Annotated in this window: 92 protein-coding genes and 5 pseudogenes (2 of these 97 cut by a window edge); 44 read left to right on the top strand and 53 right to left on the bottom strand. The window is 63.0% G+C overall.

From position 1 onward, the window contains the following. Positions 1-2,653: pseudogene (locus ACKLLE_RS02235) on the top strand (efflux RND transporter permease subunit); it begins 470 nt to the left of the window's first position. Next, entirely contained in the window at positions 2,650-3,876 is a 1,227-nt protein-coding gene (locus ACKLLE_RS02230) for a multidrug effflux MFS transporter (protein WP_420056635.1), read from the top strand. The pseudogene ACKLLE_RS02235 and the gene ACKLLE_RS02230 overlap by 4 nt, the downstream one beginning before the upstream one ends. Before the next feature lie 37 nt (positions 3,877-3,913). On the opposite strand, the gene ACKLLE_RS02225 is transcribed toward ACKLLE_RS02230, so the two are convergent. Further along, positions 3,914-4,543, bottom strand: coding sequence for a TetR/AcrR family transcriptional regulator (locus ACKLLE_RS02225; RefSeq protein WP_420056634.1), 630 nt, complete (start codon positions 4,541-4,543; stop codon positions 3,914-3,916). 191 nt (positions 4,544-4,734) lie between these two features. Here ACKLLE_RS02225 and ACKLLE_RS02220 point away from each other — a divergent pair, with 191 nt between their 5' ends. The 3 genes from ACKLLE_RS02220 (at position 4,735) to ACKLLE_RS02210 (ending at position 7,905) form a co-directional block, all read left to right on the top strand. After that, positions 4,735-6,255, top strand: a complete 1,521-nt coding sequence (locus tag ACKLLE_RS02220; RefSeq protein WP_420056633.1) for a phytoene desaturase family protein — start codon at positions 4,735-4,737, stop codon at positions 6,253-6,255. Then, positions 6,248-7,411: an FAD-binding oxidoreductase gene (locus ACKLLE_RS02215; RefSeq protein ID WP_420056632.1), complete on the top strand. Its 1,164-nt coding sequence runs from the start codon at positions 6,248-6,250 to the stop codon at positions 7,409-7,411. Before ACKLLE_RS02220 ends, ACKLLE_RS02215 begins: the two co-directional genes overlap by 8 nt. Before the next feature lie 68 nt (positions 7,412-7,479). Then, a complete protein-coding gene (locus ACKLLE_RS02210) occupies positions 7,480-7,905 on the top strand; it encodes an anti-virulence regulator CigR family protein (protein ID WP_420056631.1) in 426 nt (141 codons plus the stop codon). A gap of 74 nt (positions 7,906-7,979) precedes the next feature. Here the strand turns inward: ACKLLE_RS02210 and ACKLLE_RS02205 are convergent, their stop codons facing one another. Continuing rightward, on the bottom strand, positions 7,980-9,110 hold the full coding sequence (locus tag ACKLLE_RS02205) for a sensor histidine kinase (RefSeq protein ID WP_420056630.1): 1,131 nt from the start codon (positions 9,108-9,110) through the stop codon (positions 7,980-7,982). Positions 9,111-9,312: 202 nt separating this feature from the next. Here ACKLLE_RS02205 and ACKLLE_RS02200 point away from each other — a divergent pair. Together ACKLLE_RS02200 and ACKLLE_RS02195 are read left to right on the top strand one after the other, a co-directional pair. Continuing rightward, positions 9,313-9,912 (top strand): annotated as a pseudogene (locus tag ACKLLE_RS02200) (GNAT family N-acetyltransferase); the annotation flags it as partial. A 9-nt stretch (positions 9,913-9,921) separates the two neighbouring features. Continuing rightward, complete coding sequence (locus tag ACKLLE_RS02195; RefSeq protein ID WP_420056675.1) at positions 9,922-10,281, top strand: cupin domain-containing protein; 360 nt, start codon at positions 9,922-9,924, stop codon at positions 10,279-10,281. A gap of 68 nt (positions 10,282-10,349) precedes the next feature. Here the strand turns inward: ACKLLE_RS02195 and ACKLLE_RS02190 are convergent, their stop codons facing one another. Continuing rightward, positions 10,350-11,252 (bottom strand): LysR family transcriptional regulator, encoded by a 903-nt coding sequence (locus ACKLLE_RS02190; protein ID WP_420056629.1) that lies wholly within the window; start codon positions 11,250-11,252, stop codon positions 10,350-10,352. Between the two features lie 93 nt (positions 11,253-11,345). Between ACKLLE_RS02190 and ACKLLE_RS02185 the strand changes: the two genes are divergently transcribed. From ACKLLE_RS02185 to aroE, 5 genes are read left to right on the top strand one after another with little or no spacing between them, the layout of a single operon-like run. Beyond that, complete coding sequence (locus ACKLLE_RS02185) at positions 11,346-12,293, top strand: ketopantoate reductase family protein (RefSeq protein WP_420056628.1); 948 nt, start codon at positions 11,346-11,348, stop codon at positions 12,291-12,293. After that, a complete protein-coding gene (locus ACKLLE_RS02180) occupies positions 12,290-12,688 on the top strand; it encodes a VOC family protein (RefSeq protein WP_420056627.1) in 399 nt (132 codons plus the stop codon). The genes ACKLLE_RS02185 and ACKLLE_RS02180 overlap by 4 nt, the downstream gene beginning before the upstream one ends. Beyond that, a complete protein-coding gene (locus ACKLLE_RS02175; RefSeq protein WP_064301441.1) occupies positions 12,685-13,140 on the top strand; it encodes a MaoC family dehydratase in 456 nt (151 codons plus the stop codon). The genes ACKLLE_RS02180 and ACKLLE_RS02175 overlap by 4 nt, the downstream gene beginning before the upstream one ends. Next, the gene (locus ACKLLE_RS02170) at positions 13,137-14,369 is read left to right on the top strand and encodes a CaiB/BaiF CoA transferase family protein (RefSeq protein ID WP_420056626.1); all 1,233 of its coding nucleotides are present in this window, start codon (positions 13,137-13,139) and stop codon (positions 14,367-14,369) included. The genes ACKLLE_RS02175 and ACKLLE_RS02170 overlap by 4 nt, the downstream gene beginning before the upstream one ends. Next, the gene (aroE, locus tag ACKLLE_RS02165) at positions 14,366-15,184 is read left to right on the top strand and encodes a shikimate dehydrogenase (RefSeq protein WP_420056625.1); all 819 of its coding nucleotides are present in this window, start codon (positions 14,366-14,368) and stop codon (positions 15,182-15,184) included. The genes ACKLLE_RS02170 and aroE overlap by 4 nt, the downstream gene beginning before the upstream one ends. A 262-nt stretch (positions 15,185-15,446) precedes the next feature. Here the strand turns inward: aroE and ACKLLE_RS02160 are convergent, their stop codons facing one another. From ACKLLE_RS02160 to proC, 3 genes are all read right to left on the bottom strand, one after another. After that, the gene (locus ACKLLE_RS02160) at positions 15,447-15,977 is read right to left on the bottom strand and encodes an AAA family ATPase (RefSeq protein ID WP_420056624.1); all 531 of its coding nucleotides are present in this window, start codon (positions 15,975-15,977) and stop codon (positions 15,447-15,449) included. Between the two features lie 82 nt (positions 15,978-16,059). Further along, positions 16,060-17,124: a LysR family transcriptional regulator gene (locus ACKLLE_RS02155; protein WP_420056674.1), complete on the bottom strand. Its 1,065-nt coding sequence runs from the start codon at positions 17,122-17,124 to the stop codon at positions 16,060-16,062. Continuing rightward, positions 17,045-17,845 (bottom strand): pyrroline-5-carboxylate reductase, encoded by an 801-nt coding sequence (gene proC / locus ACKLLE_RS02150; RefSeq protein ID WP_420056623.1) that lies wholly within the window; start codon positions 17,843-17,845, stop codon positions 17,045-17,047. The genes ACKLLE_RS02155 and proC overlap by 80 nt, the downstream gene beginning before the upstream one ends. Before the next feature lie 373 nt (positions 17,846-18,218). Between proC and ACKLLE_RS02145 the strand changes: the two genes are divergently transcribed. The 9 genes and pseudogenes from ACKLLE_RS02145 to ACKLLE_RS02105 all read left to right on the top strand — a co-directional run bounded on the left by ACKLLE_RS02145 (position 18,219) and on the right by ACKLLE_RS02105 (position 27,591). Then, positions 18,219-19,538: an MFS transporter gene (locus tag ACKLLE_RS02145; RefSeq protein WP_420056622.1), complete on the top strand. Its 1,320-nt coding sequence runs from the start codon at positions 18,219-18,221 to the stop codon at positions 19,536-19,538. A 136-nt stretch (positions 19,539-19,674) separates the two neighbouring features. Beyond that, positions 19,675-20,964, top strand: a complete 1,290-nt coding sequence (locus ACKLLE_RS02140; RefSeq protein WP_420056621.1) for an OprD family porin — start codon at positions 19,675-19,677, stop codon at positions 20,962-20,964. A gap of 192 nt (positions 20,965-21,156) precedes the next feature. After that, positions 21,157-22,275: an ABC transporter substrate-binding protein gene (locus ACKLLE_RS02135; RefSeq protein ID WP_420056620.1), complete on the top strand. Its 1,119-nt coding sequence runs from the start codon at positions 21,157-21,159 to the stop codon at positions 22,273-22,275. A gap of 62 nt (positions 22,276-22,337) precedes the next feature. Continuing rightward, entirely contained in the window at positions 22,338-23,231 is an 894-nt protein-coding gene (locus tag ACKLLE_RS02130) for a branched-chain amino acid ABC transporter permease (protein ID WP_420056619.1), read from the top strand. Continuing rightward, positions 23,224-24,090 (top strand): branched-chain amino acid ABC transporter permease, encoded by an 867-nt coding sequence (locus ACKLLE_RS02125; protein WP_420056618.1) that lies wholly within the window; start codon positions 23,224-23,226, stop codon positions 24,088-24,090. Before ACKLLE_RS02130 ends, ACKLLE_RS02125 begins: the two co-directional genes overlap by 8 nt. Then, positions 24,087-24,887: an ABC transporter ATP-binding protein gene (locus ACKLLE_RS02120; RefSeq protein WP_420056617.1), complete on the top strand. Its 801-nt coding sequence runs from the start codon at positions 24,087-24,089 to the stop codon at positions 24,885-24,887. The genes ACKLLE_RS02125 and ACKLLE_RS02120 overlap by 4 nt, the downstream gene beginning before the upstream one ends. Further along, positions 24,884-25,603, top strand: a complete 720-nt coding sequence (locus tag ACKLLE_RS02115; protein WP_420056616.1) for an ABC transporter ATP-binding protein — start codon at positions 24,884-24,886, stop codon at positions 25,601-25,603. Before ACKLLE_RS02120 ends, ACKLLE_RS02115 begins: the two co-directional genes overlap by 4 nt. A gap of 101 nt (positions 25,604-25,704) precedes the next feature. Next, positions 25,705-26,727 (top strand): annotated as a pseudogene (locus tag ACKLLE_RS02110) (HAMP domain-containing protein); the annotation flags it as partial. A 312-nt stretch (positions 26,728-27,039) separates the two neighbouring features. Further along, positions 27,040-27,591 (top strand): methyl-accepting chemotaxis protein, encoded by a 552-nt coding sequence (locus tag ACKLLE_RS02105; RefSeq protein ID WP_420056673.1) that lies wholly within the window; start codon positions 27,040-27,042, stop codon positions 27,589-27,591. Positions 27,592-27,655: 64 nt separating this feature from the next. Here the strand turns inward: ACKLLE_RS02105 and ACKLLE_RS02100 are convergent, their stop codons facing one another. Next, complete coding sequence (locus ACKLLE_RS02100; RefSeq protein ID WP_420056615.1) at positions 27,656-28,453, bottom strand: SDR family NAD(P)-dependent oxidoreductase; 798 nt, start codon at positions 28,451-28,453, stop codon at positions 27,656-27,658. Positions 28,454-28,560: 107 nt separating this feature from the next. Here ACKLLE_RS02100 and ACKLLE_RS02095 point away from each other — a divergent pair, with 107 nt between their 5' ends. Next, positions 28,561-29,508, top strand: a complete 948-nt coding sequence (locus ACKLLE_RS02095; protein WP_420056614.1) for a GlxA family transcriptional regulator — start codon at positions 28,561-28,563, stop codon at positions 29,506-29,508. Between the two features lie 205 nt (positions 29,509-29,713). Here the strand turns inward: ACKLLE_RS02095 and ACKLLE_RS02090 are convergent, their stop codons facing one another. From ACKLLE_RS02090 to yhhA, 16 genes and pseudogenes are all read right to left on the bottom strand, one after another. Continuing rightward, positions 29,714-30,175 (bottom strand): type II toxin-antitoxin system YhaV family toxin, encoded by a 462-nt coding sequence (locus ACKLLE_RS02090; protein WP_420056613.1) that lies wholly within the window; start codon positions 30,173-30,175, stop codon positions 29,714-29,716. After that, positions 30,175-30,492 carry a type II toxin-antitoxin system PrlF family antitoxin gene (locus ACKLLE_RS02085; RefSeq protein WP_420056612.1) on the bottom strand — a complete coding sequence of 106 codons (318 nt, stop codon included), beginning with the start codon at positions 30,490-30,492 and terminating at the stop codon, positions 30,175-30,177. The genes ACKLLE_RS02090 and ACKLLE_RS02085 overlap by 1 nt, the downstream gene beginning before the upstream one ends. Before the next feature lie 250 nt (positions 30,493-30,742). Beyond that, on the bottom strand, positions 30,743-31,348 hold the full coding sequence (gene hxsA, locus ACKLLE_RS02080; RefSeq protein ID WP_420056611.1) for a His-Xaa-Ser repeat protein HxsA: 606 nt from the start codon (positions 31,346-31,348) through the stop codon (positions 30,743-30,745). After that, positions 31,345-32,580, bottom strand: a complete 1,236-nt coding sequence (gene hxsC / locus ACKLLE_RS02075; protein ID WP_420056610.1) for a His-Xaa-Ser system radical SAM maturase HxsC — start codon at positions 32,578-32,580, stop codon at positions 31,345-31,347. Before hxsC ends, hxsA begins: the two co-directional genes overlap by 4 nt. Then, on the bottom strand, positions 32,580-34,067 hold the full coding sequence (hxsB, locus tag ACKLLE_RS02070; protein WP_420056609.1) for a His-Xaa-Ser system radical SAM maturase HxsB: 1,488 nt from the start codon (positions 34,065-34,067) through the stop codon (positions 32,580-32,582). Before hxsB ends, hxsC begins: the two co-directional genes overlap by 1 nt. Next, positions 34,064-34,363 (bottom strand): His-Xaa-Ser system protein HxsD, encoded by a 300-nt coding sequence (gene hxsD / locus ACKLLE_RS02065; protein WP_420056608.1) that lies wholly within the window; start codon positions 34,361-34,363, stop codon positions 34,064-34,066. Before hxsD ends, hxsB begins: the two co-directional genes overlap by 4 nt. Positions 34,364-34,768: 405 nt before the next feature. Continuing rightward, a pseudogene (locus tag ACKLLE_RS02060) lies at positions 34,769-35,225 on the bottom strand (type II toxin-antitoxin system YhaV family toxin). Next, positions 35,225-35,422 (bottom strand): annotated as a pseudogene (locus ACKLLE_RS02055) (type II toxin-antitoxin system PrlF family antitoxin); the annotation flags it as partial. The pseudogenes ACKLLE_RS02060 and ACKLLE_RS02055, both read right to left, overlap by 1 nt. A gap of 77 nt (positions 35,423-35,499) precedes the next feature. Beyond that, complete coding sequence (locus ACKLLE_RS02050; RefSeq protein ID WP_420056607.1) at positions 35,500-36,291, bottom strand: PP2C family serine/threonine-protein phosphatase; 792 nt, start codon at positions 36,289-36,291, stop codon at positions 35,500-35,502. A gap of 3 nt (positions 36,292-36,294) precedes the next feature. Continuing rightward, a complete protein-coding gene (locus ACKLLE_RS02045; RefSeq protein ID WP_196136949.1) occupies positions 36,295-36,969 on the bottom strand; it encodes a VWA domain-containing protein in 675 nt (224 codons plus the stop codon). Between the two features lie 21 nt (positions 36,970-36,990). After that, positions 36,991-38,967 carry a protein kinase domain-containing protein gene (locus tag ACKLLE_RS02040; protein ID WP_420056606.1) on the bottom strand — a complete coding sequence of 659 codons (1,977 nt, stop codon included), beginning with the start codon at positions 38,965-38,967 and terminating at the stop codon, positions 36,991-36,993. A 258-nt stretch (positions 38,968-39,225) separates the two neighbouring features. Further along, complete coding sequence (locus ACKLLE_RS02035) at positions 39,226-42,267, bottom strand: SIR2 family protein (RefSeq protein WP_420056605.1); 3,042 nt, start codon at positions 42,265-42,267, stop codon at positions 39,226-39,228. A gap of 114 nt (positions 42,268-42,381) precedes the next feature. Beyond that, a complete protein-coding gene (locus tag ACKLLE_RS02030) occupies positions 42,382-42,870 on the bottom strand; it encodes a GNAT family N-acetyltransferase (protein WP_420056604.1) in 489 nt (162 codons plus the stop codon). Beyond that, positions 42,855-43,868, bottom strand: a complete 1,014-nt coding sequence (locus tag ACKLLE_RS02025; RefSeq protein WP_420056603.1) for a hypothetical protein — start codon at positions 43,866-43,868, stop codon at positions 42,855-42,857. The genes ACKLLE_RS02030 and ACKLLE_RS02025 overlap by 16 nt, the downstream gene beginning before the upstream one ends. Beyond that, on the bottom strand, positions 43,825-45,999 hold the full coding sequence (gene yhhB, locus ACKLLE_RS02020; protein ID WP_420056602.1) for a cyclophane-forming radical SAM/SPASM peptide maturase YhhB: 2,175 nt from the start codon (positions 45,997-45,999) through the stop codon (positions 43,825-43,827). The genes ACKLLE_RS02025 and yhhB overlap by 44 nt, the downstream gene beginning before the upstream one ends. A 9-nt stretch (positions 46,000-46,008) precedes the next feature. Then, positions 46,009-46,191 carry a YhhA family cyclophane-containing RiPP gene (gene yhhA, locus ACKLLE_RS02015; protein ID WP_374046954.1) on the bottom strand — a complete coding sequence of 61 codons (183 nt, stop codon included), beginning with the start codon at positions 46,189-46,191 and terminating at the stop codon, positions 46,009-46,011. A gap of 32 nt (positions 46,192-46,223) precedes the next feature. Here yhhA and ACKLLE_RS02010 point away from each other — a divergent pair, with 32 nt between their 5' ends. Together ACKLLE_RS02010 and ACKLLE_RS02005 are read left to right on the top strand one after the other, a co-directional pair. Beyond that, complete coding sequence (locus tag ACKLLE_RS02010; RefSeq protein ID WP_420056601.1) at positions 46,224-46,412, top strand: hypothetical protein; 189 nt, start codon at positions 46,224-46,226, stop codon at positions 46,410-46,412. Between the two features lie 279 nt (positions 46,413-46,691). After that, entirely contained in the window at positions 46,692-47,396 is a 705-nt protein-coding gene (locus tag ACKLLE_RS02005; protein ID WP_420056600.1) for an IS5 family transposase, read from the top strand. Between the two features lie 18 nt (positions 47,397-47,414). Here ACKLLE_RS02005 and ACKLLE_RS02000 read toward each other — a convergent pair whose 3' ends face one another. Continuing rightward, positions 47,415-48,329 carry a LysR family transcriptional regulator gene (locus tag ACKLLE_RS02000; protein ID WP_009406938.1) on the bottom strand — a complete coding sequence of 305 codons (915 nt, stop codon included), beginning with the start codon at positions 48,327-48,329 and terminating at the stop codon, positions 47,415-47,417. Between the two features lie 218 nt (positions 48,330-48,547). On the opposite strand from ACKLLE_RS02000, the gene ACKLLE_RS01995 reads away from it, so the two are divergent. Beyond that, positions 48,548-49,570 carry a zinc-dependent alcohol dehydrogenase family protein gene (locus ACKLLE_RS01995; protein WP_009406939.1) on the top strand — a complete coding sequence of 341 codons (1,023 nt, stop codon included), beginning with the start codon at positions 48,548-48,550 and terminating at the stop codon, positions 49,568-49,570. A 497-nt stretch (positions 49,571-50,067) separates the two neighbouring features. Then, positions 50,068-51,450, top strand: coding sequence for a hypothetical protein (locus tag ACKLLE_RS01990; RefSeq protein WP_420056599.1), 1,383 nt, complete (start codon positions 50,068-50,070; stop codon positions 51,448-51,450). 15 nt (positions 51,451-51,465) lie between these two features. Here ACKLLE_RS01990 and ACKLLE_RS01985 read toward each other — a convergent pair whose 3' ends face one another. From ACKLLE_RS01985 to ACKLLE_RS01970, 4 genes are read right to left on the bottom strand one after another with little or no spacing between them, the layout of a single operon-like run. Then, a complete protein-coding gene (locus ACKLLE_RS01985) occupies positions 51,466-52,998 on the bottom strand; it encodes an ArnT family glycosyltransferase (RefSeq protein ID WP_420056598.1) in 1,533 nt (510 codons plus the stop codon). Between the two features lie 3 nt (positions 52,999-53,001). Then, the gene (locus ACKLLE_RS01980) at positions 53,002-53,274 is read right to left on the bottom strand and encodes a lipid-A-disaccharide synthase N-terminal domain-containing protein (protein ID WP_279899855.1); all 273 of its coding nucleotides are present in this window, start codon (positions 53,272-53,274) and stop codon (positions 53,002-53,004) included. Next, a complete protein-coding gene (locus tag ACKLLE_RS01975; RefSeq protein WP_420056597.1) occupies positions 53,271-53,993 on the bottom strand; it encodes a glycosyltransferase family 2 protein in 723 nt (240 codons plus the stop codon). The genes ACKLLE_RS01980 and ACKLLE_RS01975 overlap by 4 nt, the downstream gene beginning before the upstream one ends. Positions 53,994-53,998: 5 nt before the next feature. Then, positions 53,999-54,997, bottom strand: coding sequence for an NAD-dependent epimerase/dehydratase family protein (locus tag ACKLLE_RS01970; RefSeq protein ID WP_064301316.1), 999 nt, complete (start codon positions 54,995-54,997; stop codon positions 53,999-54,001). 292 nt (positions 54,998-55,289) lie between these two features. Between ACKLLE_RS01970 and ACKLLE_RS01965 the strand changes: the two genes are divergently transcribed. The 3 genes from ACKLLE_RS01965 (at position 55,290) to pgm (ending at position 60,924) form a co-directional block, all read left to right on the top strand. Beyond that, entirely contained in the window at positions 55,290-56,936 is a 1,647-nt protein-coding gene (locus tag ACKLLE_RS01965; RefSeq protein WP_420056596.1) for a VRR-NUC domain-containing protein, read from the top strand. After that, positions 56,933-59,191, top strand: a complete 2,259-nt coding sequence (locus ACKLLE_RS01960; protein WP_420056595.1) for an ATP-dependent DNA helicase — start codon at positions 56,933-56,935, stop codon at positions 59,189-59,191. Before ACKLLE_RS01965 ends, ACKLLE_RS01960 begins: the two co-directional genes overlap by 4 nt. A gap of 95 nt (positions 59,192-59,286) precedes the next feature. After that, on the top strand, positions 59,287-60,924 hold the full coding sequence (gene pgm, locus ACKLLE_RS01955; protein ID WP_420056594.1) for a phosphoglucomutase (alpha-D-glucose-1,6-bisphosphate-dependent): 1,638 nt from the start codon (positions 59,287-59,289) through the stop codon (positions 60,922-60,924). Between the two features lie 93 nt (positions 60,925-61,017). Here pgm and ACKLLE_RS01950 read toward each other — a convergent pair whose 3' ends face one another. The 7 genes from ACKLLE_RS01950 to ACKLLE_RS01920 form a co-directional block, all read right to left on the bottom strand. After that, entirely contained in the window at positions 61,018-62,166 is a 1,149-nt protein-coding gene (locus tag ACKLLE_RS01950; protein ID WP_420056593.1) for an LLM class flavin-dependent oxidoreductase, read from the bottom strand. Next, on the bottom strand, positions 62,156-63,127 hold the full coding sequence (locus tag ACKLLE_RS01945; RefSeq protein ID WP_420056592.1) for an LLM class flavin-dependent oxidoreductase: 972 nt from the start codon (positions 63,125-63,127) through the stop codon (positions 62,156-62,158). The genes ACKLLE_RS01950 and ACKLLE_RS01945 overlap by 11 nt, the downstream gene beginning before the upstream one ends. 39 nt (positions 63,128-63,166) lie before the next feature. Beyond that, on the bottom strand, positions 63,167-64,198 hold the full coding sequence (locus ACKLLE_RS01940; protein WP_420056591.1) for an LLM class flavin-dependent oxidoreductase: 1,032 nt from the start codon (positions 64,196-64,198) through the stop codon (positions 63,167-63,169). Then, a complete protein-coding gene (locus ACKLLE_RS01935) occupies positions 64,195-65,199 on the bottom strand; it encodes an LLM class flavin-dependent oxidoreductase (protein ID WP_420056590.1) in 1,005 nt (334 codons plus the stop codon). The genes ACKLLE_RS01940 and ACKLLE_RS01935 overlap by 4 nt, the downstream gene beginning before the upstream one ends. Then, positions 65,196-66,137 (bottom strand): 5'/3'-nucleotidase SurE, encoded by a 942-nt coding sequence (locus tag ACKLLE_RS01930; RefSeq protein WP_420056589.1) that lies wholly within the window; start codon positions 66,135-66,137, stop codon positions 65,196-65,198. The genes ACKLLE_RS01935 and ACKLLE_RS01930 overlap by 4 nt, the downstream gene beginning before the upstream one ends. After that, on the bottom strand, positions 66,134-67,477 hold the full coding sequence (locus tag ACKLLE_RS01925; RefSeq protein WP_420056588.1) for an LLM class flavin-dependent oxidoreductase: 1,344 nt from the start codon (positions 67,475-67,477) through the stop codon (positions 66,134-66,136). Before ACKLLE_RS01925 ends, ACKLLE_RS01930 begins: the two co-directional genes overlap by 4 nt. A gap of 62 nt (positions 67,478-67,539) precedes the next feature. Beyond that, positions 67,540-69,951, bottom strand: coding sequence for a TonB-dependent receptor plug domain-containing protein (locus ACKLLE_RS01920; protein WP_420056587.1), 2,412 nt, complete (start codon positions 69,949-69,951; stop codon positions 67,540-67,542). A gap of 348 nt (positions 69,952-70,299) precedes the next feature. Between ACKLLE_RS01920 and ACKLLE_RS01915 the strand changes: the two genes are divergently transcribed. Then, positions 70,300-71,292: a P1 family peptidase gene (locus ACKLLE_RS01915; RefSeq protein ID WP_420056586.1), complete on the top strand. Its 993-nt coding sequence runs from the start codon at positions 70,300-70,302 to the stop codon at positions 71,290-71,292. On the opposite strand, the gene ACKLLE_RS01910 is transcribed toward ACKLLE_RS01915, so the two are convergent. After that, a complete protein-coding gene (locus ACKLLE_RS01910; protein ID WP_420056585.1) occupies positions 71,258-72,649 on the bottom strand; it encodes a tetratricopeptide repeat protein in 1,392 nt (463 codons plus the stop codon). The genes ACKLLE_RS01915 and ACKLLE_RS01910 overlap by 35 nt on opposite strands. A 267-nt stretch (positions 72,650-72,916) precedes the next feature. On the opposite strand from ACKLLE_RS01910, the gene ACKLLE_RS01905 reads away from it, so the two are divergent. The 6 genes from ACKLLE_RS01905 to ACKLLE_RS01880 are packed head-to-tail and all read left to right on the top strand — an operon-like array spanning position 72,917 to position 80,014. Further along, positions 72,917-74,518 (top strand): ABC transporter substrate-binding protein, encoded by a 1,602-nt coding sequence (locus ACKLLE_RS01905; protein ID WP_279899837.1) that lies wholly within the window; start codon positions 72,917-72,919, stop codon positions 74,516-74,518. Continuing rightward, the gene (locus tag ACKLLE_RS01900) at positions 74,515-75,507 is read left to right on the top strand and encodes an ABC transporter permease (RefSeq protein ID WP_420056584.1); all 993 of its coding nucleotides are present in this window, start codon (positions 74,515-74,517) and stop codon (positions 75,505-75,507) included. Before ACKLLE_RS01905 ends, ACKLLE_RS01900 begins: the two co-directional genes overlap by 4 nt. After that, positions 75,504-76,352 (top strand): ABC transporter permease, encoded by an 849-nt coding sequence (locus ACKLLE_RS01895; protein ID WP_420056583.1) that lies wholly within the window; start codon positions 75,504-75,506, stop codon positions 76,350-76,352. Before ACKLLE_RS01900 ends, ACKLLE_RS01895 begins: the two co-directional genes overlap by 4 nt. Then, positions 76,349-77,968 (top strand): dipeptide ABC transporter ATP-binding protein, encoded by a 1,620-nt coding sequence (locus tag ACKLLE_RS01890; RefSeq protein ID WP_420056582.1) that lies wholly within the window; start codon positions 76,349-76,351, stop codon positions 77,966-77,968. The genes ACKLLE_RS01895 and ACKLLE_RS01890 overlap by 4 nt, the downstream gene beginning before the upstream one ends. Beyond that, positions 77,962-79,173, top strand: a complete 1,212-nt coding sequence (locus ACKLLE_RS01885; protein ID WP_420056581.1) for an LLM class flavin-dependent oxidoreductase — start codon at positions 77,962-77,964, stop codon at positions 79,171-79,173. The genes ACKLLE_RS01890 and ACKLLE_RS01885 overlap by 7 nt, the downstream gene beginning before the upstream one ends. After that, positions 79,166-80,014 carry an alpha/beta fold hydrolase gene (locus tag ACKLLE_RS01880; RefSeq protein ID WP_420056580.1) on the top strand — a complete coding sequence of 283 codons (849 nt, stop codon included), beginning with the start codon at positions 79,166-79,168 and terminating at the stop codon, positions 80,012-80,014. Before ACKLLE_RS01885 ends, ACKLLE_RS01880 begins: the two co-directional genes overlap by 8 nt. Positions 80,015-80,403: 389 nt before the next feature. Here ACKLLE_RS01880 and ACKLLE_RS01875 read toward each other — a convergent pair whose 3' ends face one another. Further along, positions 80,404-81,978, bottom strand: coding sequence for an alkaline phosphatase D family protein (locus ACKLLE_RS01875; protein ID WP_420056579.1), 1,575 nt, complete (start codon positions 81,976-81,978; stop codon positions 80,404-80,406). 9 nt (positions 81,979-81,987) lie between these two features. Then, positions 81,988-84,246: a TonB-dependent receptor gene (locus tag ACKLLE_RS01870; RefSeq protein WP_420056578.1), complete on the bottom strand. Its 2,259-nt coding sequence runs from the start codon at positions 84,244-84,246 to the stop codon at positions 81,988-81,990. 296 nt (positions 84,247-84,542) lie between these two features. Here ACKLLE_RS01870 and ACKLLE_RS01865 point away from each other — a divergent pair, with 296 nt between their 5' ends. Further along, positions 84,543-85,613 (top strand): sigma-54 interaction domain-containing protein, encoded by a 1,071-nt coding sequence (locus ACKLLE_RS01865; RefSeq protein WP_420056577.1) that lies wholly within the window; start codon positions 84,543-84,545, stop codon positions 85,611-85,613. Between the two features lie 121 nt (positions 85,614-85,734). Beyond that, positions 85,735-88,200 (top strand): UvrD-helicase domain-containing protein, encoded by a 2,466-nt coding sequence (locus ACKLLE_RS01860; protein WP_420056576.1) that lies wholly within the window; start codon positions 85,735-85,737, stop codon positions 88,198-88,200. Positions 88,201-88,311: 111 nt separating this feature from the next. Here the strand turns inward: ACKLLE_RS01860 and nhaB are convergent, their stop codons facing one another. Further along, a complete protein-coding gene (nhaB, locus tag ACKLLE_RS01855) occupies positions 88,312-89,814 on the bottom strand; it encodes a sodium/proton antiporter NhaB (protein WP_420056575.1) in 1,503 nt (500 codons plus the stop codon). A gap of 151 nt (positions 89,815-89,965) precedes the next feature. Here nhaB and ACKLLE_RS01850 point away from each other — a divergent pair, with 151 nt between their 5' ends. Both ACKLLE_RS01850 and nudC read left to right on the top strand, forming a co-directional pair. Beyond that, positions 89,966-90,778 carry a crotonase/enoyl-CoA hydratase family protein gene (locus tag ACKLLE_RS01850; RefSeq protein WP_009406988.1) on the top strand — a complete coding sequence of 271 codons (813 nt, stop codon included), beginning with the start codon at positions 89,966-89,968 and terminating at the stop codon, positions 90,776-90,778. 27 nt (positions 90,779-90,805) lie between these two features. Beyond that, a complete protein-coding gene (nudC, locus tag ACKLLE_RS01845) occupies positions 90,806-91,636 on the top strand; it encodes an NAD(+) diphosphatase (protein WP_420056574.1) in 831 nt (276 codons plus the stop codon). Here the strand turns inward: nudC and ACKLLE_RS01840 are convergent. The 5 genes from ACKLLE_RS01840 to ACKLLE_RS01820 form a co-directional block, all read right to left on the bottom strand. After that, positions 91,604-92,383 carry a TSUP family transporter gene (locus ACKLLE_RS01840; RefSeq protein WP_009406992.1) on the bottom strand — a complete coding sequence of 260 codons (780 nt, stop codon included), beginning with the start codon at positions 92,381-92,383 and terminating at the stop codon, positions 91,604-91,606. The two genes, nudC and ACKLLE_RS01840, sit on opposite strands and share 33 nt — an antisense overlap. A gap of 204 nt (positions 92,384-92,587) precedes the next feature. Beyond that, positions 92,588-93,355, bottom strand: a complete 768-nt coding sequence (locus tag ACKLLE_RS01835) for an SDR family oxidoreductase (RefSeq protein ID WP_009406994.1) — start codon at positions 93,353-93,355, stop codon at positions 92,588-92,590. Positions 93,356-93,378: 23 nt separating this feature from the next. Then, a complete protein-coding gene (locus ACKLLE_RS01830; protein ID WP_009406997.1) occupies positions 93,379-94,446 on the bottom strand; it encodes a phosphotransferase family protein in 1,068 nt (355 codons plus the stop codon). A gap of 186 nt (positions 94,447-94,632) precedes the next feature. Beyond that, positions 94,633-94,950: an SCP2 sterol-binding domain-containing protein gene (locus tag ACKLLE_RS01825; protein WP_064301310.1), complete on the bottom strand. Its 318-nt coding sequence runs from the start codon at positions 94,948-94,950 to the stop codon at positions 94,633-94,635. A 53-nt stretch (positions 94,951-95,003) separates the two neighbouring features. Then, complete coding sequence (locus ACKLLE_RS01820; protein WP_009407001.1) at positions 95,004-95,714, bottom strand: histidine phosphatase family protein; 711 nt, start codon at positions 95,712-95,714, stop codon at positions 95,004-95,006. A 197-nt stretch (positions 95,715-95,911) separates the two neighbouring features. Here ACKLLE_RS01820 and sohB point away from each other — a divergent pair, with 197 nt between their 5' ends. Beyond that, positions 95,912-96,931 carry a protease SohB gene (gene sohB / locus ACKLLE_RS01815; protein ID WP_064301308.1) on the top strand — a complete coding sequence of 340 codons (1,020 nt, stop codon included), beginning with the start codon at positions 95,912-95,914 and terminating at the stop codon, positions 96,929-96,931. 143 nt (positions 96,932-97,074) lie between these two features. On the opposite strand, the gene ACKLLE_RS01810 is transcribed toward sohB, so the two are convergent. The 4 genes from ACKLLE_RS01810 to metH all read right to left on the bottom strand — a co-directional run bounded on the left by ACKLLE_RS01810 (position 97,075) and on the right by metH (position 103,765). Further along, positions 97,075-97,569, bottom strand: coding sequence for a DUF934 domain-containing protein (locus ACKLLE_RS01810; protein ID WP_009407004.1), 495 nt, complete (start codon positions 97,567-97,569; stop codon positions 97,075-97,077). Beyond that, entirely contained in the window at positions 97,553-99,211 is a 1,659-nt protein-coding gene (locus tag ACKLLE_RS01805; RefSeq protein WP_279899816.1) for a nitrite/sulfite reductase, read from the bottom strand. The genes ACKLLE_RS01810 and ACKLLE_RS01805 overlap by 17 nt, the downstream gene beginning before the upstream one ends. A 469-nt stretch (positions 99,212-99,680) precedes the next feature. Beyond that, positions 99,681-99,896, bottom strand: a complete 216-nt coding sequence (locus ACKLLE_RS01800; RefSeq protein WP_075804117.1) for a DUF2970 domain-containing protein — start codon at positions 99,894-99,896, stop codon at positions 99,681-99,683. Between the two features lie 161 nt (positions 99,897-100,057). Next, complete coding sequence (metH, locus tag ACKLLE_RS01795; protein ID WP_420056573.1) at positions 100,058-103,765, bottom strand: methionine synthase; 3,708 nt, start codon at positions 103,763-103,765, stop codon at positions 100,058-100,060. Between the two features lie 159 nt (positions 103,766-103,924). Here metH and ACKLLE_RS01790 point away from each other — a divergent pair, with 159 nt between their 5' ends. Both ACKLLE_RS01790 and nfuA read left to right on the top strand, forming a co-directional pair. Next, positions 103,925-106,225, top strand: coding sequence for a fatty acid cis/trans isomerase (locus tag ACKLLE_RS01790; protein ID WP_420056572.1), 2,301 nt, complete (start codon positions 103,925-103,927; stop codon positions 106,223-106,225). A 95-nt stretch (positions 106,226-106,320) separates the two neighbouring features. Then, a complete protein-coding gene (gene nfuA, locus ACKLLE_RS01785) occupies positions 106,321-106,905 on the top strand; it encodes a Fe-S biogenesis protein NfuA (protein WP_009407016.1) in 585 nt (194 codons plus the stop codon). Between the two features lie 140 nt (positions 106,906-107,045). On the opposite strand, the gene ACKLLE_RS01780 is transcribed toward nfuA, so the two are convergent. The 4 genes from ACKLLE_RS01780 to ACKLLE_RS01765 form a co-directional block, all read right to left on the bottom strand. Next, on the bottom strand, positions 107,046-107,393 hold the full coding sequence (locus tag ACKLLE_RS01780; RefSeq protein WP_064301303.1) for a type II toxin-antitoxin system RelE/ParE family toxin: 348 nt from the start codon (positions 107,391-107,393) through the stop codon (positions 107,046-107,048). After that, the gene (locus ACKLLE_RS01775) at positions 107,390-107,644 is read right to left on the bottom strand and encodes a type II toxin-antitoxin system ParD family antitoxin (protein WP_064301302.1); all 255 of its coding nucleotides are present in this window, start codon (positions 107,642-107,644) and stop codon (positions 107,390-107,392) included. Before ACKLLE_RS01775 ends, ACKLLE_RS01780 begins: the two co-directional genes overlap by 4 nt. Before the next feature lie 120 nt (positions 107,645-107,764). Continuing rightward, complete coding sequence (locus ACKLLE_RS01770; protein ID WP_420056571.1) at positions 107,765-110,236, bottom strand: TonB-dependent receptor plug domain-containing protein; 2,472 nt, start codon at positions 110,234-110,236, stop codon at positions 107,765-107,767. A gap of 64 nt (positions 110,237-110,300) precedes the next feature. Then, positions 110,301-112,544, bottom strand: coding sequence for a TonB-dependent receptor (locus ACKLLE_RS01765; protein WP_420056570.1), 2,244 nt, complete (start codon positions 112,542-112,544; stop codon positions 110,301-110,303). Positions 112,545-112,866: 322 nt separating this feature from the next. Here ACKLLE_RS01765 and ACKLLE_RS01760 point away from each other — a divergent pair, with 322 nt between their 5' ends. Then, on the top strand, positions 112,867-113,109 hold the full coding sequence (locus tag ACKLLE_RS01760) for a hypothetical protein (RefSeq protein ID WP_158487713.1): 243 nt from the start codon (positions 112,867-112,869) through the stop codon (positions 113,107-113,109). Between the two features lie 78 nt (positions 113,110-113,187). On the opposite strand, the gene paaZ is transcribed toward ACKLLE_RS01760, so the two are convergent. Beyond that, positions 113,188-114,981, bottom strand: the 3' portion of a protein-coding gene (gene paaZ, locus ACKLLE_RS01755; RefSeq protein ID WP_420056569.1) for a phenylacetic acid degradation bifunctional protein PaaZ. Its footprint extends 261 nt past the window's final position; the window shows 1,794 of its 2,055 coding nt (coding positions 262-2,055); its start codon lies off the right edge, out of view — the gene reads right to left on this strand; the stop codon is at positions 113,188-113,190.

Below are 114,981 nucleotides of genomic sequence, written 5' to 3'. Positions count from 1 at the left end.
GCGGCAACTGGTGCGTGACGCCGAGTCGCTGCGCCAGCGCCTGTTGCACGTGCCGGGGGTCAAGAAGGTCAGCATCATCGGCGAGCAGGCCGAGCGGATTTTCGTCTCCTTCTCCCATGATCGCCTGGCAACGCTGGGGGTGACGCCGCAGGACATCTTCGCTGCCCTTAACAGCCAGAACGCGCTGACCCCCGCCGGTGCTGTCGAAACCAGCGGGCCGCAGGTGGTAGTGCGCCTGGATGGCGCCTTCGACGAACTGGCGAAGATCCGGGAAACCCCGGTTGCCGTGCAGGGGCGTACGCTGAAGCTTTCCGACGTGGCAAGCGTGGAGCGCGGTTATGAAGACCCGGCCACCTTCCTGGTTCGCAACGGCGGCGAACCGGCATTGCTGCTGGGCGTGGTGATGCGCGAGGGCTGGAACGGCCTCGATCTCGGCGCAGCGCTGGACGCCGAGACGGCGAGTATCAACGAGGCCATGCCGCTGGGCATGACGCTGGCCAAGGTCACGGATCAGGCCGTCAACATCACCTCGTCCGTCGATGAGTTCATGGTCAAGTTCTTTGTCGCGCTGCTGGTGGTGATGCTGGTGTGCTTCCTCAGCATGGGCTGGCGCGTGGGTGTGGTGGTTGCCGCGGCCGTGCCCTTGACGCTGGCCGTCGTGTTCGTGGTGATGGCGGCCACCGGCAAGAATTTTGACCGCATCACCCTGGGCTCACTGATTCTTGCCCTGGGCCTGTTGGTAGACGATGCCATCATTGCCATCGAAATGATGGTGGTGAAAATGGAGGAGGGCTACGACCGCTTCAAGGCGTCGGCCTACGCCTGGAGCCACACCGCCGCGCCGATGCTTTCCGGGACCCTGGTCACCGCCATCGGCTTCATGCCCAACGGATTCGCGCAGTCCACGGCGGGTGAATACACCAGCAACATGTTCTGGATCGTCGGCATTGCCCTGATTGCCTCCTGGATAGTGGCGGTGGCGTTTACCCCGTACCTGGGCGTGAAGCTGTTGCCGAACATCAAGCGGGTCGAAGGCGGCCATGCGGCTATCTATAACACCCGCCACTACAACCGTTTTCGCACCCTGCTGGCGCAGGTCATCGCCCATAAATGACTGGTGGCGGCTGCGGTCATCGGCCTGTTTGTCATGGCCCTGCTCGGCATGGGGCTGGTGAAGAAACAGTTCTTTCCGACCTCCGACCGCTCCGAGGTGCTGGTCGAGTTGCAGATGCCCTACGGCACCTCCATCGAACAGACCACCGCCACCGCGATCAAGGTCGAATCCTGGCTGCGCGAGCAAGAAGAAGCCAGGATCGTCACCTCGTACATCGGCCAGGGCCCGCCGCGCTTTTTCCTGGCCATGGCGCCTGAACTGCCCGATCCGTCGTTTGCCAAGATCGTGGTGCTGACAGGCAGCCCCGAGGCCCGAGAAGCCCTCAAGTTGCGCCTGCGCGAAGCCGCCGCGCAAGGGCTGGCGCCCGAGGCCAGGGTGCGCGTCACGCAGTTGGTGTTCGGCCCGTATTCGCCTTACCCGGTGGCGTATCGGGTGATGGGGCCCGACCCTGTGCAGTTGCGCCAGATCGCTGCGCGCGTGGAGGAGGTTCTGCAGGCCAGCCCGATGATGCGCACGGTGAACGCCGACTGGGGCCCGTTGGTACCGACGCTGCATTTTTCGCTGGACCAGGATCGCCTGCAGGCGGTGGGCCTGACGTCCAGTGCGGTCGCGCAACAATTGCAATTCCTGCTCAGCGGCGTGCCGATCACCTCGGTGCGCGAGGACATCCGCTCGGTGCAGGTGGTCGGTCGCGCGGCCGGGGCGATTCGCCTTGACCCCGCGAAGATCGAAGGCTTCACCCTGGTAGGCTCGGCTGGCCAGCGCATACCGCTCTCGCAGGTCGGCGAAGTCGATGTGCGCATGGAAGATCCCATCCTGCGCCGCCGTGACCGCACGCCTGCCATCACCGTACGGGGCGATATTGCCGAAGGGTTGCAGCCGCCAGACGTGTCTGCGGCGATCTGGACGACGTTGCAACCGATCATCGCGACCTTGCCGGCCGGCTACCGTATCGAAATGGCCGGCTCCATCGAGGAGTCGGGCAAGGCCAGCCGGGCGATCCTGCCGCTGCTGCCGATCATGATCGCCCTGACGCTGCTGATCATCATCGTGCAGGTACGCTCGATCTCGGCCATGGTCATGGTGTTCCTCACCTCGCCGCTGGGGTTGATCGGGGTGGTGCCCGTTCTGCTGCTGTTCCAGCAACCGTTCGGCATCAATGCCCTGGTGGGCCTGATCGCGTTGTCGGGCATCCTGATGCGCAACACGCTGATCCTGATCGGGCAGATCCACCACAACCAGCGCGACGGGCTCGACCCGTTCAATGCCGTGGTCGAGGCTACGGTACAGCGGGCCAGGCCCGTCCTGCTGACCGCGCTGGCGGCCATCCTCGCCTTCATTCCGCTAACCCATTCGGTGTTCTGGGGCACGCTGGCCTACACCCTGATCGGAGGGACATTCGTCGGCACCATCATGACCCTGGTGTTCCTGCCCGCGATGTACTCCATCTGGTTCAGGATCGGCCGCGACATCACGCCGCCGAAGCGCAAGCCCGAAGCCGAACGACGCACGTACAGTGAAACGAGGAGTGTGCAATGACCGATCTGCAGAACCAGTCCGTAGCGCTGGATGGGCTGGCGCCTCCCAGGGGCAGCCCGATACTGACGGGCAGGCTCGTCGCCTTGCTGGCGTGTCTGTCGGCGATCAGTGTCCTGTCTACCAACATCATCCTTCCTGCGTTCCCGGAAATCGGCCATGAGCTGGGCGTTACTTCCCGCGAATTGGGGCTGACCCTTTCCAGTTTCTTCATCACCTTCGCGTTCGCGCAATTGCTGGTGGGGCCGCTGGCGGATCACTACGGGCGCAAGAGATTCGTGTTGGGAGGGCTGGCCCTGTTCGTGATCGGCACAATGGTCGCAGGCTTTGCCGGTACCCTGGATGTGCTGATTGCCGGGCGTGTCATACAGGCGTTGGGGGTGTGCGCCGCAGCCGTGCTGGCGCGGGCCATTGCCCGCGATCTGTTCGACGGCGAAACCCTGGGGCGTGCGTTGTCGCTGACGATGATCGCGACTGCCGCGGCCCCCGGGTTTTCACCGTTGCTTGGCAGCCTGTTGACCACCGCCATGGGATGGCGGGCGATCTTCGTGATGGTCGGGGCAGCCGCCGTCCTGATCGCCTGGTTCTACGCTCGCAGCCTTGGCGAAACCTTGCCACCTGGGCGCCGCACGGCGCTATCGGCAGCGAGCGTGGTGTCCGCTTATGGCAGGCTGCTCCGTGAGGGCAGGTTCATCCTTCCGGCCGCCTCGGTGAGCCTGTTGATGAGCGGTCTGTTTGCCTCGTTCGCCGCCGCGCCGGCCATCTTGATGAGCGGGATGGGCCTGTCTTCGTTGCAAGCGGGTCTCTATTTCGCCGCCACCGTTTTCGTCGTCTTCGCCGCTGGCCTGGCGGCCCCGCGACTGGCCCATCGTTTTGGCAGCCGAACGATCACCATCCTGGGGCTCGCCACGGCGTTGCTGGCCGGGGCCCTGTTGCTTATCGGGCCGAAGAGCCCCGGCCTGGGCTGGTACTCGCTCTCGATGGTGATTTTTCTCTGGGGCATGGGCCTAGCGAACCCATTGGGCACGGCCATCACCATGAGCCCGTTCGGCAAGGAAGCGGGCCTGGCGTCCGCATTGCTCGGCTTCTTGACCATGGGCGCCGCGGCGATCACCACCTGGCTGGGATCGGTACTCGAATACCCGCCGGTGCTGACCCTGGGGGCTATCCAGGCGACGGTGTGCGCCGTGGCACTGGTGACGTTCTTTTCGAGTAGACGCGGTTAACCTCGCAACGCCGAGGTCAAAGGGGGCAAAGGCCCGGTCAGGCACGGCCTGCATCCCCGGACCTGAACAGGTGTTCGAAGCCCAGCAGGGTGCTGTCGACGAAGCGCGCGTCACTGATGTCGGCGGGGAATTGCAACACGCCGTGGATCACCAGCGAAGCCAGCCCGTGGGTGTACGACCAGCCTGCCAGGGCGGCGCGGCGAACGTCGGCGCTGCCGATGTCCTGGGAGAGGATTTCGGCAATGATGCGCTTGAGTTCGCCGAAGGCTTCGTCCCGGGCTTCACGGTATTGCACCGGCATTGCGTCGCCGCCCAGCTCGGGCCCGAACATCAACTGATAGAGCGCCGGGTTGGCGCGGGCGAAGCTGAAATAGGCCAGGCTGGCCTCACGCAGTTTCTGCAGGCCAGCCTGGCCCTGATCGCCCTTGCGCAGGGCTGTTCCCAGCTCGCGAAAACCCTGGGCTGCCAGATGGCCAATCAGTTCGGCGCGGTTGGCGTAGTGGTAATAGGCGGCCGTCGAGCTTACCCCGACCCGCTCCGATACCGCGCGAAGCGACAATTTGGTCGGTCCCACTTCTTCGAGCATGTGTCGCGCGGCGTCGAGAAGCTGCGGCGCGAGGTTGCCTACGTGGTAGGTGTCGCGGGCTCGCTGGGAAGACTTGGTCATGTGGGGAAGGCCTTGATCCTGTGGGTTTCGAAGCGCCGTGATCTTAGCATTCGAAAGTATCTTGACGATGATAAGATTCGATCTTAGCATCGTTAACATTGCTCCCTGTGGTACGCCATGGCTTCACGTTACGAACGGCCGAAGCCTTTTTTTGCACTTAAATCTTAGCGCTGATAAGTTCGAGGTGAAGCATGAAGCACTACGACGCCGTGGTGATTGGCGCCGGCAACGCCGGGCTGACCGCCGCGACTGCGCTGCAGCGCGGCGGCAGCCGCACGCTGCTGGTGGAACGGCACAATATTCCGGGTGGCTGCGCCACGTCTTTCGTGCGTGGGAACTTCGAGTTCGAGGTGGCGCTGCATCAGTTGAGCGGCCTGGGTACCGAGGACAAGCCGTTCGTGATGCGCAGGTTTTTCGAGCAACTGGGGGTGATGGACAAGGTCGAGTTCATCCAGGAACACGCGTTGTATCGCCTGGTGGTGCCGGGGGAGCTGGACGTCACCCTGCCGGCCAGCTGGTCGGGCATCCGGCGCCTGCTGCAGTCGATGTACCCGGCCGAAAGTGAGGCCATCGAGCGCTTCATGCTGGTGTGCGAAAAGGTCACCCTGGAAAGCTTCATGACCCTGCCGCAGGCTTCGCGCGCCAACAGCGAGGCGATGCTCAGGTCGATGTGCCCCTACTACTTGCGCTATGGCTTCCGTCCGGCCCGCGAGGTGCTGGACGAGTTCTTCGCCGACGCCAGGCTGAAGAATATCCTCGCCACCTACTGGCTCTACCTCGGCGTGGCGCCGAGCATGCTGCCGTTCGCCGACCTGGCCACCATGCTTTACGCCTACGCGGTGTTCAAACCCTGGCATATCAAGGGCGGCTCCCAGGCCATGTCCAGCGCGCTGGTGGAGTCCTTCCTCGAAGCGGGCGGCGAGGTTCGCTTCAACTGCGGCGTGGAGCAGATCCATACCGCGGACGGGCGCATCCGTGGCGTAAGCCTGGAAGGCGGCGAACGGATCGACTGTGATGCGGTGGTCTCCAACGCCAGCCCGTTGATCACCTTCAATGAACTGCTCGACCTGGAGCGCCCGCCGGCGAAGATCCGCCAGGACTTCAAGTCGCGACGCATGGGCACCTCGGCGTTCGTCATTTACCTGGGCCTGGACTGCACGCCCGAGGAACTGGGGGTGACCACCGCCTCCAGCTTTATCTACGAGACCCTCGACGAGGAGCAGATCCACGCGCGCATGGGCAGCCTGGAGCCGCCGCTGGGCGGCATGCTCACCTGCTACAACCTGGAAGACCCGAGCGCCGCGCCTGCGGGCAAAAGCCAGGTGGTACTGGTTTGCCTGCAGTACGGCGAGGTATGGAAGTCGGTATCCCCGGAGCGCTACGCGCAAACCAAGTATGAGTTCGCCGAAAAGCTGATCGCGGTGATCGAGAAGGTCTACCCCAAGGTGCGCCAGTACATCGAGGAGGTAGAAGTGGCTACGCCGCTGACCATGATGCGCTACCTCAACACGCCGGGCGGGGCCATCTACGGTTTCCAGCAGAGTGCCCAGGATTCGGCGCTGCTGCGCGAACGGCTGGATGCGGTGCCGGGCCTGTACATGGCCGGCGCCTGGACCACCATGGGCGGCTTCCAGCCAACCTACATGGCGGGCGAATCCACCGCCCGCGCCGTACTCAAGCAACTGAAGGCCAGGAAGTCCGAACATGTCTGAACAGAATGCGTTGAACCTGATCGCCGGTTACCCGGAGGCGGCCGCGGCCAAGCTGGCGCTGGAGCAGAGCGGCAGCGATTTCCAGGAGGTGCGCGGCGAGGTCGGCAGCACCGTGGTGCAACTGCATCCCAAGCGCCTGGCCCTGCGGGTCGCCGCGATCATCGAGGATACGCCGAGCACCAGGACCCTGCGTTTGGTGGCGGCCGATGGCCAGGCGCTGCCACCCTTCCAGGCCGGCCAGTACATCAACCTGTTCGTCGAGATCGACGGCGTGCACACGGCCCGGCCCTACGCCATATCCTCGTCGCCGGTGCAGCGCATGCACTACGACCTGACCGTCAAGCGCGCCCGGGGCGGCTTCGTTTCCCACTACCTGCTCGACCACGCGCAGGTGGGGCAGGGTTTCAGCAGTTCCGGGCCGATGGGCACTTTCCATCACAACCCGCTGTTTCATGGCGACGACCTGGTGTTCCTGGCCGGTGGCTCCGGCGCGGCGCCGGCGCGCAGCATCCTCCTGAATATCCTCGATCGCGGGCTGCCGCAGCGCCTGCACATGATCTACCTGAACAGCCATGTGGATGACGTGATCTTCGCCGATGAGCTACGCGAACTGGCCCGGCGTCACGAGCATTTCACCCTCAGCGAAGTGATCTCGCGGCCTCCCGCCGGCTACACCGGCCGCAGCGGCCGCCTGAGCCGGAGCATGCTCCAGGAATTGCTGGGCGAGATCGGCAACCGGATGTTCTACATCTGCGGCCCGACCCCGTTCAACGACAGTTGCGTCAGCCTGCTGGGCGAGCTGGGCGTGGCCCGCAGGCGCATTCGCGTGGAGGCCAACGGTGCGCCCAAGGCGCCGGACGAGCAGCATGGCTGGCCGCAGGGCGTCAGCCTGGACGACGAGGTGCAGATAACGGTGCAGGGCAGGGGCAGGTTCCGCAGCAAGGTCGGCGAACCGCTGCTCAACGCCCTGGAACGCAATGGCTACTTCGCCGAGAACGCGTGCCGCTCGGGCGAGTGCAGCCTGTGCCGGGTCAAGCTGGTGGCGGGCACCGTGTTCAACCCCCAGGAGGCGCGCCTGCGCACGTCCGACCGCGATTTCGGCTGGATTTATTCCTGCGTGGCCTTTCCCACGGGTGATATCGAAGTGCTGTTGTGAGTCGCCGCGTTGCGCTTGCGGCGCGATTGGCTAGGCTCTGTCTGGATAGCTGATTGGAGGATGCACGCATGGGAACCAGATTGAATCTCGCCGTAGCGCTCTCGTTGGTAATGGGGATAAGCCCGATGCTGCTGGCAGACCCCGGAAAAGGAAAAGGCCATGACAAGGGTGGTCAACACGGCAACCAGGGGCATCAAGGCAACGGCAGCGACTGGCACGCAGGGCCTGCCGTCGACCTGGGCGGGGTGCGGGTCATACTTAACGACAATCGTGCCTACTGGAACCCGGGCTCCGCGCTACCGCCAGGGATCCAGAAAAACCTGGCACGCGGCAAACCGCTCCCGCCCGGCATCGCCAGGAAGCTGGACGGCAGGCTGGTGGGGCGACTTCCTCACTACGATGGCTATGAGTGGCAGCAGGCTGGCACCGACCTGTTGCTGGTGGCCATTGCCTCGGGTCTCATCTACGAGGTGCTGCATAACGTGCTGGATTGAGGTCGCCAGCCCTGGGCAAGCCGTAAAGTGGCGCACCCGCCGCCCAGGCTGCAGCGGGTGACGACGAGGTGCGATCACTCTGCGAAAGAAGGGAAAATCACCGCGAAAAGGGTGCCGTCCTGTTCGGTCGATTCCACTTTGATCCTGCCGCCGTGCCCTGCGACGATCTCCGCCGCGATGAACAGCCCCAGGCCGAGCCCCGCCGCCGAGCCCCGCTCACCGGATGAATAGCTTGAATACCGACCTTCCGGTTTGAAGATATAGGGCATCACCTCCGGCGCAATAGGCTCTCCCTCGTTATGAATGCTGACCCGCGCAACGCCCTGTGCCTCGGCTATGGTGATGTTGATCGGGGCCGTGGAGTCGCCATGCCGAAGGGCGTTGCCAATCAGGTTGGTGAACACCTGGGCGATGCGCTCCGGATCGAATCGACCGGTTACATGGGCCTGCTCATCGAGAACGATGCTGGCATGCGGAAACCCGGTGCGTAGCTCGGCAATCACAGCGCGGCAGATCGGGTTCAACTCTGCGCTCTGCAGGTCCACTGGAATACCGCTACCCAGGTTGCAGCGAGCCAGATCCAGCAGGTCCCTGATCAGGGCGTCTGCGCGGCGCGCGCTGACACAGACCTGCGCCGCCAGGTCCATGCCTTTCTCATCCAGCCCCTGTTGCCGCTGGATCAGCTCGCCAGCCATGAGGATCGCGCCCAACGGGGAGCGCAGATCATGGCCTAGCACTGCCAGCACCGTTTTCCGGGTTGACTCGACGGCCGATCCATAGGCCGCGATCGACTCTGCAAGCGCCTGGTCGATTGCCTCGTTGAACCTGATCATGTCCTGGACCCGATGCGGGTCTGCGAACGTCTCCTGCTCCAGCCAGAGCGCCAATACGCTTGCGCGCAGTGCCCTGTATTCGGACACCAGTTGATCCATGGAAAACCCGGCTATCAAGCGCGCGACTGCGTGGGTCTGCGCGGCGGTATCGCTTGAACTCGTGGGGCCTCTTCCCTGGGCCTTCTCGGCTTGCTGGTGCCGGGTTTGTGCGGTTCGCATATCGGCGACCACCGTGTGCAGCATCATTTCGGCATGATCGCGCAAGCCGATCGAGTCCAGCTTCGGCAGTTCTGTTTCAACCGAGCGAGCGTAGTTCTCCCACGCCTGGAGAATCATCTCCATGTCGTTTTCGATGAAATCGGACAATCTCATGGAAGGGCGACCCCTGTTCTTGAAAAAAGGCGCCCGAAAAGCCTAGCCCACATGTCATTGGATGACCACGCGCGTTTGAGCATCGGGCAACGTCGCACACGGTGCCGACAGTGTTCGCCCGGAGCATGATGGTCACCCTTCAAACCGCCTACCCTGCCACCCCGGCAAAGGCGTAATCCTTGAAAACCAACCACCCGATCCCATGGGAGCACCGTACATGCGCGTCGACTTCAGACCCGCTCAAGCCTCGGACGCGCACGACATTGCGCGCTTCTTTCAACTGACATCCGAAGGCATGGCCGATTACATATGGAGCAAGCTTGCCGCGCCTGGAGAAACCTTGCTGGATGTCGGTGCGTCTCGCTATGCCAGGGAGCAGGGCGACTTTTCCTACAAGAACTGCCTGATGGCCACTTTCGAAGGGCGGGTCATCGGCATGATGCATAGCTATGCCTTGCGCGAGATCCCAGACAGGCCGGTCGAGACAGATCCGGTCCTCGCCCCTTATTCCGACATGGAAATACCCGGCACCTTGTATATATCCAGCCTGGCCCTGGATGAGGCCTGGCGCAGCCAGGGGCTGGGCGTCCAGTTTCTTCGCCACGCCCAGCAACGCGCCGAGGACGCTGGCCTGGATGGGCTATGCCTGATCGATTATGCAGAAAACCACGGTGCGCGCCGCTTCTACGAGCGTCACGGGTTCCAGATTGTCAAAACCTGCCAGATCGTTCCGCACCCGATGCTGGGCGTAACCGGTGAAGCCTATTTGATGTATCGCCCTAACCACGAAGCCCGAGAAAAAACCATGAACATGAAGAAGACACTAACCGTGTTCCGCGATCTGGAAATCCAACCGGTGCGCGACCTTCCCTTTTTTGAAGAGGTCGTTGAAGGCACCCCTCATACATTGACGTCCAAGTACTATCACGATGAACAGCACGGTCGCATTTCCGGAGAATGGCAAGCCAGTACCGGAGCGTGGCGCATCGACTACAAGGTCTGGGAGTTCTGCCATGTCCTGAGTGGATGCTGTGTCATCGAACTCGAGGGTTGCGCCCCCGTCACACTGGCCGCCGGCGACACCTTCATTATCGAACCGGGCGCCAAGGGCAAATGGACCGTGCTGGAAGACATGAAACAGAATTTCGTGATCCTCTTGCCCGCGAACTAGATCGCGCGCCGTGCAGGAGCGCTTTGCCTGCTTGCCCGATAGCAGCGCTTGATGCTCTTGCGCAGGCTTCATGCCTGGAACAACCCACGAACGACCTCCCTCAGCCAGCGGTTCCCGGTGTCCTGGTGATAGCGGGCATGCCAGTGCTGCTTGACCGTGAACCCCTCCACGTCGAACGGGCAGTCATGCAGCCGCAGCCCATGCATGTCGGCCAGGGTCTGCCCGATATGCCGCGGCAAAGTGGCCAGCAGGTCGGCCGTCCCGATGATCATCCCCAGCCCGAGAAAACCCGGTAGTTCGAGCATGATCCGCCGCTCGATGCCGGCCCGGGCCAGCCCTGCCTCCAGCAGCTTCTGCCCGGTGCCGGAACTGACCTGCACATGGCCCTCGGCGCGGTAGCGCGCCAGGCTCATGCCCTTGCGCAGGCGTGGGTGTTGCGGATTGCTCAGGCACACCCAGTCCTGCTCGAACAGCACCTGCTGGTACATCCCTCCACCCAGCGAAGGCACGAAGCCGATGGCCAGGTCCGCCTCGCCGGATTCCAGCGCGCTTTCGGTGTTGCCGTCGATCCGCGCCGCCTCCAGGCGGATGCCCGGCGCATGGCTGCGCAGGTGGTTGAGGAGACTTGGCAGCAGGGTGATGTGGCTGGCGTCACTGACACACAGGCGAAAGCGCCGCTGCGCGCTGGCAGGAATGAACTGCGGCTCCCAGGTGGTCAGCCGGCGCATGGATTCGAGCACTTCGCGGCACGGCCCGATCAACTGATCGGCCCGCGGGGTAGGGGCCATGCCACCCGGAGTACGCACGAACAACGGGTCGTTCAACTGTTCGCGCAGGCGTGCCAGCCAGATGCTGATGGTCGGCTGGCTCTGCCCGAGCTGCTCGGCCGCGCGGGTCACGCTGCGGCATTGGTACAGCACTTCGAACAACTGCAGCAGCTTGGGGTCCGGCAGGGGCGCCAGTGTCGTCATTATTGAAAATCCCAATAGCGTTATTGGTGCCATTGTATAGCTCAAATAATCGTCGCTGCATAAGGTAGTCGCAAACCACAGGAGGTCTGCGATTTGAAAATCTGCATTCTGGGTGCCGGCGCCCTGGGCTGTGCCATCGGCGCAGCGCTGAGCGAGGCCGGGCACGATACCTGGCTGATCAACCGTAGCCGCGCGCACGTCGACGCCATGAACGCGAACGGGCTGCAGGTGCATGACGAGCGCGGTGAGCGCCAGGTACGGGTCAATGCGACCAGCGACGCCAACGACGTCGGCGTAGCCGACCTGGTCGTGGTACTGGTGAAGTCGTTCCACACCGCCGAGGCGATCGCCGGGGCCACGGCCTTGCTGGGCCCGCAGACGCTGGTGCTGTCGCTGCAGAACGGCCTGGGGCACGAGGACATCCTGGCCGAAGCGGTGGGCCGGGAGCGGGTGCTGGCCGGCAAGACCTATGTCGGCGGTGTCTTGCTGGCGCCGGGTTGCGTGCGTGCCGGGGTGGCGGGCAAGCACACCTATATTGGTGAACTCGACGGGCAATCGACGCCGCGCGTGCGGGCGATCGCCGAGGCCTTCAACGGTGCCGGACTGGCCACCACGGTCAGTGACAACATCCTCGGCACCATGTGGGACAAGCTGCTGGTGAATGTCGCCACCGGCGCACTCAGCGGCATCACCATGCTCAATTACGGCCAGTTGTACGCTGAGCCGTTGCTGGCGCACACCGCCAGGGCGGCGGTGGCCGAAGCCATCGCCGTGGCCGAACGTGCCGGGGTCCGCCTGAGCCTGAACAGCCCCGACGCCGCCTGGCAACTGGCGGCCGAAGGCCTGCCGGCAAGCTTCCGTACCTCGATGCTGCAGAGCCTGGAAAAAGGCTCGGTCACCGAAATCGACTTCATCAATGGCGCCGTCGTGCGCTGGGGCGAGCGCCATGGCATCGCCACGCCGGTCAACGCCACCTTGGTGGCCTGCATCAAGGGCATCGAACGCGCAATGGCCGATCACCAGAAAGAGGGCAATTCATGAGCCAGCCGAAAGCCTACCTCGAACACGTCGCCTTCTGGGTGCGTGACATCCACTGGCACATCCGCTTTTTCAGCGAGGTGTGCGGCATGACCATGCGTGAAGTGCAGGGCTCTCCCGAGCAGCCGGCGCAGTACTGGACCCTTGGTGGCCTGCAGTTCATTCACCAGCCGGACTTTGCCGGGCCGGAAGGGCGCATGGCGCACCTGGGCATCATGTGCGAGGACCTTGAGGCCGCACTGGCGGCGGCTCGACGCTTCGTTGTCAGCGAAATGCCCCAGGGCCGCAACTGGCTGCGCCTGCCTGACGGCCTGGCGGTGGAATTCATCCAGGCGCGGCCGGCCGGGTGCGTGGCCCAGGCACTGGCCATCGACCCACGTGCGGAGGTAGAGGCATGAAGGTGGTGGAAAAATACTGGGACGATGCCCGCGAAGGCGACGAATGCATCAGCCCCACCTACACCGTGACCCGCGAGCGCATCATGGCCTACGCCGACCTGACCGGCGACCACACCCCGGTGCATGTCGATGAGGCCTACGCCAACGCCAGCCACTTTGGCTGCCTGGTCGCCCACGGGCTGTTCGGCCTGTCGATTGCCGATGGCCTGAAGACCCAGTGCGAGTACCGCTTCGTGCCGGGCATGTCGCTGGGCTGGACCTGGGACTTTGTCCTGCCGATCAAGGTCAACGATGTGTTGCACGTGCGCATGCGCGTGGGGGCGATGCGCCCGAGCAACAGTCGGCCGGGGTGGGGCATCGTGGTGTTGCCGTCGGAACTGATCAATCAGCACGGCGAGGTCGTACAGCGCGGCGAGCACCGGCTGATGGTGCCCAGGAGGGCGCAGGCATGAGCCAGGCACTGCCTTTGGCGGGTATCCGCGTTATCGACTACAGCCACTTCCTCGCCGGTCCCTATGTCGGGCGCTGCCTGGCGGCGCTGGGCGCCAAGGTGATCAAGGTCGAACGGCCGGGGAGCGGCGACGCCGGTCGCCAGCACGCCTTCACCCTGGACGACCAGCAGAGTGGCTACTTCCTGCAACTGAACATGGGCAAGCAGGGCGTCAGCGTGAACATGAAGGACCCACGCGGCAAGGCCTTCATGCAGCGCCTGACCGATTCGGCCGACGTGTTCATCGAGAACTATCGCCCCGGTGCCCTGGACAAGCTTGGGCTGGGCTACGCCGAGCTGTCGGCGCGCAACCCGCGCCTGGTGTACTGCTCGATTTCCGCCTACGGCCACACCGGGCCGGATGCCCATCGCGCCGGCTTCGGGCTGATTGCCGAAGCCAAGAGCGGGATCATGCAGATGGTCGGTGTGCCGGGGGAGGCGCCGCCGTTGCTGCGCATTTCGCTGGGCGACATGTACACCGGCATCCACGCGGTCGCGGCAATCAACGCGGCGTTGCTGGGGAGGGTGAGCAGTGGCCGCGGCCAGCACATCGACATGGCCCTGTACGACACGCTGGTGTCGATGCATGAATACGCCGTGCAGTGCTTCACCTTGTCGGACGGCACCGTGCTGCCCGAGCAGACCGGGCATGACATGCCGACTTCCACCTTGTATGGCGTGTTCCGCGCTGCCGACGGCGACCTGGTGATCGCGGCCCAGGTCGATGATGCCTGGCAGCGCTTTGCCGCCATGCTCGAAGCCAACGGCGGCCCGGCAGGCTTCGCCAGTGACCGTCGTTACCACAGCCTGAGCGGCCGCAATGCGCACCGCCAGGCGATTCTGGCGGTGGTGCGGGACTGGGTGGGCGCGCGCTCCGTGGCCGGGATCCTGGCACTGCTCGATGCCATCGACGTGCCCGGCGCCAAGGTCCAGCGCATCGACGAGGTGCTGGCCGACCCGCAGATCCAGGCGCGCAATATGGTCATCGAGCAGCAGCACCCGCGCTTCGGCACGTTGCGCCTGCCTAACCTGCCGTTCCGCTTTTCCGACTGCGACACCACGGTCCGCCAGGTGGCCCCGGACCTTGGCCAGCACAACGCCGAAGTGGCCGCCGCGCTCGGCTTTAGCCCTGAAGAAATCACCGCCATGCAGGCAGACGGTGTTCTGTTCACCCACGGAGATGCACGATGAGCGACCGCTATGCAGTGATCGGCCGACCGATCAGCCACACCAAGTCACCGCTGATTCACGGCCTGTTCGCCCAGGCCAGCGGCCAGGCGCTGGAATACGGGGCGATCGAGGGCTCGCTGGAGGGCTTCGAGGCCCAGGTGCAGCAGTTTCGCAACGAGGGCGGGCGGGGGATGAACATCACCGCGCCGTTCAAGCTGCGGGCCTTCGAACTGGCCGAGCGGTGCAGCGAGCGTGCGCAACTGGCCCGTGCGGCCAATGCGTTGAAGTTCGAGGATGGCCTTGTCGTCGCCGAGAACTTCGATGGCATCGGCCTGCTGCGCGATATCGAGGAAAACCTTGGTGAGCCACTGCGCAACCGACGCGTGCTGGTACTGGGCGCCGGTGGCGCAGTGCGTGGTGCGTTGTTGCCCTTCCTGCAGGCCGGCCCGGGCGAGTTGGTGCTGGCCAACCGCGATATGACCAAGGCCCTGGCGCTGCGCAACGAGCTCGACCACCCACTGCTGCACATCAGTCGCTATGAAGCGTTGCAGGGGCAAACCTTCGATATCGTGGTCAACGCCACGTCCGCAAGCCTGGTCGGTGAATTACCGCCGTTGCCTGGCGGTGTGCTCGGGAAGGCCGGGTTGGCGTACGAGCTGGCGTATGGCAAGGGGCTTACCCCGTTCCTGCGCCAGGCCCGTGAGGAAGGGGTCGCCCGCCTGGCGGACGGCGTGGGCATGCTCGTCGAGCAGGCGGCGGAGGCCTTTGCCTGGTGGCGCGGGGTGCGGCCCGCTACCCGTGCCGTTATCGATCGACTGACCATCCCGCTGACGTAGGCTCAGAGGCTGGTTCTGCGCGGGATCTGTAGGAGCGTGGCTTGCCCGCGAAGGGCCGCGAAGCGGCCCCAAAACCTGCCACGCCGAACATCTGGAACACAGAGGTCAAGCAAGCGCTGAATCCAGAAAGCTTCCCCCACCTAGCTCGTGCTGGATGGTTTTGGGGCCGCTTCGCGGCCCTTCGCGGGCAAGCCACGCTCCTACGGGAACCGCGTTGGTCAGAAATCTGCGTGTCGACGCGAGCTGTGTAGATAACCCTGGCTCAGGGGCGAAGCGGCTGTGCCTGCACACTATCGAGGAATATCCTGGCATCCCGATTGGAGCGCAGGCAGACCACCTGGCACGTCGACGGGGCCGTCGCCGCGAGTTGCTTCATCTTTTGCCGTGCCGAGATCCTCGTCCGCCACATGAACCCGAAGAACTCCGGCAGGTTGGCCAGCCGTTCCGGGCAGTCGTCCGGCAAGTCCGGCCGGGAGCGACCGTGGTTAAGCAGCGTCCTGAGCACTACGCGCCAGAATCGAAGCGGTGCGGACCGGTCGATCCAGATCAGCAGGTCCGCACGGGCCAGCCTGTTGTTCCAGGTTGCAGAATGCCCACCTTCGAAGATCCAGCGCTCACCGGCCTCGACCTCATGGCAAAGACGGGTCTTCTGGTCATGGCTGCGTTCGACCCACCCAGGCTGCCAGTGAATCGTATCGATATGCACGACCGGCAAACCCGTGCGTTCGCCCAGCGCGCGCGCCAGGGTACTTTTCCCGGACCCAGGCTGACCAATGATCATCACCCGTTGCATTGAAGTTCCCTCTCGCCGTGCCTGCTGGTTTTTTGGGGGCGCGATTGTACGGCAATGAACGGGTCGGTCCAATCATGTCATTTCAGTATTTGTCGCTACGCTGCGCTGCACGAGGGTTGGTAAATACATACACAAGTTCATCGGCGAGCAGCCGGGCTTCTCGTGTCAGAAGTTCCTGGTTTCGATAGACCAGGGAGATATTGAGTGCTGGCGGCTGTTCCTCGAGGTTCAGTACCTCCATCGCCTGGCCATCCCGGTTGACGTAGTCGAGCATGCGAAGCGGCCAAAAGCTGATGACGTCCGTGGTCCGTGCCAGTTCGCAAAATATGATTCCAGCCGAGCATTCAAGGACATTTTCCGGGGGCGCCAGTTGGTATTGCTCGAACATCAAGCCGACCTGCGAGCTTTCCAGCGGCTCCTGTAGCAGCCAGCGCTGCTCGCGCAGGTGTTCAAGGGAACGTATATGGCGCAGCGGGTGGTCCTTGCGTACCACCAGGGCAGTCGGCTGCTGGTAAAGCTCGGTCCATTGGAACCCGTCGCCATAACGACTGGCCGGTTGGCACGACAATGCCAGGTCCACTTGCCCTTCACGCAGGCCCTCCATCAGCTTCGAAGGACGCATCTCATGAATGCGCAGCCGCACCTTCGGGTAGCGTTCGCTGTATTGATTTACTGCTGCGATCACCTGTGCACGGGGCGTCGCCGGTGACAGGCCGATCGACACCCGGCCGTTCGTTTCGCCCTTCAACGCTGCGATTTCTTCCTTGGCGCGATTGGCCTCTTCCAGCATCAGGCGGGCCCTGCGCACCAGGCGTTCGCCGTATTCGGTGGTGGTGATGCCGCGGTTGGAGCGGACCAGCAGCGGCACCCCGAGGGAGGTCTCGAGTTCCTTGATGGTCCTGGAGAGTGCCGGCTGGGAAAGGTGCAGCAGGCGCGCGGTTTCCTGAAAGCTGCCGCTCTCGCAGATGGTGACCAATATTTTCAGTTGATGGAGCTTCATAGGTTTTGCACACGGGCCAGGTAATGCAGCGTGGGCGTCCTGCCGGCCGCCCGCCGTCTGGTGTTTTTCAGGATTCGCGCGAGAGTGCTTGCGAGCGTGAATGGGCGGCTTGCACGGCGGCGCCGACCAGCCGACGCAAGCCGTCATCGTGCTCAAACGAGGAGATCGCCGCGGCAGTGGTGCCATTGGGCGAGGTGACGGCGCTGCGTAGCGTTGCAAAGTCGGCGCCTGGCTGGGTTTGCAGGGTTGCGGCACCTAGCGCTGTCTGCGCGGCCAGGGTCTTTGCCAGGTCCGGGCTCAGGCCCAGGGCCACACCCGCGGCGGCCAGTGCTTCGCTGAACAGATGGTAGTAGGCGGGGCCGCTGCCCGACAACGCCGTTACCGCATCCAGCAAGCCCTCGTGCTCCACCCAACTGGCGCTGCCGACGGTTTCGAACAGCCGGGTTACCCGCGAGCGCAGGGCTTCATCCAGGCCAGCAGGGGCGAACAGACCGGTGCAACCGGCGTTGACCAGTACCGGTGTGTTGGGCATCGCGCGTACCACCGGGCAGCTGTGGTCCAGTGCCTGGCTGAGTTTTTCGTGGGGCACGCCTGCGGCGACGGAAATCACCACGGCGTGCTCGCACGCTGCACGGGGGAGCGCGGCCAGCACTTCGCATGCGTAGTTCGGCTTGACCGCCACCACGATGATGTCAAACGCCAGCGCAGGCAGGGCTTCGACCTGGCTGTAGAGCATGACCGGGCTGGCTGTTGGCAAATCCTGCAGATAGGGGTCGACGGCGCTGACCTGGCTGACCAGCCCGGCCTTGAGCCAGGCCTGGCCAATGGCGCTGCCCATGCGACCGTAGCCCAGAAAAAGTGCGTTCATGATTGTTCCTCGTAGTGGTGCGAAGCGTAGTGGTTGCGTGTTGCTATCGCTGGACAAGAAAACTGGCTAACGGAACGGCGGGCAGATTAAACCGCCCATCAACAAAGGTGCAACCGGGCGCAACCCAATAACGCGATATCTTGTACTTGGTCACTTATTCAATAAAAACAATTAGGTACTGATATAAATCAGCAAACGTTTGGCAGATACTTTTCATGCACTCTGATGGTGCGCTCAAGTGTCATCCTGCCATTTTGTTATACCCATAATAAAGTCTGAGGTTGCACCTTTCGCCCGGGAAAACCTAGGATCGGTGCTACCCGGTAAAACTTGGGTCGTCGCTGCCCATCCTTAGAAAAACAAGGCATACAACATGAGCAATTCCCTCGCCGAAACACAGTCGGCAAAGACCCGTCGCCGTGCGCTGGTGGCCAGCCTTACTGGCAGTTCCATTGAATGGTTCGACTATTTTCTTTATGGCACCGCCGCCGCTCTGGTTTTCAACAAGCTGTTCTTCCCCAACTTCGATCCGGTGGTCGGGCTGCTGTTGGCTTACTTGTCGTTTTCTCTAACCTTCTTCATCCGGCCTATTGGAGGCGTGCTCTTCGCCCATATCGGCGACCGTATCGGACGCAAGAAAACCCTGGTCATCACCTTGTCGTTGATGGGGGGCGCAACCGTACTGATCGGATGCCTGCCGACTTATGAACATATCGGTGTCTGGGCACCGATACTGTTGATCCTGCTGCGGGTGATCCAGGGCCTTGGGATTGGTGGCGAGTGGGGCGGGGCGCTGCTGCTGGCCTACGAGTACGCGCCGGCCAAGCGCAAGGGCCTGTTCGGCAGCGTGCCGCAAGTAGGCGTGACACTTGGCATGTTGCTGGCCACCCTGGCCGTGAGCCTGATGGCGATGCTGCCCGAGGAAGACTTCCTGTCCTGGGGCTGGCGGGTACCCTTTGTGTTGAGTGCCGGCCTGGTGTTCCTCGGCCTATGGATCCGCCATGGCCTCGACGAAACCCCGGACTTCAAGCACGCCAAGGCCAGCGGTAACGTGTCGAAAATGCCGGTCGTGGAAACGCTACGCAACCACTGGCGTGAAGTGCTGATCGCTGCAGGCCTGAAAGTGGTCGAGACGGCGCCGTTCTACATCTTCTCGACCTTCGTGGTCAGCTATGCGGTAAACAACCTCGGCTACCAGAAAGTCTCGGCGTTGAACGCCGTCATGATCGGTGCCCTGGTGGCCTCCCTGCTGATCCCGGTGATGGGCTGGCTGTCCGACCGGGTCGGCCGCAAGCGTGTGTACATCGGCGGCATCATTGCCATCGCGCTGTACATCGTGCCGTACTTCATGCTGCTCGATACCCGCAGCCAATGGGGCATCACCCTTGCCACCGTGGTTGGCTTCGGCGTGCTCTGGGCGCCGGTCACCGCCGTGCTCGGCACCTTGTCTTCGGAAATATTCTCCACCCGCGTGCGCTACACCGGCATCACCCTGGGCTATCAACTGGGCGCTGCGCTGGCAGGCGGCACCGCACCACTGATCGCAACCTGGCTGCTGTCCGAATACAAGGGCGACTGGCGGCCGGTGGCCCTGTACATGCTGGCAACCGTAGCCATCTCGCTGGTCGCCATCCTATCCGTTGGTAAACGTCGCAAAGACGACGAAATTCAAGGCGGCGCTCGCGCTACCTGAATGCAATAACCGGAGCCTGCGCGCTCCGGGTTCTATCTGTCGCCACTCCGTATCCGTTCCCCGGTGCTGCCTTGTCATGGCAGCACCGCGGGCAGGTGCGTCCTAAAAAAAGCAATACAAGGGAGAGTTGCTTCACATGAAGAGAAAACTATTGAACCTGGCCATTCTTGCAGCCACGGGGAGTTTCGGCGGGCAGGCGCTTGCCGCAGGTTTCATCGAGGACAGCACGGCCAAGCTCGAGCTGCGCAATTTCTACTTCAACCACGATTTCCGTGACACCGACACCCAGACCCAGGACGAGTGGGGCCAGGCCTTCCTGCTCAACGTGCAGTCCGGTTTCACCCAGGGCGTGGTCGGCGTCGGGGTCGATGCCACCTACACCCTGGGCGTGAAGCTCGATGCACCGGGTGCGCGCTCCATTTTCCCGGCCGACAGCGATGGCGAGGCCGTGGACAACTTCAGCCGCGGTGGCCTGACCGGCAAGGTGCGCCTTTCCAGGACCGAGGCCCGCTATGGCATCCTTACGCCGAAGCTGCCGATCCTCTGGTCGAACGACGGCCGCATGCTGCCGCAACTGTTCGAGGGCGGGCAGATCACCAGCAACGAGGTCGACAACCTGACCCTCACGGGTGGTCAGATCGAGCATGTGGTCGGCCGTATGTCGAGTAACTTCACTGGCATGGCCATCGCCGGTGGCAGCCAGCAAAGCAACCACCTGCGTTTTGCCGGCGGCGACTACAAGGGCATCAAGGACCTGACCCTGCAGTATTACTTCGCCAACCTCGAAGATTATTACGACCAGCATTTCCTCGGTGCGCTGCACAGCCTGCCGCTGGGCCCGGGCGTGCTCAAGACCGACCTGCGCTACTTCCGCACCACCTCCGATGGCAAGAATGCCGAGCGTGCCGCAGGCTACCTGGCGTCGACCAATGGCAGCGGCAATGACGGCGAACTGGACAACTCGACCTGGAGCGCCAGGTTTACCTATGCCCTGGGCGGCCATGCCCTGACCCTGGGTTACCAGCAGGTGTCGGACGACAGCATCTTCACCCAGTTGAACCAGGGCGGCCTGGTGAACGAGGGCGCAGGTGGTACCAGCACTTATGTGATCACCGACAGCCTGGTGCAGAACTTCACCTATGCCGGTGAGCGCACCCTCCTTGGCGGCTACGCCTACGACTTCACCGCGCTCGGCGTACCAGGCCTGAACGCCAGCGTCACCTGGCTCAAGGGCGACCAGATCAAGACTGCCGTCGGCTCCGACCGTGAAGAGTGGGAGCGCGACATCGTCCTGAGCTACGTGGTGCAGGGCGGAACATTCAAAGGCCTGGGCGTTGCCTGGCGCAACGGTGTACTGCGCAGCGACGTGCTGGGCGATATCGACCACAACCGCCTGACCGTCAGCTACACCTTGCCGATCTGGTAAGGGCTTCGAAGCGATGCGATGAATTCTTCCTCCTCCCGCAACCCTCGGGAGGGCCGGAGCGGTGCGTCCGTGATTTGCCACGAGCGACTCAGGGAGCATCGGTGCTTGAGCTGTTTTGCCCCGCTGGTGCAGGGGGCTGCATGACGCAGTGAGCGACGGCGACGCCGTCACGATCATTCCAAGGAGACAGTTATGCCTTTCAAGTTCCGCTCCATGCTTATCCCGACTTCGATGTTGTTCACCCTGGCCATGGCGGCACCCTTTGCGTCTGCCGCCGAGACCGTGCAGATGGGGGCCGTGCTGTCCCTGACGGGTGCCAACGCCACCGTCGGCGAAGACGTGCGCCGCGCCGTGAAGCTGGCTGAAGACAAGGTCAACGCCGACGGAGGTGTGCTCGGCAAGCCATTCCAGGTCATCGTCGAGGATTCCGGCGGCAACCCCACCACCGCCATCAACGCCGCCCGCAAGCTGGTCAGCGTTGACAAGGTGCCTGTGGTGATCGGCGAATACTCGTCGGGTATCAGCATCCCGATGGGCCAGTACCTGGTGAAAGAAGGTGTGGTGCATATCAATATCGCCAGCACCAGCGTGAAGATCCGCGACCTGGGCAGCAGTTCGTTCAACCTGATCGGTCTGGAGGACAAGGGCAACAGGTTTTCTTCCCAGGATGCCTGGGACCTGGGCTTTCGCAATGTCGCCGTCCTGGCCCCGAACAATGCCTACGGCCAGGGCGTAGCCCACGGTTTTCGCGCCGAGTTCGAAAAGCTGGGCGGCAAGATCGTCAACGAGACGCTCTACACCGCCGGCCAGTCAACCTACCGCCGCGAGCTGCAGCAGATCGCCCGCAGCAAACCGGACGCATACATCTACACCGCCTACGGGCAGGAGTCTGCCGTCATCAATCGCGAGGCCCTGGAGCTCGGGCTGCGGGAACAGCCGTGGTACGCGATCCTGTTGTCCATGAGCCTGTCGGACACTCCGGCCAACATCGCCCAGGGCCAGTTGGGCATGGAAGTCGGTTCGGTCGTCGGGCCTGCCGGCAAGGCCTACGCCGATGCCTTTGCAGCCAAGTACAAGGAAGGCATGAAGACCTCCTACACCGGCTATGCCTACGACGCCGTGCTGATGGCGGCCAAGGCGATCGAAAAGGCCGGCAGCCGCGAGCCGGCCGCAGTACAGGCCGCGCTCAAGGAGGTGGGCAAGGGCTATGACGGCGTGACCGGAACGGTAGTCTTCGACGACGGCCGCCAGCGGCTCGACCCGCCCTACGCCAAGCTCAAGTATGACGGCGGCAAAGTCGTGCCTCGATAAGTACGCGATACCCCGCCCGGTTGGCCGGGCGGGCTTGTGCCTGCTCTTGCGGAGTGTTTTCCATGTTGCAGTTCCTGATCGATACCTTGCTGCGGGCAACCGACCTGGCGCTGATCGCCTTCGGCCTCAGCCTGGTTTATGGCCTGGTCAAGTTTCCCAATATCGCCCACGTACAATACGCCATGCTGGGTGCATACCTGACCTATGGCCTGGGCGCCATGGGCGCGCCCTTGCCGCTGGCCTTGCTGCTTGCCGCACTGCTGGTCGGTGCCCTGACCCTGGTGCTGCAGCGCCTGGTGTTCCAGCGTCTGCTCAAGAGCGGTCCGGCCATCGCCATGATCGGTTCGCTGGCCATCGCCATGCTGCTGGTCGCCGCGCTCCAGGGCAGCGCGGGTACTTTCCCGCGGATGTTCGAGCTACCCCTGAAAGCACCGATTCTCCTGGGCGACGCACGCATCACCCATACCCAGCTGTACTTCTTCGCCACCACCCTGGTACTCCTGGCAGCGTTCACCGTGGCCCTGTTCCATACCCGCCTGGGGCGTGCGATGCGCTCGCTGGCCGGCAACCCGGCACTGGCCAACGCCAGCGGCCTGCACGCTGCCCGGATCACCCTGATGGTGACCTTCGCCAGTGGTGCGGTCGCCGGTCTGGGCGGCGGCCTGCTGGCCTTGTCCACAGGCGCCCATATCAACCTGGGGCATGACCTGCTTCTGCCGGTGTTCGCCGCGGCCATCCTCGGTGGCCTTGGCAACCCCATGGGGGCGGTTGCCGGTGCCTTGTTGATCGCCTTTACCGAAACCCTGGTCACCAACCTCAACTTCGGTTGGCTGCTGGGTCGGGAAATTGCCTTCCTGCCCGTGTCCTACATCAGCGGCGCGGCGTTCCTGATCCTGCTGCTGGCCTTGCTGTTCAAGCCTTACGGCCTGTTCGACCGGGAGGTGCGCCGTGTTTGATTTCCTGGTTTCCGCGCTTACGTTCGCTAGCCTCTATGGCCTGATGGCGCTGGGGCTCAACCTGCAGGCGGGTTATGGCGGCCTGCTCAATTTCGGCCACATCGCCTTCGCCGGTCTCGGCGCCTACGCCACCGGTATCGCGGTCCAGGCGGGTTATTCGCCATGGCTGGGCATGGCTGTTGGTGTGCTTCTGGCCATGGGCCTGGCTGGGTGCGTGGCCCGCCTGGGGCGCAAGCTGGCTTCGGACTACTGGGGGATCGCCACCCTGGCAATTGCCGAAATCCTGCGTGTGGTGGCGACCAACGAGGGCTGGCTTACCGGTGGTGCGCAAGGCATTGGCGCCATTCCCACGCTGTTCGACGGTGCCGGTTTCCTGGTGATGATGCTGGTGCTGCTGGGCATCGCCACGCTGCTTTGCCAGCGCCTTGGCGATGGCCGCTTCGGGCGCGCCCTGCGGCTGATGCGCGAGGAGCCGCAACTGGCCGCGTGCATGGGCTACGACCTGACCTCGCTGAAGTCGCGGGCGATCATGTCCGGCGCCGCGCTGACCGCCATCGCCGGTTCGTTGTACGCCCACTTCATGAGCTATGTCGGCCCCGACTACCTGCTCGCCTCCGAGACGTTCCTGCTCTGGACCATGTTGATGATCGGTGGCCTGGGCAACCTGCGCGGCGTGCTGCTGGGGGTGTTGCTGGTGCAGGCCGCCTACAGCCTGGTGCCGTTCGCCAAGGATTACCTGGGCCTTGGCTCCGACCTGGCCGGCGCCCTGCGCCTGGGCCTGATCGGCGCGATCCTGCTGGCCTGCCTGATGTGGCGCAGCGAGGGTCTGATCCCTGAAAAAACAAGGAAGATCCCATGAGTGCTTCTCGTGAATACCTGCTCAGTGTGCAATCGGTAGCCAAGGCCTTCGGCGGCAACCAGGTACTGCGCGACGTGAGCTTCAACGTGCAGCGCGGCGAGATCGTCGGCCTGCTTGGTCCCAACGGTTCCGGCAAAAGCACCTTGCTCAACTGCATCACCGGTTTCGAAGCGGTGGATGGTGGCGCCATTGCGCTCGGGGCGCGGCGTATCGAGCGGTTGCAGGCACATCGTATCGTCCGTCACGGCATTGCCCGGACGTTCCAGCTGCCTTCCATGCCCAGCAAGATGTCGGTCATGGAAGTGGCGATGGCAGCCTGCACTCGCCAGCATGGTGTGTTCGCCACGCTTCTCGGCCTTCCGGCGCTGCGCCGGGCCGAAGAACAGGCTCGGGCCAAGGCCGGGCGGCTGATCGATGAGTTGCTGCTCGGCCCGGTACGCGACCTGCCGGCTTCGGCGCTGTCGGGTGGGCAAAAGAAACTGCTGGGGATTGTCTGCGCCTTGATGGGCGAGCCCGAGCTGGTGCTGCTCGACGAGCCTACCGCCGGGGTCCACCCGAACCTGCGGCGTGACCTTGTCGAGGCGCTCAAGCGCCTCAATGCCCAGGGCATGACGCTGGTGATCGTCGAGCATGACATGCACTTCATCCGCGATGTGTGCAGCCGCTGCGTGGTCCTGGACCGCGGCGAGATCGTCGCCAGTTGCCGGCCGGACAAACTTGCCTCCAACCCGCGGGTGATCCAGGCCTACCTGGGTGGCCGCCACACTCCGCAAGCCCTTGAGGAAAATGCGCCATGATCGAAGTGAAGGACGTCGTCGCCGGCTACAGCGCCGAGGTGGACATCCTGCGCGGCATGACCCTGCATGCCGCGCAGAAGGAGATCGTGACCTTGCTGGGCCCCAACGGTTGCGGCAAGAGCACCTTGCTCAAGACCATCGCCGGCTACCTGCTGCCGCGCAAGGGGCAGGTCCTGCTGCGGGGGCAGGATATGTCGCGGGTGCCGGTGCACGAGAAGATCCGCCGCTGCGGGATTGGCTTCGTGCCGCAGACCGACAACGTATTCGCCAGCCTGAGCGTCCGCGAAAATCTCCACGTGGGCGGCCATTACCAGCACGCACGGGACAACCAGCGACGTATCGATGAACTGTGCACCGCCTACCCGATCCTCGCCAGCAAGTTCAACGCGCCGGCGGCGTCCATGTCCGGTGGTGAGCGGCAGATCCTCGCTCTGGCCCGGGCGCTCATGCCCAGGCCAAGCCTGCTGTTGCTCGACGAACCCTCGGCGGGGCTGTCGCCCAAGGTGCTGCTGGAAGTGTTCGAAGCCATCCAGCGGGTCCGCGACCAGGAAGGCGTGACCATCCTGATGGTGGAGCAGAACGCGATGGAGGCGCTGCGCATCTCCGACCGCGCCTATGTGCTGTCCATGGGCAATGTCGCGTTGACCGGCAATGCCCGGGAGCTGATGCATGACCCGCAAGTCAGCGAACTGTACCTGGGCGGGCGGGTCGCCTGAGACTCTGTCGGCATTCGCGATCTTGTGCTCCTGGGGCCGCGAATGGCGTAGAGCGTGCTTGGCCGCGCGGGTTTTCCTGCGCGGCCCTTTTTAAGGCCTTGATGATGAAATTCAGCCACAAGATTCTGTTGGCCGCTGCGCTGGTGGTGGTCAGTGCCTTCGCTTCGTTCACCCTGTACAACTACATCTGGCAACAGCGGTTGCTGGCTCGAGAGCTGCAAAGCCAGTTGCGCGAGGTGGGTGCCCTGGCCGCCGACAGCGTCCACAACTGGCTTGGCGGGCGGGTGCTGCTGGTGGAAAGCCTGGCGCAACGATTGGCCGCCGACACCAGCGAGGCGGCGGTCGAGCAGGCCTTCGGCCAGGATGTGTTGAAGAACACCTTCAACATGGTGTACCTGGCGCGCGCCGATGGCAGCTTCAGCATTCGCCCGCAGCAGGAAATGCCCGCCGGCTATGATGCCCGCCAGCGCGACTGGTACCAGCGTGTGCAGGCGCGCAACGACAGCGTCCTCACCGAGCCCTATATCAATGCCGCTACCCAGGAAATGATCATGGCCGCCGCCGCCCCGGTGGTACGTGCCGGCGAGTTGCTTGGCGCGGTGGGGGCGGGAATGCCGATCGACACCCTGGTGCAGATCATCGGTAGCGTCGACCTGCAGGGCAAAGGCTATGCGTACCTGGTCAATGGCGCCGGGAAGATCCTGGTACACCCGCAGACCGACCTGATCAACCGTCGTCTCGACGAGCTTGACCTGGCGCAGCCCCTGAAGGTCAGCCGTGATCTGCAAGAGCACGAGGCCGATGGCCGGGTTCGCATCGACACGTTCGTGCCGATACCCGGGCTGCCGGGTGCCGACTGGTATGTCGGGCTTTCGGTCGATCGTGACCTGGCCTACCGGCAACTGCGCGATTTCAGTGAGTCGGCATTGATCGCCATGCTGGTGTCGGTGCTGCTGGTGATGCTCGCCCTCGGCGTGCTGCTGCGTTTGCTGATGAAGCCGCTGCTGCGCATGATCGCCGCCATGCAGGACATCGCCGCCGGTGAGGGCGATCTGACCCAGCGCCTGCCGGCCTCTGGTCGTGACGAACTGGCCCGGTTGGCCCAGGCCTTCAACCTTTTCGTCGAGCGCATGCAGCGCACCATCCGCCTGGTCGCCAATGGCAGCGTAGGCGTCGAGGAAGGCTCGCGCAGCGTCGTCCAGGCCAGCCAGGCCACCCTGCGCCAGTCAAGCGACCTGGTGCAGCGCAGCGATACGGTGGCCGCTGCCATCGAACAATTGGGGGCCGCCGCCCAGGAGATTGCCAGCAACGCCGCCAATGTTTCGCTGCAAAGTGCCGCGGCGCGCAACCAGGCCGAACAGGGCCAGCGTATTCTCGGCGATGGCGCCGCGGCACTCGATGCGCTGGCGGCCAGGGTTGAAACCACCCGCGCGAGCATGGAGCAACTGGGGGACCAGACCGAAGCCATCGGTAGCATCCTCGAAGTGATTCAAAGCATCGCCCAGCAAACCAATTTGCTGGCGCTCAACGCAGCCATTGAAGCTGCGCGGGCAGGGGAGTCCGGCCGAGGCTTTGCGGTAGTGGCGGACGAGGTGCGCCAACTGGCACATCGCAGCCAGGGAGCGACACAGGAGATCCATGCCATGATCGAGTCTCTGCGGGGCGGCGCCCAAGCGTCGATTGCCTCGATGGTTACCAGTCATCAGCACGCCGAACTCAGCGTCAGCGTCATGGCCCAGGCTTGCAAGGATATCGACGCCGTGATCGAGCGCCTGGCCGATATCGATGACATGAACCAGTCCGTCGCTGCGGCCACCGATCAGCAACGCGCGGTGGTCGAATCGATCGGTCGCGAAGTCGGCGAAATCGCTACGCTCAACCAGCACGTTCAAGTGGGTCAACAGCACACTATGGACGTTTGCAGGACCATGGACGCCAGGTCGGGTGAGTTGCGCCAGCTGGTGGCAAGTTTCCGCATCGAGCATTGACAGGTGATCCTGTCATGTCGCTGCGGATCCTTGCCATCCGGGCCGGCTGCCTGCTTGGTGACGATCACCTGGCGGTATAGCGTGGAGCAAGCCGGTTGCTGGACAACTGATCGAACAGCGCCTGCCGGCTGGCCTCATAGCGTTCGAACGGCTGCAGGTCGTGCATCGAGGGGATGGAGATCAATACCTCGTCGTCGAAGTCCTGCAGCGCGCCGTCTACCAGGTCCTCAGCCGACATCACGATGCCCGGATCGAGGTTCTCGACGGGCAGGCCGCCGATCTGCCAGAAGTCGGTCGCGGTGGCTCCCGGCAATACGGCCTGGATCCTGATGCCCTGGTCCGCCAGTTCCTTGTGCAAGGATCGGGTAAAGGCGGTGACATAGGCCTTGCTGCCGCCGTACACGCCGTTGAGCAGCTCCGGTGCCAGGCTGACAATGGAGGAGATGTTGATGACGGCGCCTTGCTTGCGCGCCACGAACCCCGGAATGGCCGCATAGGTGAGGCGGGTCAGGGCGGTGATGTTGAGGGTGATCATTTCGGCCATGCGCTCGACGTTGCTCTCCAGCAGGCTGGTGTGGGTGCCGATGCCGGCGTTGTTCACCAGCAGGGTGATGCTGGCGTCCTCGCGCAGCTTGCCTTCTACCCTGGCCAGGTCATCCGGGTTGGCCAGGTCGGCCGGAAACACCTCGACGTTGCGTTGGGTTTGCGTGGTGATGCGATTGGCAAGGGTGTTCAGGCGCTCGTGATTACGGGCCACCAGCACCAGGTCGTAACCCCGGTGTGCAAGGCGTTGCGCGTAGATGGAACCGATGCCGGTGGATGCACCGGTAATGAGGGCGGTGCCTTTGGATTGCGGGGTCATGGTCGTGCTCCGTTGGCTGGGTGTGAAGCCATGATGCAGAAGATCGCCTTTGTCTTAAACGACGCATATGCTACGTTTTCAGGACATCAACACCGTGGAGTTCCGCCATGCACCGTGTCGGCTATCTGCTCACCGATGGTTTCCAGGTCATGTCACTGGCGACCCAGGCCGTATTCGAGTTCGCCAATATGGTTGCCGGCGAAGCGATCTACAGGATCCAGAATTTCTCCGTCGATGGCGGTACGGTGCGCTCCTCCCTCGGGATGTATATGGACACGCTGCCGTTGGCTGCTCCCGGTTTGGCCGACACCTGGATGATCACCGGAACACTGACTCCGCTGACGCCGCCGAGCGAGAAAGTGCTGGAAAGCGTGCGAGGTTTCGTCGAGGGCGCTCGCCGCACCGCCGGCCTGTGTACCGGTGGTTTCATCCTGGCCCAGGCAGGTGTCCTGGATCACCGCAGGGCCACCACACACTGGGCCTATGCGAAACAGCTGCGTGAGCTGCATCCGAAAATCGAAGTCGAGGAAGACCGGATCTTCATCGTGGATGGCCAGGTCTGGACATCCGCCGGCATGACCGCCGCCCTGGACATGGCACTTGGCATGGTGGAGAAGGATCTGGGAAACGAGGTGGCCAGGTCGGTGGCACGCCAGCTGGTCATGTATCAGCGCCGCTCCGGGGGGCAATCCCAGCATTCCGAGCTGCTGACGCTGTCGCCGAAGTCGGACCGGATCCAGGCCGCACTGGATTACGCGCGCCGGAATCTGGGGCGGCCCTTGAGTGTCGAGGAACTCGCCGAAGCCGTGCACCTGAGCCCCCGGCAATTTACCCGGGTATTCACCGCCGAGACCGGCCAATCACCCGCCAAGGCCGTGGAAAGGCTGCGTCTTGAAGCGGCCCGGGTGATGATCGAGCAGAGCCGGCACAGCCTGGACGTGGTGGCGAAGGAAGCCGGCTTCAGGGACCGGCGGCATCTGCGCGAGGTCTTCATTCGTGGTTACGGCGTGCCCCCGCAGGCTGTGCGCAGGGATGCCCGGCGGGTATGGGCGTGAGGGCAAGGGGCCATTCATGGAGGGCTGCTAGAGATTGTCAGGGTCGCCAAAGAACAGTGGGCATCCATGCTAGTCAACAAGTGATGAGCGGGAAATTGAATTTGTACCCCCAGAAGTACCCCTTTCTGCAGTGGTTACGAGTGGACGATAGTGGACGCACTGAAGGGCGGTGTTGAACGTGCTATCACTCGCCAAAGCGTGCCGCTTACGTTTTGGGCTCGTCCCAGTCGCTACGCGTCGCAGCAGTCAGCGCATTCCAGTCATCAGGAGGGTTGCCGCGGCCCAGCATCTTCTCGAAGACAGCGTAGCGATCGGATTTGCTGCCTGCGGACCGTAGGGTGTTTTCGTCGTTGACCCATGCATAGACGATGACTTTGGATCTTGAGTCATAGCGAAAGAACAGCCGAAAGCGCCTGCCGATTTTTGCCCGCCGCCAATGTCGGTAGGCGGTGCCCAGCGTGTTGCCTTGGCGGAAATCATCACGGCCTGGGTTGGCAGGCACAGCCTCCATGATCAGATGGCTCAATGCCCGAAACAGCTTGACGTTGGCGTTGCTCTCAAAACCTTGCGGATCGTTCTGCTCGGCTCGGGCGGCGGCTTCTTGCAATTTGCGTAGCTGTAAAGTCACACCTTCATGGAACAACAGTGTCCAGCCATGTCGCTGCATCAGATCGCGACCTCACCATCGATATCTTCGTCCAGGTTTACGGAGTGGTTTGCATTGGCGAGCATGGTTTGCGCCAAGTCTTCCGGCAGAGTGGTGAGGTTGCGGCCGCTTCGGATATCAGCCTCCAGCAAACCCAGGAATGCACCGATGGCAGGGTCTTCGTGGGTGGTTTCCACGCGGCTGACCACGACTTCCCCGTCGCGTACGTCGAATGCGATCTTGCTACCAGTGTCGAGGCCCAATAGTTGGCGAACGGATTTGGGCAGTGTGATCTGTCCCTTCGAGGTCAATGTGGCGATTTCGTGGATGGCAGGCATGGGTGGTCTCCCGGGTCGATTGATCGAATGGTAAGGAATAGTCCTTACGTGGTCAACTTGGTCTTCTGCTCGTCAAGCGTAAGCGGGCCAGGTGCTCAACAACCACCTCAGGATTACTTACGCTAGCTCCCGGGGCATCATCTTGCAGGTGGTCGAGCAACCTCTAAGCGAGTGTTGCCGACTTGATTGTTGTGCAGCACGGGATAATTCGTGCGTTGTTGAACGTACGCTTGCTTCAACCCCAAGCGACTCAAGGAATTTTGATCCCCAACGCATTCAGCGATGGTGTATCCATCCTGCCATTGACTGTCAGCCCACTGTCCATCTGGAAGGCCATCAACGCACCACGCGTCGCTTTGCCCATCACCCCATCAATGGCGCCTTGGTAATACTGACGCACCATCAGCGCAGTCTGCACACGGGTGACCAGGTTACTTTTCTGCTCATTGGTCGCGCGGCTCTTTGACGTGTTCGAGCTTGCCCCAGGGGTAGTGCCAGACGACTGATAAAGGCTGTTGCTGCTTGGTGTGCTGGGTGCACTCGATGGGCTGTAGCTTCGGGTGCTGGCCGCAGGGGGATTGTAGTAGCGAGGTGCGCTATAGCCACCCGAGCCGCTGTAGTGAGAACTGTGCGAACTGTGGGACCGGTGTGAACTGTGCGAGCGATGCGCAGCATAGATGTTGACGGTGTCTGGTGCATTCAGCGTATCGGCAAATACCGGGGGCTGTAGATTGTCGTTGGGTTGCCAGTTTGCATCGGCGAGCGGCATAGGACCCACTTGTGCCAGGGTGGTACTTGCCATTGGCAGCAAGCTGATCCCACTGATCAGGACTTTCCAGCGGTCGAGCAATTTCACTGTGCACTCCTTGCATAGGCACTAAATGCCTCGGTCGATAGTGGTTTTACGCCGCGGCTCTGCCAGCGGTCGGTGTGGGATTTGAAAAAGCCAGAGCACTGTTTGATGGCAGCGCATTGCTGGCAAGTATCGATGAACAGGTTCTTCCAGTCCGAGATGCTCTGGCGGGCGAAACGCGAGAGGTGTGTCGGGATCAGGCACAGGGGCAAGTTGTAGATCGAAACCGGCACCCCGCGGTTGAACAGGAAATACACGGCCTGGCTCAACGACTCTTGATAGTCCAGCGGGTCAATCCACAGTTCTTCGTAGTGCTTCCTGGCCAGGCCGGTACTTTCAATACCCATCAGCGCAACATGTCGCACGAAGGGCAAGTTCCTGAATACGTAGTGGGCGAGCTCGGGCAAGCGTGGCGTGGTCAGGCGATTGAGCACCACGCGTATCTCGATGATCTGGTTGGCGCGGGTCAGGTTGTAAAGACCTTGCAGGGTTTCGCTGAACGCGCCTGGAGCCTGTACCACATGGTCATGGTCTTCGGCATTGTCGGCATACAACGGGATGCCCCAGCTCAATTGAGGGTGACCGATGGCAGAGAGCGCTGCGATCCAGCTCGGGTCTTGGAACAGCCGCCCGTTGCTGAGCACATGAATGGATTTCTGCGGCAAAACGGCTTTGCACTTGGCCAGGATCTCCAGCAGGCCGTCGCGATATAGCGTTGGTTCTCCGCCGCTGATTCCCAGGTTTTCCTCGCCCGTGTCCATCAGGTCGATCAGCCGTAGGTTCTCCTCGATGTGCCAACGGTCATCGATATCTTTGGGTGGCTGCGAGCACATCAGACAGAGGCTGTTGCAACGATCGGTCATGAACAGCAGGTTGCTGTCTGAGCCTCGTCGATAGAGTACTCGCACCAACGTGTTGCCTGGCGTGATGGCAATGACGTCTCCGGGCTGCACGACATCCGCATCTTTGGGCGTGTGCAGATAGGGCCGTGCGCTGTCGAAGTCGCCGATCAATGGTTCCGGGATCAGGAATCCACCCACTGGTAATGAGAGCAGATGTGGGCTCCGTAGCCGTTCTTCGTTTGACAGCCAAAGCAGCAGATCACCGAACCCAGCGCTTCCGGCACAAACAGCTAGGCCTTGTTCGATGAACTCATCTAGCGTGATGACCTTGAGCAGTTTCGGCTCATTCAGGTGATGGATTTCGAAGTGGGTATCTTTGCGCAGCATCGCCATCAACCCCTGTAACCCGGGAACCGGACATCGCTGTAAGAGCGCCTGTTCAACCAAGACAGCAGCACCCTCTGCACGTTATCGTTGCCATCGTAAAGCAGACTGAATAGATGCTTCAGAAGCCCCATGTTCTTCTTGCAGAAGCTGCTGAACACTCGGTGTCCGATCGGATCAGCTTGGCGCGCATAGTGCTCGATGGGGTCAGCACCACAGTACGGGACAAGTGCGCAGTCGGAGCAGCCCGGCAGCGTCTCTGCTACACCACTGGCGAGCAACGCACTCATAACTGGCGATGCGAGTAACTCCGACAAGGGCTGGTGCACGGTGCCAAGTCTCAAGCCGTCTTCACCCATTTCCAGCAGCATTCGGGCTTCGTCCGAGGGATAAACGTAACCGTCATAGTTGTAAACCAACGCTGCAGTGCCAGCCCCAGCAGGGGATCGCAGGTCTACGTAGCCGGAGGAGAAAGGTGTAAGGATGTTTTTCAGCAGCAGGCTTGTATAACTCTCCGAGAGGTATACGCCCTGTTGGTTGATACGCAGCAAATAGGCCAGTGCCTTCTTGTAGAAGGCCAGGTATCGCTCAATAGGGTAATCAAGTCGATGGGCACTCTTGGTGGCAAACCCATAAGGGCTCAGAGGTCGAAGCGAGATGCTGGAGAAGCGCTGGCTTACATACTCGTCGATGATCGCTTCAGGTTGTTCGAGGCTTCTTGAGGTCAGCGTGGTCAGCGCGGAAACTGCATCATGGCCAAGGCGCTCACGGACCCACTGGATCCCCTTTACAGTGCGTTCGTAGGAGTCTCGTGACGGGGTAGGGCGGTTGGCGTTGTGCAAGGCCGCCGGCCCATCGAGCGAGGTCGAGAACTGGATGCGATGTTGTTCTGCGAAGTCGAGTATTTCCTCCGTCAGGTGGTGCAGCGTGGTGGTGATGACGAACTGTATATCCCGTTGTTCGACCACGTTTCGTTCAACGACCCATTCGACAATCTGGCGGACGCGCTCGAAGGCCAAAAGCGGCTCGCCACCCTGAAACTCCACAGTCAGGGCGGGAGCGTTCGATTCGAACAGGCGATCAACCGCAGCTTGTGCATCCGCTTCCGATAAGTCGTGGCCGGATCCTCCCAGAGGGGCCCGCGACACTTGGCAGTACTGGCAAGTATGGTTGCAGCGCAATGTAACCACGAATAAGTGCAGTGCAGGCCCCTGGAAAAGGAAGTCCTTGCGGCTACGATACTGCGCAGCCATTTCCGGGAAGGGATCGTGGCGGCCTGGTTCGTAGATGAAGTGGCGGGCCAGTAGGTCCTTGTAAAAAGGCGTATTTGCTTGAACGTCGAAGTAACTGAGAGCTCGTAACTGTAATTCGCTCACGTGCATGTACTCACCGGTATCGGACGTGAGCAGGATGTCACGGTCATTTCCCGTATTCATGCGCATGAATCGAAAAGGCAGCAAGCGGTAGTGGTTAGCGTCTGTCGCAATCAGTGTCACTGGGAAATTCCACATCCAGCGAGCGCAGCTTGGGCCAGTACTTCGCGCAACCCTGCTGTTTCGCGGTTGATATGGTCGCGTAGGGCGAAGTCGTTCAGATGCTGGATGATTAGCGAGTGAGCCTGCTCCGGGGAAAGCGTCAGCCTTACTTCAGCGGGGAGGGCCGTGAGGCTTATCTGATTGGCTTCAATGCCGACTTGGATCGTGACAATGTCGGCCAGGGAATAAGCGGCGCGTTGCACCACGCTGAGCGGGTAGGCTGCGCTGTCGAGTTTCAGTGTGACTGGCCATGTCATCGGAACCGGTCCTTCAAATCCTTTGGGAACGTGTGGATTTTGCCGATTAACGAGGCATTATGCCATCATAATTTTTTACATTTGCACACATTTGCTCAGCGTGGGAGATGGCGTGCTCATGCCCTCAGATATACCCCCAAGGTAGCAATCGTCTGGAAGTGAATGGATTTCCATAGCCCATGAAAAGCCCAGAAATGATGAGATGAAAAGTCTGCCCGAGGAGATCTAAAGACTCTCAGGGTCGCCGAAGAACATTTGGACATTCATATAAATCAGAAGGTTATGAATGGGGAATTGGTTTTGTACCCCCAGATGTACCCCTTTTTACAGCAGCTACGAGTGGACTTCGGTGGACGCAACGAGAGGGCGGTTTCAAACGTGCAATCCCTCACCCAGTCGCGCAACTTATGCTTTGGGCTCGTCCCAGTCGCTACGCGTCGCAGCCGTCAGCGCATCCCAGTCATCAGGAGGGTTTCTGCGGCTCTGCATCTTCTCGAATACGGCGTAGGGATCGGATTTGATGCCTGCGGATCGTAGGGTATTTTCGTCGTTGATCCATGTATAGACGATGACCTTGGATTTTGAGTCGTAGCGAAAGAACAGCCGAAAGCTCCTGCCGATTTTTGCCCGCCATTGTCGGTAGGTGGTGCCCAGGGTGTTGCCTTGGCGGAACTCATCACGGCCCGGGTCGGCAGGCATAGCCTCTATGATCAGATGGCTCAATGCCCGAAACAGCTTGACATTGGCGTTGCTCTCAAAGCCTTGCGAGTCGTTCTGCTAGGCTCGGGCTGCGGCTTCTTGCAATTTGCGTAGCTGTAAAGTCACACCTTCATGGAACAACAGTCCAGCCATGTCGCACCATCAGATCGCGACCTCACCGTCGATCTCTTCGTCCAGGTTTACGGAGTGGTTTGCGTTGGCGAGCATGGTTTGCGCCAAATCCTCCAGCAGGGTGGTGAGGTTGCGTCCGCTTCGGATGTCAGCCTCCAGCAAACCCAGGAATGCATCGATGGCAGGGTCTTCGTGGATGGCGTCTACGCGGCTGACGAGGAATAATCCTTCATGGTCAATCTCGGTTTTATGCTGATCAAGCATAGGCGGGGCGGAGACACTGGGCAAGATGGAGCCAAGCGCCGTTAGGCGCTCGCAGATCTCGTTAAGGTCGTCAAGGAAAGGACAGCGATGGAACAGTCATCGGTGGTTTTGGAGGCAAAAGAATTTTCCAGATTAGCCGTCAGCGCGTCTCTCATTTTCTTCGCTGATGCCGTGCAGCACCACGCGATGATCTTGCCTACCGCTGCAGTGGCAGGTGATCTGTCGGCTCTTCGATACAGGCTTTCGGCTGTACCGTCGCTCATGATTACAAACCCTGAACCTAGGCCACATTCTCCGCGGTAGAGCCGGAAGTGCTGCTCCACGGTTTTGTCAGTCATGAAAAAGGTTGTGTTGGTGTATTCGCCGTTTTCAGGGTGTGACAGAACGGCTATCTGCCCATCCTCTTGCTGATGTACAACGCAACCATCCCCCACATGACCGGCAAGGTATCGACCCTTGGAATGGGCGACGAATAACAAGGTGCTGGCTAGCTCCGAATACTCGCAGCACAACCTGATAGCTTGCCGTTCCAAAGCGCTCCGACAACCCGTTAGTAGTTCCGCGCACGCCTCGGCTGGATCGTCTTGAGACAGCGTCCACAGCTCCTCGAAGCGATCAGCCAATGCACGCATCACAGCTTTCACCACCGCACGTGCACCATCTGCTGAGTGGGTTTTCGAGCCAGCACCGTCGGCCAGAGCAATGCACGCGAAATCCTGCTGAGTGCGAGCCGCAGCGTAATCCTGACATGGCAATCCACTCAGGATGTGCGACCGTCCTGTGTGCTGCCCACATGATGTCCGATAGATGTAGCTGCGGCTCGTTTCAGACATATTTTACAGCTGCCCCCAAGCGGCGATGCCTGCCGTATCCAAAATCACTTTTTCACCAGGCGTTGATTGCGACGCACGTGAAACACTGCGGCTCAACCAGAGGAAGAACTCTTTGAAGTTAAGCGCTTTGAGTCGCAACGGAGGGCGTCCGGGAGACAGCATTCCCAGCGTTTCCAGATTCGCAGCCGCACCTATCGCAATCGGGAACACCGTCAGCTTCTTGCTCTCGCACAGGGCGCGCACACGCTGGCTTGTACGACTGATATCGTCCGTAGGTTCACCGTCAGTCATGATGACCATCCAGGGTTGGAAATAGTCGACGCCGGCGCGCTTGTAATCTTCCTTGCGCACTTCGAGCAGATCCAGAGCGAGGTTCACGCCTTGGCCCATGGCCGTCGTGCCTTCGGCAACTAGGGCAGGCACATCCTGACGGCCTATCGCCATGAATTCGACCGTTCGTTTCGCTTCACTGCCGAAAGTAACGATGCTGATCTCTGCGGCGTGCCGGGCAACCTCATCCTCCCGGATTGCCTCGTAAAACATCTGCACACCAGCTTGGAGCTCGCGAATAGGCTCCCCGGCCATAGAACCGCTCACATCCAATACCAGGCAGATGGGTACCCTCGCTGTCGGATTATCTACCAAGTCTTCTTGGCTGAGGATGAAGTCGTCGTCCACGATTGATCTCCTATCGGTGCTTCAGTTGGAAAAGAGGGCGCGCCATAGCTTGCCCAGAAAGACCGCTACTTTGGATTTGCGCCTACCTGTCTGGGACTGCGAGCGGACACTCTGGGGCGCCGGGCGTTGCGGCTGAGCAGGTGAATGGGGGCGATTGTTCTGCGTTGGGCTAGTTTGCTGGAGCTGATGGCGAGGTGGTTGTGCCTGCACCGGACGGCTCTGCGCCGCTTGAGCTTGCGCCGTCGGCTGAGGTCGAGGTTGTGGCTGAGCGGGAACTGGACGAGGCGACACGACAGGCCGAGTGATCGGCGGCGGAGGTGTTGGGCGGCCTTGATTATTGCGCTCAGCTTGCTGACCCTTCTCGTAGCTTTCCCGAGCCATGCGCGTGAGTCTGTGTTTTTTGTGGCAGTCCTGGCACCAGACCTTGTGACCTTTTAGCGCCTTCTTGTCGACGAGGTTTTTTGAGGCTGTGATCGTCTTGTTGCACCTGCCACAGGCGACCTGGATCGGATCCCGGATAAAATAAAAGGAAGTCGGGAAGACTTCGTTCCCGAAGTACTTGCTCGCCACGTTGTAGCGATATCGGCTAAGTAGCTTGATCCATTCCTCTAGCGAGACGTGTTTCCTCTCGCGGAACGTATGCTGAAAAGCAACACGAACATCACGTTTCAAATGGTTCCAGATGGACTGCCAGATGCCTTCTGGAGCATTCTCCCCTGAGAAATTTTCCTTGTCGTCGAAATCGCGATACGGAAAATTCTTAGCCTTGATGTTTTCCGCCAGTGTCCCACCATTTTGCTGGGCATAGGGTGGCTTACCTGGAAACAGAATCATGAACAGCATCGTGGCCACGGCGAAAAGCTCATGCTCCTTGGTGCGCATGAACGTTTTGTAGTCGACGTTCTGAATTTCTGGGGCTGTAAACGTGACGGTACCGACAGGACACGGAAATCCTTCGATCTGAAAACTGTCCGTATCGACCATCCATAGCTTCTTGCTGTCCTGGGTGACCAACAAGTTGTGGGGGTTAATATCCCCCACGAGGATATTCATGCTGTGTAGGTAGCGAATGTGTTCGAGGAAGGCCAAGCACAGATTGAGCAGGTCAATCCGACCCCAACTTGGGAAATTGATCAAGAACTCAGGCTTGACGAAAACGCCTGAGAACAATGTTTTGCCCTGCGCCATGGGCATCAGATACCCCACGAACTCCGAGTGTTGATTGAACACCGCATCTGTCGGCCAGCAGATGCCTGGGCGCTCGATCCTCCTGGTAACCATCAGCTCGATCTTTTTACGCCTGAACACGGTGAGCTCTTCCGCGTGGTAAATCTTGCAGACCAGGCCAGGGTTTGAAGTTGCGTAAATAACGCCTTCGCCACCTTGGCTGATCTGCTTAGTCAGCTTCAGAGCCTTCCCGGCAGGTGTCGTTACCACTTCCCCAACGCCTGGCAGTGCTTTGCAGGGCAAGCGTTGCATTGCCACGCTCTTGGGAGTTCGGTGTAGGGTGAATGGCGTCAGCTCAACTGAGGGGGAAGCAGCAACAGGTTTCATCGTGGTCTGTCGAGCGGGCGTTGTGGATGGCCACTTGTGACAGGGCACACCGTTGGCTTTCGCTTGGGCCAACAAATGGTCGTCACATGTGACTAGCGTCATGCCGTATTGATTGGCCACCTCCAAGAGTCGACCCGCAGCGCTTTGGGCTGCGAATGTCTGGCGCTTGAGGATGTAGGCCGGGTCACCGTCAAAGATGAACTCAGCGAGCAAGTCGCCTTCGAAGATCGGTTCTTTGGTTGGGAACGCCTTCGCTTGCGAAGCATGGGTACCTTGGATCTGGCTCAGTACGCGCTCGGCATTGCGGCCCTGAGCGGAAGGCTGCGTCCGATAGTCAATCAGGATCGGTATCGCTTCCGCTAACAGAATCGGCACATTGTGTTTGTTACGGATGCTGGAGATGATGTCCGGGTGGTCAAGTAACACCCCTGCATCAATCAGCACTTTCTGGATTCTTGGTTCCGTCATAAAGCTTAGGCTTTGGCGTGATCTCGCTGGCGCACGCGGGGGTTGAGCATACCTCGATACCCTCGAGATAGAGCGTGTGATCTGGGCACTTTGATGTCAGAGGTGCTCAGCCCTCGCTGTTTTGTGACCCTTGTCACATTTTGAGCTTTGCGGGCCAGCTTCGCTTCGGCGCTCACGCCTTCTGCTCCATTTTTTCTTCACCATGAGTGGTAGGGCTGCGTCGCCCCTTCGACGTTAATTGTCTATTGTTGCGAGACGACCATAGTAATAGGACGTGGCCGGGTCTCGCTCTGGAAGGGACGACGGCAGGCTCAAAGCCCTGAACTTTTCGATTGCGTCCAATTCGGGTTTCTGATTGTCCCTGAGGCGCCAATAAAGTGAACTATATTTAAATAGTTGTAGCAGGTTGATGAAGTCATTGTTGCGCTCGAATGCTCCCCAAAGCACTCGGTGGCACTTTTCGTGTAGGTTGCTCAGGTTGTCATGGTGCAAGTGGTGGTAAATACTGATGAGGGCCGAGATTTCCTTAGATTCCAAAGAGCCTTTCACCTGGAGTAGCGTATCCGCATGGGCAAGAGTGGCGCGAATGTGGTTGTAAAGATCTTTGTGCTCATGGCAGTAATCAACGATAGCTTTTAAGGCATCGACCTTGGCCTGGTCTTCGGCCAATTCTTCCGCACGATCCAATGCGATATTCGAATAGAGCGTGCTAGCTTTAGTTTTTGCTTTTGCCTGAATTTTCGAAATCTCGGCTTCTTTGGTGGCTAGATTGCTGTTCTTGAGCGCAATATGCGCCGCTTGCATGGCAATGCTGCCCTTCGTCAGTTTCTCCGCTTGAGTGGCGTATTCCAAAGCATTCTTATGGTCTTTGCGAGCGGAGTAAATCATCGAAATATGCAGTTTTATCGAGCCTTCTAATTTAGGCTCTTTCAAATGTTCGAGGCAATCCAGCAGCATTTGCAATGCCTCGTCCTTGGCTGCCTTGGAGTCAAACATTCTTAATGACTGAGCGCATTGATAAATGAAATACCAATACAGATGCTTCTTTTCATTATCATCGAGCATGGGTTTCAATGAGATGTAGAGATCTTGTACGACCTTGTAATACGATTTCTTGCTCACGGTTGCGCAAAATTGAGAGGCTAGGTCAATGCCCACGGTACGCCACCGCGGATTTTTCGCGCCCTCAGCAACAATTTCAACAATGAAGTATTTTGCATTATTGATTTCCGATGATTTTTCGGTGATGTCACTGGCTTTGAAGATCAGGTGGAAGCTTGGCTTTTGCACCTCCCAGTCGTCGCCGAAATAGAGCTTGTACGCTTGGTTATTAATCTTGGCGACTTCTTTAGGCTTCGTTTCCTGAATGAGCCACTGCCGTACCGCGCGAGTGACGATCAGCCTTTTTTTGGATCCGCGGGTACCTGTGTGGCCAAGTTTGTCCTGATCCTCGACGTAGATGAAACCTTCGCGCTGGAGGATGACCACGTGGGCGATCGTATATTTCTTGGTTCTGTCAACGCGCTTGATGTTCTCCAGATACTCGCCGTATGGGAAAACCGATAAGCTTTTCAGTAGGGAGAAGGCGTAGCGTTTTTCGATTTCCTGGGAAGTTGCCAGCGCTTTGATGGAATCGCTAAACCGGCCTGCTAAATTGACCCGCGATCCGCTGCGTTCACTGATAACGTCTTCCAGCGATGCTACCACCAGCTTACCTAGGGCTTCCTTGATCAGCTGGGGAACACCAGTGGTGTGCTCATGGAGCTGGGTAAAGTCATCGTTGCCCAGGCCGCCTTGATAGAGCGGGTGCAATTCAATGTACGCTCTGGTATCTGCGCCATCTAGTGAAGTCAATTCAACGGCTTCATGTCGCCAATCGGGCAACGTGCGACTGATTACAATGATCTTTAGGCTTGGGCAGTACGATGTCAGAATATCAGTGATACCCCGCAGTTCAGAATGCAGCTTGCCCTTGTCTGTGCTGGAGTCAAAAGGAGCATCTTTGAGAATAAGATAGGGATGCTCTACCAGCGCTAACGAACTGCAGAAGGAGGCAAAGGAGTCCCCGATCAGTTCCTCGATCTGACTGGTGAACGAGGATTTGTCGATGAAATTACCGATGTTTACTGCGTAGACTTTAGGTGGTTTAGTTGACGCACGCTGAATCAGTGCAGCTACGAACTCCTCTTCACCCATGCCCCAATCTGCGGCCAACCATAGGCGCCGATGGTTTTTTAGGAGTTGCTCTGCTTGATAGTTTTCCCCGTGCCTCACTCCTTCGGCTTGTGGCGACGGCGTCAGAGTGAAATGGATGGCATCCAAGCTTGCAGCTTTCTCTCCTTGCTCCATCCGCTGGATCGGATTGCTGCCGGTGAGGTCGGGGTACGTCGGAGGGCTTTGATCGAGCAGGTGCGCGAACAGACCGTGTAGAAAAGGGTGCAAGCTTGAATGCTCGGAACCAAAGCCGACGGGTTCCACTATATTTTTCCAGGCCGGATCTGCTTTACGCTTGTTTACCTCTGAGTTTTTTACGAGAGCAAACGTCGCCGGTTTGGTAGATTGGAGCTCCTCCCTGAGCCAGCCTAGTGTTTTGTCGAAGTTTGGATCCTCGAAAGTACCGCCGCAGCCAACAAAGACCAGGTTTTGGAAGACGGTAAGATGCTGCTGGAAGAAATTGCGAGTGCTGCTTTTTATCGTATCCTGATAGTTCTGTTTGCTAAGGATACACGAAGTAGGTTTCTTCCAGTGCCCATGCAGGTGCAGGATCCCCTTTCGGTCACCTTTGAACCACTCAATGACCTCATCCGAGTCGGACATGTAAACGGGCATGAGTGTGGTGACGTCCTCTAGAAGCGAGTCGTAATTGAGGGTGCAAATCTTAACGCCAGCTTCGGACAAGGCTTTGATGGTTGCGGCTAACTCATTGTTGCGCACCTCGATTTCACCGAACTCTTTCTTGAGCCAGGCGGTGTAGTCAAAGGCGTCTCCTTCCGACAGGATATCCGACAGAAGTCCCGCCACGTGAAGTATCTCAGTTGTGCTGGGAGCACCTTCCAGAAGAGCGAGCCAGGTATCAGCTTTGGTTTGCGTGATCTTGTCGAGATCTACTGCATAGCTGAAGCCACTGCGAATCAATCCAATCCAGGACAATTGTTTGTAGTCACCGTTGGTCAGCGCCATGCTCAATCCTGTTCCGATCACAAGGATGGTGTCCTTAGTGGGTTTGATTCGCTTTATTGCCGCTTCCAACTCAACCGCAGGGTGATTCATGTCCATGTGAGAGATCCGAGAGAAAATTGAAGGAAATGAGTGAGCGTTCATGCAGGTCGCCGTTGCCCTAACATTTCAAGGTGGCCGACTAACGACTGGCCATAGGCGTGCTGTCCTTCTTCATAATGGGGCGGTCTCAGCGGCGGGCTTGGGTTTACGCCACACCATGACCAACTGAGCGTCATCTGGAGCGGATGCATTCACAAAGCCCGCATGCTCTGCGGCTTTACGTGACGCGATGTTTGATTTGCGCATGTGGGCGAAGATGATGTCGTGCTGACTTTCCTGGCAGCACAGCTCATAGGCTGTACGACCGATTTGCCGACCTTGACTGGGGCGGTTCAAAAAGACATGAAAAGAGGCGTGAAGGCCTCTTTGAGGGTCTTCGACCATATTGATGTAGGCTGTGCCTGCCCGTTTCCCTTCAGCGAGGATAATCCATGCCTCTCCGCCAGGCCCGCCACCATGATCGCGGGTTCCTGGGGTGCGAACGAAGTGGACATGTTCACGGGCAATCGGGCCGAGCTTGGATTTCGCGGGCACGGCGGGTGGCTTCGGCGTTTTGCGAGGCGTCGCCCGTGCTTTCGATTCTTTTACCGGTCTTGCCACGGTGCCTCTCCTAAACCCGACAGAAGACGGTCACAGCTTGGCTCCCAGAACTCGGCAGGGAAGAAGCCAGGCGAGAACGCGATCACGATATCTGCAAGTCGATCCAGAAGGTTGTGCCGGCGTAATGCATCGATCAGGTTGTCGATCATCAGTAATACGCAGGGTAGCGATACGTCCAGTGGGCCCGGCTGTTCAATGTGATCGCTGTCTCCATCGTAGCGATTGCAGAAGTAGTCCATATCTATGTGCAGCAGAATGGCGGCATCGCTTGCACTCAAGCCTTCAAGCCAAGCATCTAGGTCGGACGTAAAACGATAGCGCCCCTTGCCTGCACCGGGCGCGTCCTCCTCCAACGAAACAACGAGCCTCCTCGCAGAAGGATCTAGCAGGGAATCGGCATCGGTTTTGAGCTTGATCACCGAATCAATCGTTCCGATGCACTTCGGTGCTTGGCAGAGGTGACGCACGTCAGTCAGGGGGTAGCGGTGGAGGAATGGTGTGAGGAAGCTTCCCATGCCTAATGCACCGCTATGGATGGCGCGAGTGATCGACTCGGGCTTCAGAAGGTCGATTTGCCGGTTATCAATGGGATCCAACCATGCGGCAGACTCCATGAATATCCGAGGCGCACCTAGATCCATATGGTCATCAACATGGAGCACGACGACTTCGCAAGATTTCGGCTGCTTTGCAAGCCATTCGCTCCAGCTCTCCAGTGTCCAGGTGTCATTGAGCGACAGCAGCACTTTGCCCCTGCGCTTACGTGCTGCCGACATGTCCTGGTACCGAAGTTGTCCACCCCACCAAGCAAGCCCCTCTTCAAGTCGAGGATCCACGTAGCGGTAGGGGTCGTCAGACCAATACAAACTCAATGACCATTGATTACCAACCTGCGTGGCCACTGCGTCCTTGTCGCAAAAGTAGTCGCGTAGTTGCCCGTGTCGGATCTGAGGGTCAGTTGACAGTCTGGAGAGCGGAATGGTCAGGGTTCGACTCATACTGCTGATCACCTTCAAGAGCTGCTCGTTGGAGAACATCGACTAGGTTCTGCCCCATAACAGTCAAAGGGCAACTTTGCAGTGTGACAAACGCTTGGCTGAGATGCAGATCAGTATCTGCGAGCTGGTTGACCGCCCGCGAATTGAGCTGAGCGGGCCCGTGATCTCTTACATGCAACCAGAACCGCCGAAGCTCAACGAATACGAACACAGCATGCAGTAAGCCAGAAGGTGGGCGCAGATCTTCTCGCCATGGCGAGACGACCTGGGCAGAGGTGCGTTCTACCGTCGGTGCAAAGCGCTCGAGCAGATACAGTTTTTGGTGGCGATGTTCGTGGATCAACGAATCAGCCAGATCGTAGGGATCAATCAGTCGATCTCCCTGCGAGATGGACACATACAACGCGCCAGGGACTGAGTTATCGCTGAAAGAAACGATCTTGCGAGGATCCGCTGAAGGATCTCGTACGAACTGAACAGCGCTGCAGGCTTTTAGAATCTCCGCAGCCAACGCCGGTCGCCAGGCCCGGACAATCTCTAGCGCCTGGTTGACCAGCTCGACACCAGCCGGGGTCAACTCCTCACTTTCGAAATAGATGGATGTGCCAAAAGGGGCTCTGAGCCAGAGATCGTTTTTGGCTATGGCCAGTTCAGAACAAGGGGGAAGCTGCCCAGCATGTCGAACGAGATTGCTCAGATAAGCAGTGTTGATATCGATCGGCTGGCCGTCGACTGCAAACAAGGCGTGCCCTCGATGCCGCGCGAGGACGGCGCTGGCCCAAGCGATCGACCCGGGTAATGCGGCGATATGTTCAAAGCGAGTGCCGTCTAGAGACAGCAGTTGAACCGCGCAGTCGTCATCAGCGTAAAGTTGCAATGCGTCCCGCATGCGCTGCACGGCATCGACCAAAGCACTGTAGTAGAGGTGCGACAGATGAGTGGCAGCGTTCTCAGCCAGTTCAAACTCATCCAGAACGAATGCATCCGGCAGAGGCTGCGTAGTTTCATCTTCTGAACAAAGCGCTAGGTGTTCGCTCAGACGTTGGCTGATATGCCTCACCAGGCGCTTCATTTCGTTGCAGTACACGGTTGGATTGACAAATCCGTTCTCAGCGAAGCGGTGGGGGAGGGATCCACCACCGCAAATGTCGACTATCTCGCAGGACTTGCAGGTGTCACACAATCCTTCTTTGCGCAAAAACCGACGATGCTGAGCTATTGCCGTAGAGTGTGCGACTTCGGAAATGGGCGTGTCCACAACGGTACCTACTAGGCGTGTTGCTCCGTCTTGGGTCACCTTTAGGACATCGAGATCGTGGTAACTGCCGTCCGTTTCGATCGACAACAGGCTAACATCACCGAAGCCAAATGCGTCTGTCCCGGAGGGTAAGCCTGAGCAGACATCTAGCAAGGCCTCGAACGTCCTCAACGGAATATGGGCATAGTGGTCAAACCACACATCAAAGGCGTTCACCAGCCACTGCTCATACAGCCCGGGATTCTGATTTCGACCGGGAGGTGGACGCAGCCAATGGGCATCAGGCAGCAGGAAGTCCAGGCGTGGGATGGTGAACTGGTTGAAATACTCGAACATTTCCGTCGCGCTTGTGGACGCATCCACGACGGCAATCACGCCTGCGAAAATGGATGGATACTGTTCAAGCCGCTTCAGGGCCTCCTCGGTAGCTTCGAAGCTGGAACGCCCTTTTCTCGTCAAACGATGTTTGTCGTTTGCGGCGCGCGGGCCATCCAGGCTCAGAGATACACCAATGTCTGCTGCTGCAAGGATGTCGAGCGCCTCTTGAGTCAGCAGCAATCCATTAGTTTGCATGCTGACATCAACCTGGATGGTGCATTGCTTGCGGAGCAGGGCTGCGAAGTCGGCCAGTATCTGCGCTCCGGCCAATAGCGGCTCCCCCCCATGGAGAATGACTGCGCAATGCTTGAGATCAGCGGCCTGGATGTATTCTGCGAGCCGGCGGGCAAATGCCTCGCGATGCTCGAGGCAGAGGAACTTGGGCATGGAGCGCCAACTCTGATCCGCGTGGTGGTAGACGTAGCAATAATCGCAATCGAGGTTGCATCGCGATGCCACCTTAACCAAAAACGACGAGAACTTAGCGGCGTCCATGCAGGTGACTCACGAACGGTTGTGACGGTGGTGCATGCGGTCGTAGCTGGTAATGACTTGGCCGACATCCGACTCGGTCAGTACGCGAGAGCGCAGGCGCTGGATTGCAGGGTTGGTGCTTTGGCCTTTGGACAAGCTTTGGCGGATAGTCGACGAGGTCGACTCGTCAATTTTCAGTGCTGCTGACGACATCATTGAGCTCCATTGCATATTGATGTGCCAGCATGATCACCGACCCCCTCATGACAATTCAAGATGTGGATCCAATCAACGATAGGGGGGCGGGATCGCGTTTTTTACCGGGTTTTTCTAAGAAAATAATGCGCATTGAGCCGAATAAGACCGCAATCCAAGCTCAAAATGAGATTCTTTTAAAATTTGTAAGTGAATATTTCTTTAGTGAGTGGGCCTGATTTTGCCAATAGCTGGCTCGTTGGTCTTATCGGGCCAAGGAGGGCGGGCCTTGGCATTGCATTGGTGCCTCACTCAGCTAACGTAGGCTCTGTACGAAATCCCGAGAATCCTAATCGTCGCTCCTCCAGCGCTGAGGTTTTGTAGAGTCACGCGCCATTAACGGAAAGGAATTCTGTGATGGCAAGGCGCTACGAACTCACGGACGAGGCCTGGGATGTGTCTCCGATCTCTTCATCGAAACCCATGGCCGAGGCCGGCCCCGACTAAGCAACCGCCTGATGCTCGATAGCGTGCTGTGGGTGCTTTACTCGGGTGCTGCATGGCGAGATATGCCTGAGCGCTTCGGCCCATGGTCAACGGCGTATCAACGGTTTCGGGGCTGGCGAAACCAAGGGACTTTCGAGCAGATGCTCAAACGTCTGCATCCGAGATTGAATGAGCAAGGCTTGATCGATCTGCAAACCTGGATGATCGACTCAACCGCAGTACAGGCAACCCCAAGCCTCATCTGGCGCCGGGAAAAAAGGGGGGCTGACGAGCCTGCCGATCATGCTCTAGGTCGCAGTCACGGCTGCCTGACTACCAAAGTCCACATGCTTTGCGACGCCAACGGAACACCGCTGCGCTTTCTCCTCTCCGGCGGTCAAGCCAGTGACATCAGCTACGCACAACCACTGTTGGACGAGGTCAGCACTCCATCGAGCCAACGTGGCCGCCCGCGCAAGCGCTGCAAATGGCTGCTCGCCACTGCGACCGTCATCCCGTTGCGCTCGATGAAGCGCAAGCTCAAGCCTGGCTTACCAAGACTGTTTGACCGGCCCAAATACCGACAGCGCAACATCATCGAGCGCATGTTTGGCTGGCTGAAAGAGAACCGCCGAATAGTGACCCGCTTCAACAAGCTCGCGAAAAGTTATGCCGCGATGGTCTCACTGGCTTGCTCCATGCGGTATTTGCGACATCTCTTTTCGTACAGGGCCTAACAAGCATGCACGAAGCCCCTAAAGACTGTCAGGGTCGCCGAAGAACATCTGAATCCTCGACCTCAACCATTTCTCCCCCGGATCGTTATCCTGCGCGCCCCGCCAGGCCATGTGCAGCTCGAAGGTGCGCGTTTCCAGCGGCAGTTCCTCGGCGCGCAGGCCGCCGGCGGCGGTGAGGATGTCGGCGGTGTAGTCCGGTACCGTGGCGACGATGTCCGTCCCGGTCAGCAGACTGCCGAGGCCGTTGAACTGCGGTACCGCCAGCACCACATGGCGCTGGCGCCCCAGCTTGGCCAGTTCCTCGTCGATGAAGCCGCTCAGGTCTCCGGCGAACGACACCAGGGCGTGCGGCCGTTTGCAGAAGTCATCCAGGCTCAACGAGCCCGGTACGCTATCGGCCCGCAGCAGCTTGGGCTTGCTGCGGCGCAGTACCTTGCGCTTGGCATTGGCCGGCAGGTCGTCGGTGTAGCTGACCCCCACCGAGATTTCCCCGGATGCGAGCAGCCCTGGCATCAGCAGGTAGTTGACCCTTCGGACCACCAGCACCACCCCCGGCGCTTCGGCGCGTATGCGCTTGAGCAGCGACGGCAGCAGGGCGAATTCGGCGTCGTCGGACAGGCCGATGCGGAACACCGAGGTACTGGTGGCCGGGTCGAAATCGGCGGCGCGGCTGACGGCGGTGGAAATGGAGTCCAGCGCCGGGGAGAGCAGGGCGAAGATTTCCTGTGCCCGCGCCGAAGGCTCCATGCTGCGCCCGGTCCTGACGAACAGCGGGTCGTCGAACAGGGTGCGCAAGCGCGACAGCGCTGCACTGATCGCCGGCTGTCCGAGAAACAGTTTCTCCGCGGCGCGGGTGACGCTGCGTTCATGCATCAGGGTCTCGAAGACGATCAATAGATTGAGATCGACGCGGCGCAGGTCGTTTCGGTTCATCGGCTTCGCTTCAGTGGCGGGTAGGGCGGGGGTGCTTCCTGCGGGTAAAGGCTGTTACCCTGCGGCACAGATTATGGCTGCGTGCCAGTCTACGGCAAGCACCGTAGCATGAGCCCAATCGATGACAAGCATGTCGACTATTAATGACCACTGATGGTCTAACCGTGAAAGCCCCGATAGAGTTCAGGGCATTAGAGGTTCACTAGGCGAGGTTTGCGATGTCCCGCATGATCCGTTTCCACAAGTTCGGTCAGGCCGAGGTGCTCAAGATCGAGGAGCTGCCCGTGCCTGCGCCGGCTGCCGGGGAGGTGCAGATTCGCGTCCAGGCGATTGGCGTCAGTTGGTACGACGTGCTCTGGCGGCAGAACCTGGCACCGTCCCAGGCGCGCCTGCCGGTCGGTATCGGCCATGAAATGGCCGGTGTGGTGACCGCGGTGGGCGAGGGCGTCGACGACCTGGCCGTGGGCGACAAGGTCGCCAGTTTTCCGGCCACCAGCCCCAACGAGCATCCGGTCTACGGCGAGATCATCGTGCTGCCGCGCACGGCACTGACCCGCTACCCGGACATCCTCAGCCCGATCGAGGCCAGCGTGCACTACACGCCGTTGCTCATGGCTTACTTCGCCTATGTCGACCTGGCTCGCGCCAGGGCCGGGCAGACCGCGCTGATCACCGACGCCAGCCACTGCGCCGGGCCTTCGTTCGTGCAGTTGGGCAAGGCCCTGGGCCTGAAGGTGATCGCCGCCACCCGCGAGGCCGACGAGCGCGAGCCCCTGCTCAAGCTGGGTGCCGACAAGGTGATCGTCACCGAGGAGCAGGACCTGCTCATGCAGATCAACAAGTACACCGACAACCGCGGTGTCGATATGGTCCTCGACGGTCTCGGCGGGCCGCAGATGTCGCTGCTCGGCGATGTTCTGGCGCCGCGCGGCAGCCTGGTGCTGTACGGCCTGCAGGGTGGCAACCAGACGCCATTCCCGGCCTGCGCCGCGTTCCAGAAGAACATCCAGTTCTTCGTCCACTGCATCAGCAACTTCACCGGCAAGCCGGAGCTGGGCATTACTCAGGACCAGGTCGCCCTGCACCGCGCGCTGCGGGATATCAACCAGTTCACCGCAGACCGTCAGTTGCTGCCGCAGATCATCCAAGTCTATCCGTTCGAGCAGGTCGTGGAAGCCCACCGGCACATGGACGAATGCCCTTGCGGCGGACGTGTCGTGTTGCAATTGCCGGACGCCTGATACCTGCTGTTGTCACCCTCCCTGTCGTGCCCGAGCATCTGCTCGGGCTTTTTGTGAATATCGCTTTCTTAAATTTCAGAAATTTCCTATCAGTCTTATAGGGACTAAGGACATGGCTTGGGCTATGTTGTTCCTGTCGGAATGCAAGTACGGCAGTGTCCGTAGAATTACCTTTGGTTGTGCGCAAATCACCGTACACAACGTGACACGTACTTCTTCGCTACCAGAAATTGTTCTGCCCTTTGTCTCAAGGAGCGAGATATGCCCGTTGAATTTGCCGGCCGGGCCGCAGCCCTGGCAGCGTTGCCCGCTATCGGCCGCAGGAAGGTTGCATCGCGACGCCCTACAACTTGCACATTGATTTTGTAGGGGCGTAGGAAGTTTCCTTCAATCGAGTTGCTGTGCCTTCCGGTAATACTTACGTTGAACTTCGCGTATGTACTTTTCGGTTGGCCATCAAGTTTTTAATGGTTGCGAAAATTATCAGGGAAATGAATATGGGCGCGATTCACGACCAGGCCATGCAGTATGTCTATCAGCAAGTGTTGCAACGGGTGCTGGAACGCATGACCCAGGGGCAGCGTGCCTCCTTGCAGCTGCTGATCCAGCGCTTGCTGGTAATTGCCGGCGGCCTGGAGTGCATCGGCGGGCTCAAGGTGATGCTGGTGCACACCGGCAGCCAGGACAGCACCCAGAGCCTGGCCTTTCTACGCGCAGCGCAACTGACCCTGGCGGCGCGCTCGCCAGGTACCTTCACCCTGCGTATCGCCACCGCGCGGCACAGTGATATGCCAACGGTGGTGCTGAGTAATATCGAACGCGCCTTCGCCGCGCTGGTGGTGCATGACGATCCACGGATCGAACTGCTGATGCTGGAGGACGGCCAGGTTCGTGCCTTCGATGCGCGCCAGCCGATCTGTCGCAGCCAACAGCAGGCCGACCGGCACGCGGTGCTGATGGCCGGGCACCTCACCGGTGGTGATGGGCGCATGGCCTTGGGCCACCGCCATTACCTGGACCTGGCCGACCTGCATCGTCTCGGCGCCGCCTGGAACGGTGGGGTGGATGTGCTGATCAGCGGCACGCCGGGCCGCGAGCGCAAGCGCTTCATGGCCACTGCCCTGCGCATGATGCGTGCGGTCGGGGTGCCGCGGGTGCGGCCGGTCGAAGCCTTTCCCCGGGCGTTGTTCGAGGTGGTCGCGGGGATCCGCGACGAGTACCGCATGCCCCGGCCCCAGGACAGTACGGCCGAGGCCAAGGGGTTCGACACGCGTCAGCGCATGCCGCGCTTCATCGCCATCGACGACCTGACCTACGACCCGGCCTGCGGCCATGGCCGCCTGCTCGCCGAACTGTTGCGCTTCGAGCATGACCCATGGGCTTTCGGCTTCCCCCGTTGCGAAGTCGGCAATCCCTTGCTGCGCATGCACCTTGCCGGGCTGCGCAGGGAGTTCATCGAGGACGGCAGTTACCAGGACAGCCTGGACCTGTACCTGCAGCGCAGCGAGGCGGGAATGCAGGACCAGGGGTTGCCGGCGGTCCTGCGCGAGGATCTGCTCGGACCCTGGCGAGAGACTGAAGACCTGCAGCAGGTGCGCCGTCTGGCCGGGGACTTCGCCTCACAGGCCTGGGGTGTCAGCGAGGCGCAATGGGTATGCCTTCTGTTTGCGCCGATCGTCGAGCAAGGCCGGCGCCTGGAGGATTTCCTGCGTCGCTGCCACCCCGGCATGCTGGTTGCGCTGCCGTACCTGCACAAGGCCCTGCAAGGGCAGCCGGCCACCGATCCGGTGATGCAGTGGCTGACGGGAACCACCGGGTTGCCGATGGAGACATTGCGGGCGCTGTATCGCAGGTCGCCCCTGGTGGGTCCGGCAAGATAGAACACGCGACGCGGGTTAGCGTGACGTTCGGCCCAAGCCATGGCTCCAGGCGAACCGGTACACCTGATCCGGCGCCGCCGCCTCGCACTTGCGGTTATCCGCATCGCCGCCCACCACATACCAGCGTGCCCGCGAGGTATCGCCCAGCTTGCGTGCCTTGCCGACATCGAAGCAGCGCTGCAGCCCGGTCTCCGGCAGCAGGGCGAAGGTACCCGGATGCTGGCGCATCCAGAACAGCGCGTTCTCGGTGGTGGAGCGGGCAAAACCGAAATGCACGATCGGCTGCCGGGCGAACAGCCAGTGCCCCTCGCGCCACTGCACCAGCGCCAGCTCGGCGCCGCCGGTAACCTCGGCTGCTTCGGCCATAAGGGTCTCATGGGGATTGCGCCCTTCCTTGAAGGGTTCCACCACGCCGCGCATGAACCACAGGGCGAACCACACCACCGCCAGCATGATGAACACCTTGCGCCACGCCGCGCGGCCCTGGAACCAGCGCCCCAGCACCCACGGCAGCACCGGCGCAATCGCCAGCACCAGGCCGGGCAGGGCGGGGAAGATGTACAACTTGCGCTTGCCACTGCTCAGGCTGAAGAACAGCAGCACCAGCACGACCCAGCCAAGCAGTACCAGAAAGCGCCCGTCGTGCTTGCGCAGTTGTCGGCGCCACGCCGGTATCGTCCACGGCAGGACCAGGAGCAGCGGTAGCCAGTACTTGGGAATCACGCTGCTGAAGAAGTACCAGAACGGCTCGCGATGGTCCCAGGCATTGGTGTAGCGGGCAGCGGTCTGGCGCAGGAGGATCTCCTTAAGGTAGGCCAGTTCCGCCGCACCCCCGCCATGGGCGATCGATGCCAGCAAGGGCAGCAGCCAGAACGCACAGCCACCCAGCACGCAGACCAGCCCCAGTGCCCAGCGCCAGCCCTGGCCGGGCATGATCGTCACACCGGACCAGCGCCGATGCACAGCCCAGGCGTAGGGCAGCAGCATCAACGCCGGAAGGAAGCCAACGCCCTTGCTGATGATGCCCAGGCCCATCGCCACGCAGCCCGCATGGAACCAGCCCCAGGCCGGCCCCAGCAACAGATGCCTGATCAGCCCGTAAAAGCCCAGGGCCACCCACAGGCAGAGAAAACTGTCGATCTGCCCGGTGCGCAGGATGCTGTAGCTCTGGTAGGTGGCGAGGAACAGCAGCGCGGCGATGCGTCCGACGCGGCGGTTCCACAGGCGCCGGCCAAGGTCGTAGAGCACTGCGGTGATGGTCGCCGCCGACAACAGCCCCGGCAGGTACAGAGCGACCTTGGGCAGCCCGGTCAGCACGGTGAAGAGCGCCACCGTCCACATGAACAGGGGCGGCTTGTCGCCATAGATCTCCCCCGCACGATGAGGGATGAACCAGTCGCCGTTCTGCAGCATTTCCAGGGCGACGCCCAGGAAGCGTTCTTCATCCACGTTCATCGGCTGGCGCCAGCCGATCCCGGCGCCAATCAGCAGCACGGCAAGGATGACCAGGGCCAAGCCTTCGCCCCTGGCGGTTGCGAACCTGGACATCGGCTAGGGCTCCTGCGGCTTGTCGCGCGCGATCAGTTGCAGGTTGCGCAGGTAGACCAGGAAACCGAAGGACTGGCCGATGATGAACACCGGGTCTTCGCGGTAAATGGCGTAGCTCAGCAGCAGGGCGCTGCCAAGCATGCTCAGGTACCAGAAACCCACCGGAATCACGCTGCGCCGCTTGAACTCGCTGTACAGCCATTGCAGGACGAAGCGGCCGGTGAACACGGTCTGGCCGGCGAAGCCGACGATCAGCCAAAGGGTTTCCCGGGTCATTCTGCGAGCTCCTGCGCCTGGGCATCGAGGCGCGTGCGGCGGATCAGCCACCAGACCCCGACCAGGTCGAGGATGCCGACCAGGGCGCGGTCGATATTGCCGTATTTGGAGGTGCCGGCCCGACGGTGCCGGTGGTTGACCGGATGCACCTGCATGCGTCCGTTATGGCGCAGGACCAGCGCCGGGATGTAGCGGTGCATATGGTCGAAGTAGGGCAGGCGCAGGAAGGCGGCGCGCTCGATCAGCTTCAGGCCGCAACCGGTGTCCGGGGTGGCGTCCTTGAGCAGGCGCCGGCGCAGGCCGTTGGCCAGGCGCGAGGCCCAGCGCTTGCTCGCGGTGTCTCGACGGTTGACCCGATGCCCAGCCACCAGTTGCAGGCCAGGCGTTTTACGGGCCAGTTCGAGCATGCCGGGAATATCCGCCGGGTCGTTCTGGCCGTCGCCGTCCAGGGTCGCCAGCCATGCGCCTCGTGCGGCCTGGGCGGCATGCCATAGCGAGGTGCTCTGACCGAGCGAACGATCGTGGTGGAGAATGCGCAGTTGCTCGAAACCCTGGGCCTTGAGACGTTGCAGCACCGCCAGGGTCTGATCCTCGCTGCCGTCATCGACCACCAATACCTCATAGCGCTCGTGACCCAGGGCGCTGCGGATCTCGGCGAGCAAGGGCGGCAGGTTTTCGGCTTCGTTTTTCGCCGGAATCAATACCGAAACGTCGATCATCGGGGTTACCTGAAGGCTTGAAGGGAAGGCTGGACGCGATAGAAATCGCGGTACCAACCCACGAACCGGCCGACACCGTGTTCGAGGGATATGCCGGGTGAGAAATCGATCCAGCGCGCCAGGGACGATACGTCGGCCCAGGTTTCCAGTACGTCGCCGGGCTGCAGCGGCAGGTAATTGCGCCGCGCCCGGAGGCCCAGGGCTTTCTCCAGGCAGTCGACGAACGCCAGCAGGCGCACCGGCTCGCCACGGCCGATATTGAACAACTGGCAGGGCGGGCTGCCGCTGGTGGCCAATGGCGGCTTGAGGCGCAGGCGCAGCAGGCTTTCGACGATATCGTCGATATAGGTGAAGTCGCGGCCCATCAGGCCGTGGTTATAGAGATCGATGGGGCGGCCGGCGAGCATCGCCTCGGTGAACTTGAACAGCGCCATGTCCGGGCGTCCCCAGGGGCCGTAGACGGTGAAGAAGCGCAGGCCGGTCATGGGCAGGCCGTACAGATGCGCATAGCTGTGGGCCATCAGCTCGTTGGCGCGTTTGCTCGCGGCATACAGGGACACCGGTTGCTCCACCGGGTCCTCGACTGCGAACGGTAGCTTGGCGTTGGCACCGTACACCGAGCTGCTGCTGGCGTAGACCAGATGACGCGGCGGGTGCTGGCGGCAGGCTTCGAGGATGTTGAGAAAGCCCACCAGGTTGGCCTGGGCGTAGATCCCAGGATTGTCCAGCGAGTAGCGCACGCCGGCCTGGGCTGCCAGATGAAAGACCTCGCTGAAGTCGAAGCCCGCGAATAACGCCAGCAGCTCGGCCTGGTTGGCGATCTCCACCTGCCGGAAACGGAAGTTCGGCCACTGCGCCAGCTGTTGCAGGCGGGCGTGCTTGAGCTCGACGCTGTAGTACGCATTGAGGTTGTCGATGCCGACCACCTCCAGGCCCGCCTCGCACAAGCGCCGGGCCAGATGGAAACCGATGAAGCCGGCGGCGCCGGTGACGAGGACGGGCATGGTGTGGGGCGGATCCTTGGAGGGCTGGCTGAAGGAAAATGGCAGCTATTTGTTTAAGCTTTGTTAACGAAGCTGTAATGGATGTGGCGTTTTTTCATTGCGCCTGCTGGCCTCATCGCTGGCAATCCAGCTCCCACAGGTCCGGTGTGCGCCGCTAACCCTGTGGTAGCTGATAGGGCCAGTAAGGGCACCGAGTGGGTGCGGGTTGGGCCTCGATCCGATCCACGGTGATTGTCAGCAGCTACTATCTGTATGTATAACCAGTGCCTGATTTCCCAGGTACTGCTCGCCCGTGATCGCCGATTCCCGCAACGACCCCTTCTACTACCTGCACAACTTCCGCCAGGTGCTGGACTGGCTGCACCTGCGCTATGCCGATGTGCTGGATGCCGAGGAGCGTGGCTTCATCGACGGGTTTCGCCTGTTGCCCAAGGCCAGCCAGGCGCTGCTGGTACGCATGGTGATGCGCAAGGGCCTGCTGTTTCGCGAACGGCGCCTGAGTTATGGGGAGATCGGCTCCACGGCGCAGGCCATGGCGCCGTTGCTGGAGCTGGGCTGGGTCGATAGCGAGGCCCCGCTGGCCCTGGAGGAGCTGTTCCAGCTCCTGCTCAAGGACGAGATCGCCCGTTGTTTCGCTGCCCATCTGAGCCGCCCGAACGCTGCCAAGCACGAGCTGTTCGAGCAACTGCGCGAAGGCTTCGCCGAGCCCCGGCCCCTGCGTGAGTGGTGGCCCGATGCTCCCGATCCGGTCTATGCCCTGCGCCAGCAGGCGGTATGCGACCGCCTGCGCTTGCTGTTCTTCGGCAACCTGTACCAGGACTGGTCGGAGTTCGTTCTCGCCGACCTCGGCGTGCTGCGCTACGAGCAGGTTCCCTTCAGTTCCGACTGCCGGGCCTTGCGCGGCCGTGACGATATCGAGCTGTGCCTGGCCCTGCATGCCTGCGCCGAGCAACTGGAAGGCGAGGTGGACGTCGATGCGCTGCTCGCACGCCTCGACGGCATGAACACCGAAAACCCCTGGCTGCAACGGCGTCGGGCCAAGCTGCATTACCAGCTCGCCTACCTGTGCGAGCGCGCCGGCCATCTGGAGCGGGCGCTTTCGATCTATTCCGGGTGCGCCCATCCCCAGGCCCGCGAGCGGCATATCCGCGTGCTGGAAAACCGCGGCGAGTACCAATCGGCCTTCGACCTGGCGACCCAGGCTGCCGAGCGTCCCGGCAACGCCGCCGAAGCCCAGGCCCTGGGGCGCATCCTGCCGCGCCTGAAACGCAAGCTCGGTGGCCCGCCGCAGTCCCGGCGCAGGGCCCAGGCCATCAGCCGCCTCGACCTGATCCTGCCGGCCGAGTGGTCCGCCCTCGGCGTCGAACAGGCGGTGCTGGTGCATTTCGAAACAGCCGACGCCCCGGTGCATTACGTCGAAAACACCCTGTTCAACAGCCTGTTCGGCCTGTTGTGCTGGCCGGCCATCTTCGCGCCGCTGCCGGGCGCCTTCTTCCACCCGTTCCAGAGCGGCCCGCAGGACCTGCACGACGCCGGCTTCCACCAGCGCCGCGCCGGGTTGTTCGCCGACTGCCTGGCGCAACTGGACGACGGCCGCTACCGCCAGGCCCTGCGTGAAACCTACGCCGCCAAGCACGGCCTGCAATCGCCCTTCGTCCATTGGGAACTGCTAAGCCCGCAATTGCTCGACCTGGCAATCGACTGCCTGCCGCCGGAGCACCTGAAGCAATGCTTCCTGCGTCTGCTGGAAGACATCCAGGCCAACCGCGCCGGCATGCCCGACCTGATCCAGTTCTGGCCTGCGCAAAAACGCTACCGGATGATCGAAGTCAAGGGCCCCGGCGACCGCCTGCAGGACAACCAGCTGCGCTGGATCGAGTTCTGCATCCTTCACGGCCTGCCCGTGGATGTCTGTCATGTGCAATGGGCCGCGGCATGACCTACAAGGTCGCGGTGCGCACGCTTTGCGAATTCACGGCCAAGGTCGGTGATCTCGACCTGCGTTTCACCCCGTCGCCCACTGCCCAGGAGGGCATTGCCGGGCATCGGCGGGTGGTATCGAGGCGGGGCGAGGGCTACGAGGCGGAAGTGGCGCTGGAGGGCGTTTTCGGCGAACTGGAGGTACGCGGACGTGCCGACGGCTACATCCCGGTGCGCAACTGCCTGGAAGAGATCAAAACCCATCGCGGCGACCTCGCCAGCCAGCCAGACAACCACCGGCAACTGCACTGGGCACAGGCGAAGATCTACGGCTGGCTGATGTGCCAGCAGCGTGGGCTGGAATCGATAAACCTGGCGCTGGTCTACCTGGACGTGGACAGCGACCAGGAAACCCGTTTCGAGACCAGTGCCAACGCCTCCGAACTGCGCGCGTTCTTCGACGAGCAGTGCGGCCGCTTCATGCAATGGGCCGAGGCGCAATCGCAGCGCCTGCTGCTGCGCGATGCCGGCCTGGGCGCCCTGGGTTTTCCCTGGCCGTCCTTTCGCAAGGGCCAGCGCGAACTGGCGGAAACCGTGTACAAGGCGGTCAGCACCGGCCGCTGCCTGATGGCCCAGGCCACCACCGGCATCGGCAAGACCCTCGGCACCCTGTTTCCGCTGCTCAAGGCCATGGCCAGGCAGCCGCTGGACAAGATCTTCTTCCTCACCGCGAAGACCCCGGGGCGCGGCCTGGCGCTCGATGCCCTGCGCCAGGTCATGGCGGCCAGCCCGGAACTGGCCCTGCGCAGCCTGGAACTGGTGGCACGGGACAAGGCCTGCGAATATCCCGGCACCGCCTGCCATGGCGAGGCCTGCCCACTGGCCAGGGGTTTCTATGATCGCTTGCCGGCGGCCCGGGCCGCAGCGATGCAGGTGCCGCTGCTGGACAAGGCGCAGGTTCGCGAACTGGCCCTGGCCCATCAGGTCTGCCCCTATTACCTGGCCCAGGAGCTGGCGCGCTGGGTCGATGTGCTGGTGGCCGACTACAACTACTACTTCGACCAGAATGCCTTGCTCTACGGCCTGGCGCAGACCGATCAATGGCGTGTGGCGGTCGCTGTGGACGAGGCGCACAACCTGGTGGAGCGGGCCCGGCAGATGTATAGCGCCAGTCTCGACCAGTTTCACTTGCAGGCCCTGCGCCGCGATCCACCGGCGGGCCTGGGCAGTGCTTTGCAGGGGCTGAACCGCGAGTGGAACCGCCTGTACAAGGACCAAATCGCCCCCTACCAGGCCGGCGAGCAATTGCCGGCTGCCTTTATCAAGGCGCTGTTGCGCGTGGTCGGGCTGGTCCAGGAACTGATGAACCGCACCCCACAGGCGGTGGACCCGGCGCTGTTGCAGTTCTTTTTCCAGGCTTTGCAGTTCGTGCGCCTGAGCGAGGTGTTCGACCAGCATTTCCTGTTCGATATCAGCGTGCGCGGGGCAGGGCGCAAGCGCCTGGCGACCCTGTGCCTGCGCAACGTGGTCCCGGCCCCGCTGGTCGGCCCGCGGATGGAGGCGGCCCGCAGCGTCACGCTGTTCTCCGCGACCCTCAACCCCCGGCATTTCTACGCCGACCTGCTGGGCATGCCCGCCGACACCGCCTGGCTGGAGGTGCAGTCACCGTTCGCGGCCGAGCAGTTGCAGGTGCGCATCGTCAGCCAGGTGTCGACCCGCTACCAGCACCGCCAGGCCTCGCTGGCGCCCATCGTCGAGCTGATCGCCGGGCAATACCGCGAACAGCCGGGCAATTACCTGGCGTTCTTCAGCAGCTTCGATTATCTGCAGCAGGTGTCCGGGCTGCTGGCCGAGCGTCACCCGGGCATCGTGCAATGGGCGCAGTCTTCGGGGATGGACGAGGCGCAACGCCAGGGCTTTCTCGAGCGCTTCGTCGAAAACGGGCAGGGTGTCGGTTTCGCCGTGCTGGGCGGTGCCTTCGCCGAAGGCGTGGACCTGCCCGGTACGCGCCTGATCGGCGCCTTCATCGCTACCTTGGGCCTGCCCCAGGTCAACCCGGTCAACGAGCAGCTCAAGCAGCGCATGGGCGCACTGTTCAGTTCCGGGTTCGACTACACCTACCTCTACCCGGGGGTACGCAAGGTGATCCAGGCAGCGGGCCGGGTGATCCGCGGCACCGAGGACCGCGGCATGGTCATGCTGATCGACGACCGCTTCGCCGAAGCGCGTATACGCCGCATGTTCCCGACCTGGTGGGCACCGCAGGACAATTAGCCGGGACGTGGGAATCTTCGCCATCGCCAGACAGTCGAAGTGCCAGTAAACTCCCGTTTTTTCACCACCCTGATTTTCCATTCTTGAGGTTTTGCATGAAGCTCAGTCCTCTGGCGGGCAAACCGGCCCCGGCCTCCATCCTGGTCGATATCCCGCGCCTGCTGACCGCCTACTACACCGGCCAGCCCGACGCCGCCGTGGCCACCCAGCGTGTCGCCTTCGGCACCTCCGGCCATCGCGGCAGTTCCCTGGACCTGAGTTTCAACGAGCATCACGTCCTTGCCATCAGCCAGGCCATCTGCCTGTACCGCCAGGCCCAGGGCATCGACGGGCCGCTGTTCATCGGCGCCGACACCCACGCCTTGTCGACCCCGGCGCTGGCCAGCGCCCTGGAAGTGCTGGCGGCCAACGGTGTCGAGGTGATGCTGTCGAAGGACGACGAATACACCCCGACCCCGGCGGTGTCCCACGCCATTCTCTGCTACAACCGTGGCCGCACCTCGGGCCTGGCCGACGGCATCGTCATCACGCCTTCGCACAACCCGCCGCAAAGCGGTGGCTTCAAGTACAACCCGCCCAATGGCGGCCCGGCCGACAGCCACGTGACCAAGTGGATCGAGGCCAAGGCCAACGAACTGCTGGCCGAGGGCCTCAAGGGCGTCAAGCGCATGCCGTACGAGCAGGCGCTGAAGGCTTCCACCACCCATCGGCACGACTACGTCGGCACCTATGTTGCCGACCTGGTCAACGTCATCGACTTCGACGCCATCCGTGGCGCCAACCTGCGCCTTGGTGTGGACCCGCTGGGCGGCGCCGGGGTGCGTTACTGGTCGGCGATTGCCGAGCACTACAAGCTGAACCTGGAAGTGGTCAACCGCGAGGTCGATCCGACCTTCCGCTTCATGTCCGTGGACTGGGACGGGCAGATCCGCATGGACCCGTCGTCGCCCTATGCCATGCAAGGCCTGATCGGCCTGCGCGAGCGCTTCGACGTGGCCTTCGCCTGTGACCCGGACCACGACCGCCATGGCATCGTCACCCCGTCCGGACTGCTGGCACCGAACAACTACCTAGCGGTGGCCATCGACTATCTGTTCCAGAACCGTCCGCAGTGGCGTGCCGACGCGGCAGTGGGCAAGACCGTGGTCAGCAGCGGCCTGATCGACCGCGTCACCGCACGCCTGGGCCGTCGCCTGTATGAAGTACCGGTGGGCTTCAAGTTCTTCGCCGACGGCCTGTTCGACGGCTCCCTGGGCTTTGGTGGCGAGGAGAGCGCCGGCGCGTCCTTCCTGCGCCTGGATGGCAGCGTCTGGGCCACCGACAAGGACGGCCTGATCCCGGCCCTGCTGGCGGCCGAAATGACCGCCCGCACCGGTCGCAACCCGGCCCAGGCCTATGCCGCGCTGACCGCCGAACTGGGCGAGCCGTTCGCCACCCGCGTCGAGGCCAAGGCCAATCCGCAGCAGAAGGCGCTGCTGAGCAAGCTGGCGCCGGAGCAGGTGAAATCCACCGAACTGGCCGGCGAGCCGATCCAGCAGATCCTCAGCCATGCCCCGGGTAACGACCAGGCCATCGGTGGCCTGAAGGTCATGACCGCCAACGGCTGGTTCGCCGCACGGCCGTCGGGCACCGAGGACATCTACAAGATCTACGCCGAAAGCTTTATCGACGATGCGCATCTGCAGCGTCTGGTGGGCGAGGCGCAGGAACTGGTGGACAAGGCCATCGCCTGATGGCTTGAGTCCCCTATCGCTGGCAAGCCAGCTCCCACAGGGTCCGCGGTGCATGCGGTCCTTGTGGGAGCTGGCTCGCCAGCGATGAGGCCCTCAGGACCGATATGTATCACGGGACTGCCCCGGGTCGATGCTTGCCAGCCGGCGCAACTGCGGCAACAACTCCGCACCCAGATGAATCGCTTCCTCCAGATGGGGAAACCCTGAAAGAATGAAGCAGTCGACCCCCAGCTGGTAATACTCCTCGATCCGCTCCACTACCTGCTGATAGCTCCCCACCAGTGCCGTCCCGGCACCACCACGCACCAGGCCGACCCCGGCCCAGAGATTGGCCGATACCTCCAGTTCCCGCGCCTGGCGCCCACGTCCCTTGACCAGCCCGCTCTGCCGCGATTGTCCCACCGACTCATAACTGGCCAGTTGCGATTGCGCACGTTCGATGGCGTCCTTGGGAATTTCGTCCAGCAACCGCTGTACATGGCTCCAGGCCGCATCATCGGTGGCGGCGGCGAACACATGCACGCGCAAACCGAAGCGCAAGGTCCGCCCGTGAACCGCCGCCAGTTCGCGCATGCGCTGGATCCGCTCGGCGATCATCACCGGTGGTTCGCACCACATCAGGCAGGTCTGGGCATGGGCCGCACCGACCTGCTCGGCGGCGCTGGAGGCCCCGCCGAAGTAGATCGCCGGCATCTGCGCCCGCGGGTCGATCGGCGTTTCCCCTGCGCAGCGGTAGTAGCGCCCATGATGAGGCTGGCGCCGACCCGACCAGACCGCCTGGAAGGCCTGGAGAAATTCCCCGGTGCGCGCGTAGCGTTCGTCATGCTCCAGGTAGTCTCCTAGCGAGCGCTGTTCGAAACGGCTGGAACCGCTGACCACGTGAAGGTCCAGGCGGTTATCGCTGAGCAGTTGCAAGGTCGCCGCGCGATGGGCGCTCCAGGCCGGCAGTTCGAGGCCGGGACGCAAGGTGAGGAGAAAACGCAGGCGCCGGACTTCCTGGGCCAGCACCGCGGTGATCAGCCAAGGGTCCTCAAAGCCGCTGGCGGTGGGCACCATGATGCCGTCGAAACCCGACAGTTCGGCGGCCCGCACGATCTGCCGCAGGTAGTCGAGGTTCGGCTCGCGCTCGCCTTGCTGGAACAGGCCGACCTTGGGCAGGCCGCTGCTGGTCAGGTGATGGCCGTCGCCATTGGTGGGCAGGAACCAGTTCAGTTCCAGGGACTTGCGACGTTCACCGCTCATGACGCTGGCGCTCCTTGCGCAGGCCCTGCTCCCGGAGCAGGGGCAATATCCGTTCGCCGAAACGCAGGACTTCGGCCACCGCCGGCTGGTCCTGGATGACGATATGTTCGATGCCCAGGCCGTGCAGCTCGCCGAGGCGCGTGGCGATCTGCCGGGCGTTGCCCACAAGGTACAGTGGCTGGCCGGGGCCGGGTTGCAACAGGTTGGGATGCACCTCCAACTGGCGGTCACGGGCCAGGCGCCGCACCGCTGCGCTGCCCGCGGGCTCGGCAGGGCCCGGGAAGCGCTGTGCGGCAACTTCCCAGGCCAGTTCCTCGGTGTCGCCGAGAATCAGGCCGAAACTGCAAACGAAGCCCGTTCGCCCCTGCAGGCGCTGGATTTCCTGCTCCAGCCAGGCCGGTGGCGCCGACCGTAGCAGGCACAGGTCGGCGTGGCTGGCGATCAGGCGGGCATCATGGCTGTCGTCGAGGATCAGGGGCGGGGCGGGCAGGGGGCGGCGGGCGAAGCCGGCGTTTTCCAGTTGGAAGTAGCGGCCGCTGAAGTTGAAGCCACTGTCCCCGCCCCGAAGCAGGCGCTGGAGGATCTCCAGGTACTCGCCGATACGCTCGTTGCGCTGGTCGCGGTTGAGCCATTCGCCGAACGCCTGGCGCAGGCTGTCACGGTCGCCATCGGGCAGGTGCAGGCGGACGCGGTTGGCACTGATCGATTGCAAGCTTTGCAGGGTGCTGGCCAGTGCGGCGGGCAGCACCACCTCTGGCGGTACGCTGACATTCAGGTGCAGGTGGCGGGTGTGGGCACACAGTGCGGCAGCCACTCCGAGGCTGTCGGCACAAGGTGCGCCGCCGGGGATCCACAGGCCATCGAGTCCGGCGTATTCCACTGCCTGGGCCAACTGGATCCACTGGCCCGGCGTGGGTGTCGGGGTGCAGAGCGGCAGTTGCCAGCTGAATTCAAGGGCCATGCACAGGCTCCGCAGCAAGAGAGAACAGGGGAAGTGCCATCATCTCACCGCCGCCCCCGGCTGGACAGGCCGCGGCTGCCAGCCGAGGGCCGGGGCGATGGTCTCGGCGACGATGCGCAGGCGGCGCAGGACCTGCTCCTGGCTGGAGCTCTCGGCCTGGACCACCACGATCAGATAGTCTGCGTAGGGTAGCACCGAGGGATCCTCGCGCAGGCCACGGATCACCTCGTCGGGATGGCCGTGATGAACATTGAGCAGGCGCAGGTGTTCTTCCAGGTCGATAGCCTGTTCGATCAGGCCCTCCCGCTGCAGCCGCGGTACATGGCGCTCGATATCCACCGCCAGCTCGGCCTGGGCGCTGGCGCGGTCGGCGGCGGGGAAGACCGCGCGAACCACGCCGATCCGCGGGAGCTCCGTCGGGTGGTCCCAGGCCTCGAGATAGGCCTCGGCCAGGGGCTTCTGCACCGTCAGTGGATCATGGGTCGCGGTGCCGAGGAGAAATCCGTTGCCCTGGCTGGCGGTATAGCGCGCGCCGTCCAGGCTGCCGTGGGAATGCCAGAGCCGACGGGCCAGGCCGGGGGCGGGCGGTTGCAGGGTCAGAGCGCTGCCGGGGAACAGCGCGTCACCGTTGAGCAGCCCCTGCAGGCGTTGCTGGTCCTCGATGAAGCGTTGCTGGCGTTGCCCGGCGTCCCGTGCGAACGCTGAAAAACCGTCAAGGTTGGCGCCGCCGCTGCCCAGGCCCAGTTGCACCCGGCCGCCGCTGAGCTGGTCGAGCACGCTGGCATCCTCGGCCAGGCGTACCGGGTCCTCGAAGGGCAGCACGGTCACCGCCGTACCCAGCTCGATATGCCGGGTGCGCTCGGCCACGGCGGCCAGGGCCAGCAGCGGCGAGGGCAGGCGGCCGAAGCCGCTGCTCAGGTGGTGCTGGGCAATCCAGCCACCATCGAAGCCCAGGGTTTCGGCGACTTCGAACTGCTCCAGCAGGTCACGGTAGGTCTGTTGCGCATCTTCGCCGAAGGCATGGGTGAGAAAGCCCAGCTTGAACGGCGGGCGGAAAGGGGCAGTGCTCATGACAGGGAAAACTCCTTGGCGGTTCTGGTCACGGCGGGGCGCCAGCCCAGGGCCGGAGCCACCTCTTCGGCGATGATCTGCAGTGCGCGGATGGCGTCGCCCAGCGGCGTGCTGGCGCTCTGCACCTGGACGATCAGGTGATCGTGGCGGCCCAGCTGCGGTCCGCTGCCCAGGCCCTCGACGATCGCTGCGGGCGCGCCGTGAAGCACGCCGAGGCGTTGCAGGATGTCCTCGAAGTCGCCGTCCACCGGCCCCTGGTAGACACCGATGCTTTTCTGCCGTGCGAGGTAGCGCTGGATGTCTTCGTGCAAGCCCGGGGTGTGGGCCAGCGGAAACACGCCCTGGACCCGGGCGATACGCGCCGGGGTGCCGTTGTCGCCGGTCCAGGCGTCGCGGTAGCGCTGGACCAGTTCGACGCCGGCCTGGGCTGGCAGGTGCGGGTTGGGCGCCATGATCAGGCCGTTGCCGCGGGCCGCCACCAGTTCCACCCGCGAGGTGGCTTCCCAGAGGCGCCCGCCCAGGCCCGGAGCCTGTGGTTGCAGACGCAGCCCGTCATGATTCAGGGGGCCGTTGCCAAGGGCGGTCTGCAGGCGTTGCAGGTTGTTCTCGTAGTCCCGATGGCGCTGTTCGTGGGCAAGGCCGAAGGCGCTGAAGGTGTCCGGGTCGAAACCCGCTCCCAGCCCCAGTTCCAGGCGCCCGTTGCTCAGCAGGTCGAGCACCGCGGCGTCTTCCGCCAGACGCAGGGCCGGCTCCTGGGGCAGGACGATGATCCCGGTGCCCAGGCCGATGCGCCGGGTACGCTGGGCAATCGCCGAGAGCAATACCAGCGGCGAAGGCAGGCGGCCCTGCTCGCTGGCGAAGTGGTGCTGGGCCACCCAGCCGCTGTCGAAGCCCAGTGCCTCGGCTGCTTCGAACAGTTCCAGGGTTTCCCGGTAGACCCGGGGGTTGTACTCGGTCCGGTACACCCGGCTTAGAAAACCGAGGGAGAATCCGCCACTCATGGTCGTGTGTCCTCGCTGATCAGGGGCAGGGCGGCCAGGGCACGGGCGGCGCCGGCCTGGTCGCTGGATTGCAACTGGCCGTTGAACGGGCTGATGGTCAGGTAACCCCTGGCCAGCCACACTGCTTCGTCGTCCTGCTGCGCCGGGGTCGCCGGGGCGCTGCGCTGGAAGCTGATGCCCGGCTTGCCCGCCTGGGCCGGGAACAGCGGACCGAGGTCGTCGGTGTACAGGGTGTCGAAGCCGACGTAGCTGCCGATGCGGGTCAGGCGCACGCCCTTGAGCGCAGTGTTGTCGGCGGGGAAGTTGATGTTCAGGCCGAGGCCGGCCGGCAACAGCCTGCCATCGGGCTGGCGATGCCGGTCGAGGGCTTCCACCAGCGTCAGCACCTGGCGGGCGATGCGTTGCGGGTCCTTGTCCTTGAGGTCGGTACTCACCGCCAGGGTCGGATAGCCGGCGCGCACGGCGAAGCTGGCGGCATTGAAGGTGCCCGACGCGCTGTTGATGGCGCCGACGTTGTTGCCGGGGTTGGGCCCGACGATCACCAGGTCCGGGTTCGGCTGGATCTTCTTCAGGCCCATCAATAGCGCCATGACTGGCGTACCGCTGATCTCGATCTGCACCGCCTGGCCGGCGCAGGCCGGGCTGCTGCACACGCCGCTTTCATGGGTGCTGATGTAGTAGCTGTCGGGGTAGGCCGGGTCGCTGTCGCGTCCCACCCGGACTTCGCGGCCGTAGAGGAAGGCGCCGCCCCGCGCACTCTGTTCGCTTTGTGGCGCGGCGATCCTTACCTCGTGCCCGGCTGCCTTGAGGGTGGTGTAGAGCGCGCGGATGTTCGGGTGCTGGTAGCCGTCGTCATTGCTCAGCAGGATATTCAGGGCGAACGCCGGGCTTGCGGCCAGGCAGCCCAGGGTCAGGAGCAGGCCGGGCAATGTCTTCATGCGCGGGCCTCCTGCCTGGCGCTGAAGCGGTTGGCCGGACGCGGCAGGCCGAGGTTCTCGCGCAGGGTGCGGCCCTCGTACTCGTGGCGGAACAGCCCACGCGCCTGCAGCAGGGGGATCACCCGGTCGACGAAGGTGTCGATGGAACCGGGGAAATACGGGAAGAACACATTGAACCCGTCGCAGGCACGTCCCTGGAACCAGGCCTCGAAGGTGTCGGCGATATCCTCCGGCGTGCCGATCACCGGATTGCCCCCGGCCAGGCGCAGGTACAGTTGGCGGATGCTCAGGTTGTCGCGTCGGGCCACTTCCAGCACCTGGTCGCGACGGCTGCCACGCTGTCCCACCGGGGTGTCCGGCAATGGGCCGTCGAGGTCGTGGCCGGACAGGTCGATATCTTCGCCCAGGGTGTCGGCCAGCAGACGCCGGCCCAATACCGGGTCGATCAGCGCCTGGAATTCGTCGAACAGGGCCTGGGCCTGCTCGCGGGTCTCGCCGATGAAGGGGGTAACGCCGGGGAGGATCTTGATATGGTCCGGGTCGCGACCGAGGGCGGCGGCGCGCTGCTTGATGTCCTGGTAGAAGGCCTGTGCCGCCGGCAGTTCGTGGTGCGAGGCGAAGATCACTTCGGCGACCCGTGCCGCCAGGGCCTTGCCCGGCTCCGAGGCACCGGCCTGGACCAGCACCGGATGGCCTTGGGGCGGTCGGGCCACGTTCAGCGGGCCGCGCACGGCGAAGTGCTTGCCGCGGTGGTTCAGGGTATGCAGCTTGTCCGGGTCGAAGTACTGGCCGCTGGCCTTGTCCCGCGGGAAGGCATCGTCGTCCCAGCTGTCCCACAGGCCCTTGACCACATCGTGGAACTCCTCGGCGCGCTGGTAGCGGTCGGCGTGCTCGATATGGCTTTCGCGACCGAAGTTCCAGGCTTCGTCGGAAACCACCGAGGTCACCAGGTTCCATGCCGCACGGCCCTTGGACAGGTGATCGAGGGAAGCGAACTTGCGGGCGATATGGTACGGCTCGTTATAGCTGGTGGTGGCGGTGGCGATCAGGCCGATGTGCTCGGTGACTGCCGCCAGCGCAGCCATCAGGGTCAGCGGCTCGAAATGCTCGCCGCGGGCGGTACGGCTCAGGGCGTCGAGGTGATGGCCCCAGAGGGCGACCACATCGGCGACGAACAGCGCGTCGAAGCGACCGCGCTCGGCACTGCGGGCTATGGCCTTGAAGTGCTCGAAGTCCAGGCTGGCATCGGCCTGGGCCAGGGGGTGGCGCCAGGCGGCGACATGGTGACCGCTGTTGGCGAGAAACGCCCCCAGCTTGAGTTGATCGGTGCGACGGGTCATGGATAGGGCTCCCGTAGGTCAGGCGAAAGTCCTGCCAGCCACGCGGCTGGCAGGGCCGCGGGTCAGAAGTTGTAGCTCAGGCCGGTGTACCAGTAGCCGCCGGTGGTGCCGTAGGGCGAGAAGTTGCCATAAGGAAAGCCGCCCGAGCTGCTCGCCAGGTGGGTGCGCTCCGGGTACTTGTTGAACAGGTTGTTGGCCCCGGCGGTGAGGGTCAGGTCCTTGGTCAGGTGGTAGTCCAGGTTGAGGTCGGTGATCCAGGCCGGGGAGAAGGTGCGGTCGTAGGTCTCCAGGGTGCCGTACTGGGTGTACTCGCCGTAGCGGGTCAGGTTCAGGCTCAGCTCAAGTTGCTGGAAGGACCAGGTAGCGCCGAGCAGCAGCTTGGATTCCGGCAGGCCGTGCTTGAGGTTGCCCTGGCGCTGGCGGTCGTAGCCGCCGGTCGGGCCGAGGGCTTGCCGGGCCACGGAGGAGGCGTGGATATCGTCGATCTCGGTGGTGTTCCAGTTGAAGCCCAGGTTGTAGCGCACGCCGCCCCAGGCGCCGAGGTCCTGGCGATAGTCGCCGACCAGGTCGATGCCACGGGTGGTGGTGTCCAGGGCGTTGGTGAAGTAGGTCACCGACTGGTTGGTGGCCAGGCCAGCGGCAGCGAGGATCGCATCGATCTGCGGGGTGCCGCCGAGGTAGCCGGTCTGGGCGATGCGGTCCTTGATCTTGATCTGGTACGCGTCGAGGGTGATCGAGGTGTTGTCGCTCGGTTGCAGGGTCAGGCCGAGGCTGACGTTAGTGGATTTCTCCGGCTTCAGCGTGGTGGCGCCAAGGGCCTTGGCCACGGCTGAATCCACCGCGACGTTGCGGTAGTCGATCAGGTTGCCGTTGACGTTGCTCTGGGACGTCGAGCTATAGATCTGCTGGGCCAGTGACGGCGCGCGGAATCCGGTGCTGAAGGTCCCGCGCGCGGCGAGGATCGGGGTCAGCTGGTAGCGGGTCGAGAACTTGCCGTTGCTGGTGGTACCGGAGCCATCGTTGTAGTCCTCGTAGCGCCCGGCCAGGTCCACATGCCACTTCTCGGTGAGGTCCTGGCCGATTTCCGCGTAGGCGCCGAGGCTGGTGCGGCCTTTTTCCGCGGCATCGGCCGGGGTGGTGCCGGCGCCGGAAATGGTCCCCGGGGCGATCGGGTTGCCACTGGCCCCGGTAGTGAAGGGGCCGCTGGCATAGGAGGCATAATCGCCCTTGCCGATCTTGTAGTTCTCGTAGCGCTGCTCCAGGCCCCAGGAAACCTGGGTAGGCCTGGCCAGGCCAAGGTCGAAGGCGCGGGTCAGGTCGAGGTTGTTGGTCCACTGGCTGAAGGTTTTCACCCCGGTGTCCACCGAGGTCGGCGAGCTGGCGCCATAGCTGAGGTTGTAGGTGTGGCGCAGGGTCGCCTCGGCGTGATCCTGGCCGTAGGTGGTAGACAGGTCGTAGTCCCAGCCCAGCGCCGTACCCTTGCCGCCGAAGGCCACCTGGAAGTCGTTTTCGATAAAGCGCAGGGTGTCTTCCACGCCTTCCGGGAAGGGCGTGGCGATGCCGTCGAAGCTGGCCGGCTGGTGGAAGGCCAGGGGTTTTTCGGAGTTGCGCCGGGTGTAGGTGGAGAAGGAATACAGGCTCAGGCTGTCGTTGACCGGCAGTTCGGCGTTGTAGCCGAGGCTGAAGTTGCGTGCTTCCGGAAGGCCGGTACCGTAGTAGGTGTGCTGCAGGCTGGTGTTGCCGGCGCTGTCGGTGTACGGCGCCTTGTCGGAGCGGTCGGACACCTTCTGCTGCTTGACGTCCAGGGCCAGGTTGATGAACCCGTCGTTGGGCAGGGCCAGGCCGACGTTGCCGGTTTGGCGGTTGGTCTCGCCGTCACCGTTTTCGTAGTTCTGCCCGTAGGTGGTGGAGACACTGCCGCCGTGGTCGGTCTGCTTGAGCACGATGTTCACCACGCCACCGATGGCGTCGGAGCCGTACTGGGCCGAGGCGCCGTCGCGCAGGACTTCGACATGGTCCACCAGGGCGGTGGGGATCATGTCGAGGTCTACCGGCTGCGAGCCGGAGTTGAGGTAGGTGCCGTTGTTGAGCAGGGCGCTGTTGTGCCGACGCTTGCCATTGACCAGCACCAGCACCTGGTCGCCGTTGAGGCCGCGCAGGCTGATGGGGCGAACCACCGAGGTCGAGCCGAAGCCGGACGAGGCCGGCTGGTTGAGGGAGGGCAGCACGCGACTCAGGGCCCGGGTCAGGTCGCCCTGGCCGGTGGCGAGCAGTTGTTTCGACGAGATCACATCCACTGGCGCCGGGCTTTCCGCCAGGGTCCTGGCCTGGCCGCGGTTGCCGATGACCACCACGGTGTCCAGCGGGTTGTCGGCGGCCAGCACCGGTAGCGCTTCGGCCAGGGCGAGGAACAGCAGGCTGTAGGCGAAGGCTTTGCGAGGGGGCCGCAAGGCCGTGCGGATCGAGGAACGCATAAGGGGCTTACTCCGGAAAGGTCGGTAGAAGGTCGGCTTGTTGGGGCAAGCTCTGGTGGAGGGGGCAGAGCAAGGCCTGTGCCAGGCGTGAAAAGTCTTTTAAAACAGCGGGTTGGAGCTTGGTGGTGCCGTTGGCTGGTGTTTTTTCAGCGATGCCGAGGGCAGGCTGCTGGTTTTTCTACAGTCGGGACGGCGGTGGCCCTGCCGCTCCAATCGCTGGCAAGTCACCGCTGCGGACCCTGTGGGAGCTGGCTTGCCAGCGATAAAGTCCTGAAAACCAACATCAATCATCGGCCTGGCACATCACTTGCTGACCACCCCGTACCACGACCTATCAGGATTACCCGTATGCCGCTTCCCGGTCCCCGCAACGCCCTTACCGATATTCCCGGCCTGACTGTCGGCCATGCCACCGATCCTCGGGTCGATACTGGCGTCACGGTGATCCGCGCCGCCCGCGTTTGCACCGCCAGCATCGATATCCGCGGCGGCGGGCCCGGTGGGCGCGAGTCGGCGGCGCTGGAGCCGGAGAACATGGTCGGCCAGTTGCATGCACTGGTCTTTGCCGGTGGTTCGGTATTCGGCCTGGGCGCTGCCGATGCGGTGGCGGCGGCCTTGTCCGCCGAGGGCGTCGGCTTGCATCTGAAGGCCGGCGCCCCGGCGATCCCCATCGTGCCCTCGGCCGTACTGCATGACCTGGCCAACGGTGGCGACAAGCAATGGGGCCTGGAGCCGCCGTACCGGCGCTTGGGCTTCGAGGCCCTGGCCAATGCCGGCACGGAAATCGCCCAGGGCGCGGTCGGTGCCGGGCGCGGGGCCATGGCCGGGGTGCTCAAGGGTGGGCTGGGCACGGCCTCGCTGGACCTTGGCGACGGCCTGCTGGTCGCCGCGCTGGTGGTGGCCAACCCCATCGGCTCGGTGTACATGCCCGATGGCCGCACGTTCTGGGCCTGGCCTTGGGAGATTGCCGGGGAATTCGGTGGGGTGCGGCCGGCCGGCGACCAGGATTGCAGCGACCCGATCCCCGAGCTGTCGCGCCTGGATTCGATGGGGCGCTTGCAGGCCGGGGCCAATACCACCTTGGTAGTGGTTGCGAGCACCGCACAATTGAGCACCGCCGAGTGCAAGCGCGTGGCGATCATGGCCCAGGACGGCATTGCCCGGGCGGTGCGGCCGGCGCATCTGCCCTTCGATGGCGATACGGTGTTCGCCCTGGCCACCGGGGCCGTGGAACTGGGTGGTGGCGCCCGGCGCCAGGTCAGCATCGGCAGCATCGGTTCCGCTGCCGCCGATTGCGTGGCCCGGGCTATCGCCCGGGGTGTGCACGCTGCGCGCGGTTGAGCAGCACCTGTTCGACCCGCTGGCGGGCCTGCTGTGCCAGCACCGGCAGGCCCAGCTCGGCATACACCCGTTGCAGATGGCGGTTGCTCGGCACGTCCAGGCCATCATAGCGACGGCGCAGTTCCAGCAACTGCTGGGCGACCGCCCAATCCCCGCTGCGTAGCCGCGCATCCAGTTCTATCTGGGCGAACAGGTCGCGCTGGGCGTGGCTGCCGCCGATCTCGTTCAGTCGCGGCAGGCTGCCGGCAAGCAGGCGTGCAGCGCGCGCGTGATCGCCACGGGCATGGGCCAGCAGGCCTTCGGCCAGGGGCAGGGTGACCTCGGCCCAGACGGCGCGACTGAAGTCCGGGGCCTGGCGGCTGCGTTCGACCAGGGCGGCGAACAGCAGGTCCGCTTCGAGCTTGTCGGCACGCGCCAGGCCGTACAGGTATTGCAGGCTGAGGAACGGCTGCACGGTGTCGCCCCGGCGCAGTTGCAGATAGGGCGCCAGCGCCTGCCAGCGCGCTCCGACGTCGATTCCGGCGATCTCCAGGCGGGCCAGCAGCGAGACCGCGCCGACCTGGTCCTGGGAATACTCCGGCAGGATTCCCCACACGTGCCGGTCGTAGATCTCCAGCACCCGCGCCTCGTCGCCGCGGGCCAGGTGGAACAGCGCCAGGTGCCACCAGTTGTGGGTGTACATGAAGGAGTTCAGGCCTTCCCAGTGCCCGCTGACCTCCTGCAGGAAGGCGATGCCTTCCTCGATCCGGCCTGCGGTGAGCATCACGTGGGCCAGGGCGTGCTGGGCCCAGGGCTCGTCGGCCTGGATCGCCAGGGCCTGGCGCGCGCTGGCTTCGGCCTCTTCCAGCAGGTGGCATTGTTCGTAGGCGAAGGCCAGCATGGCGTGGCTCTGGGCGATCTCCGGGGCCGCGGCAACGGCCTTGAGGGCGATGCGCAGCAAGGCCGGCCAGTTGCCGCGGTTGAATTCGATGTACTGGGTCAGCTTGGCGGCGAACAGGTCGCGGGGATAGGTGTCGAGAAGCTGCTCGCCCAGGCCCAGGACCCGGTCCAGGTCATCGTCGATCCAGGCGTCCAGCAAAGCCAGGTAGAGCGCGGCCCGGGGGTGGGGCGTGGCGACCGCAGCGGCGCGCTGCCGGTATTTCCCGGCCAGCAGCGGGCCTTCGGGAGATTCGCTGAACATCAGCAGGATCCCGGCCAGGGCGTTGCTCAGTGCCGATTGCGGATGGCGATCGGCAGTGGGCAGGATGGCTTCGGCGCGAGGGTGGTAGCCGATGAAACCGCCGATGAAGTCGTCCAGTCCCTGGCGAGCATGCTGGTCGTCGGTGTCGAGGGGGTTGCCTAGGTAGTCGTGGGGCATGGGAGCAGTCCGCTAGAAGGTCGAATGAGCACAGGGGCGTGGCGTTGACCAATGCAGGGCAAACCCTGTGCCAGCGTCGTGCGGCCCCTGAAACCGGGCCATGGCCTCGATCGCGCTGCTGCTTTTTCCACATTCCCGTCAGCGCTCTGCGGCTTTTTCACCAGCCAGGGCCTTTGTTCCTGTGCTTGGCCCCCGTATCCACGGTGCGCCAGGGCCATGGCATAGCGCTTGCAAAATCCCCGGCAGACCATTTGCCAAGGAGTTACCATGCCTGCGCCCCAACACCCCCCGCGTCACGCTCTGAAAAGGCTGGGACTCGCCGTGCTCACCTGCGTCGCAATGTTCGGCAGCACTGTCCAGGCCGCGCCGCAGGACGGCGGCATCCTCAACCTGATCGCCCAGCCCGAGCCGCCCTCCCTGATGCACGGGGTGGTCACCCATGTATCCACCCAGTACGTCAGCGGCAAGGTCCTGCAAGGGCTGCTGACCTTCGATACCGACCTCAAGCCGCAACCGGTCCTGGCGAAAAGCTGGAGCGTGTCTCCTGACGGCCTGACCTACACGTTCGACCTGCAACCAGGCGTGACCTGGCACGACGGCAAGCCATTCACCGAGCAGGACGTGCTGTTCAGCTTCAACACCTTCTATCCGGAGGTGGACAAGCGCTTCGGCTCGATCTTCGAACAGTTCGTCGCCGCCATCGATTCGAGCAAGCCGCTGCAGGTCAGCTTCCACCTGAAGAAACCCTTCGCGCCGCTGCTCTCGTCCCTGGGCAGCGGGCTGCGGCCGATCGTGCCGAAGCACCTGTACGAGGGCAGTGATCTGCGCGCCAACCCCTACAACCTCAAGCCGGTCGGCACCGGGCCCTTCGTCTTCCAGGAGTGGAAACGCGGCGCCTACATCAAGCTGGCGAAGAACCCGCACTACTGGAAACAGGGCCTGCCGCACCTGGACGGGGTGGTCTTCCATGTGATTCCCGACGGTTCGTCCCGCTCCGCCGCCTTCGAGCGCAACGACGTGCAGGTGCTGCGCGCCGGCGATGCCGACTACTCCGATCTCAAGCGCCTCGGCGCGTTGCCTGACGTGGTGGCCTCGGAGCAGGGCTACGAACTGTATGCCGGGCTGGCCTTCCTGCAGATCAATACGCGCAAGCCACCCCTGGATAACCCGAAGGTGCGCCAGGCCATCCTCACGGCGCTGAACCGCCAGTTCATCGTCGACAACATTTTCTTCGGTGCCGGACGGGTGTCCCAGGGGCCATTCGTGTCCAGCACGCCGTATCACGACCCGCAACTGCCGCAGTACGCCTACGACCTGAAGAAGGCCAAGGCGCTGATCGCCGAGTCCGGGGTGGACGTCGGCGCAGTGCGCATCCGCCTGCTCAACGGCGAGAAGGGCGGCGCCTGGGAGCGCCTGGCCGAATACACCAAGCAGGCCTTGCAGCCACTGGGCTTCAAGGTCCAGGTGGTTACCTCGGACGCCGCTACCTGGTTCCAGCGGGTCAGCGACTGGGACTTCGACCTGACCTACAACTTCATCTTCCAGATCGGCGATCCGTACCTGACCAACGCCTACCTCTACCGCTCCGACTACATCCTCAAGACGTCGCCCTTCGCCAATGTCAGCGGCTACAACAATCCCGAGGCCGATCGCCTGTGGAACCAGGTCGTCGACACCGCCGAAGGTCCGCAGCGGCAGAAACTCTACAGCGAACTGGAAAACCTGCTGAACCAGGACCTGCCGATCGCACCGATCTTCGAGATGCGCTATCCGACCCTGTACCACAAGCAGGTGCACAACCTGTTGCGCACCGCCACCAGCCTTAACGAAGACTACGAGAGCGTCTACCTCGACGCACCGACGCCATGAATGGCCTGGTGTCCCTCGTTACGCGCCTGGGGCGTGCCGGCCTGATGGTGTTCGGCGTGCTGGTCCTGAGCTTCCTGTTGATCCGCCTGGCACCGGGTGATCCGGCGCTGCTGATGGCCGGTGAGGCCGGGGTCGACGATCCGGCCTTTATCGCCAACCTGCGCCAGCAGATGGGCCTTGACCAGCCGCTGCTCCAGCAGTTGCTGCTCTACCTCGGCCAGGTGGCGCACCTGGACCTGGGCTACTCCTACCGCAACCAGACCAGCGTGTGGTCGCTGCTGGCCGAGCGCCTGCCGGCGACCCTGAGCCTGATGGGCTCGGCCTTCGTGCTCTCGTCACTGCTGGGCGTCACGCTCGGGGTGATCGCCGCCCGTGCGCGGCAGCGCCGGCACTGGCTGGACGGGGTGATTTCCCAGGGTGCGCTGCTGCTCTACGCCGTGCCGACCTTCTGGCTGGCGATGCTGCTGATCCTGCTGTTCTCGGTGCACCTTGACTGGCTGCCGGCCTTTGGCATGGAAAGCGTCGCCCGCGACCTGCACGGCGCGGCCTGGCTGGGCGACCGCCTGAAGCACCTGCTGCTGCCGTGCCTGTCCCTGAGCTTCCTGTTCCTGGCCTTGTATATCCACCTGACCCGCGCCGCGACCCTCGAAGCCCTGCAGCAGGAGTATGTCCATACCGCCCGGGCCAAGGGCCTGCGTGCGCGGCGCATCCTGTTCGGCCATGTGCTGCGCAATGCCTTGCTGCCGGTGGTGACCTTCGCCGGGCTGCAACTGGGCCAGTTGGCCAGCGGTGCCTTGCTGGTGGAGGTGGTGTATTCCTGGCCGGGTATCGGCCGGCTGATGTACGACGCCCTGGCGCAACGTGACTACGGGGTGCTGATGGGCGGCTTCCTGCTGATCTCGCTGCTGGTGGTGGGCTTCAACCTGCTCACCGATCTGCTGTGCCGCTGGCTGGACCCGCGAATCGGTGCTGGAGGGCAGGGCACATGAATGTTGCGTCTCCATGGCGACGTTTTCTCGCCCAGCGCTCGGCGTTGCTCGGGCTGACCTGGTTGTTGCTCCTGGGGCTGCTGGCCCTGGCGGCGCCGTGGCTCAGCCAGGGCGACCCCTGGGAAATGGCCGCGCAACCGCTGCTTGGGCCCTTGCAGGATGGCAACCACTGGCTGGGCACCGACCTGCTCGGCCGCGACCTCGGCGCCGGCCTGTTGTATGGCGCCCGGGTATCCCTGGCGGTGGCGCTGCTCGCCAGCCTGGCGACCCTGCTTGCCGGCCTGCTGATCGGTGCCGTCGCCGGTTATTTCGGCGGTTGGCTGGACGGGCTGCTGATGCGCATTGCCGAGTTCTTCCAGATCATTCCGCAACTGGTGCTGGCGGTGATCCTGGTGGCGATCCTCGAGCCGTCGCTGTACTCCATTGTCCTCGCCATTGCCCTGGTGGCCTGGCCGGCGGTGGCGCGCCTGGTGCGCGCCGAGTTCCTCAGCCTGCGCCAGCGCGAGTTCGTCCAGGCCGCCCGGGTGCTTGGGCAATCGCCGCTGGCCATCGTCTTCCGGCAGATCCTGCCCAATGCCCTGGCTCCGTTGCTGGTGACCCTGACCTTTGTCATGGCCACGGCGATCCTCACCGAGGCGGCGCTTGCCTTCCTCGGCCTCGGCGATCCGGAGGCGATGAGCTGGGGCTACATGATCAATGCGTCCCGCGGCCTGCTGCGCGAGGCGTGGTGGATGAGCCTGCTGCCGGGCCTGGCGATCCTGTTTTGCGTGCTAGCGGTTAACCGCGTCGGCGAAGGCCTGCGGGTCGCCTTCGATGCGGCTCGCCGGCCAGGAGATTCCCTATGAGCGCGTTATTGAACATCGAACACCTGCGCATCGCCTTGCCGGCCGGTGCCGACCGCAGCCATGCGCTGCATGACCTGTCCCTGACCCTCGAGGCCGGGCAATGCCTGTGCGTTGTGGGCGAGTCCGGTTCGGGCAAGTCCATGCTGGCCAAGGCCCTGCTGCGCCTGCTGCCGGCTGGCCCGCAGGTCGAGGCCGGGCATATCCGCTTTCGTGGAGAAGACCTGGCCGGGCTGGGTGAAGAGGCCATGCGCCAGTTGCGCGGCCAAACGGTCAGCATGGTTTTCCAGGAACCGATGAGTGCGCTCAATCCGCTGCTCAGCGTCGGCCGGCAGATCGAAGAAACCCTGCAGGCCCATGGTGTCAGGGACAGGGGTCAACGGCGCCAGCGGATTCTCGATCTGCTCGGCTATGTCGGCCTGCCCGATCCGGGGCGCCTGCAGCATGCACTGCCGTTCGAACTGTCCGGCGGCCAGCGCCAGCGGGTGGTGATCGCCATGGCCCTGGCCTTCGATCCGCTGCTGTTGATCGCCGACGAGCCGACCTCGGCGCTGGATGTCACCACCCAGGCGCAAATCCTCGCGCTGCTGCGGCGGATCCAGCGGGAAAAGGGCATGGCCATGCTGTTCATCACCCATGATTTCGCGGTGGTCGAGGCCATTGCCGACCGTGTGCTGGTCCTGGAAAAGGGGCATCTGGTGGAGCAGGGCACGGCGCAGCAGGTATTGCAGCAGCCACAGCAGGATTACACCCGGCAATTGCTTGCGGCGGCCAGCGCCAGCGCCCTGCATCCGCGCCCGACGCTGGACGGGCGCGAGGCGGTACTGGAGGCGCGCCAGTTGGCCAAAAGCTATAGCCGCCGCAGCGGCTGGTGGGGACGGCGCAGTACGCGGGCGCTGGACCAGGTCGACCTGCGCCTGGCCGAAGGCGAGACCCTGGGGATCGTCGGTGAGTCGGGGTCGGGCAAGTCCACCCTGGGCCAGGCCCTGGTGCGCTTGCTTGCGGTGGATAGCGGCAGCATCCGCTGGCAGGGGCGCGAGGTGGCCGGTTTGTCCGAGTCTCGCCTGCGCGGTTTGCGCGGCGCGGTGCAGATGATCTTCCAGGATCCGTTCGCCTCGTTGAATCCACGCCAGCGCATCGAGACCCAGCTTATGACCGGGCCGCTGGCCCAGGGCGTCGAGCGCGAGGAGGCAGCACGGCGGGCGCGGGAGGTGCTGGAACTGGTGGGCTTGCCGGCCACGGCCCTGCAGCGTTTCCCCCATGAATTTTCCGGAGGCCAGCGCCAGCGCATCGGTATTGCCCGGGCCCTGGCGGTGCAGCCAAGGATCCTGATCGCCGATGAATGCGTTTCGGCCCTGGACGCGTTGATCCAGGTGCAGATCCTGGAATTGCTGGAGTCGCTGCAGCGGCGTCTGAAGCTGAGCATCGTGTTCATCACCCACGACCTGCGGGTGGCCGCGCGGTTGTGTGACCGCATCGCCGTGATGAAAGGCGGCCAGGTGGTGGAGGCCGGCGAGACGGCGCAGGTGCTGGAGCAGCCGCAGCATCCCTACACCCGCAGCCTGCTTGGCGGCTTCAAGCGCAGCCCGGCGTCGCTGGCGGAGGTGGCAGCATGCTGAGCCTCAATGCCTTCCTCATGGCCACCGGTCATCATGTGGCCGGCTGGCGTCATCCCGATGCCCAGGCCGATGGCGGCCTGGATTTCCAGCATTACCGGCAACTGGCGCAGACCGCCGAGCGCGGTTGTTTCGATGCGATCTTCCTGTCCGACACCCTGGCCATGCTGCCCGGCAGGCTCGAGGCCTTGGGCCGGATGTCGCGCACCGAGCATTTCGAACCGCTGACCTTGCTGGCCGGGCTGGCAGCGGTCACCGAGCGGATCGGCCTGGTGGCCACCGCGACCACGTCCTACAACAGTGTCGACAGCGTGGCCCGCGCCTTCACCTCGCTGGAGCGCCTGAGTGGCGGACGCACGGGCTGGAACCTGGTGACCTCGAGCAATGCCGGGGAGGCCTTCAATTTCGGCCGGGAAACCCATTTCGAACATGCCCGGCGCTATGTACTGGCGCGGGATTTCCTGGAGCGGGTCAGGGCGCGCTGGGCGGCCAGCGGCGTGGCGCCGGTGCAGGTCTTGGCTGGCGCCTCGAAGGCCGGCTGCGAGCTGGCGGCGGCCCATGCGGAAATGGTCTTTACCGCCCAGCCCGAGCTGGCCGGGGCCAAGGCGTTCTATCGCGAGCTGAAAAGCCTGTTGCCGCGCTACGGGCGTCACCCGGATCAACTGAAGATCATGCCGGGTGTGTTGCCCATCGTGGCCGACAGCAACGTCGAGGCCGAGGCCCAGTTCGAGCAACTGCAGGCGCTGGTGCAGCCCGAGGTGGGGTTGTCGTTGCTGGCGGATATCGCGGGCGGTACCGATCTGTCCGGGTATGCGCTCGACGGTCCGCTGCCGGAACTGCCGGGGACCAATTCCGGGGTCAGCCGGCGCGACCTGCTGATCGCCGTGGCCCGCCGCGAAGGCCTGAGCATTCGCCAGTTGTACCTGCGCATGGCAGCCGCGCGCGGGCATCTGGTGGTGATTGGCGATGCGCAGCGAATCGCCGACTGCCTTGAGCAGTGGTACGTCGAGGGGGCAGCGGATGGCTTCAATGTCATGCCGCCGTACCTGCCTGGCGGGCTGGACGCCTTCGTCGAGCGAGTGGTTCCCGAGTTGCAGCGCCGTGGAGTGTTCCGCCGCAGTTACCAGGGGCGGACCCTGCGTGATCACCTGGGGCTTTCCCGCCCCGTTCCCTTCCAATCAAACGAGGTATTGACGGCCCATGGCTGACTTTTCCCAATTGCCGCGCGTGCGCGGCGAACGCCTGGAGATCCGGCCGGGCCGCTATCTGAGTGTGGCCCGCCAGGCCGGCGGCGATACCGTGGTGTTCTTCGGGCATGGCGGCGGTGGCAACAAGGATCAATGGCGCGAACTGTGGCAGGCCCTGGGGGCGCAGGGCTACAGCCTGGTGGCCTGGGACCTGCTGGGGCATGGCGCCAGTGACCGGCCCGGCGCTGCCCGGGCCTACGCCTGGGACGAGCTGGTGGCGGATGAACTGGAAGTCCTGCGGCGATTTGGCGGGGCGCGCAATGTCATCGTTGCCCACTCATTCGGCACCGGGCTGGCCTTGAGCGCACTGTTGGCGGCGCCTGCGGTCAGCATCGATGCCGCCCTCCTGCTGGGCAGCCAGTTGCACCGGCCGTTGAAGCGCAAGGGCCTGCTGAACCTGCCGGTATGGATCCTGGAGTGGTTGAGGCCGCGCCTGGCCCGGGGTTTCCGCGAGGCGGCCTGGCATCCCGAGGCAGACCCGGCGCTGGTGGACTATGAAGACAGGCTGGCCCAGGGGAACTCGTTGCACGTGTTCAAGGCCCTGGTTGCCCATGCGCAATGGCCGGACGCCGGGGCGCTGGCGCGATTGGAGGTACCGATCTCGGTGCTGGCCGGCGACCGCGACGGCCTTACTCCGGCAAGCGGCGGCGAGGAACTGGCCCGGCAGTTGCCCCGGGCGCAGTTCCGGGTGCTGGAGCGGTGCGGGCATCAGTTGATGCTGGAGAAACCGGAGGAGGTGCTGGCGGCGTTCGAGGCGCTGGTGGCGGGGTTGGGGACGGTTGAGCCGGCGTCGGTGATCTAGGTGACTGCCGGTCATAGAACCGCGTTATGGCGCACCAGGCGCAAGCCGATAGATCTTCAGCGTCCTTGAGATCGAGCGCCGCCCGCGCGGCGCATCGCCGGCAACGCCGGCTCCCACATTTTGTTGCAACGTACCTATGCCTGACAGGCCATAGTGATCGCCTTGCTTGTACGACGCGATACCGTGTCGAACCCAACAGTCTCCCCGCGGTAGATCGCCGAACATCCAAAGGCTATGTGGGAGCCGGCGTTGCCGGCGATGCGCCGCGCGGGCGGCGCTCGATCTCAAGGCGCTGGACAAGTCATGACAAGCACCTGCCAGCCCTGATGCGATTTACCGACGGACCTTCTTACCTCAAAAGATGTGTAGATACCCATGCCGCGAGGACCTCAGGCTTCCTGGATCCGCGAGCTCCCACTCTCCACCACCAAGCGCTTCAAGGTCGAAACGCTGGCCGCCGGGTCCATCCGGTCGGAGATCGCCTGCATCCGCACTTCCAGCCGGTCCCTGTGCAGGTCCAGTGCCAGGTACCCGCGCGGGCGACTGTCATAGAAGCGTATCTGCGGGTTGTCCAGCAGGATCGACTGCACCGCTTCATAGCTCGGGCCGTTGGAGGTGATGGACGTCCCGACGAACTCCGCCGCCACCACCCGAGAGTCCGGGTCCTCCGGTCGCTCGTGCAGGTGATTGGCCCAGAAGGAATGGTAGTCGCCACTGAGCACCACCGGATTGGCCACCCGGCTGTCGCGCAGGTTCTCCAGCAGGCGCCCGCGGGCCGCCTGGTAGCCGTCCCAGGTGTCGGTCCAGTAGCGGGCCTCGTCGTCGCCGGGCCGTTGCGCCCGCAACGGTGCGACCAGCAGGTCCTGGGCTATCAGGTTCCAGCGGCTGTCACCACGGCGCAGCCCGTCGTAGAGCCAGCGCTCCTGTTCGAAACCGAGCAGGGTGCGCTGTGGATCACGCAGGTCGACGCAGCTTTCTCCTTCCATATGCCCCTTGCCGAACGCCGGCGCCTGGTAGCAGGGCTGTCTGGAGCGGTATTGACGACCGTCCAGCACCGGTAGCGCGGCGAGGTCGCCGTAGCGGAATCGCCGGTAGATTCGTGGCCCGCCATTGCTGCCCAGGGACGGGCGGCGCAGCGGCATGTTTTCCAGGAACGCCTGGTAGGCCGCCGCCCGGCGCAGGCGGAAGCGCTCGACGCTGATCTTCGGGTCCTTGGAGTAGACCTGGGAATAGTCGTCCTGCACCTCATGGTCGTCCCAGGTGGCGATCCACGGGGCGGCGGCATGCAGGCGGCGCAGGTCCGGGTCGGTGCGGTGCAGCGCATAGCGATAGCGGTAACCGGCCAGGTCGGTGGCCTCCGGGGCGTTGTAGGCGCGGGCCAGCCCGGGGGTATCCGGGGCGTTGCTGTATTCGTAGATATAGTCGCCAAGAAACAGCACCAGGTCCGGATGCTCGTCCGCCATATGCCGGTAGGCACTGAACAGCCCGCGTTCGTAGTTGGCGCAGGACGCCACGCCAAGGCGCAGGCGTTCCGGGCGGGCGTCAAGCGCCGGGAGGGTCAGGCTGCGTCCGGCTTCGCTGCGTTCGCCCAAGGCGATAAAGCGGTACCAGTAATCGCGGCCAGGCGCCAGGCCCCGCAACGCCACGTGCACGGCATGGCCATTGACGGCCAGGGCCTGGGTGCGGCCGCGCTGGGCGATACGCCGAAAGTCCGGGTCGAGCCCGACTTCCCAATCCACCGGCACGCTGGCTGGCAGTTCCAGTTCATTGCCCGGGTAAGGCAGGCCGGCACTGAGCCGGGTCCAGATGACAAAGCCGTCGGGCCAGGGATCGCCGCTGGCGACCCCGAGCAGGAAAGGCGAGGCGATCCCGCCCAGGGCGCGGCCATAACGCAGCAGCAGGGGCGCCGCGGCTGCCCCCGCCAGCAGGCGCAGGGCCTGGCGGCGGCTGAAGTCGGAGGTCATGGGCGCTCCTCAGAATTTATAGCTGGCCTGGACGCCCACGGTACGCGGGTCGCCGGGCGTGGCCATCTGGGCGTTGGAGAGGAACGAGCCGTGGTACAGGTCGTATTTCTTGTCGAACAGGTTGCGTGCCCACAGCGCCACCGACCAGTTGCCATTCACCGGGGTCAGGCCGAGGCGGGCGTTGGCCAGCCAGTAGGCTTCGGTGGTGGTGCCGTTACTGCCGGCGATGCTGTCGTGGTAGGAGTAGTCGCTCTGCGCACTGAGGACGAAGCCGGGAATCTCCCAGGCATATTCGACCTGGCCGCCGTAGCTGGTCTCGGGGAAGTTGGTCAGGCTGGAGCCGGAAAAGTCGGTGTACACCGGATAGGCGAAGCCCACCGCGCGGGTGGCCGTGCTGTTCAAGCCCTGGTAGTCGATGTACTTGCCTTTCTTGGTACCGAAGTACTGGCCGATGGTCAGGCCGGCAAGCGGCTGCCATTGCAGTTCCAGCTCATAACCGTAGATCTTCGATTTGGGAATGTTGACCAGGCGTCCGACGTTGCCAACCTGCTGGCTGATCCATACCTGGGACTGGTATTGCTGGTCGCGGTAGTCGTAGTAGAAGGCCGCCGCATTGAGGCGCAGGGTGTCGCTCAGGTCGCTCTTGAAGCCCACTTCGTAGGCCAGCAGTTTCTCCGGCTTGACCGGGGCGATCTGCTCGACGTAGCTGGAGTTGTAGGCGGTGAAGCCACCTGACTTGATACCGCGGCTGACCGTCGAGTAAAGCAGGGTCGATGGGGTCAGCTGGTACTCGAGGCCCAGTTTCCAGGAGGTGGAATTGCTGTCCAGGTCGCTGTCGGCAGCGGGGAAGGTGCTGGCGCCAAGGTTGTAGGCGCCGTTGTTGACCAGGATGCGGCGGGTGCTGAAGTCATCCAGCTCGCGCTTTTCCTTTTCCTGGCGCAGGCCGACGATCAGCTTGAGGTCGTCGGTCAGGCGGTAGTCGCCCTGGGCGAACAGGCCCCAGGTCTGCGAGCGCTGCTGGTAGGAGGTGTAGGTGCCGTAGCCGAGGTTGGCGCTGAAGTCGGAGTAGAACTCCTCGTCGAGGCGGTCCTTGGCGAAATACAGGCCGGTCTGCCAGTTGAAACGCTCGTTGTCGTGGGAGGCCAGGCGCAGCTCCTGGGAGAACACCTCGACCTGGGAGTCGAAGTACTCGTCGGACTGCGGGATCACCGAGGCGTCCCAGTCGATGTACTCGCGACGGCGGAAGTGGTCCGAGGAGGTGATGCTGGTGATGCTCAGGTGGTCGTCCAGGTCGAAGGTGCCGGTGAGGGCGAAGCCGGTGTTGTCGTTGTCGCGGTGCGGCTTGTCCTTGACCGACAGGCCGGTGAGGTTGGCGAAGCCCTGGGTCAGGCCCCAGCCGGTCTTCTTGCCATTGCTCTCCGGGGCGATGGTGCTGTAGCGCGAGCCATAGGTGGCGTTGGGCTTGAGGCCCTGGTAGAGGTACGAGCCGCGGCTGTCGGACTGGTCCTTGCCACCATGCACGCTGAGGTTGAAGTTGATCGCGTCGCTGGCGTCCCAGTCCAGCTGGCCGCGCAGCGAGGTGGTGTCCTTGTCGCCGAGGCTCTGCCCGGTATCGCGGTTGTCCTGCCAGGCGCCGCCTTGCTCGGTGATGAAGGCCAGGCGTGCGCGCAGGGTGTCGCTGACGGGGCCGGAAATGAAGCCCTCGACGCTGCTGGCGTTATAGGAACCGTAGTTGCTGGTGAGGCCGCCGTGCAGCTCGCGGGTCGGCTTGTTGGTGATGAAGTTGATCGCCCCGGCGGTGCTGTTGCGCCCGTACAGGGTACCTTGCGGGCCGCGCAGCACCTCGACCCGCTCCAGGTCGAAGAGTTGGCCCTGGGTCTGGATCGGGTAGGGCAGCGCCACCTGGTCGAGGTACACACCGACGGTGGAGGTGTTGTTGCTGCCGTAGTCCTTGAGGCCCACGCCGCGGATGCGGAACAGCGGGTTGCCGCTGCCGTACTGCGGGGCGATATCCAGGTTGGGCACGTAGTTCTGCAGCTGGTTGACGTTGGTCACGCCTTTTTCCTGCAGGGCCTCGCCGCTAAGGGCGGTGACCGCAAGACCGATGTCCTGGGCCGATTCCTCGTGGCGCTGGGCGGTGACGGTGACCGAGGCCAGGGCCGTGGTCGGTTGCTCGGCGGCCTGGGCGACGGTGCCGGCCAGCAGCGAGGCGCTGGCGAACAAGGCGTGACGACCGAATGGAAGGCTGTTGCGAAGTGTTGTGCGCATGGCGGGTGTCCCTTGAGAAATGCAAATAAGGGCCGCTCTGTGAAGAGTAAGCAGGCAGGGCGATAGCAAGCGTTGTGCCATCAGTCGAATCGCCCGGTTTCATTACGTTTTCATGACAGTCAACACAAGCTGGAGGTGCGTCGCGGTGGATATCCAGCAATCGCCGGAGCAGTTTGTTGCAGAACCAGCAACCTGGGTAAAAGGTTATTTTCTAATGCCTTTTTAATATTTCTGGCTATAAGCGAGCGGGCGGTAGAGTGACCGCTTTCCTATTTCGACACCGGGACGTATTTGCCATGAGCGGTTTTCAGGGACAGCCGAACCCGATTCTGACCTTGCCCAGTGGCGCCAAGGACCCGCTGTCGATCCGCGCCAAGGCGCTGGTCTTCGCCGACCCGCGCTCGCGGCAGTTGCTGGAGTACCTGCAGCGGGTCGGGCCAAGCGAGGCGCCGGTGCTGATCAATGGCGAGACGGGCACCGGCAAGGAACTGGTCGCACGCTATATCCATGCCGCCAGCGGGCGCAGCGGTGCGTTCGTCGCGGTGAACTGCGGCGCCATCAGCGAAACCCTCGCCGAAAGCGAATTCTTCGGTCACGAGGCCGGGGCCTTCTCCGGTGCAACGGGTCGCCGCGCTGGCTGGTTCGAGGAGGCGGACGGCGGCACCCTGTTCCTCGACGAGATCGGCGACCTGCCCTTGCCCCTGCAGGTCAAGCTGCTGCGGGTGTTGCAGGAGCAGGAGGTGGTGCGGGTCGGCTCACGCAAACCGGTGAAGATCGATATCCGCCTGGTGACCGCGACCAACGTCAACCTGGAACAGGCGGTGGAGGCAGGGAATTTCCGCCTTGACCTGTTCTACCGCATCAATGTCGCCCAGGTCGCGGTGCTTCCCCTGCGTGAGCGGCCGTTGGACATCCTGCCGTTGGTGGAGCACTTCCGCGCGCTGTACAGCGCCCGCCTGAAGATCGCCGAACCGATACTTTCCGAGTCTGCCGCCCAGGCACTGCTGGACTATCCATGGCCAGGGAACATCCGCGAGCTGGAGAACGTCGTGCACCTGGCCCTGCTGGTGGCCGGGGACAAGCCGATACGGCCGGAGCACTTGAAGTTCTCTGCCGGGCTCAGTGCCTTGTCCGCTGCCTCGGGCGCAGTGAGCAAACTGCCGCAGGAGGTGATCCGCGAACAACTGCTTAGGCTGTTCGAGACCCCCGGCGATTCGCTGCTCAACGATATCGAGGACCTGATCGTGCGCGAGGCCTTCGCCCACTGTGGCTTCAACCAGTTGCGCACCGCCGAACTGCTCGGTATCACGCGCAATGCCGTGCGTACCCTGCTGGTCAACCACGGCCTGCTCAAGGGGCGCGCCTGATCTGCCAGGGTTTCTCCGCTCTGTGCGCTAATCCCCTGATTCAACAGACAATCAGCCCTGTCCCATCAGGCTCGAATGGGGTACAACGTCCGGCTTGTGTGTTCGTTCAGCCGGAGTCGGTGTGTCAGAAAAGCTTCCCCCGGAACCCCAGGATCTCACCCCGCCAGCCCAGCTGCCGTGGCTCAGGCGCCTGACCGCGCGCCTGCTCGGTCGCGGCCTGAACCGCCTGCGGGCGCAGCATCGCGATTCCTGGTTCCTCGGCCACGCCACCGGCCAGCGCACCGGTCACGCCGAAGGCCTGCGCGAAGGCTTCGATGAGGGTCACGCGGTCGGTTACGAGGCTGGCCGCCAGGTCCTGGTGATCCGTGATACCCGTGCCGAGGAGCATGGCGTACCGGGCCTCGACGAGGCTCTGTTCGACGACTGGCGGCTGCCGCTGACAGCGGAGCTGAAGAAGCGTTTCAAGGCGGATGTTGCTGCGCGTCTGCCGGCCCATGCGCAGCCGAGTGCGGCGCAGTGGAAGATGATCTTCAGCGACACCCCGTCCACCTGCGTGATCGCCGGTGCAGGGGCGGGCAAGTCGACCTCGCTGGTATTGCGCATCCTGCTGCTGCGCCAGTACCTGGGCTACGAGCTGGACGCCATGACCGTGGTGACCTTCACCCGCGAGTCGCGCAAGGACTTCATCAGTCGCTTGTTGCAGGTCTTCAGCCAGTGGCAGGTGCCGTTGAGCCCGGTACAGGCGCGGGAGCTGGTACGCACCTTCCATTCGCGGATCCTGCCGCTGGTGCGCAGCCTGCCGGGCTTCAGCCAGGTACGGGCCTTCGAGACCCTCGGCAGCGAACTGCCCACGGGCGCCGAAGCCGATGCCGAGAGCAACCCCTTCGACCTGCGCATCAACGATGCCCAGCGCCAGCAGCTCAACCTCTGCTACCGCGACCTGCTGCGCGCCAGCCCGCGCTTCGCCGAGCTGATCGCCGGGCTGCGCCGCGAAGCGGTGCAGCTCAAGGCGCTGGAGAAGGATCACCCGGACGTGCAGAAGCGTGTCGCCGTGACCCAGCTCTCTGCCAGCCGCGACGAGGAATTGTGCGACACCATCGAGGATCTCTGGTTCAGGGCTGGCGCCTGGCCGATCAAGGGCATCGAGCCGAGCCGCGAGACCGTCGAGATCAATGGCAGCCGTTTCCATTTCCATGGCCATATCGCCGAGCTGGATGCCTGGGTGGTGCTCGGCTTCGACCCGGGCGAGAACCAGAACTACAAGCGCCCAGGCGCCAAGCTGCCGGTGTGGGCGGAGTGGGTGATCAAGCGCACCCTTTTTCAAGCTTTCTGCGATAAGCCTGTGATCTGGTTGGGAAATTATGCCGAGGCCAGGCGTCTCACCGCTTCCTTGGCTGGCGACGCGGTGGCCGGCCCGGGCTTCGACTACAAGGTCAAGGGTGAGCTGGCCGCCATGCCCTTGCTGGATGCCTTTGTCGGGGCGGCGGGGTTTATCGAGAACCTCGGGCTGGACGTCAGCGTCGCGGTGAAAGGCATGAGCTTCCCGCAGGGCGATACCGACGCACTGTTCTTCGAAGCCCTGAGCCTGTACTGGAAGGCCCTGGAGGAGCATCTGCTGGACCAGTCGCCGCCGGTGATGACCTACAACCGCATGTTCGCCCTGTTCGGCGAGAACAACCCGGAGAACCTGCGCCTGCTCCCGGACCCGCTGCTGCGGCCGATGGCGCACCTGATGATCGACGAGTTCCAGGATGTCTCGCCGCAGATCGTCTCGTGGATCCGCGCCAGCCTGCGGGAGATCCGCCGTCGCGGCCCGGACCTGCATGCCGGCCGTGCGGCGCAGAATTCCTCGCTGCTCTGCGTGGGGGATGACTGGCAGTCGATCTATGGCTGGCGGGGCAGCTCGCCGAAATACTTCATGGAGTTCGCCAAGGCCTTCGTCGCGCCATCGACCACCCGGGTGATGCTCACCGACAACTACCGCAGCCATCAGTACATCATCGATGCGGCGGAGCATGTCGTCCGCTCGGCGCCGTCCATTGCCGGGAAGAAGGCCAGGGCCATGGGGCCGGCGGCTGGAGAGTGTTGGCCGGTGCAGGTGCAGGAGCGCGATGAGGCGGCCTTGGCGCAGCAGGTGATCGAGCATTACAACCGGGGTGACTCGGTCATGATCCTGTTTCGAAGAAGTGTGGATAAGTCACTGATTTCAAATCATATTCAGTCTGTAGTTAATGTGGATTCTAGCTTGCCTCATGGGCAGCGCCGACTGAAGCAACTGACCTACCACAGTGCCAAGGGCCTGCAGGCGGATGCGGTGTTCATGCTTGGTGATTGCCAGTATGTGACCCGTTCGCCGTACAAGAACCAGGTGTATCGCCTGGCCGGGCTGGGCAAGAGCGGCGACCCGGAAGCGTTCGATACGGCGCAGAAGGAGGAGATCCTGCGCCTGGCCTATGTGGCGATTACCCGGGCGGTGCGCTACTGCTACTGGCACGTGGAGAAGCCCGGCGCTGATCAGGCCGGGCAGCCCCGGGCTTCGCTGCAGGTGGATGGGAAGAAGGTGTTCTTCGAGGATTTGCGCGGGTAACGCGTACTCTGTGGGAGCGGGTTCACCCGCGATTGCATCGGTGACTTCACCATCGTAATCGCGGGTGAACCCGCTCCCACAGGGTCCGCGTCGTTCTTCAAGGCTTGGTTCTTAGAGCCAGTAGGTCACTGCCCACCACCCCAATCCACCCATGACCACGGTGTAAGGCAACGCCATCCACACCATCCGCCCATAGGACAGTCGCACCAGCGGCGCAATCGCCGAGGTCAGCAGGAACAGGAACGCTGCCTGCCCATTGGGTGTCGCCACGCTTGGCAGGTTGGTCCCGGTGTTGATCGCCACCGCCAGGGTCTCGAAATGCTCGCGGCTCATGCTGCCATCGAGGAACGCCTGCTTCACCTCGGTGATGTAGATGGTGGCGACGAACACGTTATCGCTGATCGCCGACAGCAGGCCGTTGGCGATGAACAGCATCCCCGGTTGCTGTTCCGCCGGCAGTGCCAGCACCCACTGGATCAGCGGGGTGAACAATTGCTGCTGGTGGATCACCGCGACCACCGCGAAGAACACCACCAGCAGCGAGGTGAACGGCATGGCGTCCTGGAACGCCCGGCCCAGGCGATGCTCGTCGGTGATCCCGGTAAAGGCGGTGATCAGCACGATCACCAGCAATCCGATCAGCCCGACCTCGGCCACATGCAGCCCCAGGCAGACGATCAATATCAGCGCGGCGATGCCTTGTACCAGCAGGGCCGCGCGCTGCTGCGGCGTGCGCTGGGCATCGTCTTCGGCGCTGTAGGCAGCCAGCACCTGGCGCACGTTGTCCGGCAACCGGGTGCCGTAGCCGAACCAGCGCAGCTTCTCCAGCAGTACGCAGGTGACCAGGCCCGCTACCAGTACCGGCAGCGAAACCGGGGCGACCTTGAAGAAGAAATCCTGGAAGTGCCAGCCCATCTCATGGCCGATCAGCAGGTTCTGCGGCTCACCGACCAGGGTGCAGACGCCACCCAGCGCGGTGCCCACGGCGCCATGCATGAGCAGGCTGCGCAGGAAGGCGCGGAACTGGTTCAGGTCTTCCCGTGCCAGTTCGGGAAGCTGGTGGTCGATGTCGATCTGGGTCTCGCTGCGCGGGTCGTTGCCGGAGGCGACCCGGTGGTAGACCCCGTAGAAACCTACCGCCGCACTGATGATCACCGCGGTGACGGTGAGGGCATCGAGAAACGCGGAAAGGAATGCAGAAAGGAAACAAAAAGCCAGTGATAACAGTGCCTTGGATCGTATACCTAGCAAAATACGTGAGAATGAAAACAGCAGCAGGTCCTTCATGAAATAGATACCTGCCACCATGAACATCAGCAGCAGGATCACCGGAAAGTTGTGCTGCAACTCTTCGTACAGCGCCTCGGGCGTTGCCAGCCCCAGCAGCAGCGCCTCGACCAGCAACAGACCGCCCGGCATCAGCGGGTAGCACTTGAGGGCCATGGCGAGGAAGAAAATGAACTGCACCACCAGCACCCAGCCGGTAGCCACCGGGCCAAGGGTCGCCAGCAACAGCGGATTGAGCACGAGGAACAGGCCGACCGTGGCCTTGTACCAGCGCGGCGACTGGCCAAGGAAGTTGTGGGCCAGGGCGCTGGTCAGGGAGCGTGGCATGAAATGTTTCCTGATGATTCAAAGACCTGCGCACGGTGCCGCAAGTACCGGGCAATATCAACAGCTCCAGTCCCGCTTTTGGCACAAGCGCGGTGTGTCGGGTGGGATATAGTCCGAAGCTTCCTACATCCGCCGCTCAAGGAGTGCCGCCATGACCGACTACACCGCGTTCAAGGTCGAGCTGTCGAACCATATCGTCCACGTCCAGATCAACCGTCCGGAAAAGATCAACGCCATGAACGCCGCCTTCTGGCGCGAGATCGTCGAGATCTTCCAGTGGATCGACGAGACCGACGAGGCGCGGGTGGTGGTAATCAGTGGTGCCGGCAAGCATTTCTCCTCGGGAATCGACCTGATGATGCTGGCCTCGCTGGCCAACGAGCTGGGCAAGGATGTCGGTCGCAACGCGCGCCTGCTGCGGCGCAAGATCCTCGAGATGCAGGCCTCGTTCAACGCCGTGGACAACTGCCGCAAGCCGGTGCTGGCGGCGATCCAGGGCTACTGCATCGGTGGCGCCATCGACCTGGTCTCGGCCTGCGACATGCGCTATGCGGCCAGCGATGCGCAGTTCTCCATCAAGGAAATCGACATGGGCATGGCCGCCGATGTCGGCACACTGCAACGTCTGCCGCGTATCATCGGCGACGGCGTGCTGCGCGAGCTGGCCTACACCGGACGCACCATCGGTGCCGAAGAGGCGCAGCGCATCGGCCTGGTCAACCGTACCTATGATGATCATGGTGCGCTGCTCGACGGAGTCTTTGCCATCGCAGCCGAAATTGCGGGAAAATCCCCGATCGCCGTGGCCGGCACCAAGGAGATGCTCAGCTATATGCGCGATCACCGGATCGACGACGGGCTCGAGTACATCGCCACCTGGAACGCCGCCATGCTGCAATCCACCGATCTGCGGGTGGCCGTGGCCGCCCATATGAGCAAACAGAAGCCGGAGTTCGCCGATTGACCGGCGGGCTTCGCTAAGGAATCGATGATGTCAGCGCGTTGGACCACTGCGGTACTGGATACGAATGTCAGCGGCGGCCTGGTGGTCGTGCGCAGCGCCGAAGGATTCATGGTGGACGCCAATGGCGCGCTGTTCCCGCGCGACTGGTTCAAGCGCCAGGAGCCGGACATCCGCTTCGAGCACGGCATCGGCCACTACGACGGGCAGCCGGTCTACCTGGTCGAGCTGCACGGCGCCCAGGCGCTGCCCGGCTGCAGTTGGCGCGGGCTGCGCCAGTTCATGCTGGAAGGGGATTTCGACACCTACAAGATCCTCGGCTATGCCGCGCAGATCGCCACCTGGGCCCGAGAGCACCGTTTCTGCGGCAGTTGCGGCCAGGCGATGACCCAGGTCCCGCGGGAGCGCGCCATGCACTGCGAGCCCTGCGACCTGCGCAGCTACCCGCGCATCTCGCCGAGCATGATCGTGCTGGTGACCCGTGGCGACGAGATCCTCCTTGCTCGCTCACCTCGCTTCGTCACCGGCGTCTACAGCACCCTGGCGGGCTTTGCCGAGCCGGGGGAGTCGGCGGAGGATTGCCTGGTGCGGGAAGTGCGCGAGGAAGTGGCGCTGGAAGTGCAGAACATCCAGTACGTGGGCAGCCAGTGCTGGCCATTCCCGCATTCGATGATGCTCGGCTTCCATGCCGAGTATGCGGGCGGAGAGATCGTCATGCAGCCGGACGAGATCGAGGATGCCCGGTGGTTCCGTGTCGACGCCTTGCCGCCGCTGCCCGCCGGGCGCTCCATTGCCCGCTACCTGATCGACCTCTACGTGGCGCGTCGCCTAGGCCTGGCCGAACCAGTGCTGCCACGCTAGGCGCACGGTCAGCGCCAGGACCACGGTGATGAACACCGGGCGAATGAACTTCGAACCGCCGCTGATGGCGGTTCGGGCGCCGAAGAAGGCGCCGACCATCAGCGCCGAGCCCATCGACAGCCCCACCAGCCAATCCACCTGACCCGAGAAGATGAACACCGACAGCGCCGCCGCGTTGCTGACGAAGTTCATGCTGCGCGCCACACCGCTGGCCTTGACCAGGTCGATGGGGTAGATCAGCAGGGTGCTGACGGTCCAGAAAGCGCCAGTACCAGGGCCGGCCACGCCGTCATAGAAGCCCAGGGTGAAGCCCTGGGGGAATTGCCATTTCTTCTTGATCGGTACGTCGGCGTCCAGCGGCGCCTTGGGCGTGCCGCCGAACAGCAGGTACACGCCGCAGGCGAAGACGATCACCGGGAGCATCTTGTTCAGCCATTCTGCCGGCAGGTAATGGGCGACCACTGCACCGATCAGGGCGCCGACCAGGGTGCCCAGCAGCGCATGTTTCCACTGTGCCGGGTGGAACAGCTTGCGTCGGTAGTAGGTGAAGCCGGCGGTGGCCGAGCCGAAGGTGGAGCTGAGCTTGTTGGTGCCCAGTACCAGGTGCGGTGGCATCCCGGCGGTCAGCAGGGCGGGCGTGGTGAGCAGGCCGCCACCGCCGGCGATGGCATCGATGAAACCGGCAACGAAGGCGACTGCGGCGAGGATGGCGAGGGTGGTGAGATCAACGCTGAGTTCGAAGGGCATGGGGGGATTTCTTGTGCGACAGGGGCTGGCGAGAAGGGCTCGCCGGAAGCGGGTATGGTACGCCTGTCGTCGGCTTTTGTGTGGCCTTTCGGGGTTATCGCGGACCTGTGGGAGCGGGTTCACCCGCGATGACGTCGGTGAATTCACTAGCGTAATCGCGGGTGAACCCGCTCCCACAGGGTCCGCGTTGCTTTCACCGGGGAATCAGGACAGGAAGCCCCCGTCCACATTCAGCGCCACCCCGGTGGTATAGCTGGACGCGTCACTGGCCAGGTACAGCACGGCGCCCGCCATTTCCTTCGGATCCGCCACCCGCTTGAGCGGAATCTGCTGCAGCGCGGTATTGAGGATCGCATCGTTCTTCACCAGCGCCGAGGCGAACTTGGTATCGGTCAGCCCGGGCAGCAACGCGTTGCAACGAATCCCGAACGCCGCGCACTCCTTGGCGAAGACCTTGGTCATGTTGATCACCGCCGCCTTGGTTACCGAGTAGATGCCCTGGAACACGCCCGGCGATACGCCGTTGATCGAAGCGACGTTGATGATGCTGCCGCCACCGTGTTCGCGCATCAGCTTGCCGGCTTCCACCGACATGAAGAAATAGCCGCGGATATTCACGTCCACGGTCTTCTGGAAGGCGCCCAGGTCGGTGTCCAGCACATTGCAGAATTGCGGGTTGGTCGCGGCGTTGTTGACCAGGATGTCCAGGCGCCCGAACGTTTCGCGGATTTGCGCGAACACTGCGCTGATCTGCTCCATTTCACCAATGTGGCAGGCAATCGCGGTGGCCTTGCCGCCGGCGGCGACGATGCTGTCGGCCACTTGCTGGCAGCCATCGAGCTTGCGGCTGGAGACGATCACATGGGCACCCTGCTGGGCCAGCAGGTGGGCGATGGCTTCGCCGATACCGCGGCTGGCCCCGGAAACGAAGGCGATCTTGCCGTCGAGGTCGAACAGGTGGGTCTTGGACATGGCAGGTTCCTTGTTGTAGTCGTTCAGAGGCTGGAGGCGTCGATGACCTTGAGGCTCATCTGCTCCAGCAGCTTGTTCATATGGATGAACTGGGCGAAACGCTTATCCTGGGTCTGGCCGTGGAAGAAACGGTAGTAGATCTGCTGGACGATCCCCGCCAGGCGGAACAGGCCGTAGGTGTAATAGAAGTCGAAGTTGGCGATTTCGATTCCGGCACGCTCGGCGTAGTAATCGACGAACTGGCGACGGGTCAGCATGCCCGGGGCATTGGAAGGCTGGCGGCGCATCAGTTGCACCGGCGCCGGGTCGGCGGCTTCGATCCAGTAGGCCAGGGTGTTGCCCAGGTCCATCAGCGGGTCGCCGAGGGTGGTCATTTCCCAGTCCAGCACGCCGATGATGCGCATCGGGTTGTCGGCGTCGAGGATCACATTGTCGAAGCGGTAGTCGTTATGGATGATGCCCGGGCGCGGGTGGTCCGCCGGCATTTTCTCGCGCAGCCAGGCGATCACTGCTTCCCAGCGCGGGGCGTCCGGGGTCAGGGCTTTCTCGTAGCGCCCGGCCCAGCCTTCGATCTGCCGTTGTACGTAGCCGTCCGGCTTGCCCAGGTCGGCCAGGCCCACGGCGTGGTAATCGACCTGGTGCAGTTCCACCAGGCGGTCGATGAAGCTCTTGCACAGCGCCTCGGTGCGCGCGGCGTCGAAACCCAGCTCCGGCGGCAGGTCGGAGCGCAGGATGATGCCCTTGACCCGCTCCATCACGTAGAACTCGCCACCGATCAACGATTCGTCGGTGCAGTGTACGTAGGCCTTGGGGCAGTAGGGAAAGCCGGCGTTGAGCTGGTTGAGGATACGGAACTCGCGGCCCATGTCATGGGCGGACTTGGCCTTGCTGCCGAAAGGTGGGCGGCGCAGGACGAACTCGCGCTGCGGGTAGCTGACCAGGTAGGTCAGGTTCGAGGCGCCGCCAGGGAACTGGCTGATCAGCGGCGTGCCTTCGAGGCCGGCGATATGCGCCTTGAGGTACGGGTCGATCAGGGCGGAATCGAGTTCCTCGCCGGGGCGGACCTGGGTGGACTGATCGGTGAGCGACATGCCTTTTCCTTATTTTGGTAGCCATGGAACATTGGCTAATCTAATGATCGCGTGCAGACCTGCCAAGCGCTGCCATGCCTTATTGGCGCGGGTGTTGCCGGTCGATCAACGCTCCTGATGCCTGCTGCGGGCGAAAAAAAACCGAAGCGCTGGAGGGCTTCGGTTTCTTCGTCACGGGCGTGGTCGTTACGCCGGGAACAGCTCGCTGAGCTTCATCGACAGCATCATGTCGCCTTCGACGCGCAGCTTGCCGCCCATGAAGGCCTGCATGCCGTCGGTCTCGCCGCTGACGATGCCCTTCAGGGTTTCGCTGTCCATCACCAAGGTGCAGTTGGCGTCGGCGTTTTCACCTTCCTGCAGGTCGCAGGTGCCGTCCTTGACGATCAGCGCGTAGTGCTTGTTTTCGTCGGTGATGTTGAAACCGAAGATCAGGTCCAGGCCGGCTGCAGCACTCGGGTTGAATTTGGATTTCATTTTTTCAACGGCTTGGGCGACGTCGCTCATGGTGTTTTCCTTATTGAGTGGTTTCGGTTACGCAGGGTCGTTATGCGCCGGATTCATCGCCAGGTGACGAGTTCCGGCACCCTCAGCAGCCGCACATGGGCTTGGCTGTTGAAGGAGGCCAGGGTCACCTCGCTGCCGCGGAATTTCAGCTGGCTGAGCGAAGTGTTGATGATCTGCCAGTTCAGTTCGAAGGCCTGGCTGGCACTGATGCCGGTGATGCGGTGGAGCAGGGCGGCGATGGTTCCGCCCGAGGTGAAGATGGCGATGTTGTCGCCGCCGGCGGCCTGTTCCAGGACGCGCTGCAGGCCTTCGCCCGTTCGTTGCACGAAGGCCGCCCAGCTCTCGATCCCGTCGCGGTCGTGCTGGCCGCCATGCCAGCGCTGCACGATCAGGGCGAACAGGCGCTGGAATTCGGCGCGGTGCTCGCGTGCATTGCGCAACACGTTCAGGGCTTCGGGTTCTTCGGGAAGCAACGCGGGAAGCAGGGCGCGGATAACCGCGTCGGCATCGAATTCGTTAAAAGCGGCGTCGGTTTCCACGTCGGGAACCTTCACCCCGCTCGCCTGCATTGCACCGAGCGCAAGCAGCGCAGTGTCTTGCTGGCGGCGCAGGTCGCCGGCGATGCAGCGGTCGAGCTTGAGCCCGAGCTGGACCAGGTGGGCGCCGAGGGCTTCGCTCTGGCGCATGCCGACCGACGAAAGAACGTCGTAGTCGTCGCAACCGAAGGAGGCCTGGCCATGTCGTATCAGGTAGATGCTGCCCACGTCGTCTGCCCGGGAAGTTGGATCTGGCGAGGTTAGGTTGCCATTCCTGCGGTGTCAACGAAAAAACATACAAGCGTTTGAAAAGGGCGTTTGAACTGTGGTGCCAGACATTTCCTACGCTAGCGACGGCAGATTGACGCCGGTATGCTTCACTATCGTTTTTCGCGCCCCGGTGCGCAGTTCAACAAGGAGAAATCGTGGAGTTTCTTGCAGAGTACGCAAGCTTTCTCGCCAAGACCGCAACCCTGGTCATCGCCCTGCTGGTCGTGCTGTCGGCCATCGCCGGCATGCGCGGCAAGGGCCGACGCAAGGCCGGCGGGCAATTGCAGGTCACCCGGCTCAATGAGTTCTACAAGGACCTGCGCGAGCGCCTGGAGTCCGGGCTGCTGGAAAAGCACCAGCTCAAGGCCCTGCGCAAGCAGCAGGCCAAGGAGCAGAAGAAACTGAAGAAGGCGCCGGCGGAGGAAAAACCCCGGGTCTTCGTGCTGGACTTCGACGGCGATATCAAGGCATCGGCCACCGAGAGCCTGCGGAATGAAATCACCGCCTTGCTGAGCCTGGCCACGCCGCGGGACGAGGTGGTCCTGCGTCTGGAAAGCGGCGGCGGCATGGTCCACAGCTATGGCCTGGCCGCTTCGCAACTGGCGCGTATCCGCCAGGCCGGCATACCGCTGACCGTGTGCATCGACAAGGTCGCGGCGAGCGGTGGTTACATGATGGCCTGCATCGGCGAGCGCATCGTCAGCGCGCCCTTTGCCATTCTTGGTTCGATCGGCGTGGTGGCGCAGTTGCCCAACGTCAACCGGCTGCTGAAAAAGCACGATATCGACTTCGAGGTGCTGACCGCAGGCGAGTACAAGCGCACCCTGACCGTGTTTGGCGAAAACACCGAGAAGGGCCGGGAAAAATTCCAGGAAGACCTGGACGTGACTCACCAACTGTTCAAGGACTTCGTTTCGCGCTACCGGCCGCAGTTGCATATCGATGAAGTGGCCACCGGTGAGGTCTGGCTGGGTGTGGCGGCGCTGAACAAGCAGCTGGTGGATGAACTGAAGACCAGCGATGAATACCTGAGCGAACGGGCCCGGGAGTCGAACCTGTACCACCTGCATTTTGCCGAGCGCAAGAGCCTGCAGGAGCGGGTAGGGCTGGCGGCCAGCGGGGCGGTGGAGAGTACCGTGCTGGGGATCTGGAGCCGGATCAGTCGCTGGAAGTGATGCCGCTCGACAGAGCACCACCGACCCTGTGGGGTGAATTCACTGACGCAATCGCGGGTGAACCCGCTCCCACAGGGTCCGCGTCCGCCATGAAAAAGCCCCGCCATCACTGGCGGGGCTTTTTCATTTCAGCGGTCGATCGATCAACGCCGACGGAACAACGGCAGCGGCTCATCGGTAGCCGCCTGGTAGGTCACCGAGAAGTCCTTCAGGCTTTGCAGCGCGTCTTCCGGGTTCTTGTCGGGGCGGATGGCGAAGGCATCGAAACCGCAACGGGCCATGTAGAACAGCTGGTCACGCAGGACGTCGCCAATGGCGCGCAGCTCACCGGTGAACTTGTAGCGATCACGCAGCAAGCGCGCATTGGAGTAGCTGCGCCCGTCGGTGAAGGCCGGGAAGTTCAGGGCGATGACCTGGAAGTGACCGACGTCTTCGCCGATTTCCTCGGCTTCCTCGTCGCTGTCCAGCCACACGCCCAGGCCGCCGTCACGGGCTTTCAGGGCATGGGCGTGTTCGCGCCAGAGTTGCAGTGGCACGATGTAGTCGTCGCAGTTGGTCAGTTCGTCCAGGGTGACGTCCTTGGGCAGCAGGTGCCAGGTTTCGTCGACGATCTGGTTGTTCTTAATGATTCGCTGCATAGACGCGCTCCTTGAAGGGGTCGATGCCGATACGCTGGTAGGTGTCGATGAAACGCTCGTCTTCGGTACGTTTTTCCACGTACACCGAGATCAGCTTCTCGATCACGTCCGGCATGTCGTCCTGGGCGAAGGACGGGCCGAGGATCTTGCCGAGGCTGGCGTCGCGGCTGGCGCTGCCACCCAGGGACACCTGGTAGAACTCTTCACCTTTCTTGTCCACGCCGAGAATGCCGATATGGCCGACGTGGTGGTGGCCGCAGGCGTTCATGCAGCCCGAGATGTTCAGGTCCAGTTCGCCGATGTCGAACAGGTAGTCCAGGTCGTCGAAGCGGCGCTGGATGGATTCGGCGATCGGGATCGACTTGGCGTTGGCCAGGGAGCAGAAATCACCGCCAGGGCAGCAGATGATGTCGGTCAGCAGGCCGATGTTCGGGGTGGCGAAGCCATGCTCGCGCAGTTCCAGCCAGAGCGCGTGCAACTGGCTCTGCTCGACATCGGCGAGGATGATGTTCTGCTCGTGGGAGGTACGCAGTTGGCCGAAGCTGTAGCGCTCGGCGAGGTCGGCGACCTTGTCCAGTTGCTTGTCGGTCAGGTCGCCGGGGGCGACGCCGGTCGGCTTGAGCGACAGGGTCACGGCAACGTAGCCCGGCTTCTTGTGCGCCAGGGTGTTGCGGGCGCGCCAGCGGGCGAAGCCCGGATGCTGCTGGTCGAGTTCGGCCAGTTGCGCATCGAGGTTGTCCAGGGCCTTGTAGTCCGGGTCGACGAAGTGCTTGGCGACGCGCTGCACTTCGGCCTCGGTCAGGGTGGTCTGGCCGCCGCGCAGGTGGACCATCTCGGCCTCGACCTTCTCGGCGAAGACTTCCGGGGTCAGGGCCTTGACCAGGATCTTGATCCGCGCCTTGTACTTGTTGTCACGGCGGCCGTAACGGTTGTACACGCGCAGGATGGCGTCCAGGTAGCTGAGCAGGTCCTGCCATGGCAGGAACTCGTTGATGAAGGCACCAACCACCGGGGTACGGCCCAGGCCGCCACCGACCAGCACGCGGAAGCCCAGCTCGCCGGCAGCGTTGTGCACCGGCTCCAGGCCGATATCGTGCACTTCGATGGCCGCACGGTCGCTCTTCGAGCCGTTGATGGCGATCTTGAACTTGCGCGGCAGGTAGGCGAACTCGGGGTGGAAGGTGGTCCACTGGCGGACGATCTCGCACCATGGGCGCGGATCGATCAGCTCATCGGCGGCAACGCCGGCGAACTGGTCGGTGGTGACGTTGCGCAGGCAGTTGCCGCTGGTCTGGATCGCGTGCATCTGCACGGTGGCCAGTTCAGCGAGGATGTCCGGGACATCTTCCAGGGCTGGCCAGTTGTATTGCACGTTCTGCCGGGTGCTGATGTGCGCGTAGCCCTTGTCGTAGTCGCGCGCGATCTTCGCCAGCATGCGGGTCTGGCGCGAGGTCAGCTGGCCATACGGCACGGCGACACGCAGCATCGGGGCAAAACGTTGGATGTAGAGGCCGTTCTGCAGGCGCAGAGGGCGGAATTCTTCTTCGCTCAGCTCGCCGGCCAGGTAGCGGCGCGTCTGATCCCGGAACTGCTTGACGCGGTCCTCGATGATCCGCTGATCGTACTCGTCGTATACGTACATAGGGGTCCTGTTCTCAAGCTGCTTGCAGCTAATCGCGCGCACGGCCGCGCACTCCGGATGCGGAGCCGGGGAACGATAGCAGGTTGTATTTATGTGAAAAAGTGATGTTTTTGCATATGAAAAGAACGATTTGGACTAAGTGAGACTGGCTAGCGTTTGTAGCGCCATTCCACTCTCCGCCGAATGGTAAAAGTCCCTGCTTGAGCAATGGGGATTGCTGAACTTAACTGCTGGGGGTGTGCATTCCCATAACCACTACAAAAAGAGGCGATGCAATGGGAAACCCGACCAAAACCGGCAAGACCGACAGCAGTGTCGATGCGTGGGCAATCCTGTGCCTGATCGTGCTCGTGGTCGTGACAGCCGTGTACTGGGTCAGCCATCAGTGACGGAGCGCATTGGCTGAAAATACCGTGATCAGCAATCAACGAAACCGCCCGCGGCATGGACCCCGCAGGCGGTTTTGTTTTCAGCGCGCGGTGAGGTGCATGGCCAGTTGCACCAGGCCGTAGAGGATCAGGATGAACACCAGGGTGAAGGCGGTGCCCATGGCGATGAAGTGCGAGGGCTTGCCGTGGGTGAAATCGCGGGCGCGGTTCTTGCCGGACTGCACGCCGAAGGCGGCGGCGAGGACGCTGTGCAGGAGCTGCCAGAAGGTTGGGGGCTTGCCTTGAGGATCTTCCATGGGCTGGGCTCTCTGGGGAGGGTTGTGTTCCAGAGTCTAGCCTGTGGATTTGATGTTGTTCTTCAGGGCTCTATCGCCGGCAACGCCTGCTCCCACAAGGTCCGTGTGCGCCGCGGAACCTGTGGGAGCCGGCGTTGCCGGCGATAGGGCCCAAGCCGATCTCAGCTCTCGTACCCAAGGTTAGGCGCCAGCCAGCGCTCGCTAACCGCCACATCCTGCTGCTTGCGTGCGCTGTAGCGCTCGATCTGGTCCTTTTCCACCTTGCCCACGGCAAAGTACTGCGCCTGCGGGTGGGCGAAGTACCAGCCGCTGACCGCTGCCGCCGGGAACATGGCGAAGTGTTCGGTGAGGAACACGCCGCTCGGGCCGGTCTGGCCGATCTCGGTGCCATCGAGCAGGCGGAACAGGGTGGCCTTCTCGGTGTGGTCCGGGCACGCCGGATAACCCGGGGCAGGGCGGATGCCAGCGTACTGCTCCTTGATCAGCGCCTCGTTGTCGAGCTGCTCATCCCTGGCGTAGCCCCAATAGTCCTTGCGCACCCGCTCGTGCAGCCATTCGGCGCAGGCTTCGGCCAGGCGGTCGGCAAGCGCCTTGACCATGATCGAGCTGTAGTCGTCGCCCTTGTCCTGGTAAGCCTTGGCCACTTCCTCGGCGCCGATGCCGGCGGTGGTGATGAAGCCGCCGACATAGTCGGTGACGCCGCTGTCCTTCGGTGCGACGAAGTCGGCCAGGGAGAGGTTTGGCTTGTCGTCCGGCTTGATGGTCTGCTGGCGCAGGTGATGCAGGCGCGCCAGGGGCTGGCCGTCCTCGCCGTAGACCTCGATATCGTCGTCGTCCACCTGGTTGGCAGGCCAGAAGCCGAACACCGCACGGGCGCTGATCAGATTCTCGTCGATCAGCCTGGCGAGCATTTCCAGTGCGTCCTTGTACAGCGCGGTCGCCGCTTCACCCACGACTTCGTCGGTGAGGATGCGCGGGAACTTGCCGGCCAGGTCCCAGGAAATGAAGAACGGCGTCCAGTCGATGTACTCGGCCAGCACCTTCAGGTCGATGTTTTCCAGCACCTTGACGCCGGTGAAGCTTGGCACCGCAGCCTGGTAGTTGGCCCAGTCGTATTTCGGCTTGGCGGCGATGGCCTGGGCGTAGCTCAGGCGCTCGGTGCGGGCGCTGCGGTTGGCGGTGCGCTCGCGCACCTCGACGTAGTCGGCACGGGTCTTCTCGACGAAGCCCGGTTTCAGCTCCTTGGACAGCAACTGCGTGGCCACGCCCACCGCCCGCGAGGCGTCGGTCACGTAGACCACCGCGTCGTTGCTGTAGCGCGGCTCGATCTTCACCGCCGTGTGCGCCTTGGAGGTCGTGGCGCCACCGATCATCAGCGGCAGGTGGAAGTCCTGGCGCTGCATTTCGCGGGCGACGTGGACCATCTCGTCCAGCGACGGGGTGATCAGCCCGGACAGGCCGATGATGTCGCATTTTTCTTCGCGGGCGACCTGGAGGATCTTCTCCGCCGGCACCATCACGCCGAGGTCGACGATGTCATAGCCGTTGCAGCCCAGGACCACGCCTACAATGTTCTTGCCGATGTCGTGCACGTCGCCCTTGACCGTGGCCATGAGGATCTTGCCCTTGGCTTCCGGCTTGTCGCCTTTTTCTTCCTCGATGAACGGAATCAGGTGGGCCACCGCCTGCTTCATCACGCGAGCCGACTTGACCACTTGCGGGAGGAACATCTTGCCCGCGCCGAACAGGTCGCCGACCACGTTCATACCGCTCATCAGCGGGCCTTCGATGACCTCGATCGGCCGCGCGCACTGCTGGCGGCACAGCTCGGTGTCTTCGACGATGTAGGCAGTGATGCCCTTGACCAGCGCGTGCTCCAGGCGTTTTTCCACCGGCAGCGAGCGCCACTCTTCGTTCTCCACTTCCTTGGCAGCACCGCCACCCTTGTAGTCGTCGGCGATGGCGAGGAGGGCGTCGGTACCTTCCGGGGTGCGGTTGAGCACCACGTCCTCGACCTTCTCGCGCAGCGCCGCCGGGATCTCGTCATAGATCTCCAGCTGGCCGGCGTTGACGATACCCATGGTCAGGCCGTTCTGGATGGCGTGATACAGGAACACCGAGTGGATCGCCTCGCGCACCGGGTTGTTGCCGCGGAACGAGAACGACACGTTGGACACCCCGCCCGAGGACAGCGCGTACGGCAGGTGGTCGCGGATATAGGCGCAGGCTTCGATGAAGTCCACGGCATAGTTGTTGTGTTCTTCGATGCCGGTGGCGACGGCGAAGATGTTCGGGTCGAAAATGATGTCTTCCGGCGGGAAGCCCACTTCATTGACCAGGATGTCGTAGCTGCGCTGGCAGATTTCCTTCTTGCGCGCGGCGGTGTCGGCCTGGCCGACCTCGTCGAAGGCCATCACCACCACGGCGGCGCCGTAGCGCTTGCACAGCCGGGCGTGATGCTTGAAGGCTTCGACGCCTTCCTTCATCGAGATCGAGTTGACGATGCCCTTGCCCTGGATGCACTTCAGGCCGGCCTCGATCACTTCCCACTTGGAGGAGTCGATCATGATCGGCACCCGGGAAATGTCGGGCTCGCCGGCGATCAGATTGAGGAAACGGACCATGGCCGCCTGGGAATCGAGCATCCCTTCGTCCATGTTGATGTCGATCACCTGGGCACCGGCTTCGACCTGCTGCAGGGCGACTTCCAGGGCCTCGGTGTAGTTTTCCTCGCGGATCAGCCGGGCGAACCTGGCCGAGCCGGTGATGTTGGTACGCTCGCCGACGTTGACGAACAACGATTGGCGGTCGATGGTGAACGGCTCGAGGCCGGACAGGCGGCAGGCTTTCGGGATATCCGGAATGGCCCGCGGCTTGTACTTGGCCACTGCCTCGGCGATTGCCTGGATATGCCCCGGGGTGGTGCCGCAGCAGCCGCCGATGATGTTGAGGAAGCCGCTGGCGGCGAACTCCTCGACCACCACGGCCATTTCCGCCGGGGTTTCGTCATATTCACCGAAGGCGTTGGGCAGGCCGGCGTTGGGGTGGGCGGACACATGGGTGCCGGCCTTGTTCGACAGTTCTTCCAGGTACGGACGCAGGTCCTTGGCGCCCAGGGCGCAATTCAGGCCGACGGAGATCGGGTTGGCATGGCGCACCGAGTTCCAGAAGGCCTCGGTGGTCTGTCCCGACAGGGTGCGGCCGGAGGCGTCGGTGATGGTCCCGGAGATCATGATCGGCAATTCGACGCCGTCGTCCTCGAACACCTGCTGCACCGCGAAGATCGCCGCCTTGGCGTTGAGGGTGTCGAAGATGGTTTCGATCAGGATCAGGTCGGCGCCGCCTTCGATCAGGCCGCGGGTCGCCTCGATGTAGTTTTCCACCAGTTCGTCGAAGGTGACGTTGCGGTAGCCAGGGTCGTTGACGTCCGGGGAGATCGAGCAGGTGCGGCTGGTCGGGCCGAGCACGCCGGCCACGAAGCGCGGCTTGTCCGGGGTTTCCAGGGTCTTGGCATCGGCCACCTGGCGGGCAATGCGTGCGCCTTCGACGTTGAGCTCGTACACCAGCTCCTGCATGTCGTAGTCGGCCTGGGAGATGCGGGTGGCGTTGAAGGTGTTGGTTTCGAGGATGTCGGCGCCGGCGTCCAGGTAGGCCTTCTCGATGGCGGCGATCACATCCGGGCGGCTGAGCAGCAGCAGGTCGTTGTTGCCCTTGACGTCGCTCGGCCAGTCGGCGAAGCGCGTGCCACGATAGTCGCCTTCCTCAAGACGGTAGCTTTGGATCATAGTACCCATGCCGCCATCTAGAATGAGGATGCGCTCCTTGAGTGCTTGCTGAAGTGCTTGGAAACGAGCGCTGCGGTCGGACATTGGAACTACCTGGGTCGGACAAGGACGAAAGTTGCGGGATGATAACAAAGCTGCGCGCTTTTTTGACGCATGGCACATTTGCATGAATTTCATTCATGTTGGCACCGCGGCCCACCGGTAGAATCGTAAAAAGCCTTTTCAATCCAGGACATACCGCACATGGTGCATCGCTTGATTGCCGCCGCCTTCGCACTGCTCATCAGTGGCGCGGCGTTGGGGCAGGGACCCCAGAACACTGCAGCGATCTCCTATACCCGGGATATCCAGCCGATCTTCACCGAGAAATGCGTCGCCTGCCACGCCTGTAACGACGCCGCCTGCCAGCTCAACCTCGGCAGCGCCGAGGGGGCCAGCCGCGGCGCTTCGAAAATCCCCGTCTACCAGGGCGACCGCAGCCAGGCGGTCACCCCGACCCGGCTGTTCTTCGATGCCCAGACCGACCAGGGCTGGCGGCACCTGGGCTTCAACTCGGTGATCGATCGCCAGCAGGACCAGGCGGCGCTGATGGCGCGCATGCTGGAGCTGGGGCATGCCAAGCCGCTGGTGCCCAACGAGAAGATCCCCGACGACATCGTCCTGGGCCTGAACCGGGAGAACGTTTGCCCGCTGCCCGGTGAGTTCGATGCCTATGCCAAGGCCCATCCCCGGGAAGGCATGCCGCTGGCGGTGACCGGCCTCAGCGATGCCCAGTACAACACCCTGCAACGCTGGCTGGCCCAGGGCGCGCCGGTGGAAAGCGCAGCGATCCGCCCCAGCGCAAGCGAAGCGGCGCAGATCCAGGAATGGGAAGAGTTGCTCAACCGCCCTGGCGCCAGCGAAGCGCTGGTGGGACGCTGGCTCTACGAGCACCTGTTCCTCGCTCATGTGCACTTCGTCGGCGGCGAGCCGGGGCACTTCTTCCAATGGGTGCGTTCGCGCACGCCGAGCGGGCAGCCCATCGACCTGATCGTCACCCGGCGCCCCAACGACCCGCCGGGCACCGACTTCTATTACCGCCTGCTGCCGGTGCAGGGCGTGATCGTGCACAAGACCCACATCACGTACCCGATGGGCCCCAACAAGCTCAAGCGGGTCAAGCAGCTGTTCTACAACGGCAACTGGCACACCGACTCGCTGCCCGGCTACGGCCCGCGGCATCGTTCCAACCCGTTCGAGACCTTCGAGGCGATCCCGGCGGTGGCGCGTTACCAGTTCATGCTGGATAACGCCGAGTATTTCGTCCGCACCTTCATCCGCGGCCCGGTGTGCCGGGGCCAGATTGCTACCGACGTGATCCGTGACAACTTCTGGGCGCTGTTCCAGGAACCGGCCCACGACCGCTATATCACCGACGCCAAGTACCGCGCCGAAGCGACGCCGCTGCTGGCCATGCCCGGGCAGATCGATGACGTCGGCAGCATCCTGAGCCTGTGGCATGCCTATCGCGACAAGCGCAACGACTACGAAAGCCTGCGCCGCGATACTTATGCCGAGATGCCGCCACCGAGCTGGTCGACCCTGTGGGCCGGCAACGACAACGCGCTGCTGAGCATCTTCCGCCACTTCGACAGCGCTTCGGTAACCAAGGGCCTGATCGGCGACGTGCCGCTGACCATGTGGCTGTTCGACTATCCGTTGCTGGAGCGCACCTATTACCAGCTGGCGGTCAACTTCGACGTGTATGGCAACGTCTCGCACCAGGCCCAGACCCGCCTGTACTTCGACCTGATCCGCAATGGTGCCGAGGTCAACTTCCTGCGCCTGATGCCGGCCGGCAAGCGTGGCGACATCCTCGGCAGCTGGTACCAGAACAGCGGCAAGGTGAAGATGTGGATGGACTACGAGGACATCGACACCGATACCCCAAGCGCCTTGAAACTCGATCCGCACCACCCGGTGCGGGATTTCGGCCTCAAGCTGATCGAGCGCAGCGGCAGCCTGAATGCCGCGCCCGACCCGATCAACCGCTGCACTGGCGCCTATTGTTCGCGCCCGCAGATGAGCGAGGAGTTCCGTGATGTCGAGCAATCGCTGAGCCGCCTGGCTTCACGGCCTGCGGCCGGACTCAAGGTCATCGAGCAATTGCCCGAGGCGACCATGCTCAGGATCGAAGGCCAGGGCGGCAAGCGTCAGGTCTACAGCATGCTGCGCAACCGGGCGCACAGTAACGTCGCCTTCATGCTGGGCGAGGCGTACCGCTACCAGCCGGGGCTGGACACCCTGACCCTGTACCCGGGAGTGATGAGCAGCTACCCCAACTTCATGTTCAACATCCCGGCCAGCGACGTGCCCGAGTTCGTCGAGGACATGGAGGCTGCACGCGATGACCACGACCGCTTCGAGCGTATCGTCATGCGCTGGGGCGTGCGCCGCAGCCACCCGCAGTTCTGGCAGTACTTCCATGACCTGAACAGCTATATCAAGGAAACCGAGCCGGTGGAGGCGGGGGTGCTGGACATGAACCGCTACGAGAACCTCTAGACGCTTAACGGCTTCTTTTATCCCGACTTAATTGCTAGGACTTTGTTCGTCGCCGCGCATGGCGTAAACTGCCGACAAGTCTGTGAGGAAATTCCATGAGCGCCATAACCATTACCGACGCCGCGCACGATTACCTGGCCGATCTGCTGTCCAAGCAGAACACCCCGGGGATCGGTATCCGCATCTTCATTACCCAACCCGGCACCCAATATGCCGAAACCTGCATTGCCTATTGCAAGCCAGGTGAAGAAAAGCCGGAAGATACCGCGCTGGGCCTGAAGAGTTTTACCGCCTACATCGACGCGGTCAGCGAGCCTTTTCTCGATGATGCCGTCGTCGACTACGCCACCGACCGCATGGGCGGGCAACTGACCATCAAGGCCCCGAATGCCAAGGTGCCGATGGTCAACGACGACAGTCCGATCAACGAGCGCATCAACTACTACCTGCAAACCGAGATCAACCCGGGGCTGGCCAGCCACGGCGGCCAGGTCAGCCTGATCGAGGTGGTCGAGGATGGGATCGCCGTGCTGCAGTTCGGCGGCGGCTGCCAGGGCTGCGGCCAGGCCGACGTGACCCTCAAGGACGGTATCGAGCGCACCTTGCTTGAACGCATTCCGGAGCTGAAGGGCGTACGCGACGTGACCGACCATTCGCAGAAAGAAAACGCCTACTACTAAGCAGGCAGGCGAGAAAACGACAAGGACCCTGTGGGAGCTGGCAAGCCAGCTCCCACAGGGTCCTTGTCGTTTTACTGTCGGGGCGCTCGAGGCGGGTGCCAGGGCATCGATCGAACTCTTGAATGCCTTGCAGCCCAAAGTCAGTGCAAGTCGTCGTGGCGCATATGGCTGGCTAATTCCATGGCCTCGTGCAGTACGCGAGCCACCTCGATTATCTGATCATGTGTTGTCCGATAGAAAAGGATATGGCGAGGCTTGAGTACCCGCGCTTGCCGGCGACAGTAGATCAGATGAAGGCTGCGCAGGCCCGCTGCGATCTCTTCCCGGGCGATGCTTCCCGCCCTTTCGGGATCCTCACTGATGGCCGATAGCCCTGCCTGAAGCAATTGCTGGTAACGCTGCCTTGCCCCATCTCCGAATCTGTCCTGCGTGAAGCGCAATATCTCGGCAATATCGCTGCGAGCCTGCCTTGAAATTCGTAATTTCACAGACGCTCCAGATAATGCTCCAAGTCCTTGGAGTCGACTTCATCGAAGTCGCCGGCGTCGAGCTGCATGAGGCCGACGGAGGTGGCATTGCGCAGAGCTTCCAGTCGGGCCGCCTCTTGTGCTTCATGCTCCAGCAGCAGGCGCAGGCCTGCGCGTACCGCCTCGCTGAAGTTCTGGTAACGACCGCTCTCGACCAGTTCCGAGATGGATTTCTCCATCGGATCGGGAAAAATGACATTGTGGGTGGCCATTGGGGGCTCCGCTTATGACTCGGCTGATATGGCGTTTTATGCCATAGCCTCGGATCCCGAGCAAATACAGCAGACGACAGGCTGGAAGAGCCGCCTGGGGCGGCTCTCGATCATCCCCGTTTAAAAGTCATAACTCACACTGGTGTAATAGAACGCACCCTGCGCCCCCTCAGGCGAAGTAATCGAATACTTCGGCACCCCGTACAACTGCGCACCTTTCAATTTCTCCGGATGGCTGTCGAACAGGTTGATCGCGCCTACCGAGACTTTCAGGCCCAGGTCGAAGCGATAGCTCAGGTCCAGATCCGTCACCCATTGCGGGCTGAAGGTCTGGTCCAGCGCGGGGTTGCTGGCGTTCAGGCTTTTCCATTCGCCATAACGCCGCTGGGTCACGGTCAGCCCCCAGTTTTCGTACAGCCAGTTGGCGCTGAAGGTCAGCTTGTTGTCCGGCGTGCCATGCTCGATCAGGCCTTGGGTGGCCCGTCCGACGATCTGCTCTCCGCTGATGCCGCCGACATCGCGCAGGTCGGTGATCCGCGTGCGGGTCTTGGCGAAGCCGGCGTTCAGGTCGAGCCGGCCATAGGCTGCCAGGTCCAGTTGGTATTGGCCGCTCAGCTCGACGCCGTCGGTGCGGGTGTCGGCGATGTTGGTGTAGAACGCCGCGCTTTGGATGTTGGCGTAGGGCGTACCGGCGAAGATCGGCCCGACCACGCTGGCCGGCAACTGGTCGGAGAGGGTGATGCGGTTGTCGATATCGATGCGGTAGGCGTCGATGCTCAGCGAAGCATTGCTCAATGGTCGCCAGACCAGGCCCAGGGAGTAGTTGGTCGACTCCTCAGGCTTCAGCGCCCGGCCACCGAGCAACGCCGCTTCCGGGCTGTCGGCGCGCAGGGTGCGCTGTTGCACCTCGACCCAGTTGCCGCTGCCCGGCGGCTGCTCCACCACCTGCACGCTGAACGACGATAAACCGCTCTGCACCAGCGACGGTGCGCGATAACCGCTGCTGATGCTGCCGCGTGCGGCGATCTGCGGGGTGAAGTCGTAGCGCAGGGAAAGCTTGCCGTTGGTGGTGTCGCCAAAGTCCGAATAATGCTCCGAGCGCACCGCCAGGCCGGCCTGGAATTTGTCGGTGATTTGCCCTTCGAGGTCGAGGTAGGCGCCGAATACCTTGCGCTCCAGCGAGGCGGCGTCGACGTTGGTGATCCCCGAGTAGTAGCCGGGGATCCGCCGCCCGGTGACCGGGTCCAGGGTGTTGAACAGCGCGCCGTTCTGCCAGCCCGCCGCCTCGCCGGCGCTCAGGGTGTAGTTTTCCTTGCGCCAGGCCAGGCCCGCGGAAACGGTCAGCGGCTTGGCCAGAAGGTCGGTGGGGAAGTCGCGGACCCAGTCGAGGGTCAGGTTGGTCTGCTCGTTCTCGCGCTCCCCGGTGTAGATGTTGTACGGGCTGTTGGCGCCCCAGCTAGGGTTGATCGCGTCGCGATCGGTGGACTTGAGCGTGTCGTTGCCGTAGTTGGCCGCCAGGTCGAACTTGCCCAGCAGATCGTCCTCGTAGCGCAGGCCGCCGGTGACCGCGTAGTCCTCCAGGGCATAGCGGGTGATCGGCAGGCGCCCGTCCGGGTAGCGCGACAGTGCGACGCTGCCGTAGTTGCTGCGCAGGGTGGTGGGCGGGTCGAAGAAGCCTTCGGCGTCGGTGTTCTTGTGCGAGTACGTGGCGAAGCCGTAGGCGGTCAGGCCGTCGCCGACGCCGATCTCGCTGTTGGCAACGAGGTTGTACTGGTCGCTGACCCCGCCCGAGCCCCAGTTCCAGGTGCGGTAGCGGTTGTTCTGCTCGCGGGGCGTATTAACGCTGGTGTCGCCAGGATAGAAGATGCGGTTGTCCGGACGGGTATCGCTGGCCGGGTCTTGGTTGCCGGCATCGAACGCCAGGGTGAGGAAGCCATCGTTGGGCAGGGCGAAGCCTTTCCAGCCACTGAGCTTGCGCTGCAGGCCGTCACCCTTGTCGTAGCCGCCGAAGCGGTAGCCGATGTTGCCGCCATCGTCGTTTTCCTTGAGGACGATGTTGATCACTCCGGCGATGGCATCGGAGCCGTACTGGGCGGCGGCGCCGTCACGCAGGATCTCGACCCGCGACACCGCGCTCAGCGGAATCAGGCTCAGGTCCACCGCCGCGGCGCCGCGGCCGTTGGCCAGGCTCTGGCGGGTGACGTTGGCGCTGCTGTGGCGGCGCTTGCCGTTGACCAATACCAGCACCTGGTCCGAGGCCAGGCCACGCAGCGAAGCGCCCTGGGCGATGGACCCGGCGAAGGCGCCCTGTGGCGATTGCGGGAAGCTGAAGGATGGCGACAGCGCGGTAAGGGCGCCGGACAGGTCCTTGGCCCCGGTTTCTTCGAGTTTTTCGGCGCTGAGCACATCGACCGGTGCCGCGCTTTCCAGGGCGGTAACGTCGCTGCGGCGGGTGCCGACCACCACCACGGTATCGAGTTTGTCGTCTTTGGCGGCGCTGCCACTGGCGGGCTCCTGGGCCTGGACGACGGGCACGGCAAGGCTGCCGATGGCCAGCGCGATGGCGCCGGTCAAGGGGGCGAGACGGTACATGGGACTACTCCTGTTACACGCAAGGGGGCCGGCGACCCTCCCGGGATCGCCGGTCAGCGAAGGGTCAGAAACGGCTGGTAACGCTCAGGCCGACGGTGCGCGGGTCGCCGTAGGTGATCACGTATTGCCCGGCGGTACCGTTGGGCCGGCCATGAACCTGGTAACGGCGGTCGGTGAGGTTGTTGACGAAGCCGGTGACGCTGAGTTTCTCGTCCGCGCTGAACCAGGTCAGGCGACTGTTGGCCAGGGTGTAGTGGGGCTGGTTGAGCGGCGCGTCGGCACTGCTCTGGCGGTCGGCGAGGAAGTATTCCTTGTCGCGGAAGCTGACATCGCCCCCGGCCACCAGCCTGCCGGGAATGTCCAGCGGCAGGGTGTAGTCGGCCCCGAGGGACACCACGTAGCGCGGCGAACGGACGAAGCTGTTGCCGCTGTAGTCGCCGGTGACCGCGCCGGTATTGGGGTTGGTGTTCTTGAAGTCGGTGTACTCGGTATCCAGGAACGACAGCGCGCCGCGCAGATGCAGGCGGTCGGTGGGCTGGCCTTCGATCTCCAGTTCCGCGCCCTTGACCTTGCCCTTGGCGCCGTTGGTGAGCGCCGTGGTCAGGATGCCGCTGTTGACCGTCAGCAGGTTCACCTGGATGTCCTGGTAGTCGTAATAGAAGACGTTGGCGTTGACCGTCAGGCGATGGTCGAACCACTCCGACTTCAAGCCCAGCTCATAGGCATCCAGTTCTTCCGGATCGACCGTGGTCAACTGCGCCAGGCTGGTAGACAGACCGGTGTTGAAGCCACCCGAGCGGAAGCCGTGGGCGTAGCGGAAGAACACCCGCAGGTTGTCGTTGATCCGGTATTCCGGGGTCAGGTCGTAGGTCCAAGCGTCCCAGCGCTTGCTTTCCTCGCGATTGCCGTTGCTGCCGGCGGCGGTCAACGGGATCAGCGGACCCGTCGCGGTAGCACGGGTCAGCTGGGTCAGGTCGAGATCGATATCCTTTTTCTCGGTGGTCCAGCGCAGGCCGCCGGTGACGGTCAGGTTGTCGGTGAAGTCATAGGCCAGGTTACCGAACAGCGCATAACTGTCGGTGCGGTGGGTGTAGTCGAGGTTGCGGTAATCCACGGTACCGCCGGTCTGGTTGGAGCCGGTGCCGTTCGGTGTCGGGCCCGGAATGATGCTGCGCACCGCGCTGTTGTCGAGGGTCTCGTGGAAGTAGTGGGTACCGAGCATCCAGCGCAGGGTTTCCTGCGGCGAAGAGGCGAGGCGGAACTCCTGGGAGTATTGGTCGTAGGTCGCATCGCTGTCGGTGGCCCCGTTGACCTCGTAGGGGGTGTAATCGGCGTCGGTCAGCGACTGGTTGCGGATATGGTCGTAGGCGGTGATCGAGGTCAGGGTGTAGTCGCCGAGGTTCCAGTTCAGGGTCAGCGACGTGCCGCTGTGGTCGAGCTTGTAGTCTTCGTTGGTGTTGAGCTCGATCTTGCGCCCGTGAGGGCGCTGGTAGCCGACATTGTAATAGCGCCCCAGGGGCAGCGAACCGCTGCTGCCGTCGCCCTTGAATTCACGGCCATGAATCTTCAGCAGGGCTTCGAGATCCTCGTTGACCTTGGCCAGGAACTGCACGCGCACGGCTTTCTTGTTGACGTCACCGTAGGTCTGGTCGTTGGTCAGGTTATGGGTGAAACCGTCGCGCTCCTCGGAATACAGCGAGACCCGCCCGGCCAGGCGGTCGTCCACCAGCGAACCGCCGATGGCGCCGTTGAGGATGCGTTCGTTCTTGCTGCCGAAGCCGATGGTGCCGTAGCCGTCGGTATCGAACGTCGGTTTCTTGGAAATCACATTGACCGCGCCGGCGGTGGTGTTCTTGCCGTACAGGGTGCCTTGCGGGCCACGCAGGATCTCGATGCGCTCCAGGTCGAACAGCGGCCCACCGCCGGCCACCGGGGCATTGAGGTACACGTCGTCGGCATAGATGCCCACCGGGTAGACCGTGGCCGCACCGGTATCGCCGGTGCCCAGGCCACGGATGTACCAGCGTGGGCGCCCGTCGCCGTCCGGATTCTTCGCCGAAGCGTTGGGTACGAACGTGGTGATATCGCCCATGGCGCGCACGCCGTCGGCCGTCAGGCTGGTGCCCTGGACCGCCGAGACCGCCACCGGAACCTCTTGCAGGGTTTCTTCCCGGTGCTGGGCGGTGACGGTTACGGTTTTCAGCGCCGGTGTGGTGCTGGTTTCATCGTCGGCATAGGCCAACGGGTATTGGCCCGCCAACAGAAGGCTAAGGCTGATTCCCTTGGTGATGGGATTGATCTGGAACATGCTGCTTCTCCCCGAGCGTTGCAGATGCAGGGGTAGAGCAGGGTTTATGCCATGTTTTCAACTCATTGATTCAATTGGATAAATCAGGATTTTTGCGGCGTCGTTGCTAGGCAGGCAGCAGGGCACTGGTGAATCTATGTTGCTACAGCAGCAATGGTTGCGAAGCTGGCCCATGGCGCACTTCCGACGGCTCGCTGGATAACCACCTGGCTCGGAAGTTTCTCAAGCTTTCCTGGAAACTTCCCTTCGTTTGTTTGAGGCTCGAAATTGATAAGTCAGATGTTTTACTGTGCGTGCCTGGAATATTTCTCGGGGCGAGGGTATGAGAAAAATCGACGGTAGCCATGGTGCACATGGCGCGTCCGGGTGCGGCTCTCCGGATTTCCTGGGCAGGGTTCGCTGGCCATTGGTTGTACTGCTATGCCTGGCCACGGGTTTCGCTCTGGTGGTGCTGTTCTGGAGCGGCGATACGCAACCGGATTCACCCTGGTTCTGGAGCCGCGTGCTGGCACTTCCGTTGATTATCTGGAGCTATCTGTATGGGCTGCGCCTGCTGGCGCATTGAAAACGCTGGTCGTGCCAACCTACCGGTGCGCCTCGAAACGCGACGCGGACCTTGTCGATACCGCGCCGCATCCACAGTCTATCCCTCCCGCTTCACCACCAGGGTCAGGATGTCATAACTCGCCACCAGCTCCCCAAGCTGGTTGGTCACCTCCACATCCCACGCCACCACCCCTTGCGGGATACCCTGCGGGCTCTTCTTGCCCTGGTCGATCTTGCGCTTGCAGGTGAGCCTGGCCTGGATCGTGTCGCCGATGCCCACCGGATTGATGAAGCGCAGGTTATCCAGTCCATAGTTGGCCAGGACCGGCCCGGGAGCCGGGCTGACGAACAAGCCGGCCGCCGCCGACAGCACGAAGTAGCCGTGGGCGATACGCTTGCCGAACTGCGATTCCCGTGCGGCGATCTCGTCGAAATGCATGTAGAAGTGATCCCCCGAAAGACAGCCGAAGTTCACCAGGTCTGCCTCGGTCACCGTCCGCCGATGGGTCAGCAACGACTCGCCGACGCGCAGGTCCTCGAAGTGGCGGCGGAACGGGTGCACGTCGGTTTCAATCACCTCGGCGCCACGCACGTACTCGCCGGTCACCGCCATCAGCATGCTCGGCGAGCCCTGTACCGCGGCCCGTTGCAGGTAGTGCTTCACGGCGCGCAGCCCGCCCAGTTCCTCGCCACCCCCAGCCCGACCCGGACCGCCGTGCTTGAGTTGCGGCAGCGGAGAACCATGGCCGGTGGATTCGGCAGCGGCTTCGGCATCCAGCACCAGCAGGCGGCCATGCCAGGCCGCCGCCACCGGCACGGCCCTGGCCGCCACTGTGCGGTCAGCGGTGATCAGGCTTGCCACCAGGCTGCCTTTGCCGCGGGCAGCCAGGTCCAGCGCTTCATCCAGGTCTTCATAGGTCATCAGGGTGCTGACCGGCCCGAACGCTTCGATATCGTGGGCGCCGCCTTCGGCATGGGCGTCCCGCGCCAGCAGCAGGGTGGGGGCGAAGAAGGCGCCGTTGGCGACGCCTTCACCGCGCGGTTCGAAACCATCACGGGCGCCGAACAGCAGGTCGCAGCTTTGCAGCAGTTGTTCGACCCGCTCGCCGACATCGGCCTGCTGTGCATGGGACGCCAATGCGCCCATGCGCACGCCTTCCACCGAAGGATCGCCCACCACCACCTTGCCCAGGCGATCCCGCAGGCGGGTCGCCACTGCGTCCAGATGCTTCGCCGGCACGATGGCCCGGCGAATCGCCGTGCATTTCTGCCCGGCCTTGGTGGTCATTTCCCGGGCGACTTCCTTGATATACAGCTCGAACTCTTCGCTGTCCGGGCTCACGTCCGGGCCGAGGATGGCGCAGTTCAGCGAGTCGGCCTCGGCGGTGAAGGGCACCGAGTTGCGGATCAGGTTGGGCGTGACCCGCAGTTTCGCCGCAGTGTCCGCCGAGCCGGTGAAGGTCACCAGGTCCTGGCCGTCCAGGCGCTCCAGCAGGTCGCCGGTGCTGCCGATCACCAGTTGCAGGGCGCCGGCCGGGAGCAGGCCGGACTCATCGATCAGGCGCACCACGGCTTCGGTCAGGTAGCTGGTGGCGGTGGCGGGCTTGACGATGCAGGGCATGCCGGCCAGGAAGGTCGGGGCAAATTTTTCCAGCATCCCCCAGATCGGGAAGTTGAAGGCATTGATATGCACCGCGACCCCGGCCCGTGGCACCAGGATGTGACTGCCGGCGAACCGGCCCTGCTTGCCCAGCGGGATCGCCGGCCCTTCATGGACCAGGTTGCCCGACGGCAACTCGCGGGCACCGATGCCGGCATAGGAGAACAGCGTGGCATTGCCGCCCTCGATATCGATCCAGCTGTCGGCACGGGTCGCGCCGCTGTGGTGGGA

Origin of the sequence: Pseudomonas bharatica (assembly GCF_048586865.1) — a bacterium.
GTDB lineage: Bacteria > Pseudomonadota > Gammaproteobacteria > Pseudomonadales > Pseudomonadaceae > Aquipseudomonas > Aquipseudomonas bharatica.
Note: the sequence above shows the minus strand (reverse complement) of the source record. Positions and strands in the feature narration are given on the sequence as shown.

Coding starts and splice junctions, on each gene's coding strand:
- ACKLLE_RS01935 (WP_420056590.1), bottom strand. CDS start 65,199: ATGAGTGGCGGATTCTCCCTCGGTTTTCTAAGCCGGGTGTACCGGACC.
- ACKLLE_RS01870 (WP_420056578.1), bottom strand. CDS start 84,246: ATGCGCACAACACTTCGCAACAGCCTTCCATTCGGTCGTCACGCCTTG.
- proC (WP_420056623.1), bottom strand. CDS start 17,845: ATGAACGCACTTTTTCTGGGCTACGGTCGCATGGGCAGCGCCATTGGC.
- ACKLLE_RS02215 (WP_420056632.1), top strand. CDS start 6,248: ATGTCTGAACAGAATGCGTTGAACCTGATCGCCGGTTACCCGGAGGCG.
- ACKLLE_RS02090 (WP_420056613.1), bottom strand. CDS start 30,175: ATGCAGCGACATGGCTGGACACTGTTGTTCCATGAAGGTGTGACTTTA.
- ACKLLE_RS01890 (WP_420056582.1), top strand. CDS start 76,349: ATGAGCGCGTTATTGAACATCGAACACCTGCGCATCGCCTTGCCGGCC.
- ACKLLE_RS01980 (WP_279899855.1), bottom strand. CDS start 53,274: ATGACCCGGGAAACCCTTTGGCTGATCGTCGGCTTCGCCGGCCAGACC.
- ACKLLE_RS02005 (WP_420056600.1), top strand. CDS start 46,692: ATGCTCGATAGCGTGCTGTGGGTGCTTTACTCGGGTGCTGCATGGCGA.
- nfuA (WP_009407016.1), top strand. CDS start 106,321: ATGAGCGCCATAACCATTACCGACGCCGCGCACGATTACCTGGCCGAT.
- ACKLLE_RS02230 (WP_420056635.1), top strand. CDS start 2,650: ATGACCGATCTGCAGAACCAGTCCGTAGCGCTGGATGGGCTGGCGCCT.
- ACKLLE_RS01775 (WP_064301302.1), bottom strand. CDS start 107,644: ATGGCCACCCACAATGTCATTTTTCCCGATCCGATGGAGAAATCCATC.
- ACKLLE_RS01905 (WP_279899837.1), top strand. CDS start 72,917: ATGCCTGCGCCCCAACACCCCCCGCGTCACGCTCTGAAAAGGCTGGGA.
- ACKLLE_RS01840 (WP_009406992.1), bottom strand. CDS start 92,383: ATGCCCTTCGAACTCAGCGTTGATCTCACCACCCTCGCCATCCTCGCC.
- yhhA (WP_374046954.1), bottom strand. CDS start 46,191: ATGTCGTCAGCAGCACTGAAAATTGACGAGTCGACCTCGTCGACTATC.
- ACKLLE_RS02095 (WP_420056614.1), top strand. CDS start 28,561: ATGCACCGTGTCGGCTATCTGCTCACCGATGGTTTCCAGGTCATGTCA.
- ACKLLE_RS01900 (WP_420056584.1), top strand. CDS start 74,515: ATGAATGGCCTGGTGTCCCTCGTTACGCGCCTGGGGCGTGCCGGCCTG.
- ACKLLE_RS02155 (WP_420056674.1), bottom strand. CDS start 17,124: ATGACGGCTTGCGTCGGCTGGTCGGCGCCGCCGTGCAAGCCGCCCATT.
- pgm (WP_420056594.1), top strand. CDS start 59,287: ATGAAGCTCAGTCCTCTGGCGGGCAAACCGGCCCCGGCCTCCATCCTG.
- ACKLLE_RS02105 (WP_420056673.1), top strand. CDS start 27,040: ATGGAGCAACTGGGGGACCAGACCGAAGCCATCGGTAGCATCCTCGAA.
- ACKLLE_RS02120 (WP_420056617.1), top strand. CDS start 24,087: ATGAGTGCTTCTCGTGAATACCTGCTCAGTGTGCAATCGGTAGCCAAG.
- ACKLLE_RS02130 (WP_420056619.1), top strand. CDS start 22,338: ATGTTGCAGTTCCTGATCGATACCTTGCTGCGGGCAACCGACCTGGCG.
- ACKLLE_RS02140 (WP_420056621.1), top strand. CDS start 19,675: ATGAAGAGAAAACTATTGAACCTGGCCATTCTTGCAGCCACGGGGAGT.
- nhaB (WP_420056575.1), bottom strand. CDS start 89,814: ATGCCACGCTCCCTGACCAGCGCCCTGGCCCACAACTTCCTTGGCCAG.
- ACKLLE_RS01940 (WP_420056591.1), bottom strand. CDS start 64,198: ATGAGCACTGCCCCTTTCCGCCCGCCGTTCAAGCTGGGCTTTCTCACC.
- ACKLLE_RS02170 (WP_420056626.1), top strand. CDS start 13,137: ATGAGCCAGGCACTGCCTTTGGCGGGTATCCGCGTTATCGACTACAGC.
- ACKLLE_RS01945 (WP_420056592.1), bottom strand. CDS start 63,127: ATGGCCCTTGAATTCAGCTGGCAACTGCCGCTCTGCACCCCGACACCC.
- ACKLLE_RS01835 (WP_009406994.1), bottom strand. CDS start 93,355: ATGTCCAAGACCCACCTGTTCGACCTCGACGGCAAGATCGCCTTCGTT.
- ACKLLE_RS01790 (WP_420056572.1), top strand. CDS start 103,925: ATGGTGCATCGCTTGATTGCCGCCGCCTTCGCACTGCTCATCAGTGGC.
- hxsD (WP_420056608.1), bottom strand. CDS start 34,363: ATGACATGGCCAGTCACACTGAAACTCGACAGCGCAGCCTACCCGCTC.
- ACKLLE_RS01885 (WP_420056581.1), top strand. CDS start 77,962: ATGCTGAGCCTCAATGCCTTCCTCATGGCCACCGGTCATCATGTGGCC.
- ACKLLE_RS01765 (WP_420056570.1), bottom strand. CDS start 112,544: ATGTTCCAGATCAATCCCATCACCAAGGGAATCAGCCTTAGCCTTCTG.
- ACKLLE_RS01970 (WP_064301316.1), bottom strand. CDS start 54,997: ATGCCCGTCCTCGTCACCGGCGCCGCCGGCTTCATCGGTTTCCATCTG.
- ACKLLE_RS01810 (WP_009407004.1), bottom strand. CDS start 97,569: ATGCAGCGAATCATTAAGAACAACCAGATCGTCGACGAAACCTGGCAC.
- nudC (WP_420056574.1), top strand. CDS start 90,806: ATGTCAGCGCGTTGGACCACTGCGGTACTGGATACGAATGTCAGCGGC.
- metH (WP_420056573.1), bottom strand. CDS start 103,765: ATGTCCGACCGCAGCGCTCGTTTCCAAGCACTTCAGCAAGCACTCAAG.
- ACKLLE_RS01920 (WP_420056587.1), bottom strand. CDS start 69,951: ATGCGTTCCTCGATCCGCACGGCCTTGCGGCCCCCTCGCAAAGCCTTC.
- ACKLLE_RS01895 (WP_420056583.1), top strand. CDS start 75,504: ATGAATGTTGCGTCTCCATGGCGACGTTTTCTCGCCCAGCGCTCGGCG.
- ACKLLE_RS01995 (WP_009406939.1), top strand. CDS start 48,548: ATGTCCCGCATGATCCGTTTCCACAAGTTCGGTCAGGCCGAGGTGCTC.
- ACKLLE_RS02100 (WP_420056615.1), bottom strand. CDS start 28,453: ATGACCCCGCAATCCAAAGGCACCGCCCTCATTACCGGTGCATCCACC.
- ACKLLE_RS01990 (WP_420056599.1), top strand. CDS start 50,068: ATGGGCGCGATTCACGACCAGGCCATGCAGTATGTCTATCAGCAAGTG.
- ACKLLE_RS01805 (WP_279899816.1), bottom strand. CDS start 99,211: ATGTACGTATACGACGAGTACGATCAGCGGATCATCGAGGACCGCGTC.
- ACKLLE_RS01960 (WP_420056595.1), top strand. CDS start 56,933: ATGACCTACAAGGTCGCGGTGCGCACGCTTTGCGAATTCACGGCCAAG.
- ACKLLE_RS02190 (WP_420056629.1), bottom strand. CDS start 11,252: ATGACGACACTGGCGCCCCTGCCGGACCCCAAGCTGCTGCAGTTGTTC.
- ACKLLE_RS01800 (WP_075804117.1), bottom strand. CDS start 99,896: ATGGAAGATCCTCAAGGCAAGCCCCCAACCTTCTGGCAGCTCCTGCAC.
- ACKLLE_RS02000 (WP_009406938.1), bottom strand. CDS start 48,329: ATGAACCGAAACGACCTGCGCCGCGTCGATCTCAATCTATTGATCGTC.
- aroE (WP_420056625.1), top strand. CDS start 14,366: ATGAGCGACCGCTATGCAGTGATCGGCCGACCGATCAGCCACACCAAG.
- ACKLLE_RS02160 (WP_420056624.1), bottom strand. CDS start 15,977: ATGCAACGGGTGATGATCATTGGTCAGCCTGGGTCCGGGAAAAGTACC.
- ACKLLE_RS02085 (WP_420056612.1), bottom strand. CDS start 30,492: ATGCCTGCCATCCACGAAATCGCCACATTGACCTCGAAGGGACAGATC.
- ACKLLE_RS02115 (WP_420056616.1), top strand. CDS start 24,884: ATGATCGAAGTGAAGGACGTCGTCGCCGGCTACAGCGCCGAGGTGGAC.
- ACKLLE_RS01850 (WP_009406988.1), top strand. CDS start 89,966: ATGACCGACTACACCGCGTTCAAGGTCGAGCTGTCGAACCATATCGTC.
- hxsC (WP_420056610.1), bottom strand. CDS start 32,580: ATGGCGATGCTGCGCAAAGATACCCACTTCGAAATCCATCACCTGAAT.
- ACKLLE_RS02205 (WP_420056630.1), bottom strand. CDS start 9,110: ATGAGATTGTCCGATTTCATCGAAAACGACATGGAGATGATTCTCCAG.
- ACKLLE_RS01925 (WP_420056588.1), bottom strand. CDS start 67,477: ATGACCCGTCGCACCGATCAACTCAAGCTGGGGGCGTTTCTCGCCAAC.
- ACKLLE_RS01865 (WP_420056577.1), top strand. CDS start 84,543: ATGAGCGGTTTTCAGGGACAGCCGAACCCGATTCTGACCTTGCCCAGT.
- ACKLLE_RS02180 (WP_420056627.1), top strand. CDS start 12,290: ATGAGCCAGCCGAAAGCCTACCTCGAACACGTCGCCTTCTGGGTGCGT.
- ACKLLE_RS01830 (WP_009406997.1), bottom strand. CDS start 94,446: ATGTCGCTCACCGATCAGTCCACCCAGGTCCGCCCCGGCGAGGAACTC.
- ACKLLE_RS01930 (WP_420056589.1), bottom strand. CDS start 66,137: ATGAAGACATTGCCCGGCCTGCTCCTGACCCTGGGCTGCCTGGCCGCA.
- ACKLLE_RS02050 (WP_420056607.1), bottom strand. CDS start 36,291: ATGTCTGAAACGAGCCGCAGCTACATCTATCGGACATCATGTGGGCAG.
- ACKLLE_RS02145 (WP_420056622.1), top strand. CDS start 18,219: ATGAGCAATTCCCTCGCCGAAACACAGTCGGCAAAGACCCGTCGCCGT.
- ACKLLE_RS01875 (WP_420056579.1), bottom strand. CDS start 81,978: ATGACCTCCGACTTCAGCCGCCGCCAGGCCCTGCGCCTGCTGGCGGGG.
- ACKLLE_RS01985 (WP_420056598.1), bottom strand. CDS start 52,998: ATGTCCAGGTTCGCAACCGCCAGGGGCGAAGGCTTGGCCCTGGTCATC.
- ACKLLE_RS02225 (WP_420056634.1), bottom strand. CDS start 4,543: ATGACCAAGTCTTCCCAGCGAGCCCGCGACACCTACCACGTAGGCAAC.
- ACKLLE_RS01950 (WP_420056593.1), bottom strand. CDS start 62,166: ATGAGCGGTGAACGTCGCAAGTCCCTGGAACTGAACTGGTTCCTGCCC.
- ACKLLE_RS01915 (WP_420056586.1), top strand. CDS start 70,300: ATGCCGCTTCCCGGTCCCCGCAACGCCCTTACCGATATTCCCGGCCTG.
- ACKLLE_RS01975 (WP_420056597.1), bottom strand. CDS start 53,993: ATGATCGACGTTTCGGTATTGATTCCGGCGAAAAACGAAGCCGAAAAC.
- ACKLLE_RS02135 (WP_420056620.1), top strand. CDS start 21,157: ATGCCTTTCAAGTTCCGCTCCATGCTTATCCCGACTTCGATGTTGTTC.
- ACKLLE_RS02025 (WP_420056603.1), bottom strand. CDS start 43,868: ATGAGTCGAACCCTGACCATTCCGCTCTCCAGACTGTCAACTGACCCT.
- ACKLLE_RS02220 (WP_420056633.1), top strand. CDS start 4,735: ATGAAGCACTACGACGCCGTGGTGATTGGCGCCGGCAACGCCGGGCTG.
- ACKLLE_RS02210 (WP_420056631.1), top strand. CDS start 7,480: ATGGGAACCAGATTGAATCTCGCCGTAGCGCTCTCGTTGGTAATGGGG.
- ACKLLE_RS01910 (WP_420056585.1), bottom strand. CDS start 72,649: ATGCCCCACGACTACCTAGGCAACCCCCTCGACACCGACGACCAGCAT.
- yhhB (WP_420056602.1), bottom strand. CDS start 45,999: ATGGACGCCGCTAAGTTCTCGTCGTTTTTGGTTAAGGTGGCATCGCGA.
- ACKLLE_RS02175 (WP_064301441.1), top strand. CDS start 12,685: ATGAAGGTGGTGGAAAAATACTGGGACGATGCCCGCGAAGGCGACGAA.
- ACKLLE_RS02010 (WP_420056601.1), top strand. CDS start 46,224: ATGATCACCGACCCCCTCATGACAATTCAAGATGTGGATCCAATCAAC.
- ACKLLE_RS01770 (WP_420056571.1), bottom strand. CDS start 110,236: ATGTACCGTCTCGCCCCCTTGACCGGCGCCATCGCGCTGGCCATCGGC.
- ACKLLE_RS01880 (WP_420056580.1), top strand. CDS start 79,166: ATGGCTGACTTTTCCCAATTGCCGCGCGTGCGCGGCGAACGCCTGGAG.
- ACKLLE_RS02035 (WP_420056605.1), bottom strand. CDS start 42,267: ATGGACATGAATCACCCTGCGGTTGAGTTGGAAGCGGCAATAAAGCGA.
- ACKLLE_RS01760 (WP_158487713.1), top strand. CDS start 112,867: ATGAGAAAAATCGACGGTAGCCATGGTGCACATGGCGCGTCCGGGTGC.
- ACKLLE_RS01825 (WP_064301310.1), bottom strand. CDS start 94,950: ATGAGCGACGTCGCCCAAGCCGTTGAAAAAATGAAATCCAAATTCAAC.
- ACKLLE_RS02195 (WP_420056675.1), top strand. CDS start 9,922: ATGAAGAAGACACTAACCGTGTTCCGCGATCTGGAAATCCAACCGGTG.